The sequence below is a fragment of the Prosthecobacter sp. genome (assembly GCF_046154365.1).
Lineage (GTDB): Bacteria > Verrucomicrobiota > Verrucomicrobiia > Verrucomicrobiales > Verrucomicrobiaceae > Prosthecobacter.
In genome coordinates, this window is sequence record NZ_JBJXFV010000123.1 from 1 (window position 1) to 94,482 (window position 94,482).

At 60.9% G+C, this 94,482-nt stretch carries 63 protein-coding genes and 1 pseudogene; 15 read left to right on the forward strand and 49 right to left on the reverse strand.

Features of this window, described 5'->3' with window-relative positions:
• The 3 genes from ACKVY0_RS15935 to ACKVY0_RS15945 form a co-directional block, all read right to left on the reverse strand.
• A partial coding sequence (locus ACKVY0_RS15935) for a trypsin-like peptidase domain-containing protein (RefSeq protein ID WP_409215813.1) occupies positions 1 to 1,048 on the reverse strand: 1,048 nt, incomplete at its 3' end.
• A 3-nt stretch (positions 1,049 to 1,051) separates the two neighbouring features.
• Positions 1,052 to 2,008 carry a YHYH protein gene (locus tag ACKVY0_RS15940; protein WP_409215814.1) on the reverse strand — a complete coding sequence of 319 codons (957 nt, stop codon included), beginning with the start codon at positions 2,006 to 2,008 and terminating at the stop codon, positions 1,052 to 1,054.
• Positions 2,009 to 2,104: 96 nt separating this feature from the next.
• Positions 2,105 to 10,156, reverse strand: a complete 8,052-nt coding sequence (locus ACKVY0_RS15945) for a sulfatase-like hydrolase/transferase (protein ID WP_409215815.1) — start codon at positions 10,154 to 10,156, stop codon at positions 2,105 to 2,107.
• 123 nt (positions 10,157 to 10,279) lie between these two features.
• Between ACKVY0_RS15945 and ACKVY0_RS15950 the strand changes: the two genes are divergently transcribed.
• From ACKVY0_RS15950 to ACKVY0_RS15965, 4 genes are read left to right on the forward strand one after another with little or no spacing between them, the layout of a single operon-like run.
• The gene (locus tag ACKVY0_RS15950) at positions 10,280 to 10,492 is read left to right on the forward strand and encodes a hypothetical protein (protein ID WP_409215816.1); all 213 of its coding nucleotides are present in this window, start codon (positions 10,280 to 10,282) and stop codon (positions 10,490 to 10,492) included.
• Positions 10,493 to 10,510: 18 nt separating this feature from the next.
• Positions 10,511 to 10,771 carry a hypothetical protein gene (locus tag ACKVY0_RS15955; RefSeq protein WP_409215817.1) on the forward strand — a complete coding sequence of 87 codons (261 nt, stop codon included), beginning with the start codon at positions 10,511 to 10,513 and terminating at the stop codon, positions 10,769 to 10,771.
• Between the two features lie 46 nt (positions 10,772 to 10,817).
• Positions 10,818 to 11,468: a response regulator transcription factor gene (locus tag ACKVY0_RS15960; protein ID WP_409215818.1), complete on the forward strand. Its 651-nt coding sequence runs from the start codon at positions 10,818 to 10,820 to the stop codon at positions 11,466 to 11,468.
• On the forward strand, positions 11,465 to 12,859 hold the full coding sequence (locus ACKVY0_RS15965; protein WP_409215819.1) for a sensor histidine kinase: 1,395 nt from the start codon (positions 11,465 to 11,467) through the stop codon (positions 12,857 to 12,859). The genes ACKVY0_RS15960 and ACKVY0_RS15965 overlap by 4 nt, the downstream gene beginning before the upstream one ends.
• A gap of 20 nt (positions 12,860 to 12,879) precedes the next feature.
• Here ACKVY0_RS15965 and ACKVY0_RS15970 read toward each other — a convergent pair whose 3' ends face one another.
• The 12 genes and pseudogenes from ACKVY0_RS15970 to ACKVY0_RS16025 form a co-directional block, all read right to left on the reverse strand.
• Positions 12,880 to 14,217: a sulfatase-like hydrolase/transferase gene (locus tag ACKVY0_RS15970; protein WP_409215820.1), complete on the reverse strand. Its 1,338-nt coding sequence runs from the start codon at positions 14,215 to 14,217 to the stop codon at positions 12,880 to 12,882.
• Positions 14,214 to 14,903 carry a hypothetical protein gene (locus ACKVY0_RS15975; protein WP_409215875.1) on the reverse strand — a complete coding sequence of 230 codons (690 nt, stop codon included), beginning with the start codon at positions 14,901 to 14,903 and terminating at the stop codon, positions 14,214 to 14,216. The genes ACKVY0_RS15970 and ACKVY0_RS15975 overlap by 4 nt, the downstream gene beginning before the upstream one ends.
• Positions 14,904 to 14,936: 33 nt before the next feature.
• Positions 14,937 to 16,856 (reverse strand): annotated as a pseudogene (locus tag ACKVY0_RS15980) (YHYH protein); the annotation flags it as partial.
• A gap of 66 nt (positions 16,857 to 16,922) precedes the next feature.
• On the reverse strand, positions 16,923 to 19,973 hold the full coding sequence (locus ACKVY0_RS15985) for an efflux RND transporter permease subunit (RefSeq protein ID WP_409215821.1): 3,051 nt from the start codon (positions 19,971 to 19,973) through the stop codon (positions 16,923 to 16,925).
• Positions 19,974 to 19,994: 21 nt separating this feature from the next.
• A complete protein-coding gene (locus ACKVY0_RS15990) occupies positions 19,995 to 20,180 on the reverse strand; it encodes a hypothetical protein (RefSeq protein ID WP_409215822.1) in 186 nt (61 codons plus the stop codon).
• Between the two features lie 30 nt (positions 20,181 to 20,210).
• Positions 20,211 to 20,837 carry a hypothetical protein gene (locus ACKVY0_RS15995; protein ID WP_409215823.1) on the reverse strand — a complete coding sequence of 209 codons (627 nt, stop codon included), beginning with the start codon at positions 20,835 to 20,837 and terminating at the stop codon, positions 20,211 to 20,213.
• Between the two features lie 40 nt (positions 20,838 to 20,877).
• Complete coding sequence (locus ACKVY0_RS16000) at positions 20,878 to 21,873, reverse strand: type II toxin-antitoxin system HipA family toxin (RefSeq protein ID WP_409215824.1); 996 nt, start codon at positions 21,871 to 21,873, stop codon at positions 20,878 to 20,880.
• On the reverse strand, positions 21,870 to 22,199 hold the full coding sequence (locus ACKVY0_RS16005) for a HipA N-terminal domain-containing protein (protein WP_409215825.1): 330 nt from the start codon (positions 22,197 to 22,199) through the stop codon (positions 21,870 to 21,872). The genes ACKVY0_RS16000 and ACKVY0_RS16005 overlap by 4 nt, the downstream gene beginning before the upstream one ends.
• Positions 22,196 to 22,447 (reverse strand): helix-turn-helix transcriptional regulator, encoded by a 252-nt coding sequence (locus ACKVY0_RS16010; RefSeq protein WP_409215826.1) that lies wholly within the window; start codon positions 22,445 to 22,447, stop codon positions 22,196 to 22,198. Before ACKVY0_RS16010 ends, ACKVY0_RS16005 begins: the two co-directional genes overlap by 4 nt.
• Positions 22,448 to 22,508: 61 nt before the next feature.
• The gene (locus tag ACKVY0_RS16015) at positions 22,509 to 23,681 is read right to left on the reverse strand and encodes an efflux RND transporter periplasmic adaptor subunit (protein WP_409215827.1); all 1,173 of its coding nucleotides are present in this window, start codon (positions 23,679 to 23,681) and stop codon (positions 22,509 to 22,511) included.
• A gap of 19 nt (positions 23,682 to 23,700) precedes the next feature.
• The gene (locus ACKVY0_RS16020) at positions 23,701 to 29,178 is read right to left on the reverse strand and encodes a multicopper oxidase domain-containing protein (protein WP_409215828.1); all 5,478 of its coding nucleotides are present in this window, start codon (positions 29,176 to 29,178) and stop codon (positions 23,701 to 23,703) included.
• Between the two features lie 208 nt (positions 29,179 to 29,386).
• Positions 29,387 to 34,792, reverse strand: coding sequence for a sulfatase-like hydrolase/transferase (locus tag ACKVY0_RS16025; protein ID WP_409215829.1), 5,406 nt, complete (start codon positions 34,790 to 34,792; stop codon positions 29,387 to 29,389).
• A gap of 114 nt (positions 34,793 to 34,906) precedes the next feature.
• On the opposite strand from ACKVY0_RS16025, the gene ACKVY0_RS16030 reads away from it, so the two are divergent.
• A complete protein-coding gene (locus tag ACKVY0_RS16030) occupies positions 34,907 to 35,578 on the forward strand; it encodes a response regulator transcription factor (protein ID WP_409215830.1) in 672 nt (223 codons plus the stop codon).
• Complete coding sequence (locus ACKVY0_RS16035) at positions 35,575 to 37,041, forward strand: ATP-binding protein (protein ID WP_409215831.1); 1,467 nt, start codon at positions 35,575 to 35,577, stop codon at positions 37,039 to 37,041. Before ACKVY0_RS16030 ends, ACKVY0_RS16035 begins: the two co-directional genes overlap by 4 nt.
• Here the strand turns inward: ACKVY0_RS16035 and ACKVY0_RS16040 are convergent.
• The 6 genes from ACKVY0_RS16040 to ACKVY0_RS16065 form a co-directional block, all read right to left on the reverse strand.
• The gene (locus ACKVY0_RS16040) at positions 37,038 to 38,447 is read right to left on the reverse strand and encodes a neutral/alkaline non-lysosomal ceramidase N-terminal domain-containing protein (RefSeq protein WP_409215832.1); all 1,410 of its coding nucleotides are present in this window, start codon (positions 38,445 to 38,447) and stop codon (positions 37,038 to 37,040) included. The genes ACKVY0_RS16035 and ACKVY0_RS16040 overlap by 4 nt on opposite strands.
• 12 nt (positions 38,448 to 38,459) lie before the next feature.
• Positions 38,460 to 40,382 carry a CehA/McbA family metallohydrolase gene (locus tag ACKVY0_RS16045; RefSeq protein WP_409215833.1) on the reverse strand — a complete coding sequence of 641 codons (1,923 nt, stop codon included), beginning with the start codon at positions 40,380 to 40,382 and terminating at the stop codon, positions 38,460 to 38,462.
• Positions 40,379 to 41,704: a DUF1501 domain-containing protein gene (locus ACKVY0_RS16050; protein ID WP_409215834.1), complete on the reverse strand. Its 1,326-nt coding sequence runs from the start codon at positions 41,702 to 41,704 to the stop codon at positions 40,379 to 40,381. Before ACKVY0_RS16050 ends, ACKVY0_RS16045 begins: the two co-directional genes overlap by 4 nt.
• Positions 41,705 to 41,725: 21 nt before the next feature.
• Positions 41,726 to 43,978, reverse strand: a complete 2,253-nt coding sequence (locus ACKVY0_RS16055) for a PSD1 and planctomycete cytochrome C domain-containing protein (RefSeq protein WP_409215835.1) — start codon at positions 43,976 to 43,978, stop codon at positions 41,726 to 41,728.
• A 53-nt stretch (positions 43,979 to 44,031) separates the two neighbouring features.
• A complete protein-coding gene (locus ACKVY0_RS16060; protein ID WP_409215836.1) occupies positions 44,032 to 44,742 on the reverse strand; it encodes a hypothetical protein in 711 nt (236 codons plus the stop codon).
• Between the two features lie 266 nt (positions 44,743 to 45,008).
• Positions 45,009 to 45,200: a hypothetical protein gene (locus tag ACKVY0_RS16065; RefSeq protein WP_409215837.1), complete on the reverse strand. Its 192-nt coding sequence runs from the start codon at positions 45,198 to 45,200 to the stop codon at positions 45,009 to 45,011.
• Positions 45,201 to 45,322: 122 nt separating this feature from the next.
• On the opposite strand from ACKVY0_RS16065, the gene ACKVY0_RS16070 reads away from it, so the two are divergent.
• Positions 45,323 to 47,848, forward strand: a complete 2,526-nt coding sequence (locus tag ACKVY0_RS16070) for a DUF1592 domain-containing protein (RefSeq protein WP_409215838.1) — start codon at positions 45,323 to 45,325, stop codon at positions 47,846 to 47,848.
• Positions 47,849 to 47,862: 14 nt separating this feature from the next.
• Complete coding sequence (locus tag ACKVY0_RS16075; RefSeq protein ID WP_409215839.1) at positions 47,863 to 49,119, forward strand: DUF1552 domain-containing protein; 1,257 nt, start codon at positions 47,863 to 47,865, stop codon at positions 49,117 to 49,119.
• A 42-nt stretch (positions 49,120 to 49,161) separates the two neighbouring features.
• Here ACKVY0_RS16075 and ACKVY0_RS16080 read toward each other — a convergent pair whose 3' ends face one another.
• The 14 genes from ACKVY0_RS16080 to ACKVY0_RS16145 form a co-directional block, all read right to left on the reverse strand.
• Positions 49,162 to 50,100 carry a S8 family serine peptidase gene (locus ACKVY0_RS16080; protein ID WP_409215840.1) on the reverse strand — a complete coding sequence of 313 codons (939 nt, stop codon included), beginning with the start codon at positions 50,098 to 50,100 and terminating at the stop codon, positions 49,162 to 49,164.
• A 57-nt stretch (positions 50,101 to 50,157) separates the two neighbouring features.
• Complete coding sequence (locus ACKVY0_RS16085) at positions 50,158 to 50,586, reverse strand: hypothetical protein (RefSeq protein ID WP_409215841.1); 429 nt, start codon at positions 50,584 to 50,586, stop codon at positions 50,158 to 50,160.
• A 42-nt stretch (positions 50,587 to 50,628) separates the two neighbouring features.
• Positions 50,629 to 50,892 carry a UPF0175 family protein gene (locus ACKVY0_RS16090; RefSeq protein ID WP_409215842.1) on the reverse strand — a complete coding sequence of 88 codons (264 nt, stop codon included), beginning with the start codon at positions 50,890 to 50,892 and terminating at the stop codon, positions 50,629 to 50,631.
• A gap of 50 nt (positions 50,893 to 50,942) precedes the next feature.
• The gene (locus tag ACKVY0_RS16095; protein ID WP_409215843.1) at positions 50,943 to 53,357 is read right to left on the reverse strand and encodes a PVC-type heme-binding CxxCH protein; all 2,415 of its coding nucleotides are present in this window, start codon (positions 53,355 to 53,357) and stop codon (positions 50,943 to 50,945) included.
• 4 nt (positions 53,358 to 53,361) lie between these two features.
• Positions 53,362 to 54,207: a M15 family metallopeptidase gene (locus ACKVY0_RS16100; protein ID WP_409215844.1), complete on the reverse strand. Its 846-nt coding sequence runs from the start codon at positions 54,205 to 54,207 to the stop codon at positions 53,362 to 53,364.
• A 10-nt stretch (positions 54,208 to 54,217) separates the two neighbouring features.
• Positions 54,218 to 54,610, reverse strand: a complete 393-nt coding sequence (locus ACKVY0_RS16105) for a RidA family protein (RefSeq protein WP_409215845.1) — start codon at positions 54,608 to 54,610, stop codon at positions 54,218 to 54,220.
• 66 nt (positions 54,611 to 54,676) lie between these two features.
• Positions 54,677 to 57,721, reverse strand: a complete 3,045-nt coding sequence (locus ACKVY0_RS16110) for a hypothetical protein (protein ID WP_409215846.1) — start codon at positions 57,719 to 57,721, stop codon at positions 54,677 to 54,679.
• Positions 57,718 to 60,714, reverse strand: coding sequence for a beta-galactosidase trimerization domain-containing protein (locus ACKVY0_RS16115; RefSeq protein ID WP_409215847.1), 2,997 nt, complete (start codon positions 60,712 to 60,714; stop codon positions 57,718 to 57,720). Before ACKVY0_RS16115 ends, ACKVY0_RS16110 begins: the two co-directional genes overlap by 4 nt.
• A gap of 28 nt (positions 60,715 to 60,742) precedes the next feature.
• Positions 60,743 to 62,035: an MFS transporter gene (locus ACKVY0_RS16120; RefSeq protein ID WP_409215848.1), complete on the reverse strand. Its 1,293-nt coding sequence runs from the start codon at positions 62,033 to 62,035 to the stop codon at positions 60,743 to 60,745.
• Between the two features lie 115 nt (positions 62,036 to 62,150).
• The gene (locus ACKVY0_RS16125; RefSeq protein WP_409215849.1) at positions 62,151 to 65,435 is read right to left on the reverse strand and encodes a hypothetical protein; all 3,285 of its coding nucleotides are present in this window, start codon (positions 65,433 to 65,435) and stop codon (positions 62,151 to 62,153) included.
• A 12-nt stretch (positions 65,436 to 65,447) separates the two neighbouring features.
• Positions 65,448 to 66,731, reverse strand: coding sequence for a sialidase family protein (locus ACKVY0_RS16130; protein WP_409215850.1), 1,284 nt, complete (start codon positions 66,729 to 66,731; stop codon positions 65,448 to 65,450).
• A 13-nt stretch (positions 66,732 to 66,744) separates the two neighbouring features.
• Positions 66,745 to 68,847, reverse strand: a complete 2,103-nt coding sequence (locus ACKVY0_RS16135; protein WP_409215851.1) for an alpha/beta hydrolase family protein — start codon at positions 68,845 to 68,847, stop codon at positions 66,745 to 66,747.
• An 83-nt stretch (positions 68,848 to 68,930) separates the two neighbouring features.
• Positions 68,931 to 70,307, reverse strand: coding sequence for a hypothetical protein (locus tag ACKVY0_RS16140; protein ID WP_409215852.1), 1,377 nt, complete (start codon positions 70,305 to 70,307; stop codon positions 68,931 to 68,933).
• 32 nt (positions 70,308 to 70,339) lie between these two features.
• Complete coding sequence (locus ACKVY0_RS16145; protein ID WP_409215853.1) at positions 70,340 to 71,764, reverse strand: DUF1501 domain-containing protein; 1,425 nt, start codon at positions 71,762 to 71,764, stop codon at positions 70,340 to 70,342.
• 316 nt (positions 71,765 to 72,080) lie between these two features.
• On the opposite strand from ACKVY0_RS16145, the gene ACKVY0_RS16150 reads away from it, so the two are divergent.
• The 3 genes from ACKVY0_RS16150 to ACKVY0_RS16160 are packed head-to-tail and all read left to right on the forward strand — an operon-like array spanning position 72,081 to position 75,559.
• The gene (locus ACKVY0_RS16150; RefSeq protein WP_409215854.1) at positions 72,081 to 72,728 is read left to right on the forward strand and encodes a bifunctional 4-hydroxy-2-oxoglutarate aldolase/2-dehydro-3-deoxy-phosphogluconate aldolase; all 648 of its coding nucleotides are present in this window, start codon (positions 72,081 to 72,083) and stop codon (positions 72,726 to 72,728) included.
• Positions 72,725 to 73,756: a PfkB family carbohydrate kinase gene (locus ACKVY0_RS16155; protein WP_409215855.1), complete on the forward strand. Its 1,032-nt coding sequence runs from the start codon at positions 72,725 to 72,727 to the stop codon at positions 73,754 to 73,756. Before ACKVY0_RS16150 ends, ACKVY0_RS16155 begins: the two co-directional genes overlap by 4 nt.
• 6 nt (positions 73,757 to 73,762) lie before the next feature.
• Positions 73,763 to 75,559, forward strand: a complete 1,797-nt coding sequence (locus ACKVY0_RS16160; RefSeq protein ID WP_409215856.1) for a M3 family oligoendopeptidase — start codon at positions 73,763 to 73,765, stop codon at positions 75,557 to 75,559.
• 53 nt (positions 75,560 to 75,612) lie between these two features.
• Here the strand turns inward: ACKVY0_RS16160 and ACKVY0_RS16165 are convergent, their stop codons facing one another.
• Genes ACKVY0_RS16165 through ACKVY0_RS16180 form a run of 4 tightly spaced genes read right to left on the reverse strand, consistent with a single transcriptional unit; the run spans position 75,613 to position 81,091 of the window.
• Positions 75,613 to 77,007, reverse strand: a complete 1,395-nt coding sequence (locus ACKVY0_RS16165) for a sensor histidine kinase (protein WP_409215857.1) — start codon at positions 77,005 to 77,007, stop codon at positions 75,613 to 75,615.
• Positions 77,004 to 77,675, reverse strand: a complete 672-nt coding sequence (locus ACKVY0_RS16170; protein ID WP_409215858.1) for a response regulator — start codon at positions 77,673 to 77,675, stop codon at positions 77,004 to 77,006. Before ACKVY0_RS16170 ends, ACKVY0_RS16165 begins: the two co-directional genes overlap by 4 nt.
• Positions 77,676 to 77,692: 17 nt before the next feature.
• Positions 77,693 to 78,322 carry an SHD1 domain-containing protein gene (locus ACKVY0_RS16175; protein WP_409215859.1) on the reverse strand — a complete coding sequence of 210 codons (630 nt, stop codon included), beginning with the start codon at positions 78,320 to 78,322 and terminating at the stop codon, positions 77,693 to 77,695.
• A gap of 36 nt (positions 78,323 to 78,358) precedes the next feature.
• On the reverse strand, positions 78,359 to 81,091 hold the full coding sequence (locus ACKVY0_RS16180) for a PQQ-dependent sugar dehydrogenase (protein WP_409215860.1): 2,733 nt from the start codon (positions 81,089 to 81,091) through the stop codon (positions 78,359 to 78,361).
• Positions 81,092 to 81,242: 151 nt separating this feature from the next.
• Between ACKVY0_RS16180 and ACKVY0_RS16185 the strand changes: the two genes are divergently transcribed.
• The 4 genes from ACKVY0_RS16185 to ACKVY0_RS16200 all read left to right on the forward strand — a co-directional run bounded on the left by ACKVY0_RS16185 (position 81,243) and on the right by ACKVY0_RS16200 (position 88,162).
• Positions 81,243 to 83,057, forward strand: a complete 1,815-nt coding sequence (locus ACKVY0_RS16185; RefSeq protein ID WP_409215861.1) for a hypothetical protein — start codon at positions 81,243 to 81,245, stop codon at positions 83,055 to 83,057.
• An 82-nt stretch (positions 83,058 to 83,139) separates the two neighbouring features.
• Positions 83,140 to 84,396, forward strand: coding sequence for a DUF1552 domain-containing protein (locus tag ACKVY0_RS16190; RefSeq protein WP_409215862.1), 1,257 nt, complete (start codon positions 83,140 to 83,142; stop codon positions 84,394 to 84,396).
• A gap of 44 nt (positions 84,397 to 84,440) precedes the next feature.
• Complete coding sequence (locus ACKVY0_RS16195) at positions 84,441 to 86,945, forward strand: DUF1592 domain-containing protein (protein WP_409215863.1); 2,505 nt, start codon at positions 84,441 to 84,443, stop codon at positions 86,943 to 86,945.
• A 155-nt stretch (positions 86,946 to 87,100) separates the two neighbouring features.
• Positions 87,101 to 88,162, forward strand: coding sequence for a putative zinc-binding metallopeptidase (locus ACKVY0_RS16200; RefSeq protein WP_409215864.1), 1,062 nt, complete (start codon positions 87,101 to 87,103; stop codon positions 88,160 to 88,162).
• Between the two features lie 30 nt (positions 88,163 to 88,192).
• On the opposite strand, the gene ACKVY0_RS16205 is transcribed toward ACKVY0_RS16200, so the two are convergent.
• The 10 genes from ACKVY0_RS16205 to ACKVY0_RS16250 form a co-directional block, all read right to left on the reverse strand.
• Positions 88,193 to 88,597 carry a hypothetical protein gene (locus ACKVY0_RS16205; RefSeq protein ID WP_409215865.1) on the reverse strand — a complete coding sequence of 135 codons (405 nt, stop codon included), beginning with the start codon at positions 88,595 to 88,597 and terminating at the stop codon, positions 88,193 to 88,195.
• 22 nt (positions 88,598 to 88,619) lie between these two features.
• Entirely contained in the window at positions 88,620 to 88,763 is a 144-nt protein-coding gene (locus tag ACKVY0_RS16210; protein WP_409215866.1) for a DUF3309 domain-containing protein, read from the reverse strand.
• A 159-nt stretch (positions 88,764 to 88,922) separates the two neighbouring features.
• Complete coding sequence (locus ACKVY0_RS16215) at positions 88,923 to 89,468, reverse strand: ferritin-like domain-containing protein (protein ID WP_409215867.1); 546 nt, start codon at positions 89,466 to 89,468, stop codon at positions 88,923 to 88,925.
• A 29-nt stretch (positions 89,469 to 89,497) separates the two neighbouring features.
• Positions 89,498 to 89,893 (reverse strand): hypothetical protein, encoded by a 396-nt coding sequence (locus tag ACKVY0_RS16220; RefSeq protein WP_409215868.1) that lies wholly within the window; start codon positions 89,891 to 89,893, stop codon positions 89,498 to 89,500.
• A 465-nt stretch (positions 89,894 to 90,358) separates the two neighbouring features.
• Complete coding sequence (locus ACKVY0_RS16225) at positions 90,359 to 90,646, reverse strand: hypothetical protein (RefSeq protein ID WP_409215869.1); 288 nt, start codon at positions 90,644 to 90,646, stop codon at positions 90,359 to 90,361.
• Between the two features lie 12 nt (positions 90,647 to 90,658).
• Complete coding sequence (locus ACKVY0_RS16230) at positions 90,659 to 91,699, reverse strand: zinc-dependent alcohol dehydrogenase family protein (RefSeq protein WP_409215870.1); 1,041 nt, start codon at positions 91,697 to 91,699, stop codon at positions 90,659 to 90,661.
• Between the two features lie 45 nt (positions 91,700 to 91,744).
• Positions 91,745 to 91,975: a hypothetical protein gene (locus ACKVY0_RS16235; RefSeq protein WP_409215871.1), complete on the reverse strand. Its 231-nt coding sequence runs from the start codon at positions 91,973 to 91,975 to the stop codon at positions 91,745 to 91,747.
• Between the two features lie 84 nt (positions 91,976 to 92,059).
• Positions 92,060 to 92,491 carry a hypothetical protein gene (locus tag ACKVY0_RS16240; RefSeq protein ID WP_409215872.1) on the reverse strand — a complete coding sequence of 144 codons (432 nt, stop codon included), beginning with the start codon at positions 92,489 to 92,491 and terminating at the stop codon, positions 92,060 to 92,062.
• Positions 92,492 to 92,577: 86 nt separating this feature from the next.
• The gene (locus ACKVY0_RS16245; RefSeq protein ID WP_409215873.1) at positions 92,578 to 93,054 is read right to left on the reverse strand and encodes a response regulator; all 477 of its coding nucleotides are present in this window, start codon (positions 93,052 to 93,054) and stop codon (positions 92,578 to 92,580) included.
• Positions 93,051 to 94,220 carry a sensor histidine kinase gene (locus tag ACKVY0_RS16250; protein ID WP_409215874.1) on the reverse strand — a complete coding sequence of 390 codons (1,170 nt, stop codon included), beginning with the start codon at positions 94,218 to 94,220 and terminating at the stop codon, positions 93,051 to 93,053. The genes ACKVY0_RS16245 and ACKVY0_RS16250 overlap by 4 nt, the downstream gene beginning before the upstream one ends.
• Positions 94,221 to 94,482: the final 262 nt, after the last annotated feature.

Consider the following 94,482-nt stretch of genomic DNA (forward strand, 5'->3'; position numbering starts at 1 on the left):
TGGCTAGCAGGTTTTCAGGCAATGGCTCGCGGGTGATGACGCCGTCTTTGCTAGTGCCGCGCTTGATGATGGTCTTCTGCGTCATGAGGCCGATGACATCGCCTTTGTCACTGAGCACGAGTCCGCCGACGGCATCGGGGTCACGCGGTGCGTTGTGTTCGAAGTAGAGCGGACCGTTCGCAGCGCTGAGGTTGGTGATGGTGCCTTGGGTGACGATGGCGTCTTCGAGTGACTTGGCATACTCGCCGTGTTTGAGGCTCAGGAGCGTCACGGGTTGGCCGAGTTCGAGCGGTTTGCGCGGTGCGAGGCGCATGGCGGTGGTAGCGGACTTCGCCGCGATGATGGCGATGCCGAGATCGCTGTTGTTGGCGACGACGGTGGCATTTTCGAGGTCCTTGCCGAGGTCCACGACGAGGGAGTTGATGCTGACGAGCAGTTTGCCGTCCACGAGAATGAGTCCGCTGTCGCTGATGGGATAACCCAGGCCGCGCACTTCGATTTGCTCGATCATCGGCTCATAAATGTCTGGCGGACTGCTGGAGGCGGCCAGAGCCTGATCGGCGGTGAGCGCAAAGCTGCGCACAGGAAAGGCGTCGCCCTGGAGCGGATGCAGCGTGCGATTGCCTGCGAAGAAGAGGAACTGGTCTTTGAGTTGGGAGCCCTTTTTAGCAGCGGCTGCGGCTTCGCCGACGAGGAAGAACTGCTCGCCTGCAAACATGAGCGGATCCGTGGCCTTCATGCGTGTGAGTGGGAAGCGGCAGAGTGATCCGCCGCCGTAGTTCAGCGCCACCTCGAAGGCCTGCGGACCCAGTTTCACCGCGCCTTCGTTCAATGCCTGCGCGGCTTGCGCATAACTTTGATCTTCGGCGCTGAGAATCTTCAGCGACACCGTCACCGGCTGTCCATTGGCGGATTTGACGGTCAAGGTTTCGCCCGTGACTTTGACAAATTCACCGGGCAGAGTGCGACCATCCATGCTGTGCCAGTCACGAGCTGCAACAAGGCCGATCGCGGCGAGGAATGAGACAAGAGCGAGTGTGGATTTCATGGCTCACGGAAAGTCAGGGAGGAAAGGATTCCCACGGTAAGGTGGCGGGCCTTTGCCTTTGGATGCTCCGGGACCGCCGCGACGACCTGGGCCACCAGGACCGCCGCCGGGAGGTGGGCCGCGCTTGGCAAAACTCTGATCCGGCGTGCCTTTCCAACTGCGCGGCACAAAGGGGAACGCCGTGGTGATGCAGTAGTAATAGGTGCCTGCGGGATATTCGGGTGTGATGCCGGTGCGGCCGTTGTTTTCGTCGAGATCGCCGCTGCCTTTGACGAACTCGAAATCCTGCGTGAAGCGGCCGTCGTAGTTGCCGCCGGGGCCGCCTTCTTGTGCGGGGCGTGCGCCAGATTTGAGTTTGTAGCTGGACTTCATCACACGGAGTTCACCTTTGGCATCGGTGGCTTTGTCATAGGCTTTGCTGGTGTAGATCGGGAAGCCATCGGCGGCATAGCCGATGTGCAGCATCTTTTTATCATCGCCGCCGAGCCGCTCGATGAGTCCGAGCGGCATCGCGTGATAATGATAAGCCCCTGTGGGCTGCACATGCGCGTTGTGTTCGTCGAGTCCGAGATTCATGAAGCCGGTGGCGGCCTCGTAGCGCCAGCCGGACTGCGGATTATTTTGCCATGTTTCGGCGGTGCCTGGCTCAAAAGGCACGCCATTGAGTGCCACACCCCACCAGCCGAAAATGCGAGACGGCTCCGCAGCCGCGACGGGCTTCTGCGGCACGCGGAAGGTGTAACTCTGCGGGCTGGCGCTGTTGGGATTGCCCTTGCGCGGAAACTGCCCCGGTTCGTGATCCGGCCAGCCGTTGGACTTGATGAAACGAAAATCGCCCTCGGTGGTGATGTTGACCTGATGCTGAGCTGACGCGGGCTTGGTCGCGTTTTGCGCGAAAGCGGCGATGCATGCCGAGCTGACGAGACCAGCGAGACAGAGAGCGAATTGGCGTGGGCTCATGGGAGTTGGGGAGTGGCTTTGTGTGCAAACTAGAACGATGCCTCTGGCTCGTAAACTGGTGGAGCGATTTGGAAGGCCGCTCAACGGAGGCTTGCTTTACGGGACGGTGGGGATGGTTACGCGGTAGAAGCCCTTCGATCCGCTCAAGCGTGTTTGATCGGTTTCGGTGAAGTTGGCGGTGTTGCCGTCACTCGTTACGGAACCGACGTCGGTCCAGGTGCTGAGGTCGGGGGACCATTGCAGGGTGTAGGTGGTGCCGGGGGTGGCTTTGAAGTCGAGGCTGATGAGGTTGTTGTTGCCGTAGCGGGTGAAGCTGGCGACGGCGAGGTCTTCGACCTGGTTGTTGACGACGACGAACTGGCCCATGAGGCCTTCGTCTTCGTGGTTGGCGAAGTGGCAGTGATACATGAAGGGATTGGTGTTGCTGGCGAAGTGATCGAACTTGGCGAGGAAGGTGACGCTGCTATTGCGCTGCACATAAAGCGTGTCCTTCCAGCCGACTTCATACGACGCGATGCCGGTGACGCTGGCGGGGTTGCTGCCGTTGGCGCTGACGCGGGAGATGAGATTGAACTGGATGTCGTGAATGTGGAACGAGTGGCTGAAACCGGAGGTGTTGGTGATGGTCCAGCGCTCGACGGCGTTGAGGTTGATGGTGTGATTGAAGACGGTGGGACTGAAGAGGTCGTCGCCGTCGAAGAAGAAGATGCCTGGGGCACCGCCAGTGATGGCGAGGGTGCGTGTGGTGGGGTTGGTGACATCGCCGTTGGTCCACAGAGCGTTGGTGGTGAGCGTGGTCGGGCGCGTGAGCACGGGGCTGGCGGTTTGCGCGGCGATGTTGATGCGCAGGACGTTGAAGTCGAGGTTGTTCAAGAGGCTGCCGAACTGGCCGGTGGTTTGCGGTTCGCCGCCGGCGTAGCTGTTGGAGAGCGGTGTGCCGAGGGAGGCGCTGTTGTTGAAGCAACGCAGGTCGAGGGTGCCGCCGAGGGTGTCGTTGGTGAGATCGACGAGGATTTCATAACGCTCGCCGACATGCATGACCACGCGGGTCGTTGCGACGGGGGCATCGACGAGGCCGCCGTCGGTGGCGATGACCCAGAAGGTGCGATTGTCGCTGAAGCCGAGGTTCAAGGAGCGCTCGATCTCGGCGTTGAGGATGCGGAGGCGGACGTATTGCTTCGGTAGGCTGACTTGGGGGCTGATGACGCCGTTGACGAGCATGACATCGCCATAGGCGGAGGCGGCGGTGACGATTTGATTGGTGGTGAAACGTCGGCTGCCGAGGGCGAGCGGGATGTCATCGACGCCGTAGGTGCGTGGCAGGGTGAGCGCGGATTCGATGGGGTCGCGGATGATGATCATGCCGACTCCACCGCGACTGATTTGCTCCTGCGTTTTCTCATGCAGATGCGGGTGGAACCAATAGGTACCGGCGTTGTTATCGACGAGCCAGGAGGGACTCCAAGTGGTGCCTGCGGGGATGACTTGATGCGGGCCGCCGTCCATGATGGCGGGGATGTGGAAGCCGTGCCAATGCGTGGTGGTGGTATCGACGGGCAGGTTGTTGGTGACGTGCATTTGCACCCAATCGCCTTTGTTCATGATGAGCGTGGGCGCTCCAAAGGGCATGTCGTTGTAGGCGTTCGTATTGGTCGCTGCACCAGCGAGGAACTGCTTGCTGTTGGGCTTGAGCGCGAGATTGAAGGTGGTGCCGGTGATGATGTCGGGGATGATGAGCGGATTGAAGGTCTGCGCGGTGGTCAAGGTGACGAGCAGCGGCGTGGAGCTAGTGGTGTTGCCTGCGTTGTCGATGGCGAGCGCGGTGAGGCTGTTGGTGCCGAAGCCGAGTGGCACGGTGATGGTCCAGGTGGCAAAGTTGTTGCCAGTGGTGGCGGTTGCGCCGTTCACGGTGACTTTGCTGATGCCGGACAAGGCATCGCTGCTGGTGCCGCTGAGCGTGATGGTGTTCGTGGCGGTGCTTTGTGTGCTCGATGGTGAGGTGATGGCGACGATGGGCGAAACGTTGTCCTGCGTGCTGCTGACGACACTGCTATAGCTCGATGAGCCGACTCCGTTCGTGGCGAGCACTCGGTAGTAATAGGTGATGCCGTGGGCGAGGTTCGAGAAGCTGCCGGTGGGTGTCGTCAACGTCTGCGAGCTGAGCACGGTGGCGAAGTTACTGGTGGTGGAGATTTCCAACGTGTAGCTCGTGGCACCTGCAATCGCTGGCCAACGCACGGTGCGTGCGGTGCCTTGGCTGTAGGCTGGCAAGGCGGTGATCGCAGGTGTGCCGGGCACTGTAATGCTGCCAATGATGAGGCTCGCGCTGCGGGTGGTGTTGCCGCTGTTGTTGCTCGTGTTGGTGAAGCTGATGGTGTCGTTGAAGGTGCCGACGGCTAAGGCGTTGGCGTTCGCGGTGTTGATGCTCGCGGTGACGGTTGTCGAGGCACCAGCGGCAAGTGTGCCGCTGGTGGCGGAGAGATTGAGCCAAGTTTGTGTCTTCGCTGCGGTCCAGCTCAACGAGCCGGTGCCGGTGTTGCTCAGTGTGTAGATTTGGCTCGCGGGCGAGTAGCTACCGCTGCCTGCGGTGCCGCTGGAGTTCAATGCAGTCGCTGGTGTGACAGCGAGCACGGGTGATCCGGCGATGACGGTGTAGCTGCTGGCGTTGTAGTCGATGCCGCTGGTCGAGTCGGTGGCGATGACGTTATAGCTGACGGTGGTGGCGGCGGCCTGCGCTGGGATGGTCCCCGTGTAGTTGCCGCCGCCGACTGATGTCATCGTGATCGGAGCAGGCGCGGCAGTGCTGGTGGTTACGACTTTGATGTCGTCGAGGCTGATCTTGGATGCGGGGTTGGTCGCCCCATTGCCTGCAAACTGGAAGCGCAACTTGAGTGTGCTCACGCGCTCACCTGCGGTGAGGTCGTAGTGGTAGAGCGTGTAGCTGAGATTGGTTCCGGCCACGTAGGCAGGTGTGGTGGTCCTGGTTGTCCAAGTCGTTCCATTGGTGGAGGTCTGAAAAGCCCAGCCGTTGGTGGCCCCGAGATTGGCGGTGGCGACCCAGAACTCGACATACGCCGACGCGCCCGTCGAGGCGTCGATGTTGTTGGTCGTGGTAATGTGGTTGTCGGCGAGGTTGGGCGTGCCGCGATTCATTTCCAAGCCGTAGGCGTTGCCGGTGCCGTGGTTGGCGGTCGTGGTGAAACTAAAGGGATTGGGCGGACCAACAGCTGAGGCAACTGTCCAAGCGTTGTTGGTGCCAGTGTTCGTCGCTGTGGTGAAGGCTGCTGCGGCGGTGCCCATGGTCTCGGTGAAGACGGTGGTCGTGGTGGCGGCACCTGTGCTGTAGTTAAGCACGACGCTGGAGAGTGTTGCTCCAGTGGCGGGCGTGACGTTGGCGGTGACATCGACGCTGTCGTTGTTCGTCGGTGTCGTGGGATTGAGCGTGACGCTGTTGATCGTCGTGGGCGCGGTGGTTGAATAGGTGCCGAGGTCGGCGAGCAGTTGATAGTAGGCGGTTTGTTGCGTCGGCGTCATCGAACCCACTCCGCCTGCGATGAGATTCACGGCTTCATAGGGGTCCACTTGCAGGTCGTAGAACTCGGCGGTGCCGGTGTTGAAGCGAATGACCTTGTAGCGGCTGTCCCGCAGTTCCTCACCGCCGCTGGTGGGCGTGGCGGTGTCGAACAACTCGCTGTAAGCGAACGGACGAGTGACGGTTTGATTTTGCAAAACTGGCAGCAGGCTCTGGGAGTCGAGCGTGACGCCTGCGGTGGTGGTGGCGACGTTGATGCCCGCGAGTTCGAGGATGGTGCTGTAGAGATCGACCGAGTGAACGAGCGTGTCCGTGGTGCGACCGGGTGAGATCACATTTGGCCCGCGGATGATGAGCGGCACGCGCACGCCGCCTTCATAGAGGGAGCCTTTGGATTTGCTGCTGGAATAAGGCGACTGCGCGACCTGCGTGTCGGTGCCGTTATCGCCAATGAAGATGACGGTGGTGACGTTCAAATCGACACTGGCCAGCAAGCGGCCAATCTCCGTGTCCATGGCCTGCACGGCGGCATTGTAATAGCTGAGCCGATTGGCGGTGATGTCACCCGCAGTGCCGCTGAGGTCGATGTAGGCCTGCGTGGTGAGCAGACTCGTCGGCGGCTTGTGGAAGGGGAAGTGCGGTGCGTTCAGTGCCACCCAGGAGAACCAGGGCTTGCCTGCGGTGGTCTGAGTGTTGATGAAAGCGATCGCGTCATTCACGGTGTCAGTCGTGGCATACGTGGTGATGCCTGCGGTGCTCGAAGTGCCGCCTGCGGTGCCGTCCGTGACGACCTTGGTCCAGTTGTAGTAGTCCGCGACTTCGGCGCTGAGTGGTCCGGCATACGAGGGCCAGCCTGCGACTGTCACGGGGCTCATTTGCGCGGCAGTGCTCGATCCGTTGATGAGGTGATATTTGCCGAGGTGCTTCAATTGATAGTTGAACGCTGCATTGGCCGCGAATGCATCCGGCAGTGTGAACTCGGAGGCTTGCAACGGGCTGCCAGAGTTCGGCGTGACGACATCGCCAGTGCCGGTTCTGAAGCCGTAGCGGCCAGTGATGATGGACGAGCGCGTGGGCGAGCAGACGGTGTAGGCGTAAGCGTTGTTGAAGCGCACCCCGTTGGTGGCGAGCGAGTCGATGTTCGGCGTAGCGGCGTTATTACCGGCTGGATTGTAGAGCTTGCAGGCATCCAAACCGAAGTCGTCGGCGATGATGAGCAGGATGTTGTTGCGCGGCGTGGTGAAGGTGCCAGTGACGCTATAGCTAGTGCCTGCACTGTTTGTCGCATAGGCGGCGAAGGTGTAGTTGACGCCCAATGTGAGCCCTGTGGCACTCACAGTGAAAATGCCGGTCGTTCCGCTCGCGGTGAAGTTCGTGACGCCGCTGCCGCCGAGCTGTGGATTGCTGTTGGTCGCTGTCGGTGCCAACACGATGCCGCGTGCGGTGATCGCGGTGCCACCGTCGTTGGTGACATTGCCACCGAGAGTGGCAGTCGTCGTGCTGAGGCCAGTGGCAGTCGGTGAGGTGACGATGGGAGTGCCTGACGCGCGTGTGACGACCATGGAGTAGGTCTTCACCGTCGAATCGAGGCCGGTGACGACGATGTCGATGGGATTGCTGCCGATGTTCAAGGCAACCGCGATGGGGCTGCCGGAGCTGACAGGCACGGAGTTGACCGTGATGGTCGAGGTGCCAATCAAAGCCGTGGGCGTGACATTAAGGCTCGAAACTGCATTCCCAACGCTCGCCGTGTAGCTCGTGGTCGCGCTGCTGAAGGTCGGCGCGAGCGTGCCTGCGCTGATGGTGAGATTGGAGAGATCACCACTGAGGCTCACGGTGCTAAAGGTCGCTGCGGGTGTCGTGTAGGTGATGCCGAGGCTGTTCGTCGCATAAGCCGCAAAGCTGTAAGCCGTGCCTGCGCTGAGGCCGGTGGCATTGACGGTGAAAACGCCCGTCGTGCCGGTGCCGACGACATTCGTGACGCCACTGCCACCGATTTGCGGATTGCTGTTCGTAGCGGTCGGAGCGAGCACGACGCCGCGTGCGGTGATGGCCTGGCCGCCATCACTGGTGACATTACCGCCGAGTGTGGCTGATGTTGCAGCGATCGAGGCGGATGTGGGCGTGGTGATGAGCGGTGCGCTCGGTGCAGCGCGTGTGACGGTGACGGTGTAAGTCCTCGTGCTCGGTGGCGTGGTCTGTGTGCCGACGACGGTGATTGTATTGGAGCCTACATTGAGCGTGATCGGCCCGCTGGCGGTGCCCGGCGTGACGGCCACCGTATTGACCGTGACAGTCGCTGTGCCGCTGACCATGGATGGCGTCACGGTGATGCTGCTCACCGAGTTCGGCACGCTGACCGTGTAGGCGAGAGTGTTTGAAGCAAAGGTCGGTGAGAGCGTGCCCGCACTGAGCACGAGATTCGACAAGCTGGAGAGCGTGACGGTCTGGAACACCGTCGCCGGTGTCGTATAAACAGTGCCTGAGGCATTGGTTGCGTAAGCTCTAAAGGCGATGGTTTGCGGGGCGGGGGTGGTGAAGCCAGTTGCATTCACCGTGAACACACCGGTCGTGCCGGTGCCCACGACGTTGGTCACGCCGGTGCCTCCGATGGTTGGGTTGGAGTTGGTGCCGTTCAGCGCCCACACAACGCCGCGTGCGGTGATCGTCGCACCGCCATCGGCAGTAACGTTGCCACCGAGGACGGCCGATGAGTTCAAAATGTTCGTCACCGTGGCCGAGGTGATGGTCGGCAAATTGGCCGTGAGCGTCGAGAAGGAGCCCGTCGTGCTGTAGGTGGTGCCGACGCTGTTCGTGGCATACGCTTTGAAGGTGTAAGCGCTGTTCGTGGCAAGTCCGGTGGCATTGACCGTGAAGACACCGAGCGTGGCCGAGCCGGTGATGTTCGTCACGCCAGTGCCGCCGATGATTGGATCGCTATTCACCGATGTGAGCGCCACCACGATACCTGAGGTGCTAACCAACGCACCACCATCAGCCGTGATGTTGCCGCCGAGCACTGCCGAGCCGCCCGTGATGCTCGCGGAGGTCGGTGTCGTGACGGTCGGTGCCACCGCAGTGCCTGTGAGCAGGAAACTCGTCATGCCCGTCTGTGCCACCGTGACCGCGCTTTGCCCCGCTGAATCAAAGGTGGCCAACGCCGTGCGATTCACACGCGCATACTCGGTGCCAGTCGATGCGAGTGTCGCATACGTCGTCGTCGCCGAGGTGCTCGATGCGACAATGCCGCTCGCCTTTGCCGTCCACGCCGTCTGATTGAGCGATGCGTCCGCTGAATACGTGCCGCCCTCCACCGCGCTCCAGGTGAGTGTGACATTCGGAGTCGAGACGCTCGCATTAACGGTGATGGCCGTGTTTGCACCGCCAGTGAAGTGGCGTGTGAGCGGCGTGTCGGCATTCATCGTCGCCTCATTGGAGGCACCGCCGGTGGCGTTGCCATAGAACTGACGGCCCGTGGTGTAGGGGAAGGCCGGCGTGTTGTCGGCATTGATCGTGGTAAAGTAGGCCCAGGTGCCGCTCGGAAACTCCGGTGTGACGCAGAACCGGACGTTATACTCATTGAGATCGTAGTTCCCCAGCACGAAGCCGCCGACGGAGTTCGAGCCCTTGGTTTGCACCCGCCCGGCGAGATCACCCTGATAATCGAAGTCCTCGATGTAGTGGCCGAGGAGATACGTCGCATTCACCGCAGGGCCGTATTGCGCCGAAGTCAGCGTGGGTTTGTTTTGCACCCGTTGCGCCCATGCTGGCAAAGCCTCACGCACCGTGATCGCTGTGGTGCCATTGCTGCCATCACGCAGCGCAAAGCCCGAAATCATGCGCCGCACTCCGCTCGCCGCACTGTCGGGGTCCGAGTAGCCGTAGGGTCCATAGACCGGCAGCCCATCCTGCGCCCAGCCGACGATGGGCGAGTGCTGCGTCACGGGCGCAGTGCTCTCGGTGTAGCGATTCGTCGTCGCATTGTAGTCCACATGATCGCCCAGCTGATAACGCAGGCCGATGGGCTGCCCGTGGTTGTGGTAGGTGTTGCTCGCCTGATGCGCACCCGCCGGGTCAAAGGTCGGCCCCTCATTGTGATCGCCGTCACGATTCCAAATGCCATCGCCCGTGAAGGCCGTGTTTGGCCGGGCATCCGCCGCATTCGCCGTCGAGTACGAGAAAGCATCCCGGCTATCATAAATGGCCACGCCATTGACCATGCGCCCCGTTGCGCCGAGCCCCGTGCCCGTCTTCGTCCCCGGAATCGTCGGCACTCGCGGGATGCGGTAAATCGTGGCCGTGTTCGTCGGGAAGCTCGGGAAATTCGTCGGCCAAGGCCCCATCGTGTAACTCGCCAGCCCCGTCGTGCGGATGTAAATCCAGTTCGGCGAGTAATTGATCTCCGTCACGCCTGAATACGTCGGCAGCGCCTGCGTCGTCGTCCCGCGCGACCAAGTCAGCGACTTCGTCCCCGCTGTCTCATCCGCCGCACTGGCATAGATGCGAGCGTATTTGCCGGAGTTCGCCGTGAACCACGACGAAAGCTGCGGGTTCCCCTGAGCAAACGCTGTGACAGTGGTGAAAAAGAGAGCGAGGGCGATCTGATACGGCTTCATGACTATGAGTGAACTAGCGGGCGAACCTTTATGGAAGATGAATGAGCTGGGGAAAAGTGTGAACAAGAAAACCTGTGCATACCCCAGTCCATGACTACGCTACCCCCAACCTAACGCTCCAACATGGAAACCACCGTCATCAGCACCGAGGAACTGCTTCGCACAAATCCAGCCTTGAAAGCCTTATGGGAGAATGATCGCCAAATCCGCTTGAGTCAGCCCTTGCGCACCTCCGAGGAGTTTATCGCGCAAGCCCTGGAAATGAAGAGAGTGGCTGGTTTACGCGCCTCGAATGGGCACGTGACTTCGGCTGCCTTGGCGGAGAACATGAGCTGATTCGCGGTGGACCAGCGGATGGCGTCGAACGAGTTAGATGAGATCGCCGACTACTTCGCCGCGCGCGACTTTGCACCGTTGCCGCATTCGCAGGACGCCTACTATCGTGCGTCAGATGACCTCATCGCCATGGACGCGCATCAAGCCAATCTCGTCCTCACTGGCGAAGGCATCGCGCCCATCGACATTCCCCATGTTTCGCAGCAGCGCGGATCGAGACATCGCGCAATGGCTGCGTCGTGTCGGCGTGTAGATTGGCACCGCAGCACGATGCCGTAGCAATTCACGCTGGATTAAGGTCGCTACTTCACCATCGTAACACTCCATGCGCCTCCTTGTCGTCGAAGACGAACCTCATCTGCTCAGCAGCCTCGCCGAGGCGCTACGTGAGGACGGCTATGCCGTCGATGCAGCCAGCGATGGCGAGGACGGACTCGCGAAAGCGATGATGTGGGACTACAACGCCATCGTGCTCGATGTGATGATGCCCGTGATGGACGGCTTCCAGGTGCTCGAGCGACTGCGTTTGCACAAAAAGACGCCCATCCTCATGCTCACTGCCCGCCACGGCACCAAAGACCGCGTGCGCGGCCTTGATGGCGGCGCGGATGACTATTTAGCAAAGCCCTACGAGTTGCCCGAGCTGCTCGCACGCATCCGCGCCCTCATACGTCGCAGCACCGGCCATGCAGCGGCCATCGTGACCATCGGCGATGTCTCCGTGGACACCGTCGGTCACACCGTCACCAAAGGTGGTGAGCCGGTCACACTCACCGCGCGGGAGATCGCTTTGATCGAGTATCTCGCCCTGCATCGGGGGCGCGTCATCACGCGCGAACGCCTCTACGAGCAGCTCTTCGACGAAAACGAAAGCAGCCTCTCCAACCTGCTCGATGTGTATGTCTCCAACGTGCGCCGCAAGCTCGGGCATGATCTCATCGTCACACGACGCGGACTCGGTTACGCCATTGAATGATGTTCCCCGAATCCCTCCGGCTCCGCATTCAGCTCTGGCATGGATTTCTCCTCGCCGCCGTGCTCACCGGCTTCGCGGTCGGCGCGTATCGGTATCAGGCCGCCAATGAAATTCACCGCGTGGATATTGAGCTTCGTCTGCGCGTGCGTGCCTTGACCGACTCGATGATCGCACCGCGCGGTCAGGCCGGGCGACCGCCGCCGGGTGTGGAGCGTGAGTTCAAGCTCGCACCGGCGCGTGCGGGCATGTTTGAAGGAACCGATGGCGCAGAATTCTACTACGCCGTGTGGCGACGCGACGGTGCCGAGTGGGCCTGCTCTGCAAAGGCCCCGTTGCCCATCGAGCGACCTGAACGTCCCAAAAGTGACGAACCGATGCAAGGCGAGCGCACACGCGGCGATCTCCGCGAAGCCTTCACGTTCACACCGCCTGGAGAATGCATGCTCGCCGGTCGCTCCATCGCGCCTGAACTCGCCTCGATGCGTGATTACTCGCGCTGGCTCGCCGCCATCGCCACATCGGTCCTCGCCTTTGGTCTGGTCATCGGCTGGTGGGTCACCTCACGCGCCATTCGGCCCATCGCCACCATCGCCGACACGGCAAGACGCATCGCCACCGGTGACCTCAGCGAGCGCATCCCCGTGCGCTCCGCGAGCAGCGAACTCGGCCATCTTTCCACCGTCCTCAACGCCACCTTTGCCCAGCTCGAATCCTCCTTTGCACGACAGGCACGCTTCACCGCCGACGCCGCGCACGAGCTGCGCACACCCGTCGCCATCATCCTCTCCCAAGCCCAGCGCGTGCTCACCCGCGAACGTGATCCCGCCACCTACCAGCGCACATTGGAGGCCTGCGTCAGCGCCGCCCGCCGGCTCAATCAACTCACCGAATCCATGCTCACGCTCGCCACCCACGACGGCGATGCGGTCACCATCAAACACGAGCCCTGCGACCTCGCCACCATCGCTCACGAAACCGCCGCACCGCTGCAACCCCTCGCCGAAGAACGCGGCATCACACTCGAACTCGATCTCTCCCCTGCACCCTGCACAGGCGATGCCCTGCGCCTCTCCCAGATCATCCTCAATCTCCTGAGCAACGCACTGGATCACACACCTGACGATGGCCGCATCACGCTCAACACCACGACCGAAACTGGGCGCTCTGTTTTCACCATCACCGACACTGGCTGCGGCATCGCTGGAGCACACCTGAAGCACATCTTTGACCGCTTCTACCGCGCTGACGAATCCCGCACCCGCACCACCGGCGGCGCAGGCCTCGGCCTTTCCATCTGCAAAGCCATCGCCGATGAACACAGTAGCACTTTGGAAGTCACGAGCGTCGAAGGCCAGGGCAGCACGTTCACCTTGCGGCTGCCACGACTTTAAAATCCTTGGGGTGAATCGCGCTACTTCCCCTTGCCCATTCCTTTGCCTTTGCCCTTCGGTCGGCCTGGTGGGAACTCGCCACGTTCCAGCGCCGCAAAGGCTGGCTCGCCTAGCCCTGAGCGGATGTGGGCTTTGAGTTCGGTTTGGAGCTTTGTGGCGATTTCGGGCCGCTGTTTCGCAAGGTCGCGGGTTTCGCCGAGGTCGTTGTTCAAATCAAAGAGCAGGCCTTCCTTCGTGTCCCAAAAGTAGAGCAGTTTGTAGTCGCCCATGCGGATCGCCGACTGCGGATGCGCGACTTCGACGGCCTGGTGCCAAACGAAGCGGTCAATCGGTCGTTTCACGGCCTCTTTGCCACCACTGAGCAAAAGCGGCTTCCAACTGCCGCCTTCGACACCTTTTGGCAGCGCAAAACCGGGTGATGCGAAATCGAGCACGGTGGCCATGATGTCGTAGCTGGTGACAGGCGTGGTGCAGTTCACACCGCCTTTGATGCCGGGACCACGCACGATGAGCGGCTCGCGGATGCCACCCTCGCCGAGATCGCCTTTGCCGCCGTTGAGGATCTCGGTGCGTCCACCATTGTCGGAGGTGTAGATGACGAGCGTGTTGTCGGCGATGTGCAGTTCGTCGAGCTGTTTCAGCACCGCACCGACGCAGGTGTCGAGATCCTCGGTCATCGCTGCCATCACGGCACGATCACCGCGTCCACCTTTCGCAGCACCCATGCTTTCGTATTTTTTGAGCGTCGCGGCGAGCGCCTGCGGTGCCTGATGCACCGCGTAGTAGGAAAGCTGCAAAAAGAACGGGTGCCCTGACTCCACCTGCGTCTTGATGAAGGCATTCGCACGACGCGTGATGCCAAACGACTGCTTCGGATTCTCGGAATCGGTCGTGTCGCCGTCTTCATTCATCGTGATGCCATCGCTGGTGTCGTAACCCATCGACTCCGGCGTGTGAAACCACTGCCACTTGCCGAAATGCGCCGCCTGGTAGCTGCGGTCGGCCTTTTTGAGCGTGTTGGCGAACGAATCCGTGACCGGCGCACTCCAGTTGCGCGACATTTTGTCCGGCGCGTTGAGCGTCGTGGTCGTGCGCCCCATCTGAATCGCCGCGCGTGAGCACTCGCATTTGCAATGCGCCGCATACGCCTGCGAGAACGTCATGCCCTGCGCGGCAAGCTTTTCGAGATTCGGCGTGCGAAACTCCCGGCTCGCGCTGCCTGGCTCGTCCGCCTTCATCCGCACGGACGTGCCGCTCCATGATTGGTCGTCGGCAAGGATAAACAGGATGTTCGGCGCTTTGGCGAAGGCGCTTGTGACGAAAACAAATAGTGCGGCGATGAGGATGAGTGAATTCATTGTTGTGGCGCTCCTTTCACGTCCAGATCAGGCTTCGTGTTCCAGCGCTGCTTCCACTCGGGTTTCTCAACCTTGGTGCGGAAGATGACGGTGTTGTCGAGCGCGATGTCATCGGTCCAGATGAACTTCGCGCCGTCGAAATCGTTGTCGAAATACGGCTGCTTGGGATCGACTTCTTCGACGGTGTATTCCTTGGCCTGCTTCCAGGCTTTGTCATCGAACTCCACAGCCCACCAGTTCGCGGGCAACGGCTCCTGAATGACCTTGGGATTCGCAGTGTCGCCATTCACGGGACCGTGGAAGAAGTTTTTGGCCTTCCATGACGCATTGGTGACCGTGCCGTCGGCAAACTTTAGGCAGAAGCCGGCGTCGCCAATATTCGTGCCGTATTCCATGCCGGTCTTCGGATCGGCATTGTCCTTGGCGAGTACGGCGATGGTCATGGGATACTCAGGCAGAAAATCGACACTGACGACATTGTGCGGCGTGAATTGAATGGGATCGACGGCGACGAGGCGGCCATTCACATAGAGCATGAACCAATTGTCGGCATAGACGTTGAGCTTCATTGTGTCGGCGATGCTCGGCTTGATGAGTCCGGGCGGGCCTCCTTTCTTCTTGTTGTCGCCCGCAGGAACTGCTGGCGGAGATCGGTCTGATCCAACCGATCTATCCGATCCGACCACTGCACCTGAAGTATGCACCACGCGCAGCGATGAACTCGCGAGCACCTTGCCCTTCATCGCAGCGATGAGTTCTTCGCGACCGGGCGTGCCGCTCACCTCCAACGCAGCGGAGAGCGCATACAGCGTGAGCACATAAGTCTTCGCGCCAGGCCCTTTCGAGTGCGGTGGCTCGTAGCCCATCTGGCCTTTGAAACCAGTGCCGATCTTACCAATGCTCTGCGAGTCCTTCGGCAGGCCCGTGGCGCTCGCCGGGATGTCATAGAGGGTCCAATACCACTTCTTATCACCGCCGGGAGCGACGTGATCCATGATCAAGGCATAGCCCTGGGTCGAAGCCGGTGCGCCCGTCCATTCCAAGGGCGGACTGATGCCAGCGCCATCACCGGTGAACTCGACAGGCAGATTCTTGAGGTCTTCGACGACGGCACTGTTGAGCATGAACTTGCCGTCACTGCTGCGGGGTTGATCGGGCAGGGCGACAAATGCCCCCTGCTTGCCGCCGCGACCACCGCCCTCACCATTCTTCATTTCTTCGCGTGCGGGAGGTTCCTCGCCACGCGGCTGCGGTGGACTGCCTGCAGGAGCATTGCCAGCGAGTTCATCGAGTTCGGGTGTGTCGAGCTTGCCGTCACGGTTGTGATCAAAGGCATTGAACTGCGCTTTCGCCTTCGTCATCGCATCGGCGAGCGAGGTGCCGCTCTTGGTGGCCTGCGCCTTCGCGTTGTCGGCGAATTCCTGCGCGGTCACGACTCCATCGCCATTCACGTCGAGAATGCCCTGCACCGCCGCCTGCGGGCGCGGCGTCGGCCCATCGCCAGGACGCATCTCGCCGCCCTTGCCTTTCCCTTTGCCCTTTCCCTTACCATCGCGCGGAGGACCACCGCCACCGCCTTGCCGGGCCGTATAAACTTCCGTCGTCTTACCATCGCGGCCATTGTCGAACTCGAAGGGATAGGAGCCGTCCGCATTGATTGTGTAGGCGATGCTGCGTTTGTCACTGCCGACGCTGTAGCTCAGCTTGTAACTATTCGCGCCCGTGCTTTCAAAACCGATGATCTCAGCACCACGCAGAGCCTGGAGCGCCTCACGCACCCCTTGGGCACGCGGCTGCGGATCGACCTGCTCGCCGGCCTCCACGACCTCGCCATGGAAACCGCCGATGACATACGGATACTTCATCGACGCATGATAATGATAGCCGCTGGCCGATTCGTGACCGTGGCACTCATCAAGCTTGCCCACGAGCGAGCCATCCGGCTCCGTGAGGCCGTAGATCGAATAACCATCGAGCGCGTACGCCACCGGCATGCCCTTGCCCGCTTGTGCCTGCAAATGCAGCGGCGTGATGTGGTAGTGATAATCATCCGCACGACCGCAATGGCCGCCCCACTGGTCCAATTCGCCGATCTCATAGCTGATCTCGCCACGATTATTCTGCGGATTGAAAATTGGGATGCCATTCACCGCGAGCGCGATGGCTCCGCGTAGGAAGCGGCCTTTGATCATCGCCGGCGTCTGCGCCGGCACCGGATGCAGGGGGATGCGCCACGCATTGTCGCCGGTGTAGTTCTGCGGCAGCGGCACCTGCTGCTGCCACGCGGTGATGCCGATCATCATGTTGTGGTCCGGCAGTCCATTGGAGCCGACGAACAGGAAATCCTTGTCCCATTTCAGTTCAAGCTTTGAGAAAGCCAGAAACGGCTTCGCGGCGGCAGGCGCATTGGCCGCATTCGCGACGGCTGCTACTGCCATGGTCAAGGTAGAGGCCGCCGCTGCAATATTTACCGGCTTGATTTCGCCCACGGTGGGCTGCGCATGCTCCTGCATCCATTCGTCCAGAATGTGCTGTCGCAACGCCTCCTGGTTGTCACCATCGGTGGCTTTCCAAGTGTGCGCGCATCCCAGAACCGTGGAGAACGCAATGATAGCAGTGGTGAGCAGAGAGGTTTTCATGATGCCTCATCCAAACCGGCCCAACATGACTCGTCTTCATGAGATTTGATGACAGTCCTGTCATTTTCAAACCATTGGAGCGCCATCTTCCGTGCGCCGAAGTTTCCTGGCCCACATGAAGCAAACCGGCGTCACGATCAGAATGTGTACGAGACTGCTGACCATGCCGCCGATCACGGGCACGGCGATGGGCTTCATCACTTCCGCGCCGGTTTGGGTGCTCCAGAGCACGGGGAGCAGGCTGGCGATGATGGTGGCGACGGTCATCACTTTCGGGCGGAGGCGGAGGCGTGCGCCGTCTTTGATCGCTTGGATCAAATCACCGCCTCGGGCCACGGATTCTTCGAGATAGACGACCATGACGATGGCGGTCTGAATCGCCGTGCCAAAGAGCGCGATGTAGCCGACCCACACCGCGACGCTGAAGGGAATATCGAGCGCCCATTGCAGCAGAAAGCCACCGCTGAGGGCGAAAGGCACCGCCAGCAGCACGTGCGCGGCTTCGGCGGCGCTGCGGTAGATGTGATGCAGCAAAAGGAAGATGATGAGCAACACACAGGGCACGATGAAGAGCAGCGTGCGCTGGGCGTGCTGCTGGTGCTCGTAGTCGCCGCTGTAGCCGATGGTGATGCCGCGTGACAGACGCGGTGTGATGTCGGTGGTGATGCGTGACTGCACTTCTTCGACAAAGGAGGCGAGATCGCGGCCTTGGACGTTGGTTTGCACGGCAACGCGGAGTTGGCCGTCTTCGCTGGTGATCTCGTTGGGGCCTTCGACTCGCTGGATGGTGGCGATTTGGCCGAGGGGCACGTTTTTCACCATGAGATCACGCAAGCGTTCGATGTCCTCACGCTCGCTGCGTTGCAGGCGCACTTGGATGGGAACGCGGGCGCGACCTTCAATGATGACACCGGCTTCTTTGCCACCGAGGCCGGTTTCGATCACGTCGAGCACTTCATCGACCCGCAAGCCGCGTTGAGCGAGCGCATCGCGATCTGGCTCGATCTGGATGTGTGGGCGGCCCTGAAGGCGACTGGCGGCCACGCCAGTGGCTCCAGGCACGGTGCGCACGACTTTCTCGATCTCGAAGGCCCATTTCTGCAAGGCGTCGAGGTCATCGCCGAAAAGCTTGATGCCGAGTTGCGCACGGATGCCGGTGGCGAGCATGAGCACGCGGCCTTCGATGGGCTGGATGAAGCCGGGGATGCTGCCAGGCACTTGTTTGAGCCGCTCGGTCATCTCGGCGATGAGTTTGTCGCGTGTCATGCCATCGCGCCATTCGTGCTCGGACTTCAGCGTGATCGTGGTCTCGATCATCTCGATGGGGGCTGGATCGGTGGCGGTGTCGGCGCGGCCGAGTTTGCCGACGGCGATCTGCACTTCGGGGAAACTGGCGAAAACCTGGTCCTGCCAGGCCATGACGCGTTTCACTTCGGTCAACGAGGTGCCGGGAACGAAGGTGGGCATGAACAGCAGGCTGCCTTCATTCAGCGGAGGCATGAACTGGCTGCCGACATTCCGCACGAGCATCAATGACGTGGCCAAAACGGCTCCGGCGAGCACCAAGACGAGTCGCGTGTGTTTCAGCGCGAAATCGAGCACCGGATCATAGAGGCGCAAAAGCACGCGCATGAGGTGATTGCGATCTTCCGCCGGAAACGGGCCGCGCATGAGCACAGCGCACAATGCGGGCACGAGTGTGATGGAGAGCACGGCGGCGGAGAGCATCGCAAAGGTCTTCGCAAAGGCCAGCGGATGAAAAAAACGGCCTTCTTGGCCGGTGAGAGCGAAAACGGGCACGAAGGCCAAGAGGATGATCGCCATCGCAAAAAAGATCGGACGGCCAACTTGCTTCGCTGCGGTCAGGATGATGCTGAAATCAGGCTTTTCGGCCTCAGAGCACCGGCGGATGACATTTTCCGTCATCACGATGGCTCCATCGACGAGCACGCCGATGGCGATGGCGATGCCGCAGAGGCTCATGATGTTCGCGGTGATGCCAAACTCCTTCATGGCGATGAAACTCACGAGAATCGAGATCGGTAGCGGCAGCGTGACGATGAGGATGCTGCGGAAGTGCCAGAGGAACAAGATGTGCGCGAGGATGACGAGAATGATCTGCTCCGTGAGTGCATTCCTCAGCGTGCCGAGGCTGCGCTCGATGAGCGTGCTGCGGTCATAGAAGGGCGCGATGACGACTCCTTCTGGCAAGCTCGGCTGGAGCTGCGCGATCTTTGCTTTCACCGCATCGATCACCGCGCGGGCATTTTCGCCGCTGCGCATGACGACGATGCCGCCGACGACTTCGTGGCCGCCTGCATCGAGCACTCCGCGCCGGAAATCACCGCCCACTTCGACTCGGGCGATGTCTTTGAGCAGCACGTTGTCTTTAAGCACGATTTTCTCGATGTCAGCGGCTCCACGCAGCAAACCGGTGCCACGCACGACGAACTCCATGCCGTTCTCCTCGATGGTTTTGCCGCCGACGCTCGTGTTGCTGCCTTCGACGGCTTCCAGCACCATTTGCAGCGTCACGCCAAGCGAGCGCATCTTTGCGGAATCGACCTCGATTTGATACTGCTTCACAAAACCGCCCACGCTGGCGATTTCGGCCACGCCGGCCACGCTGGCGAGTTGCGGGCGAATGACGGTGTCCTGCAGCGTGCGCAGCTCACCGAGATCATGCGGGCCACTCGTGGCGATGAAATATTGATACACCCAGCCGAGGCCGCTGGCGTCCGGCCCGAGCATCGGTTCGGCAGGAAGTTTGCCGCGCAGGGCATTGAGCCGCTCCAGCACCTGCGGCCGAGCTTTGACACCGTCTTCAAAGATCAACTGGATGAGCGAGAAGCCGAACATCGACGTGCCGCGCACGGTCTTCATGCCCGCGAGGCCTTGCAGACTCAGCGAAAGCGGCTGCGTGAGCTGCGTCTCGATCTCCTGCGGACTGCGGCCCGGCCAGTCGGCATAGACGATGACTTGGTTCTCACTGAGATCGGGAATCGCATCGACGGGCATCGTCAGCATCGCGCGGAAACCGAAGGCGGAGAGCAGCAGCGTCGCGCAAACGACGAGCAGGCGGTTCCGCATCGACCAGGTGATGATGCGGGCGATCATGAGGAGCCTTGACCTGAACTTTTAGACTCCCGCCGCGACCCCTTTTACCGCCGCAAGAACACGGCGAGCCACGGGTTTGGGGAGCATGATGCTGTTCCGATTGCCAAGAACGCCAGTGAAGTGCTTTTCACCTTCGGCGTCTTTGTTGAGGCTTGCGATGAGAGCGGCTTTCTCTTCGGGAGTGAGGAGGTGGAGAGGCTTTAGCATCTGTGTTTATAGTCTGGGACAGCGTGAAATTCAAGAGGCTCGGCGTTTTGTTTCCATAAATTCAGCCATGCTACGGATGTCTGTGGTCTCGCAAAAAAACTCATCTTTGACCTGCCGGTTGAGGTGATGTGCATAGAACGCGGCTGAATCACGAGTCGCCTCCCCCCAAATGCGCTCACAGCCCAGATGACTGGCGATGATGCAGATGGAGCGGAAAATACTGATGCCGACGTTGCGCACTGCATGAAGTTTCCCGCTGATGGCCGGATGCACAAAGAGCAGGTCAATCATGAGATGATGGCACCAAGTCCTACGCACCAAAGCACCTCCGAGGATGTCGGGGAACCAGTCGGCGGTGACTTTGAGGTTGAAGCAAAACTCTCCCTCGGCGTCGGTGGCGATCATGCGCTGGAGGGAAACGAGGCTCTCGGCGGAGGTGCCTGTTTCAAAGTAGTGCTGCCAGCGCTTGGCGGCGAAGCAGGCGAAGTCACAGGCATCCGCTGCACGAGCCTGCATGGCTGAATCATTCTCCAACTCAAGCGGCACCTGCCAGCGTGTCACAGCCTGCACATCGGCGTCGCTGGAAAAGTCGAGTGTGACGATGGCTGGCTCTTCGCCGCGAAACACAGCGAAGGAGATCGGGATGGGTGGTGGCATTTCAAGCATGCTGCTCAGGGGTTGGTGTGATCTTTGAACTTCAACCCTCAAGGGCCACCAAGCGATCCGACACGATAGTCTGGTAGCGGGCTTTGGCTTCGTGGGAGAGGAAGGAGCGGGTGATGAGGTTTTCAACTGCCGCACGTTCGGTAACTAGACGCTTGAGAATGGCTTCGGCGCGGCTCTCCTGAATGCCGAAGCGGGAGGCGAGTTCGACGAATTCAGCGCGTTTGGCGAAGCCGTTGGCCTCGAAGCTCGGGGTGGTGAAGTCGGCGAAGAAATCCAACGCGGTGCGGCTTTCGGTGGGCAAATGGAGGCTGGTGCAGAGGAGGTCGTAGGCGGGACTGAGGGCGGAGTCGCCAAAGGGTGTCTCCAGCAAGGAAAAGTTCTTCAGGTGGGCATCGCCGTTGCCGCAGAGGTAGTTGCAGGCGATGAGCGCAAAGAGCCGCTCGGATTCGATTTTCCAGGCGGGGCAATAGCGGCGGAGCAGGCGGCCGAGTTCCTCATGGCTGCCGTCGTATTTGTAGTTCTCACCGTGAGTGGCGCGGCTCTTGCCGGCGAGCTGGCAGAAGTCTTCCTGGGCGAGCTTGCGACCCGTGGCGGCATCGCGATCAAAGCGGCGAACGATGTAGGCGGGCTCGCCGTCAGGAAAAAACACGAGCCCGCAAGCTGCCGTGCGCAAGCCGAAGACCTGGCTGGCGATCTGCATGGTGACGTGCTCGTTGGCGGGCACATCCGCGACGAGATCCAGCGTGCCAGCCAGCGCACGCGGCACGGGCTTGAGGATGAACTGTCCATCCGTGTCGGTCGGTGTGAGGCGGCCATCGACCAGCCGGAGCGAGATTTTGTCCTGCACGCCGGAGATGGAAATGCGTGGCGCGGCCTCCCGGCGAAACTCGGCAAACACTTTCTGCTCGAAGGGCAACATAGGCGCGACACGAATGCCACCCCACAGGCTGCGGATGGCTGCAGCGGAGTAAGGCTGGCCACGCGTGGAGCGCAGCGTGCTGAGGCAGAGATCGGGCGGGAAGCTCATGCGGGCACCTCCTCGACGGTCACCGCGCCGATGACGTCGTGACGGGTGGTTTTGAGCAATCGCGTGAAGTCGTCATCGGGGTCGATGCGATGCAGGCGGCATTGGAGTTCCTTGAGATTGCCTTCGGCGAGCAGGCCCGAGAAAAAGGGGAACAGCACGGGCGACTCGAACTCGGCCTGCTGCAACGGCAGCGTGAGACTCACGGGCCGAGCATGGGGTTTGGCGAGGTAGTCTGGGCGATAGTTGAAGGCGTAGTGACCCTCGTCACGCCGCTGGACTTGGCCGGCGAGTTCACCGCCATAATAGACATTTCCGATGCGGCTCATGCGCCTGGTGGATTGGCTGAGTCGTCCAGCCTCTGGGGTTCGATGGTGCATTGAAGCCCGAGGCAGAGTAGCAGGCGCTCGATCACATCGAGTGATGGGTTGCCTTTGCCTGATTCGATGTTGCTCAAGGTATGCACGGAAACAGTAGCCAGGCTCGCCAGATCCTTTTGCAGGATGCCCAGCGTGCGGCGGCGTTCGAGCAGCCGTGCGCCGATGGTGAGGGCTAGATTTTTGTCACCGAGTTTCATTATAGTGCAAATATCTCTCTCGAATCGGTCGAGTCAACGGCCTTGGCCGCTCCATTATTCACTATAATGAATCATGGATCATCAACTGCGCCTGCCCGTCGATGAGCATGTTGCCGCTGGTGACGACGTGCTCGCCGAGTTTGAGGCCTTCGAGGACTTCGTAGTCGCTATCGCCGATGCGGCCGAGTTTGAGGGTTCGTGGCTCGAAGTGGCCGGTGGCTTTTTCAACATAGACGCGTGGCATGTTGCCGGGCCAGAGGACGGCGCTGCGGGGGACGGTGAGGGTTTCTTCGGCTTCGATTTCGACGGTGCCCTCGGCAAAGAGGTTGTTCTTTATTTTGCGCTCGGGGTTTTCGAGAATGACGCGAACGCGGGCGCTGCGGGACATGTCGTCGAGGTTCGGCGAGACGCTGTAGATGCGGGAGGTGAGAGTGACGCCGGGGAGCGAGGCGGTGCGGAGTTTGACGATCTGGCCGGCTTTGATGAAAGGCACGTCCTGCTCGGGGAGCATGGCGTGAAACCACATCTTGGTGAAGTCGGCGACTTCGAACATCTTTTGGCCTGCTTTGACGGTTTGACCTTCGGCGACGTAGGACTTCACGATGGTGCCGCTGCGCGGGGAGAGCATGCCGAAGTAAAGGTCGTTGGGCTGGCGCTCGGGGATGGTTTTGATCTGCTCCCACACGAGGCCGTAGTGCTCAAGCTTGCGCTTCGCGTCCTCCAGCGGCGGTCCACCGGCGGTGAAGGCGTCTTTGTAAATCTTCGCAGCAGCGAGCAAGGTGGGGCTGAAGATCGTGGCGAGCGGTTGGCGCTGCGTGACGGTCTGGCCTTCGTGATTCATCGAAAGGCCGTCCACACGGCCATCGACGGGTGCGCTGATGATGCCGTGGCGAGAGTCGTCCTCGCCGATCATGCCGGAGATGCGCAGCGTGCGCTGGAGTGGCTGTTTTTTGACCTCGGAGGTTTTCACACCTGCCACACGCACACTGTCAGGCGACAACAAAACCAGCGCGGCAGCAGCGGTCGGCGGCATCACGCCGCACATGGCACCGCTGACGAGATTCATGCCGCAGAGCGTGCAGCGGTCCTGCGCACGTCCACGCACGGCGGGATGCATGGGGCATTGGGCTTCGGGAGGCGTCGCCATTGCCTCGGTAGCAGATTTTTCCTGCCGAAAGGCGATGCCTACAATGGCGAGCATCGCGATGCCGATGGCGAGTGGAGCGGACTTCATGATGGAGAGGCGTGAGCCGCTATGGTGCCGTGATCGTCGGCACTTTCACGCGGTAAAAACCGCGCACACCTTGCAGCCGCGTCGTGTCGGTCTCGGTAAAGCTGGCGCTGTTGCCGTCGCTGGTGACGGAGCCGACATCGCTCCATGTCGCGAGGTCGGGCGACCACTCGAGTGTGTAGGTGGTGCCAGGCGTGGCATTGAAGTCGAGCTGGATGAGCGAGTCATTGCCATAGCGGGTGAAGCTGGCGACGGCGAGGTCTTCGACGGCGTTGTTTTGCACCACGAACTGGCCCATCGCGCCTTCATCCTCATGATTGGAGAAGTGGCAGTGATACATGAAGGGATTGGTGTTGCTGGCGAAGCCGTCGAACTTGGCGATGAAGCTCACGGTCTGGTTCTGGCCGACGAAGAGTGTGTCCTTCCAGCCTTCCTCGAAATTTTTCACGCCAACATTGTTGCCGCCGGTGCGGGAGATGAGGTGGAACTGCACATCATGAATGTGGAAGCTGTGACTGAAGGCGGAGGTGTTGGAGATGTTCCAGCGCTCGACGGCGTTGAGGTTGAGCGTCTGGTTGATGACGGTGGGGGAGTAAACCACGTTGTCGAAGCCGAAGGGGATGCCGCTGCCGGGGAAGCCGTTGGTGAAGGTCACGGTGCGGGTGTTGGTGACATCGCCGAGGCCGTAGAAGGTGTTGGTGGTGAGCGTGGCGGGTAGCGTGGTGACGGGGTTCGCGGTGGCGGCACCGACGTTGATCTTGAGCACGGTGAAGGTGGTGTTGTTCAAGAGACTGCCGAACTGGCCGGTGGTGCCGGGTTCGCCGCCGGGGAAGTCATTGGCCTGACCGGTGTTGAAGGCCTGTAGGTTGAAGGTGGAGCCGATGGTGTCGGCGCTGAGATCGACAAGGATTTCCGCACGCTCGCCGACTGCGAGCACGAGGCGCGTGAGTGCGACCGGCGTGTTCACGAGGCCGCCGTCGGTGGCGATTTGATAAAAGGTGCGGTTGTCACTGAAGCCGAGGTTGTAGCTGCGCTCGATTTCGGCATTCAAGATGCGTAGGCGCACGTATTGCTTCGGCAGCGTGGTCTGGGCCGCGAGCACGCCGTTGGTGAGCATCACGTCGCCATACGCGGAGGCGGTGGTGACGATTTGATTGGCGGTGAAACGGCGGCTGGTCAGCGCGAGCGGGATGTCATCCACGCCGTAGGTGCGCGGCAGGTTCAGCGCGGACTCGATGGGATCACGGATGATGATCATGCCGCCGCCGCCGAGAGAGAGGTGCTTCTGCGTGAACTCATGCAGATGCGGGTGATACCAATAGGTGCCGGCGTTGTTATCGACCTTGAAGCTGGGTTTCCACGTGGTGCCGGTGGGGATGGTCTGATGCGGGCCACCGTCCATGATGGCGGGGATATGGAAGCCGTGCCAGTGCGTGGTGGTGGTCTCGCCGAGGTTGTTGGTGAGGTTGATCTGCACCCAGTCGCCTTTGTTCATGATGAGTGTGGGGCCCCAGAACAGCATGTTGTTGTAGGCGTAAGTGTTGGTGGCGGTGCCGGTGTAAAATTGCTTCGTCGTGGTGTGCAGGTTTAGATTGAAGGTGGTGCCGGTCATCACTTCGGGGATAATGAGCGGGTTATTCGTCTGCGCGGTGGTGAGCGTGACATTCACGGGCGCGGTGGTGGTCGCATTGCCTGCGGCATCATAGGCAACAGCGGTGAGGCCATTGCTGCCAAAGCCGAGCGGTGCGCTGACGCTCCACGTAGCAAAGGCGTCTGCGGTAGTCGCTGTGACGCCATTGACGGTCACGCGGCTGATGCCGGAGAGCGCATCGCTGCTGGTGCCAGTGACGGTGATGCTGTTGGTCGCTGTCGATGTGCCGCTGGCGGGTGATGTGATCGCCACCGTCGGCGCGATGTTGTCCTGTGTGCTCGAAACGACATTACTATAAGCCGAGGAGCCGATGTTGTTCGTCGCGAGCACGCGGTAGTAATAGGTCGTGCCGCTGGCGAGATTGGAAAACGTGGCGCTGGTGCCTGTGATCGTCTGTGAGGCCAAAACGGTGCCGAACTCGGCCGCCGAGGCGATTTGAGCCGTGTAACTCGTCGCACCAGCCGCAGCGGGCCAAGTGATCGTTTTGGCCGTTCCTTGGCTGTAAGCCGATAGCGCGGCCAAAACGGGCGCTGCGGGCGCGGTGGTGAAATTAATGGTCAAACTGGCTCCGCGCGTCGTGTTGCCGGTGCCGTTCGTCGTGTTCGTAAAAGTGATGGTGTCGCTGTAACTGCCGCTGGCGAGCGAATTGGCCGTGGCGTTGATCGAGGCCGTCACCGTGGTGCTCGCACCGGCGGCGAGCGTGCCGCTGGCGGCGTCGAGCGTGAGCCACGCGGCGGTTTTGGCGGCGGTCCAGTTCATGCTGGCGTTGCCGGTGTTGTTCAGTGTGTAAGTCGCACTCGCGGGCGAAAAGGGGCCGCCAAAACTGCCGCTGGAGCTGAGATTGCCCGCTGGCGTCACGGCGAGCACGGGTGCGCCCGCAGTGACGGTGTAGGTGTTGCTCGCGCTGGTGGTGGTGACCGCTGCGCTGTCGGTGGCGGCGAGGGTGTAGGTGACGACGGTGCTCGTTGGCTGCGCAGGAACATTGGCGCTCCACACGTTGCCGCTGGTGTTGGTCATGGCGACGTTCACTGGAGTGCTCGTCGCGCCAACCGTGACTTTAATGTCGTCCACACGAACGGTTGGCGCTGCATTCATGCCACCACCGGCAAAGCGGAAGCGCAGCTTCAAAGTGCTGACACGTTCGGCAGCACTGAGCGTGTAGCTCTTCTGCGTGAAGCCGTAATTGGTGGCCGTGGCTTCATTGATGCGCGTGGTCCATGTCGCGCCATCGGTGGCGGTTTGGAAATCCCAACCCTGTGCTCCGGTGATGCCCGTCGTCGAAACCCAGAACTCCACCGTGCCTGAGGAGCCGGTGGCGTTGATGTTGTTCGTCGTGGTCATCGTGTTCTGGGCGATGTTGGGTGAGTTGCCAAAGACCTCCATGCCGAACTGATTGCCATCTCCGACCGCTGTGTGATTGCCCGCTGCGGTCTGCCGGAAGGGCGATGACGGCGGGCCGGCGAAGGTGATGGTCCAAGGATAAACCACGCCTGCACCCACCCACTGAGTGACTGCCGCAGTCCCCATCGTCTCATTGAAGATTACCGTCGGCGAGGTGCTGCCGTTGTCATAAGTGAGCACGGCGGAGGAAATGGTGCGGCCTGCGCTCGGTGTCAGCGTGGCGGAAACGGTGACGACGTCCACGCTGGTCGGTGTGCTGGGGGTGATGGCGATGCCGCTGATGGTCGGCGCGGTGGGCACGACGGTGAGGGTGAAGACGCTGATCGCCGTGGCCGCGCCATCGCTCACGGTGAGAGTGATGACGGCGCTGCCGGTTTGGCCCGTGGCGGGTGTGAGCGTCACGGTGCGACTCGCGCCGCTGCCGCCGAAGACGATGTTGGCATTGGGCACCAGCGTGGTGTTCGCCGAAGTGCCGCTGAGCGTGAGCGAGGCCGCGCCGGTGTCCACATCACCCACCGTGAAGGCGATGGCGCTCGTCGCGGTGTTTTGATTCGTGCTTTGGGCACTGATGCTGCCAATCGTCGGCGCAGTGTTGGTGCCGGTGACGCTGAGCGTGAAGGTGGTGCTCGTGGTGACGATGCCGTCGCTCACATTGATCGTGATGACCACGCTGCCGGTCTGACTTTGCGCGGGGGTGATGGTGACCGTGCGGCTTTCAGCGCTGCCGCCGAAAATGATGCTCGCATTGGGCACCAGCGTCGTATTGGCCGAGCTGGCGCTGAGCGTGAGGCTTGCGGCGGTGGTTTCCGCATCGCCGATGGTGAAGGCGATCGCACTGGAGGCCGTGTTCATTGCCGTGCTTTGCGCGGAGATGCTGGTGAGCGTCGGCGCGGTGTTGGGGATGCCTGCGGCGTTGTAACTCGTGCTCGTGGTCTGTGCGACGGTCGCTGCGGTCATGCCGTTGACATCATAAGTGGCCAGCGCCGTGCGGTTCACACGGCCATACTCGGTGCCGGAGGCCGCCAGCGTGGCGTAAGTCGAAGCGGTGGAGATGCCGGTGGCGACGAGGCCCGTGGCTTTGCTCGTGAAGGGTGAGAAGCCTGCATTGGCCGACGCATCGACCGAGTAAGTGCCACCCTCGACGGCACTCCACGTCAGCGTCACATTCGGTGCCGCAACGACCGGCGTGCTGATCGTGATCGGCTTGCTGGGGCCGCCGATGAAGTGCTGCGTGAGCGGCGTGTCCGCATTCATCACGGCGGCCGACGATGCGCCGCCGGAGGGCGTGCCGTAAAACGCGCGGCCAGTGGTGTAAGGATACTGCGGCGTGCCATCCGCATTGATCGGCGTGAAGTAAGCCCACGTCCCACTCGGGAACTCCGGGGTGAGGCAGAAGCGCACGTTTTGCTCATTAAGATCAAAGCTCTGCACGGTCGCACCAGTCGTCTGCGTCTGGCCCAGGTCACCGCGATAGTCGAAGTCTTCGATGTAGTGGCCGAGCAAGTAAGCGCTGCCGACCGCTGTGGTGACGGCAGGACCATATTGGTTCGCCGCCAGTGTGGTGCGGCTCTGCACTCGCTGTGCCCACAGTGGCAAAATTTGGCGCACGGTGATCGCCGTGGTGCCGTTGGTGCCATCACGCAGCGTGAAGCCAGAGATCATGCGCCGCACACCACTGCTGGCGTTGGTGGGATCGCTGTAGCCGTAAGGTCCATAGACGGGCAGCCCATCCGCCGCCCAGGCGACGATGGGCGAGTGTGCGGTCGGCGCAGCGGCACTCTCGGTGTAGCGATTCGTCGTCGCATTGTAGTCCACATGATCGCCGAGCTGATAACGCAGGCCAATGGGGTGCGCGTGGTAGTGGTAATTGTTCCCAGCTTGATGCGCGAGGCCCGGATCAAACGTCACGCCTTCATTGTGATAGCCGTCGCGATTCCAGATGCCATCGCCCGTCAGTCCATTCACCGGCGTGGCGTCTTGCGCACTCGCATTCACATACGAGAACGCATCACGCGAATCAAACATCGACACGCCATTGACCATGCGCCCAGTGGCCCCGAGTCCGGTGAGCGTCTTCGTGCCCGGAATCACCGGCACACGCGGGAGGCGATACACGACAGCGGTGTTCGAGGGGAAATTCGGGAAGTTTGTCGTCTTCGCCGCATCCAGATACCACGGCCCCATGATGTGCGAGGCGAGACCGGTGGTGCGGATGTAAACCCAGCTCGCCGAGTGGTTGATCTCATTCACGTCCGCGTAAGTCGGGTTCGTCTGCGTGCCCGTGCCACGGCTCCAGGTGGTGGAGGTGGTGCCCGCCGTTTCATTCGCCGTGCTCTGAAAAATACGTGCGTATTTGCCGGAGTTCGCCGTGAACCACGACGTGAGCTGCGGGTCCGCATGAGCTGCGGAGAGGCAGGTGAGTAGGGCGACGAGGATACAGCGTTTCATAGTGGTTGGAGTCTTACTCATTCATAGCCAGTCGAACCTTACGGAATAATGAAGTTCTGATGAATTTGTGTTTATTTTTGGGCGATACCTCAGCGTGAACTAGACATTTCTCCCTGCACGAACGTCCCCCAGGCAGTATTCGCCCCAAGACATGAAGAAGTGAGTCTGGAGGAGCTCGTGCCGACAGGAATGTCTGCATCACACTCGCTCACTGCCCCGTCACTCGCACGCGGACGAATTTCTTCGCGGCGCTACTCATCGCGGGCAGCACACGCACGGTGACGGTCTCGGTGATGCCATCGGGGTTGGCGATGATGCTCACGGTCTCACTTGTTGAGCCGGGAGAGGGCCAAGTCGTGAGGTCATCACTGATTTCGACGGTGTAGATCAAATCGAGGGCTCCGATGCGGCGTGGGTAGCTGACTTCGAGGTAGCCGCTAATCGCGGTGCTGTGTACGGCTTCGGCCTCGTGGGTCTGCGGGTTGGTGTTAAAGGCGTATTCGAGGAGGTTGCAGCGTCCATCGCGGTCGATGTCGCCGAGTGGGCCATTCGCTGGGTCGGTGTTGATGGCGATTCCATTGGCGAGCTTCCAGGTGTCAGGCACGCCGTCGTTTTGGCTGCTGACGGGCTTGATGACGGTGAGGGTGCCTGCGCCGCTGGTGGCGGTGCCGTTGGCGCTGCTGACGATCACGTCGTAGCTGGCGGTGATGATGCCAGGCAGGGTGAGCGTGGCCATGAAGACGCCGTTCACATTCACGCCTGCCTCGGTGATTTGGTAGTAGCTCGTGGCACCGCTGATGGCTGTGCCGTTCTTCCGCCACTGCACGCTGGGGACTTTGCCATAGCTGGTGAAGGGCGCGTAGAGCGTAATGCTGTTGCCTTGCTGAATGCTCTGCGTCTGTGGTGCTTCACCGATGTGCGGCGGATAATTCTCGGGAGTGATGTCGGTGATTGCGGTGGTGAGGGTGGTGATGATCGTGGCATACGCGGCGTTCGCGGCGAGGTCGGTGGTTTCATAGGGATCATCCGTCATGTTGAAGAGTTCATTGGTCACGGGCGGGCCTTTGGTGCGGATGAGTTTGAACATCTTGCTGCCGCCGAGCACGGGATCGGTGAAGGTGTTGAGCGCGGCGGGTTTACTTACCGCCGTGACGAGCGTCGATGGGCGCGTGACGCCATTCGGATTGCCGCTGTTAATCGACTGCAAGGCGGGCCAGAGATTGAGGCCGTCGAAGGCTTTGGTGTTCTGCGGTGTGACACCGGTGGCCGCGCAGAGCGTGGGGAAGATGTCGCCGATCCAGACATATTGATGGCTGATGACGTTGGTGGACAGCACGCCGGGCCAGCGGATCGCAGCGGGCGTGTGGATGTTGCCGCCGTCGTAACTGTCCTGATTTTTGCTGCCACGCAGCGGATCATTGATGGAGCCGGTGGGTTCATTGCCACCGTTGTCGCTCATGAAAACGACGATGGTGTTGTTGGCGATGCCTGCGCTGTCCAGCGCACCGAGCACGCGGCCCATGGCGACGTCCATGCAGTCCACGGCGGCGCAAAGTGTGCGCCGTGCGGTGTCGGTGACGCCGAGGTTTTGATACTTCGTGATGTAGCTCGCTGGTGCCGCCACACCGGCATGGACCGCATTGAAGGCGAGGTAGAGCAGCATGGGCTTCGAGGGATCTCGGCTTTGAATGAGCGAGACCGCTTTATCCGCGAGCAAGTCGGTGGAGTGACCGCCGTTGCCTTGCAAATCGGTCGTTTCGTTTTGTGTGATGCCATTGAGCCACCAGTCCACGTTGTTGTTCAAACCGGGATCGCTGGTGCGATGGGTGAAGTAATTGATCGCGCCGCTATACTGCCCGTAGTGAGTGTCCCAGCCGCGATTGTGCGGCAGGTAGGCGGGGCTTTCCTGATTCACGGTGATGGTGGAGCCATTGAGCGTGGTGGTGGTGTTGTTGTTCGCCCAACCACCGAGGTGCCACTTGCCGCACATGTAGGTTTGGTAACCCGCCGCCTTGAAGGTCTGTGGCATGATGTGTTCACTGAGGTCGAGGCCGCGATTGTTGCCTGTGGCGGTGCGGATGGTATTGCGCCCGGTGAGCAGACAAGCACGCGAGACACTGCACACGGGCGTGGTGTAGAACTTCTCCAGCCGGATGCCGTTAGTGAGAAAGCCATCCATGTTCGGCGTCTGGATCGGCACCTGACCAGCGGCTGTGTGATAGCCGACATCGCCCCAGCCTTGGTCATCGGTGAGGATGATGACCACGTTTGGCGGCGTGGTGAGTGCGGTGGTCGTGTAGCTGCCAGCGTTGGTGATCGTCGTGGTTTGGCCATTGCTGTCGGTCGCGGTGATGGAGTAGGTGACGGCGGTGCCAGTAGCTTGTGCTGGAAGAGTTGCCGTGAAGGCACCGCCGCTCGCTGGGCCGCTCATCATCACTGGAGTCGGCGCTGCGCCTGAGGTCGTGACGACCACAATGTCGTCGATGCTCACGCTCGATCCCGTGGGACCGCCGACGCCATTGCCGACGAAGCCAAAGCGCATCTTCAGTGTGCTCGTGAGGTCAGCGGCGAGCAGATTGTAGTGGTAGAGCTGATAACCGTGGACGCTCGCGGTGAACTCCGACACCCGCTCGGTGAAGGTTGTACCGTTTGGCGCGAGTTGGAAGCTCCAGCCGTTCGTTTCCGTGAGTCCGACGGTGCGCACCCAGAATTCGACATAGTTCGTTGTCGTCGATCCACTGGTGAACGTGCCCGTGGCGTTGATTGCATTCGTGGTGGTGACCATCGTGCGTGTCGGATCTGTGCTCGACGCCAAGCCTTTGCCAAGCACGACTCCGCAACTGCCCGTGATGCCCGTCGTGTGATTGGAAGTGCCTGCGGTTTGCTTGATATTACCCGCACCGTCGAGCGAGGTCGGCGTCCAGGCATAAGTCGCGCCCGTTCCATCCCAACCGCCCGTGGCGGTCGCGGTGGTGGCCATCGGTTCATTAAAAACGGTCGTGGTGGTCTGCGTGCCGGTGCTGTAGCTCAAGGTGGCACTCGTGATGGTCGCACCAGACGCAGGCGTGATCGTGGCGCTGATCGTTGGCGTGTGAGTATTGCTCGGAGCAGCGGGTGTCCGCGTGATGCTCGTGATCGTCGGCGCAGGCACCACACCGGTGCCGGTGAGGCCGATGTCAAAGGTGATGTCACTGCTGGCGATGTACAGTGCGGCGGATTTTGCTCCGGCACTGCTCGCGTTGAACTGCACCACGAGTGTCGTATTGCCACCCGCAGCGATGCTCGACGCGGGCGAGATCGTGACGGAGAACAGCGCGGCGTTGGCTCCATCCACCGTGACACCACTGATCGTGAGCGCGGTGCTGCCGCTGTTGGTGAGCGTGAACGTCTTCGACAGCGTGCTGCCGACATTCACATTGCCATAGCCAATGGTGCTGATGCCATCGGTCAAGGTGGTGCCAGCTTGCGTGACCACGAGCTGCGTGGTGACGGCTGGAGCATCACGCACGGCGAAAACGGGATACGTGCTCGCATACGGCTCATAGCTGGTGATGCCTTGTTGGTTGCGCGATGGTGATGCGGTCGTGGTCACGCCAAAGTCCACAAGCCATGCCTGCGTTGGCGTCCCACTCTTCACCGAGGTCGATGACCAATACGCAGTGCCTGTCGCCGCCGGAAACAGCACGCGATTGATGCACGGATTCGTCGTCACTGCGGATGCTGTGGCTTTCGGGATGTCTTGCAGCGATTGCAGCTCTTTCACATTCGGCAGACGCCAGTCGCTGAAGCCCGCAGTGGTGAGTCCTTCGGCATACGTCAGCGCGTTCGCCCATGTTTGCGCCGATGCAGGCACCTGTGCCCACATGAGGCCAGTGTCGAGATCGGTGACGGTGCCGTCGTTGTTGTTGACGTAATGATGTCCCGTCGTCGGCTTGGTGCCGCGCACATAGCGTGCGTGATGCCGATTGGCTCCACCTGCGCTGATGGTCGCGGTTTTGTTGTGTGGCCCGAGACCACCACCAGTGTTCGTACACCAGACTTTGGTGTTGTCGCCATAGAACAGGTCGCTACTCCAGAAGTAGCCCGGTGTGCCCCCCGCGTTGTTGACGAAGTAGGTCGGGTTCAGCGCGGGGTTGCGCTCGTGATCGAGGATGAGGAAGGCTTCCTGCGCCGTGGGCAATCGCCAGTCGGTGTAGCCTGCGAGTCCGAGTGACGTCGCGCCGGTACGAGCACTGTCCCAGGTCATCTCGCCACTGTCGGTCTTTTGCCACATCAGACCTGTGTTGTTATCGGTGATCGTGCCGTTGCCATTGTCGGTGAACGACGGAGCATTGCGTGTGTAGTCGCTGTCTTCGCCAAACGTGGCCGTGGCGCTCAGTGTTTGGCCGGTGTCCGGCAGTTTGGCCATGCTCCAGGGCGCGAGCGGGTAGTAGCTGAAGCGAGCCGCGCTGGTGTAGGTCGCGTTCGTCGTACCGCTCGCACTTTGCGTGCTCACCGCGACCGTGTGAGCCACGCGATCAATCGTGTAAGTCACATGGTAAGTCGTGCCGCTCAGCGTGTAGGCCAGGTCATATGAATCCACCGCTGACCGCGTGAAGCTCGTGATCACCGCACCCGCCAAGGGTGAGCCAGCAGGCGCAATGGAACTCGCGGTAGGCTGTGGATCGATCTGGCCACCAAAGTTCACCACCGCGCCATGCATCGCATTCATCAGATACGGACTCTGCGGCCCCGATGCGACGGAACCCCGTGCATGATAATGATAGCCCCACCCGCCGTGATCATGCCCGCCATCCACATCCAGCGCCTGCTGAGCACTGCCATCCGGCTCCACATAGCCGTAGATCGGATAACCATCGAGCGCCCAAGCACAGGGCTTGTCCGGCGTGAGCACACTGTAAAGATGCGTCGGCGCGATGTGGTAATGATAGTCGTCCGCACGGCCGCAGTGACCGCCATAAGCATCCAGCTCGCCAATCGCCTGCGAGAACTGCCCCGTGTTGTTGCGCGGATTGAAGATCGGAATGCCATTCGCTCCCAAGGCCACCGCCCCACGCAAAAAATTACCCGTGAGCGAGATCGGCGACGCCGCAGGCACCGGCACGAGCGGGATCTTCCAGACATTCGGCTGCCCATAGCCCAGCGATCCCGTATCCGGCTCTGGATTCGTCACATTGCTGAAATAGCCGACAGGAATCGGCAACTGCTGCTGCCACGCCGTGATCCCCACCATCGGCGTCGGCATCAGCGTCGCATCCGGCATGGAATCGCACTCCACATAAAAGTAGCTCGCATCGTTATACACCCGCACTCCCGGTTTGAACGGCTCAAACGACGAAAACATCAGCGCCGCATTGCCCGTGCCCGGAACCGTGGCCGAATACGCAAACAGCGCCGCAATATCAAACGCCCCCAGCGCCGCGACTTGCGTCTGCTTAGCCACCACCGGCTCCTGCTTCGCCAAAGCCATCCGCTTTGCCATGAACTCATCCGCGATGTGCTGTCGCAGCGCCTCTTTGCTCAAAGGCAGGCCGCGGGAGTCGGTGGTATGCGCCGCTGCGTTTACCGCGAGGAGCAGCAGGACAAGCGCGGAGCCGCAAAGGGTGAGTTTCATGGTTGCCTCATCGAAACCCGGCGACGTGACTGCGTCCTCCACGATTCGATGACAGAACTGTAATTTTTGCCCCAGTGGGTTGTGCAGAGACTCGGAATCGGACAGCTTGGCAGCGTGAAAGTGCTGCTTGTCGAAGATGACCGGAAGATCGCCTCCTTTGTGACCAAAGGCTTGCAGGAGCAGGGTTTTGTCGTGGATGCATGCCGCGATGGCGATGCGGGCTGCGATCTGGCGCTGGAGCAGCCTTATGATGTCATCCTGCTCGATGTCATGGTGCCTGGTCGCGATGGCCTGAGCATCCTGCGTCTGCTGCGTGAAAAACAAATGCGCGTGCCAGTGATCCTGATCACGGCACGCGGTTCGCTCAACGAACGCATCGAAGGACTCAACCTGGGCGCGGATGACTACCTGCCGAAGCCGTTTTACATCGACGAACTCATCGCCCGCATGCACGCGGTGATGCGTCGCGCAGGCGGCGACTCTGTCAGCGTGCTGCGTGCCGGTGATGTGAGCGTGAATCTGCTCACGCGTGAAGTGAAACGCGGCACGCAGAGCGTGGAGCTGTCCGCCCGCGAGTACGCGCTGCTCACCTGCCTGATGCGCTCACCCGGTCGCGTCTTCACCCGCACGCAGTTGCAGGAGCGCGTGTGGAATTATCACCACGACCCCGGCACCAATCTGGTGGACGTCTATGTGCAGCGTGTGCGGCGGAAAATCAGCGATGATCCCGAACAGCCGCTCATCGAAACCCTGCGTGGTGTGGGCTATCGTTTTCGCGCGTCATGAAAAGCCTGAGCTTCCGACTCCAAATCGCGCTGCTGTCCGCGGTGCTGACCAGCACCCTGCTCGCGGCCTGCGGTTACGTGTTCTGGCAGGTGAACGAGCAGATTCATCTCAACCGTCTCGATCGTGAGCTGCGCAACCTCGGCTCCGCCAACCTCGATCGGGTATTTCGCAAGGATCACTGGGAGCGGCTGGAAAACGCGCTCGATTTCATGGCCGGGCCGCAGTCTGGCCGCTACATCATGCTCGTGCTCGAACGCGATGACACGGTGCTGCACCGTTCCGTGAACTGGCCGATGTCCCTGGACGCACCTTCGCTTCCCGTGCTCGCCAAAGAAGCCACGGAACAGCCCGAGGAACTCGATCCCGCCAGCCGCCTGCACCGCGCACCACCGCCTGCTCGTCCTGGAGAGCCGCTGACACGCAACAACCCACCGCTGCCGCGCAAGCAGCCCATTCTCACCACCCGCAGCATCGCAGGCCGCACCTGGCGCATCGGCGTGATGGGCAATCCGTACACCACGCTCGTTCTCGGCGCCGACATGGTCGAAATCGAAGCAGGCATGAGCGAACTGCGCCGCGCTTTCATGATCGGCCTGCCCATCGTCATGCTGTGTGTGGCCGTAGGTGGCTGGTTGCTCGCCGGTCGTGCGCTGCGGCCGGTGCGTGTGCTTACCCAGGCCGTGGAAGGCGTTCATGCCCACGATCTCGATCAACGTCTCGATCTCGCCGGCCACGACAGCGAGTTCCGTCGCCTCGTCGAAGTTTTCAATGCCATGCTCGCACGCTTGGAGACGAGTTTTCATCAGTCCAACCGCTTCACCGCCGACGCCGCGCACGAACTGCGTTCCCCGCTCGCGATTTTGCAAGGCGAGCTGGAGCAGGCCTTGCAGCACTCGCCTGATGACTCCGCCGAGCAGCGCCGCATCGTGCCGCTGCTCGATGAAGTGCAGCATCTCAAAGCCATCGTCGAAAAGCTGCTCCTGCTCGCCCAGGCCGATGCCGGCAAACTGCCGCTCGATCTGCAGCCGGTGAACGTGAGCGACATGCTGCATGAAGTCATCGCTGATGCTGAAATCCTCGCCAACGGACTGCGCATCGAGCACGACATCGCATCAGACTGCGTCGTGCGGGCAGATTCCATCCTGCTACATCAATTGCTGCAAAATCTCGCCGCCAACGCTCTGCGCTACAACCAGCCCGGCGGCTTCGTGCGCTTCACGCTCGCCCAAGATGAAAAATCACTGCGCATCACCGTCGCCAACAGCGGCCCTGGCATTCCCGAGGCAGATCGCATAAAAATCTTCCAGCGCTTCCATCGTGCCGACGCCGCCCGCAATCGCGCCGAAGGCGTCGGCCTCGGTCTTGCCATCGCCCGTGAAATTGCGCGGGCACACGGCGGTGAATTGGAATTGCTCAGCTCTGCCTCGGACGAGACCTGTTTTGGCCTGACGCTGCCACTTTAACGCTTCAATTCGTTCAACATCTCCAGCAGGTTCTTGGTGAGAATGACCGAAGTGTCCTCCTGCACGTTGTTCGTGCCGATCCACGTCTCATAGCCGCCGAGCTTGTGCTGTTCCGGCGTGGGCAGGTAGCCGTGACGACCGTTGGCGAGGCCGATGACCATCGTTTGCGGGAACGGGCTGCGTTTTTTCAAATCGAGGCCGATTTCGACGAAGGTCTCGAACGGAATGGCACACACCGCAAGATCGCCGATGCGGATGGCCTGAATTTTGACGGTGATGGTTTCCTCCGGACGTTCAGCGGCGCTCACCACGCTGCCAGCGTAGTTTTTGGCGAGACGCGGCAGTTTCTCGATGGCCTCCTTGTCCTTCACCGCCAGCACCGCCTTCGCCTCGGCGACTTCCTGGTCATTGGGACGACGATACTTCAGAGTGATCTCGCGCTGGAGCATGCCGAGGCGCGCTGTGGCATTGTGTTTGCCGATTTTTTGATGCGCAAACCATGCTGTGTCAGCAGCTTTGGCCGCGACGAGGCGAATCTGCTCAAACGGCTCACGCGGAGGCCGCGTGACACCGAAGGGGATGTTGTTGATGTCGCCCGAGGTGCCGTTCGACATCATGGCGACGAAGGTTTCATCGCCACGCACGCGCGAGGGTACAACGCGTGCGAACTCGCCGAAGTAATCGGCCGACATCTGGCCGTCCGGCGCACCGCCGACATAGTGCAGCGAGTAGTTCGCGAACAACGCCAGCGGCTGCCGCTTTTCGCCCTGCACGGAGATGATCGTGATGTCGGGGTCAGTCGGTCCGGCGGGATGATCCAGCACATCGGGACTGGTGCCGGGATTCATCTTCACCGTGTCCATCCTGCCGAACGGATTCAGCGGCATCTTGCCCGGCTTCAGATACCAGCGACGATTGAACACTTCGTCCGGCAACGGGTGCGAAGCTGCTCCGACGGCGGCTGGCTTCAACGCCGCATGCGCCTTGGCGATGGATTCGGCCACGCCCTCGACAAAGAGTTTGTAGTAGGCCGCCGCAGCCTCGCTGCGGGTGTTCAACGACGGCCCGCTGTGCGTGTGCGTGGAACTGATGAGCATGTTCTCCGGCTTCATGCCCGTCTTCGTGGCAGCCAGCGCCTTGGCTTCATTCAGCACATCGGGACCGGCACCCAGATTGTCCACCACGGCCATCGCCAGTGTCGTTTTGCCGTCATCGAGCACCAAGGCGCGTGCGTAGAAGGGATCATGCGCCTTCTCCGCCATGTTCGCGCTGAATCCACCGGGCATGTTCATCGGAAATTGCCTCGGCGTGATGTCCACTGCCGCAGCACCGGCGCGGAGCGTGGATTCTTCGGCAGTGCAGAGCGTGGTGGAGACAAGGATGAGACCAAGCGTGAGGCATTTCATGGTGTGGAGTGATTAGTGGGAAAGAAGTGATTCAACCTGGATTGCGACCGCCTCGTCATGCTTCTTCAAAGCATCACGCAGCTTGTCTTGATCGCTGCCGAATCGATGGATGAGAGCCTGCGCGATGGCGAAGGCAGATTGAAACTTTCCATCACCGTCAGCGTCGATCCAAATGGGATTGGTGGAGCCAATGACGCGTGGCGTGAAGATCTTGCTGCTTGGTTGATACGGACGCGGAATCTCCCAAAATGGCTCGGTGACACCCGGCCCCGTGGCGATGGCCACGAGATGCACGTCATGCGCTGGCTTCGTCAGTTTCCATGTGATGCGGGTCTTTTCGCCGGCTCGATGATCGTCCGTGATGGACTGCTCGCGAATGCGAATGCCATTCGCGAAGAGTTCGACACGATCCGCTTTCACCCACGCGGGACCGCTGACCACAGCCTCGACTTTGACCTGCTCACCGAGGCCAGTGGCGAGATCGCCAACAGTGAAGCGGTCATCGACCTTGAGCGTCGTCATCAATCCCAGGCTGACGAGCAAACGCCCCTGCTGGTAACTACGCCAGACCGCATCCAGATCCAGTTTCGACGGATCAGCATCCTTCGCTGCCACATAAGTGCGCCCCTGGCCCAAAATGAAGCGGTTCACGTCATGCGAGTCGCTCGACGCCACCGCCGCGATGCGATGGCCGCGATTCAGCAGCGCAAACCAGTCACGGAACAGCAGAAACACATCCGACTGCATCGCCGCCGAGGTCACCACCTCCAGCGCGTCAATCTTGAGCGCATCACCAGCGCGATGTTTGCCCGTCTTCGGGTTGAACTGCACACCGCCGAGCGGAATGAAGCCGCTGTGCAGATCACGCGGATGATTCAGCGTGATCACCTGCACGCCCGGTGTGGCACGGATGGCCGGAATCAGCTTTGACCAGTCCTGCTCGTTGAAATCGACCACCTTCGCCCCCGGAGCGATGGGGAAGGCATTGAAGTGCCCATGCTTCGTCGTCACCTCGTTGCCGATGACCGGCGTGAAATGCTGCGCCACGCCCGTGCTGGCCGCGATGGGCGCGTAATCCGTGTGATGATTGTGATCCGTGGCGATCGCCAGCTCGATTCCTTCGCCTGCGATGGTCAGCATGCGCTCCTCGATCTTCGCATCGCCATGTCCGCTGTGCGTCAGCGTGTGAATGTGGCTGTCCGCCGCGATCCATCCCCGCGTGTCCACCTCGTGCCGCAGCTTCACGCTCACGTCTTTGGCATCACCCGCTTTCAACGACAGTTTCACACGCTCCACACCCCATTCAAAACCGCGCCCGGCATGCAGCACATACTCACCAGGCGGCACATAAATCGTCACACGGCCGTTCTTCGTGTAAACCACGCCTGTCCGCACGGCCACGTCGCCCACAGGCTCGGCACGCAGCGGCTGCAAGGTGCCATCCTTCCGCGTCAGCGTGAGCCGACTTGGCAATTCGTCGCTACTCACCGTCACACTCGCACCACCGATCACCTCAATCACCGGCCTCGCATCGAGAAACACCGGTCCCACCTCGATGTCATCAAGTGCGGCAGGCGCGTCAATGATCAAAACATTCTCTCCGTCACGTAAAGCACCCGCAGGCACCGCCAGCACGCATTCCAACGCCGTTTCCGTCGTCGTAAGTGCTCCGAGGCGACGGCCATTCAGCATCACCGGCCAGCCAAGCTTCACATCACTCTGCCAAATGCGCAGCGTGTGCTCCACTGCGTTCACCTTCGCCTCAAACCGCAGCTCCAACCTCTGCGCATCCACCGGACGATCTTTGAAGATCTCCCACTCAAACTGGCCCGCCTTGCCCAAATGCTGACGCTTGGCCTCCAGCGTGATCTCCTGTCCGCAAACAGCACAACAGGTCGAAACCACCCACGCGGTGAGAACACGAAACAACCTCATGCCAAAATCTCCTTCACCACCTTGCCGCCTTGCAGGCCGGTGAGGCGGATGCGGCGGCCGCCGCTGACAACGGCGAGGTTTTCGTGATCAAGGCCGAGCATGTGGAGGATCGTGGCGTGCAGATCGCGGAAATGCACCGCGCCATCGACGACGGTGCTGCCGTCGTGATTCGTCTCGCCATGCGCGTGACCGGCTTTCACGCCGCCACCGGCCATCCAGAAGGTGAAGGCACGATGTTGGTGACCGGTTTGATCCTTGTCCTTGCCCGGTTCGAGGCCTGGACGGCCAAACTCACCGCCCCAGACGACGAGCGTGTCCTCCAGCAGGCCACGCTCATCCAGATCATCGAGCAATGCGGCGATCGGAGCGTCTGTGGTGGCGCAGTTCGCGGTGAGATCGCGCCGATGATCCGTGTGCTGGTCCCAACTGCCGTGCGTGATCTCGATGAAGCGCACGCCCGCCTCGCAGAAGCGACGTGCCAGCAGGCACTGACGGCCGAAGTCGGTCGATTTGCAGGTGCCTGCGCTAAAGTTTTTGCCCACCCGATAACGTTCCAGCGTCGTCTTCGACTCCTGGCTGATGTCGAGCAAACCCGGAGCCGCCGCCTGCATGCGGAAGCCGAGTTCCATCGTCTGAATCACACCGTCGAGCTGCGCATCGTCGGCACGGATACTGAGATGTTCGCGATTCATCGCCTGGATGAGATCGAGCTGACGACGCTTCACATTCAGCAGCAGATGATCGCCACGGATGTTGCTGATCGTGGCCTTGCTCATGTCCTCGCCATTCACACCGATCGGTGTGCCGCCAAAGACGGACGGAAGCTGTGCGGCTGAGTATTCGGCAGGCTTCGCGGTGTTGAAGCTGATGAAGCCGGGCAAATTCTGATTCTCCGTGCCAAGACCATACGCCACCCACGCTCCCATGCTCGGGCAGGGCCGTAGCCGGTCACCGGTGTGCAGTTGCAGCATCGACTGCGCGTGGATGCTCGTGTCCGCGGTCATCGATTTGATGACACAGAGCTTGTCCGCATGCCGTGCGATGTTCGGCAGCAGTTCGCTCACCCACAGGCCGCTCTGTCCGCGACGCTTGAACTCCGCGATGGAGCCCGCATGCGGCTTCTGGCCGATCTGCGGCTTGCAATCAAACGTGTCCATCTGCGCCGGACCGCCCGCCATGTTCAAAAAAATCACGCGTTGCGCCCTCGCACGAACCCGCGGAGGCCGTGCATCCAAGGTGGCTCCCGCGATGCCTGACATCGCGAGATAGCCGAATCCACACGAGGCGGAGCGGAGCATCTGGCGGCGGGAGAATGGATTCATCGGCGCAGTCATACGCTGGGTTCAGTCCACATATCGCAGCTCGTTGCTGGCCAGCAGCGCCTGGCAAAAGGCAGCCCAGGCATCGCTGCGGCGTTTGTTTTCATTGTTCTGCGACGAGACGAGCATGGCATCGGCCTCACGCAGGAAATCACGAGCGCGTTGCACCTCGGCATCTCTGGCATCACGGCCCAAAGCGCGGCGATAGGCGATCTGGATGCGTTTCGTGTCATCCGCGGCCGTTTTTTGCAGCAGCGCGGCGAAGCGTCGGGATTGATCGACGATGAAGGCATTGTTCAGCAGATAGAGCGGCTGTGTGGCGAGCGTGCTGCGGTCGCGCCTGCCGGTGATGGTTGTGGCATCGGGCAGATTGAAGGGCGTGAGCTCCGGCGGCATCGAGTTGCGCAGCATGAGCAGATAGACGCTGCGATGCGTGCTTGGCTGGTGCAGCGGCGGCAGCTCGTTGATGAGCACGTCGCGATGCTGAATGAGCGATCCGCTGGCAGGCTGCGGATTCAGATCGCCGGTGGCGGTGAGCATGGCATCACGGATCGTCTCCGCGTCGAGACGGCGGCGTTGATGATGCGAAAACAACGGTGCATCACCGCTTTGCGTGGCGAGTTGATAGGTGCGGCTCAAGACGATGCTGCGGATGAGCTTCTTAACCGACCAGCCTTCGCGCATGAAACGCGTGGCGAGGTGATCGAGCAGCTCAGGGTGCGTGGGGCGCTCGCCTGACACGCCGAAGTCGTCCGGCGTGGGCACCAAGCCTTCACCGAAGAGATGCAGCCACACGCGGTTCACGATCACACGAGCGGTGAGCGGGTTTTGCGGGCTGGCGAGCCACCTTGCCAGTTCCAGCCGGCCGCTTTGCTTCACATCGGCCAAAGCGCCGCCGCCACAGGCGCTCAGAAAACCGCGGGGAATGGAGGCACCCAGTTTCTTCGACTCGCCGTCGATGTTCAGTTTGCAATCCTCAATCTTTTTGGCCTCGCTCATCCCCATGGCCAGAGGCGTGTCGGCTGCGTATTTGAAGCTGGGCTTCGCGGGCGGCCGATGCGGCGGGTTGGCCTTGATAATCGCCTCCACCTCGGCGCGAGTCGTGACTTTGGCGGCGGCCTTCAACTCGTGCAGCGGTGTCTGCGGCGCGGTGAGACCTTGATGCGCAGCCGCGCCCCACATCGTCTCGCTGCTTTTGAAGATGCCGGCCAGCGCGTAGTAGTCGCGAGTCGGTATGGGGTCCGTTTTGTGATCGTGACAGCGGGCGCAGCCGACGCTGAGGCCGAGGATGCCGCTGCCGATGACGTTGATTTGATCGGCGACGACATCCATCTCGAAATTGTCGTTCATCGCCTTTGCAGGCTTGGCACCGAGTACGAGCAATCCTGTGGCGATGAGCTGGCGGTCGCGCTGCTCAGGCGAATCGGCAGGAAGCAAGTCGCCCGCGAGCTGCTCGGTGATGAAGCGGTCATAGGGCAGGTCTTCGTTGAAGGCGCGGATCACGTAGTCGCGATAGCGCCACGCATGCGGGAAGCTCGGATTGCGGCTGAGACCGTCGTTGCCGTTCGATTCGGCATAACGCGCCACATCCATCCAATGACGGCCCCATTTTTCGCCGAAGTGGGGACTGCTGAGCAGCGAATCGACGTAGTCGGACAGGTCTGACGTGTCGGACAAGTCGGACGGTGGGAGGCCGATGAGGTCAAACGAAAGGCGGCGCTTCAAAACGGCCTTTTCAGCATCGGGGGAAGGTTGGATGCCTTCTCCCTCAATCTTGGCCAAAACGAACGCATCGAGGCTTTCGCGTGGCCAGACGGTGTTTTGGACTTTCGGCGGCTGGGGATTGGCAACGGGCTGCAAGGACCACAGCGGCTCCTGCGGAGCGCGTTGCGCGGTTTTGGGCAGATCCGCACGAGGATCGGGCGCGCCCATCTTCACCCACTCGATGAAATCATTCACGACATGATCCGGCAGCCGCTTCTTCGGCGGCATTTCGAGGCCGTCGTAGCGCACGGCCTGCACGATGAGGCTCTCATCGGGTTTGCCTGGAATCAAAGACGGTCCCGACTCGCCACCGACGATCATTTCCGAAGGCGCATCGAGCAGCAGCTTGCCACCAAGCTTCTTCGCACCCTGCGAGTGGCACTCGTAGCAATGCTTCACGAGCACCGGACGAATCTTGCTTTCGAAAAAGGCACGCTGATCAGGTGTCATATCCGCGGCGCGGGCGGTGATGACAGAGACAAGGAGAATAAGACCGGTGAGGCGTGCCTGCATGAGCTTCGCAAAGTACGGTCTACAACCGGTCACCTTGCGCTTTCATCATCGCCTCATGGTTCTTTTAGCCGGCGATATTCAGCCTCAACCAGCGCCTCCAATTCGCGCATCTTGGCTTCCCTCATGCGCCGTGACAAATCTTCCAAAGTCTCCGAGGGTGACATTCCTTCCAGCGGACCGCTCCAGCCCTGCATCACACGATCATCGGGATGGCGGGCGATCAACTCCCGCAACGCCAGCCGTGCGATGGTGCGCACCGGGTAAAACTTCTCCCGCAGGGTGCCGCAGCCGCCGTTGACGACGAAATGGCCGTCGTCCATCGCGTCGAGGAACCATTCGAAGGTCCGGCGGTCCTGGAGACGACGCAGCGTTTTCGCCGCGCTGATGCGCACGGCAGGAAAGTCCGACCAGATCATCTGCCTGCCCGCCGACTCAATCGAAGCCTCATCACCGAGTGCCGCAGCAATCACGGTGAGCATGCCGCGCATCTCGTCATCCACCTCCTGCGTCATTTGCCTGCGCACGTCTGGCAGCAGGCTGGTGCCAATTTTGCGACAGTCCTCGATGATAGCCTCACGCTTGCGCTCCGTCGGCATGGTGCGCTGCGACCAATGATAATCCGCCTCCGGGTTCGCCGGATCGCACTCATGCCGCAGCCGGACGAGAATGCCTGCAAACGCAGGAATCGGCCTCTCGTTCCAGTTCAGGACTAAACCGGGCACGAGCACGAACAGCAGGGCAATGATAAAGCGGTCGTGACTCATGCCTGCTGCAACGGACAGGTCTGCGCCGACATTAGCCTGCGTTTACTCACTCCATCTGTGGCGACGCGTGGTTGTAACGCGGAATTCTGATTCCGCGACGGTGCCGACTCGGTATCGGAATACCGAGCTACAACAAGCGCATGGCAACACGCTTCAGCGCTGCGGATTCTCATACCACACGACGCCGAGCTGGTCACGCTCCTCGCAGGTGATGACATCAAGATCGCCATCGCCGTCGAGATCGAGCGTTTGCACCAGGTCATACTTCAGAGCCTTCGAGCCGCCGAGCGTGTGCCATTCAAATCACCCAGCTTCACGCCATCCGCACCACGCGAGGTCTTGTCGATGGTGTGACGCTGCCACGGCGTGCCAGGAACGGTCACGACTTGTATGGAAAGCGGTTCTGCGGCCCAGATCGGTGTCGAAACGGCCATCAGGAAGATCAGTCGTGTATGCATGGGCATGGGAGAACGACTCTGGCAGAGACGACTTCCACGGAAAAGCCTGCGGAAGCAGGAAGGTTGCTTCCAACACGATCCAAGCAAGGCTGGCAATCCCAGAACGTTGAAACTCGGTCCTCATGCACGCTCGCTCCGCCACCATCCTGCTTTGTTTTTCCAGCACTGCCGCTTTGGCCGTGCCTGAATCGTTCCCGGTCAATGTGAAGCCGTTGCTGGAAACACACTGCGTCGAGTGTCATGGCGCGGACGTACAGAAGGGCAAATTGCGGCTCGATGGCGAGGTGAACATGAAAACCTGGATCAAGGTGCATGATCGGCTCGCGGCAGGCGAGATGCCGCCGAAGAAGGAAGAGCAGCCGCCGCAGGCGCTGCGCGATGAATCGGTGAAAACTCTGCGCGAATCTCTCCATCTCGCGTCTTTGGAAAAGCAACGCACGCAGGGCCGCGTGCCGGTGCGCCGCCTGAACGGCACCGAATATGAAAACACGGTGCGCGAACTCGTCGGCACGCGGGCGAAGCTCAAGGAACTGCTGCCGGAGGAAAACAGCGCGGGCGGCTTCGACAATGTCAGCGCCGTGCTGGACCTCTCCTCGACGCATCTGCTGCTGTATCAAGAGGCCGCGGAAAAGGCGGTGAGCTCCGTGATTCCGGTGCATCCTCACCTGCCGCTCAAAGATCGCCGCACTGGCCGCCAGATCGCGGACACCGGCAGCAACTTTAAACAGACGCTCACACGCAGTTGCTTCCTCAAAGGCGACGCGCTCGTCGTTTACAGCAAGCTGCCGCGTTACGGCCTCGTGTGTACGCCAAACGTGCAGGGAGCGGGTCGCTACAAGGTCCGCATGTCCGCCAGCGCCGTCGGCGCGGTGAATCTGCCCGTGCCTGTGGCGTATTGCACCGTGGACCGCGGCCGTGAACCGCCTGTGGTGCGTGACACCGTCGATTTTCCGCCTGGCGCGCCACGCTTGATCGAAACCGAGATCGATCTCGAAGCGGGCGAGGCGTTTGTGCTGCAGCTTCAATTGAACTGGGACATCCGCGCCACCAAGAAACCCATCGAGGACTATACCGGCCCCGGCTTCGTCATCGAATGGCTCGAAATCGAAGGCCCGGTCGATCCTTTCCCATCGCAGGCTTTTCGCACGATGTTTGACAATTCCGAGCTGATGCCGCAATCAGTGGTCAAAGCGAAGGCGGAGGGCCGCAAGCCGCAGGACTGGAGCAAGCGCACGAACATCTACCAGTGGCTCAATGATCCGCTCGAACCCGTAAGCGCCACGCCGAAGGAGGACGCCGACAAACTGCTGCGCGCCTTCATCCCACGCGCGTTTCGCCGTCCGGTGGATGAGGGCACGTTGAAGCACTTCATCGGCAAGGTTCATGCCAAGCTCGATGCGGGTGAAAACTTCGTGAACGCGATGACCTTCGGCTACAAGAGCGTCCTCACCTCGCCGCAGTTTCTGTTCTTCATCGAAGCACCGGGTGAGCTTGATCGACATGCGCTTGCCAATCGTCTCGCGTTTTTCCTCACCTCGCTTCCGCCCGACGCGGAACTGCTCGCCGCCGATGTGACCAAGCCGGATGAGTTGCGCAAACAAACTGAGCGGCTGCTGAATTCGCCACGCGCTCGCGGCTTCACCGAGAACTTCACCGGCCAATGGCTCGAACTGCGCAAAATCGACGCCACCATCCCCGATCCGAACCTGTACGGCGACTTCGACGGCACGCTGCTGTGGGCGATGCCGGAGGAGACGCGTCGTTTCTTCGACGACGTGCTGCAAAACGACCGCAGCGTGCTCGAGTTCGTCGATTCTTCGTGGACGCTCGTGAATCGCCGCCTTGCGGAGCACTATGGCATTGCGGAAGCCTTTGATGCTGCGGCGAAAGACAATCAGACAGGGAGACAGCCAGACAAGGAGATAGCTCCAATCTCCCCGTCTCATGGTCTGATTGTCTCATTATCTTCCGCCCCCCAGTCGGAATTCCGCCGCGTGAATCTCCCCGCTGGCTCGCATCGCGGCGGTGTGATGACGCAGGGCAGTATTTTGAAAGTCACCGCCGATGGCACGACGACCTCGCCCGTGCTACGCGGCAAGTGGGTGCTGGAGCGCATCCTCGGCAAGGCGCCGCCACCACCACCGCCGGACATTCCCGCCATCGAGCCGGATATCCGGGGTGCCACGACGATCCGCCAGCAACTCGACAAGCATCGCAGCATCGAGAGCTGCAACACTTGCCATCAGCACATCGACCCGCCTGGCTTCGCACTCGAGTCCTTTGATCCCATCGGCGGCTGGCGCGAATTTTACCGCGCCTCCGCCCGCACGAAGGCCGGCATCGTGCAAATCCCCGGCTTCACCGGCCGCGCGTTCTATCGCGGACCCGATGTCGAGAAAGGCGGCGTCACCCACGACGGCAGAGCCTTCACCACCATCGAGGACTACAAACGCATCCTCCTCGAAAACCCGGATCAAATCGCCCGCAACCTCGCCGAGAAGCTGCTCACCTACGCCACCGGTGCGGAGCCACAGTTCGCCGACCGCGAGGTGATCGAACAGCTCGTCGCCAAAGTGAAGACCAAGAATTACGGCCTGCGCACGCTGGTGCATGAAATCGTGCAGAGCCGTCCGTTTAGAAACAAATAAGCCGCCACACCGCCATGCCACGCCACATCCTCGACCGCCGCACTTTTCTCCGTTCCTCAGGCATCGCCATCGGGCTGCCGTTTCTCGATGCGATGATGCCTTTGAGCGCCGCAGAGGCGAAAAAAGCCGCCACGCAGCCGAAACGGCTGCTGTTGATCGGCCGGCCGCTCGGCATGCACGCGCCGAATTTTTTCCCGGCAGACGCGGGCAAAAACTACACCCCGAGCCGCTACCTGAAGCTGCTGCAGAGTCGCCGCGATGACTTCACCGTTTTCTCCGGTTTGTCGCATCGTTACGGCGCGGGGCATTACGCGGAGGTGGGGCTCTTCACCGGCGTGCATCCCGATTTCATCCGGCCGAATGACATCAAGAACAGCATCTCGCTCGATCAGGAGGTCGCGTCGCACCTCGCAGGGCAGACGCGTTTCAATTCGCTCGTGCTCGGCGGCGGCAGCGCGGCGTGGAACCGCCGTGGTGTGCGGCTTCCGGCGGAGTATCGCGTGAGCGCGGTGTTCAAGCAGCTTTTCATCCAAGGCACTGCGGACGAAACCGCACGCGAAATGCGCCGCATCAAGGACGGACAGAGCATTCTCGATGATGTGCGCGATCAACTCGGCAGCCTGAACGCGACACTCGGCAGCGAGGATCGCGAGCGGCTCGATTTGTATGTCTCCTCCATCCGCGAAGCCGAACAGAAGCTCCAGCAGGATGAAACTTGGCAGCTCACGCCGAAACCGCAGGTGAATATGAAGCCACCGCAGGAACTGAGCAGTGCGCAACTCGTCGAGCGCAGCCGCCAGTGGTATGATCTGGTGCATCTCGCGTTTCAAACCGACAGCACGCGCGTCATTTCATTGTGGTTCGGCTCGCAGGACAAGCCGGAGATTCAGGGCGTGAACATCGGCCACCACGACGCCTCGCATCACGGCCAAGATCCGGGCAAGCTGGAACAGCTAGCGCTCATTGAGGAGACGGAGATGAAGGTCTTCGGCGAGTTTTTGGACAAGATGAAGGCCAGCAGCGAAAGCGAAAGCACGCTGCTCGACCGCTCGTCAATCATCTTCGCGAGCAACCTCGGCAACGCGTCGAACCACGACAACACCAACCTGCCCGTCATCCTCGCCGGCGGCGGCTACAAGCACGCGGGACACATGGCGCACGACAAGCAGAACAACACCTTCCTCTCCAACCTCTTCGTCCGCATGCTCCAGCAAACCGGCATCGAGATGGACAAGTTCGGCGCGAACTCCGGCGTGCTCAGCGAGGTGTGATGAGGTAGGGCGGACTGTCCTCAGTACATCGCGAACGTCGCTTCACCTCCCCATCACATGCTTCAACGCGGCCATCAAATCGAGTCGGCGGAAGGTGAGGCCGGAGGGCTTGTCCGCCACCTCCACGCCGGTGGTTTTCATGATCTTCAGCATCGCCGTGGCGATGTCCGCGCCGTCCTTCCTCCAGTCGTAGCCGAATTTCTCAATCGCCTCACGCAACAGCATCACGGAGCCGCAGAGAATGGCATTCGAGGAACTCGTGGCCTTCGCAGGCACCAACAGATCAATCTTGGCGCTGCGGTCCAACGTCACGACATCCTTCCCCGGTGTCACTGCACCGATGGCGAAGCAGTTCGGCTGTGATGCGGGCCACGAGATGCCCTTGGTGAAGTTGTGGTTGCCCGCCGGAGCGCTGACCCAGATGCCGAGTTTGCGCAGCTCGGCAAGTTTGGCGTCGATCTCCGTCGCAACCGGCCCCGCATGTTCCAGATCATCGACCGGAGCCAGATTCACGGTCGTGATGAGATGCTCCGCGTGATGGTCGATCACCCATTGCAGCGCCCTAGCGAGCGAAACGCTGTCAGCGACCTTCCAATGGCAGCATTCAAGGCTGCGCACGACCGCGAGCTGGTTGTTGTAGGCCACGCCGCGTTTGCCCGCGTAATTCACAGACGACGGGATGCCGATTGTCGAGCCGTGGTAGCCCTTGCCTTCGTGCTTGGGATCGTTGTCACCATCCACGGCATCAAAGGTGACGCGCACCTTCGGCACGCCGTCGATTACAGACTGCCATTCCGGCCTCGCCATGGTGCAGCCATCATCCAGCAGCGCGAGCGTCTGACCTCTGCCGAACGTGAGCACGTCAGCATAGGTCTTCCATGCTTGAATAATGCCTGCGTGCTCGAACTCGGCAGGTTGAACAGGTTCCTGGGCAGCGGCAGACGCAATGAGGACAAGGCAGAGTAAAGGCTTGGTGAGCATGGAGCGGTGTTGGTAATCAGCGCCTTCAAAACGCTGTTCAGCCGCCAGTTTCAGCAATCATCCAAGCTCTCCAGCTTCCCGCAGCAGCGCTTCCATGGCATGTGCCTTGAGACGGTAGCTGCCACGTTCGTCGAGCAGGTCGAGGGCGACGTTGAGAGATGGAATCAAGCCTTGCAGTTTCGCTTCGAGCAGAATCGCGGGCAGCGCCAGGCAGGACAGGCCGCGAGATTCCGCCTCGCGTTTGCCCTTGCGGTCATCGAGAAGGATCGCGTCAGCTTTTAATTCCAGGGCCAGGCAGATGGCCTCCGCTTCGCCTGCATCGATGGTCAGGGAGACGACCGGAAGCAGCGGATGCGCATCTGCCTTTCGGACCTCACACCAAGTGGGAATGCTGGTGTGAAACTGTCGCAACTCGTGAGCGACCATTTCTGGTATGATGACTGTGCCGAACAGACGTTCCAGCACGGACTCCAGGCCGGCTTTCATCAACGTCGTGAGCGCGGTGGTGTCACTGACGACGATCACGGCTCAGGCGGACATCGCGGGTTGCTTGGGAAACAGCCGACGTAGTGTCTTCAGATCGCTTTCAACATCCTTCTCGTCATACGGCATCGGAATGCCGCGCTGGCCTAGAAGCTGCATGAACTCTGGCTTGGAAAGACCGAGCGCATTGCCCGCCTGCCCCAGCGTCAGCCTGCCATCCATGAACAGGCCGACGGCGAGGCCAAAGAGCAGTTCCTGCGAGCTGCACCCGGACTGCACGGCGAGTGAATCTGGAATCTGGAGAGTCATGGGCAAAGACTACACGGCTCAGATGGCTTGAGCAAGCTGCTCGGCGGAAGTCATAAGCGTGGGGTCTCCGTCAAAAAATCCAGCAGATCGCGCAGCTCGGCATCGGTGAGTGACATGACGAGGCCGGGGGGCATGAGGGACATTTTGATTTCGGTGCGGCTGATGACATCGGCTTCGGGGAAGGAGCGTTCTTTGCCGGTGAGGTCGCGGAAGACTTCGGTGCTGGAGGAGCGGAGGAGGATGCCGGTGAATTCGGTGCCGTCTTTGAGCTTCACGAGTGATGGGTAGAACTGCGGCGCGACTTCGCGGTGCGGCTCCAAGATGGAGCGCAGGATGGCAGTTCGGTCGCCTTGTTGCGCGATGAGAGTGAGGTCGGGGCCGACGACGTTGCCGCGACCATTGTGGCGGTGGCAGGTGGCGCAGATGGCGACCTTGGTGTTGAAGAAAAGGCGGCGGCCGTTTTCGGCGTCGGGTTTGCCGGGAAGTGTGTCGAGAAGTTTGAGCCAGGCATCGGTTTGATCGAAGGGCGGGCGATTCGCTGCAGGTGTGAAGCCATCGGTGAAGCGGAGGGCGCGTTTGGCCTCGTCGCGGATGGTGGTGTTGTCACTCGTGGCGAGTTTTTGCAGCAGCACGGTGTCGTCGGTGCCGAGGATGGCTTCGGCGCGGAGTTGCAGGCTGCGTTGGTCATCGGCGGCGATGTCGGCGCTGGCGCGGCGTGCAGCGAGAGTACGCACGGCTTCGAGTTGGAGGACTTCGTCGGCGCTGTTCGCAAACTCGCGCAGGAGTTCGAGCGTGAGGGCTTTGTGAGTGGGCGGAGCGAGACGCAATGCATAGCCTTTGAGTCGTGCGGGTGTTTTCAGGTTCGTGATGCGCTCGACGAGGACTTCGGGATTGGTGACGCCTGCGCCGGGTTCGCCACGCAGCGTGTTCCAGGTGGCGAGCACGGCTTCGAAGAGTCGGAAGTCGAGCTTCGGATCGGAAAGCATGGCTTCGACCTCTGGCATGAAGGTTTTCAGCACTGCGTCGGCGGTCCAGCGCAGGCACTCGAAGCGCATTTCGGGATCCGCATCGGCGATGAAGGCCCGCACCCACTGCTCATCGTTCAAATCGACACGACGCATGGCGACGAAAGCCCAGACGCGATCTTGTGGGGCAAGGGCTTTGATTTGCTCGATAGTCAAACCGGCGCGTGAAAGCGCGGTGAGGGCGGCATCGGAGAGGTATTTGTCGGTTCCACGAGCGAGTTCGAGGAGCTTGGCGGTTTCGAGCTTCGTTCCACCAGTGCGCAGTTTTTTCGCAAGCTCAGCCTCGGCGGTAATGGGTTGTTTTTTCGCGATCCAAGGCGCGTCAGTTACTTCGAGCTTCCAAAGTCTGCCGCGCCCGTGAATCGGGTACGAACTGAAGACCCAGTCGTTGAGATAAAACACGCCGTTGCCAGCGGCGACCATGCAAGTAGGACGGAAGAAGTCGCTGCCTTTGACGAGCGGGATGCGTTCAGAGGTGTAGCCCGCGCCTCTTCGTGTGAGCGGGAAGTAGTCGATGCTGTGATCGCTCCATGACGGAATCATCACGCCACCGCCGAGTTCGACGACGGCGCAGGGGCCTTCGCCTGATGGATGCACCATGCCCAGTGTGCCGCGCAGCTCGCCATTCCATGCGACGAATGGATGCACGGGTGCGCTGCCATAGACCCACTGGAAACCGTAGTCAGCACCTTCGACGATGTTCAGCAGACGGCACGGCGGACGGCTGCCGGGATCGTTTTCGGCGGCGAAGATTTCGCCATCTTTGCGCACGAGCAAGCCGAAGGGATTCCAGAAGCCGCGAGCGATGCGACGCAGACCTTTGCCATCGGCAGTGCAGCGGAAGACACCGCCTTCACCGCGTCCGCTGACTTTCGCGCCATCGGTGCCGGTGATGGTCCAGTCTTTGCCGAAGTTTTCGCCAAGCGAGAACACCAAGCCGCCATCAGGATGCCAGGCCATGCCGCTGAGGCCGTTGTGCGGATAATCCGCGAGCGTATTCATCGTCGCGAGGTTCTCTTCCAAGTCGCCGACGCCATCGCCATTCGTGTCCTTCACGCGCAGGATGCGATCCCGCTCGGCGAGATAAATCCAGCCATCCGGGCCGCATTCGACATGCATCGTGGCGTCGGTCTTGTTGTAGAAGACGCGGCGGTTTTTGCCGTCCTTGTCGAACACCAGAATCTCATCGTGCTGCGGACCAGCGTAACCTTCAGGACGAAAATGGGTGTGGCACGAGGCCAGCCAAATTTGTCCTTTGTCATCCACATCAATGCCCGTCGGCGTGACGAGATCAGGATGCTCGGCCAGCAACGTGAGTTTGACGCCGGGTTGCAGCGTCTCGATCTGCGGCGGCAAATCCTTCGGCACATCAGGAGCTTTCAGCGGTCGACCCGATTGCGCGAATGCGGCGAGCGGGAGGAAGATGAGCAGGCGTTTCATGAGATTACTGGGCGGTGGCGCGTTTCAGAGCAGCAGCGATTTCCGTTTCGATGACGGACAGCGGGTTCAGCAGCGTGAGAGGGTTTTCGACCGGCGTGACTTCGTTGGTTTGCGCATTCCAGTTCACCGGGCCGAAGCGGCAGGGCGCGGGATTGCCGGTGAGGATGTGCATGCCGGCGTCGTCTTTGTCGAAGTGCCAGAACTCGAAGGGGAAATGGATGAAGCCGTGCTTCTCCATCATCGCGCAGATCTCCAGGCGTGTGGCGACATGCTCGGGCGCGACAAAGGGCGAGCGCATGGGCGTGCATTCGCTCATTTCGAGATACGGATAGCCGCGCCAGACCTCGGTGCCGTCGTCGCGGCGGAAGACCGAGATGTCGATGGCGGAGCCGGACATGTGCGCACCCATCTTCGGCATGTTCGCCGTCAGCACGATGGCGCGGCGGAACATCATCTCTGGTGTGGGAATCTCGCCGCCGAGCTCCCACATCGTTTTTTTGAGCACAGTGTCGAAGACCGACGGCTTGCGCACGAGCTGTCGCTGCATTTCCAGCGAGCGAAAACCGTCCTCAATCTTCAAGATCCAGCCGCGCTCGTTCATTTCGCGACCGATGGTGATGACATCGCGCACAAGGCTCTCGCGCAAGAAGTAAACGCGATCCAAGTCGCCCGCGATCTTGCTGGTAGAGAATTGCATCTCCACATTCGCAGCAGCAGCGGCTTCAGGAATGGAGGCGAAGATCTCACCGCATTCGTTGACCGGAAACTCGATCAGTTTCTGCACGATCGCGTAGCCTTGTTCCATTTGGTCGGCCCAATAGGCGCGACGGGCGGCTTCGTCGTTGTTCATGGAATGAAAATCAGGTGTGTTTGCGCACGGCGACGGCTTCGACTTCATATTTCAGCGAGGGCGGCAGGCAATTCGTGATCGTGGTGCGCGCAGGCGACGGCTGCGGGAAGTATTCGCGGTAGAGCTGGTTGTAGAGCACCACGTCTTCGGCATCGCGGACGTAATTTCGCGTCTGCACGACGTGCGCGAGGTCACTACCAGCGGCTTCGAGCACCTTGCGCACGTTTTCGATGCTGCGGCGGAACTCGCCTTCAAAGGTGTCGCTGACGATGTTGCCCGCTTGATCGACGGAGGCCTGGCCGGAAACGAAGATCAGATCTCCCACGACCACGCACGGGCTGAACGGGAGATGCGAGGTCGGTGTGTCGGGGAGTTGTGGGTAGGAGACGAGTGGGTGTGTCATGAGGAGTAGCATAGCCTTTCTAGGCTGTGGAGTGATGAGGACACAGGCTGGAAAGCCTATGCCACGCTATGGGGCGGCGAAAACTTTGTTGGGTGATTCATAGGTTACTTGCAGGCCTTTCAAATACACCTCGGCTCGGGGGACGGCGATCATCTTGTTCAGGTAGAGCACCTTCTCGGGCAATTCGATGATGAGCTTGGTGAACCTCAGCGGATACTTCACCACGCCGTCTCCAGTGGACTTCCAATTGCAGTTGGCGGGCCAATGGTAGCCTTCGCCGTCGTATTGACCGGGGAGCGGGAACTTCAGGTAACGCCAGCCTTCGAAGTTGATGCGACTGCGTTGCCAGACGTCGTTGGTGTTCCAATCGCTGACCTTCATGGTCTTCATCGCAGCGAGTTCCTTCTCGCTCATCCAATCCGCCATCCAACGCGTGGCCTCGCCCTTCATCGCGGCTCCAATGCTGGTCCAGCGCTGGCCGCTGGCATCGGTGAGTTCGAAAATGATGCGACCCCAGCCGCCGTTGCCGTTCACCATGAGGCCGATCTCGGTGGGCTTGCCGGGAAGTTCGATGGGCTTCCTCAAGCTCAGCTCCGAATACATCGGCAAGTGCGGCGAACCTGCGACGGGCAGCTTTGGCTTCACGCTGAGCACTTGCTTCTCGCCTTCAAACTCAGCCACCTCCACGAACTCGAAGTCCCCTTTGCGGCGTGGGCACTCGAAGTTGAACCATTCAAGCTCGGTGTTCGGCTCGGATTCGATCTGCCACTCGGTGAGCTCGGCGAGCGAGGAAATCACCACCGGCTTTGGGCTTTGAGGAGCAACCGGGCGTTTTGTGGTGGCAGTGTCACCATCGCCCGGGCGTTGGCTCTTGGCCAGTTCGACGCGCCCCAGAGGACCTTCGCCCAAGATGAACACGGGGTCGGGAGTTAATGCGACGGTCGTCTGCGCAGCGATCGCATTTCCACTGCTGAGCGATATCGTCATGCGCGTGGTTCTGATGTCGCTGGTGAGAAGATCGTTCCCCATGACGTCCAGCGCAGTGGCCACATTTGGGCACTTGATCCATTGCTCACCCCGCAACGTCCAAGCCACCGTCACAAAACCACCTTCCCTCTTCGCAAACTCCACTGCATAGACCACCGGCGATCCGGTCTCGATCACACGGCTAAACTTCGCACCATCAAGTTGTCGAGTGAGCGTTGCCATCGCGACATACGAGGGTTTGGGCGAAAGCTCGGGCTTGGCAAAGCAGAGGCCGCAGGAGCCCCAGTTGCTGAACTGATAGGAGTTGCCCACATCGCAGATGCACGACGGACGAATGACAGGAATGCCCCACACAAGCGAGTGGATCATGTGCCGCACGTAGTAGCTGGCTTGCGTCTTGAGCGAGAGATTGCCGGGGTTCGTGCTGGGGTAGCAGACCTCGTAGCATTGGGTGATGGGCTTGTCCTTGTAGCCGTAGTGATCGAGGATTTGGCGATCCATCCAGAGGCTGGCGTTGTTCGCCACGAAATCAAGCGGCTGCGTCTCCGGCATGCGCATGAAACTGCCGGCTTCGTTGCCGCGTGAGTCGAATAACTCCGCCGGGAACTTGTGCCGCGCGAACTCCTCCATGAGATGCGGATTCCCATTGCCAAAGGCGAGCTTGGCCTGCGGAAACTGCGCTCGCGTAGCCTTGGCGATGTCGAGCGCTTCCTTCCACATCGCATCAAACTTCGTCTGCTCCGTGACATCCATCTTATAGGCTGGACGACCGGTGAAAACATCCGGAGTGCGGATGATGTGCGGGCCGCTGATGGCGTGCTCGTGGAAGATGAGCACGTTCTGCGGCATCAGCGGGTCATCGGCCGTCTTTTTCGCGAGCAGGTCGGCGCTCTTGGACTCGTGACCGTTCAGCACGCCGTATTTCTTCCGCGCCTCCGCGCTGTAGTTGAACATACCATAGCGCAAGCCCGCCTTCACATAGAGCGGGCCGACAAGATCAGGATCGCTCGGCGTGAAGTGCGCTCCGCCGAAGTCCCAGGTGCCAAAGGGCGACTCATCGCGATGCTTGCGCGTGTCCGTCGGCAGCATGGCAAAGGTCGTCTCACGCCGCAGCACCTCCGTGCGGCCATTCATGAGCCGGATGCGCACTTCGTGATAGCCACGACGCTTCACTGGCAGCGTCATGTGTTTGCGCAACTGCACACCCACCGCCATCTCAAACTCCTCGGTGGTCGCCGTGACCGTCTCGCCATCGAAAGCGGTCGCCGTGGCTTCGAGCGTCAGCTTGTTGTTCACTCGTCCCACCCCGCGCAGATCGACATGAAACGTAGCCTTTTGCGGCTCCACAAACACGTGACCGACTTCATCGCTCGTCACTTTCATCTGCACCGGAGAGCGTGCGAAGGTCATGCCAAACACATGCACACCACTCGGCGGACCGATGGGCCGGTAATTGAAGCGACAGGGATCAGGCGCACGCACCGCGAGTTGCAGTTCCTTGGTCACCTCCACATCCAGCGCCCATTCATCCGTGAAATCCTGTGCCATGGCCAAACCCAGCGGCACTTTGATCAAGAACACATTCCCTGCGGGTGTCGCAATGATTGTGCTGATCCCTGCAGCCTTGGCTTCATCAAAGCGCGGCACTTTGACCGAGAAATCATGCAGCGTCACCCGCCGCGCTCCATCCATCGCGCCGATGCGAAAGCTCACCACATTCGACAGCGCTCGGTCATTGTCGCAAGCCGCCAGCAAATACACCGCGCTGTAATCCGCGACCGGCACCTTGAACATCGGCCGCTGCGGATCACCCGCCACTGCAGGCCCCTTGTCATAGTCGGCGGTGTATTTACTCGGGTCTTCCTTCCAGTCCGGCCATGCCGCTGACTTCAAGAAGAAGTTGTCCGCTCCTGCCTTTGTCACGAGATCAAAAGGCACATTTGCCACCGTGACATGCGATTCGGCAAATCCAGCACCCGATTTGTCACTCGCATAGCCATCCAAGCTCACCGGCACATAAAGCCCCGACGCAGGCACTTCACCTTTGCGCGGTTGTAGCGGGTCAGCTGCATGCAGGAGCGCGCAGATGAAGAGTGGGCCGATGATGATGTTCAAGAGTTTCATGGGAACAGCAGCTTCACAAAGTCATTGTTATCGAGCGGCAGCGACAACACGACGGTCGTGGGTGTTGTTTGCTTGAAGCCGATCTCGCCGTGAGTCGCTGACTCAGCTTTGGCAATCGTGCGTGGCACATTGATCGTGAGCGTGAGCTTCTGGATCGGCTCCAGTGTGTAGTTGGCGAGTGGGATGACGATTCCCTTCTCATGCGGCATGAACACGGCATCAACGAGGGCGTGATCGCAGAGGATTGGCTTCGTGATTTTCGCCGTGGGCGTGAGAATGATGTCGCGCAGGTCGGAGGGGAATTTCCAGGGGTTGTAGCTGCGCTCGATGAGTTTGGCCTCATGCTGCTCGTCTGCGGTGAGGGTGGTTTTGTCATCGATCTTCTTTTGCAACGCCGCGCGGGCATCGAGTGCAGACTTGATGTAGCTCAGTGCAGGCAGGAAACCGCAGCAGGTGATCTGTCCTTGGCCTGCGCTGCCGCGCACCATCGCTGCGCTGCCGTCTTTGTGCTTGGCGAGCGTGGTGGAGCCAGCGTTGGCAGTCAGTGGCTGCTTGATCGCGAGCACAGACGCCTTACCGCCTTCCCATTGGACTTCGTCTTTGGCTGCGAGGGTGTTCAAATAGCGCCCCGATGCCACAAAGGCCTGCAAGGGCATCACTTCACTGCGAGTGGCGGGCAAAATATCGTCCAGCACGTGCAATGGGCGATTGAACTCATCGCGCGATGCGGCACCGGCAGTGAGCCAGAGCGTGCCGCCGGCTTTCACCCACTGCTTGAGCTTCGTGGCGGCGGCGATGGTGAGATTGGGGCCGCTGAGGTAGCAGACGCGATAGGAATCGAGCATGTCACGTTCCGCTTGTTGCTCAGAGATGATGTCCACGGGCATTTGCGCGTGAGAGAGCGCCATCCAGGTGTGCATGCGGTCAAAGCCATACGCGTTGGTTTCCTCCACCGTCCACACGTCACTCGCGGTGCTGTAGAGCAGCGCGACCTTGGCGGGCGCTGGCATGGCACTGAGCACGATGTCCTCCACCGCACCGATCTCGCGTGTGATCGCTGCATTGGCCGTCCAAGTCTCAGGTTTGCCCTGCCACACATGCGAGCGCCAATACGGCCCGCCCTCATGCGTGGCCCACGTGGGACCGTAGCTGAAGTTATTGAAGATCTTCACGCCTCGAGCCACCTCACTCGTCGCCTTCAGTTTGATGTCCCAGGCCTTGCGATTCGCGTGGGAGACGAGGTGATGAGCAATGATCTGTCCGCGCTCGCGTGTGGCCGCACGCATGAGGTCGATGTTGAAAGAGGCGCATTGATACGATGACGATCCATTCGCCCAATCCTCGCCCCAGATGGCGTTTTGATCCGGTGAATCGAGAAGCTCGAAGTAATCCACGCCCTGGATGTAAAAGTTAGCGCCATACACCGCGCCATCGCTGAAATTGGCCAACACAGGAAAGTCGCCGCCATAGATCTCCTTCGCCATCGCGCCCTGCGTGGCCATGAAATCGCCCAAAGCCCGCGTGCGGAAGCGCTGCGAGTAATAGTAGAGCGCTGGCGACTCGGCACGTTGCTCGCGCGTGACGATCTTCACGGCGTCCCAGTCCTTCACCAGCAAATCAGCAGGTGTTTTGCCCAGCTTCTTCAACCACGCTCTAAACGGCTCCGCGTAGGACGGCTCCTTTGAGATGAAGTCGAGCGGTTGACCCGTGGGTTCATCCGTCAGCTCGCAAAAAACGATGTCTTCGACCTTGCCGCCCTCCTTTTTGAAACCTGCTGCCGCTTGCTGAAGCTTGGCGCGCATCTTCTCGATATCAGGACTGCAGAACGACTTGTCCTTCATCAGCCACGCACCGCCGATGTGTCGCAGATGGCTCGAGGTGAAGCCAAAGTAGTCGAGGGTCTTCTGCTCGCGTGCTCTCACCGCTTCACTGGGTGGCGTGAAGCTGTTGTCGATGTTGGCGCTCACGAAGAAGGGGAACTTCGACAATGGCTTACCGTGAGTCGGCCACGCATGTGCATCCGCCAGCTTGCCAGTGGCCTCGGCGATCTCCGCATCCGTTTTCATCAAGGCCAAGTTCTCTGCCGTGAGCAGATTCGGCGGCATGAAGATGCCCACGGTGCCGGGTTTGTTATCAAACTTCATCGTGCGCACGATGGCCTTCTCATCAGGCGCGGTGGCAAACTCGAACGTAGCCCGCAAACTCTCGGCATACTCAGTGTAGGCGTGCCGCGCCGTGACGTGCAGCATCGCGCCGGAGTCCTGGTAGATCGTGGGCGTGAGGTTGCACCACGCCGTGCTCTCGCCGGACTTTAGGAAGTCTTGTTTTTTGACGGTCACACTCGCCACCGCACCTATGCGCCCCAGGGAGTAATGATCATACCAAGGCGCATGAAAGTGATCCGCGAAGATGTGTATGTAGGCTGGCTTCTCGTAACCCGCACCCAACGTGACTCGCACAAAAGTCTGCGCACCGAAGTGCAAATGATTGGGCACCAGTTTGCCATCCATGGTGAGAAGCAGGCAATCAATCTGCCGCGACGCACCGCCTGAGTTGAGGTTCTGGTGCTTGCCAAGCTTTAACGTCACCTCGCCCTCCGGCAGATCGAGTTCAAAAGACTTCCAAACTGGATCTGGCTTCGTGCGTTGGCCTGCAAATTCCGTATCGAACAGCGCATCACCCAGCACACGCTCTCCCGTCATCGCCGTGACATGAAACGGCCCACGCCACTTCGGATGACTGCTGTAGCGCACCCACAAATGATAATGCCCAGCGTCCTTGATGCTCACCGTCGTCGTCGCGATGCCATCCTTCGCATCGCCAGCACCACCGAGCATCGCCAGCCCCGAAGCCGCCTTCGCCTCCGCTCCTTCAATGATGGTCCATCCTCCCGTTGTTTTGAATGACTCCGCTTCGATGAAGACTTCACCCGCTGAAACGATGGACGCGAACAACAATGCCAAAGAGATCGAAGCGTGGAGTTTTGAGGTCATGGAGAGAGTGGTTGGGCCTTATCAAGCTTCAAGGTTCATCGGCGATAAGCTTCTTCGTCGCATCCATTGGCAGGATGATGAGACCCGCCAGAACGAAGGCACCGGCGAGCGTGAAGAAGACGAGTGTTTTGCCGTCGCCACCGCCGATTTTCATGAGCCAAGGCACGAGCAGGGCTCCCGCGCTGGCGCCGAAGTTGCCCCACATGTTGCCCCAGCCTCCGGCGGCTGCGGTGGCGCGTCCGCCGACATCGCCCATGAAGGACCACACGGCGGGATTGGCGAGATCGGTGCAGAAAGAAACGACGGCGCAGCAGGCAACGAGCATCCAGGTGGATTCGACGAACGGGCAGCAGATGTAGGCCGCCGCGCAGACGAACATGGAGCTGGTCATGGGCAGCAAGCGGCCCGCTCGCAGGCCAAAACGTCGCGTGGCCCAGTCGCAGTAGTAACCACCGGCGATCTGGCCCGCCATGCCGAACGCGAGCACATAGGTGAGCATCTTGCCGCCTTCGATCTCGCCCACGCCGCGCTCTTTGACGAGGTAAGTTGGCAGCCATGTCACGAGGAAGCCCCAGCCGATGTTTTGCAGCATCTGAGCGGCGGAGTTGCACCACAAGCTGGTGCTTTTGCTGAAGCTCCACAGCGCGCTTTTGAGTTCACGCGCACTCAGGGGCTTCTCGATCTCCGGTCTGCCGATGAGTGCAAGTTCCGCCGCATTCACCTGCGGATGCTCCTGAGGATTCGAGCACACCGTTTTCCAAAACACCAGCGCGATGATGAGGCCGACCGCACCATCAATCCATAACGAGGTGCGCCAGTTTCCCATCGTCACGATCATCCAGATCGTCAAAAACGGTGCCAGCGTGCCGCCGATGCGCCCCCCGAGCGCCACCATGCCGCTGGCACGCGCACGACCGGTAAGTGGAATCCATTTGCGGACCAAAGCCATCGACGTGGGATAGGCACCCGACTCTGCAATGCCACAGAGCAGCCGCGCGATGAGCAGTCCGGCAAAGCCCGTCATGAAACCTGTGAGCATGGTGCAAAGCGACCACAGCACGATGTAGAGCGTCAGCATGGGCCGCGCACCGAAACGATCACTCGCCCAGCCAGCGGGCACTTGAAACAAAGCGTAGGTGAAGAAGAACGCGCTGAGGATGCTGCCGATCTGCTCCTGCGACAGCGCGAGATCCTTGTTGAACGACATCGACTTCACGATCTCGCCCATGCAGATGCGGTCGAGATACAGGATGAACGCCATCAGCATCGTGACGCCGATGATGCGATGCCGAATGGTGGTGGGCCGTGCTGGAGCGTTCATGAGGAGTGCGGGAGAACGGAACGGCATCTCCTTGATTTCGATGACATGATTTTTTAGGTGTTGCGTGTTCCTGAATTGCCGGGGCGGACACCTTGAGGCAATGGAGTGAGGTGCTTCATGGCCGGGTGCCTGCGGCTGGTTGGTTAAAATGGAAGTCCTTGAACGCCTCCGGTTGCAGGCCGATGCCGCGCTTGATGAGTTCCGGGTTGGTGGTGAAGAAGGCATCGAAGTCCGCTTTGAACGTGGCGTCCATCATGCGGTCCGGTCCGTGGCCTGATTTGTCAGCGGGGTTGCCTTTGACCCCGGGATCGCCTGCGAACTGGGGATCGGCGAAGAGCGGATCGAAGACATGCTCGGTTAGCTGGCCGACCGGCTTGCTGCCATCGAGAGCGCGCTGCTCCAACGGAATGCAGTCGCGCAGGAAGTAGCAGTTGTTGCGATGGAAAAACGACTCAATTTCGCCGTCGCAGCAGAGCAGGCCGATGTTGAGCTTGGCCTTCTTCTCCAGCATGTCGGTGAAGATGCAGTTTTCCATCGTCGCCATTTGTTTTTTCTCGTTGCGGTGCACAAAGGCCTGGAACATCGGCGCGACGGTCACGCAGTTGACGATACGCAGATTGGGGCAGCGCCACGAATACATGCCGCCAAACTTGAAGGTGTTGACGCAGTTTTGCAGTGTGAGGTTCTCAACAAAATGCGCCGACACCGGGACGGCTGAGTAGCCGCCGCGACCTTCGGAAAAGCAGCGGGTGATCTCGATGTCGCGGCCCATGTAGAGATGAAATTCGCCGCAGTTCGTGAGGTTCCAACTGTCGTTTGGAAAGAGATTGAAGCCGGCAAAGTAGAGTCCATCGAACTTCAGATAACTCTTCCCGCCCGCGACGAACGCGGTGTTCAGCGCCATGTCGTTGCCATTCATCTCGACGCGCTCGCCGGGCATGCAGCGGAAGGTGATCGGCCGGCCCGCCTCACCGGTTGCACGCAGGCGCACACGCTCGAAATATTTGCCGCCAGCGATCAAGACGGTGTCGCCGACGTTCACCTTCGCGGCGGCTTTACGGATCGTTTTCCATGCCTGCTGCCGGTCCAATCCCGTGCGCGTGTCGTCGCCATCGTTGGCGACAAAGTACGTCACTGGTGCTGCATTCTGCGCGGACGTGGTGAAGGCGATGGGCGTATCGTTGAGTTCCACGCTTTGCGGATCGGTCTTCGGCAGCATGTCGCCCGGAGTGGCGATCTGCTTGATGCGAAAGTGATAGCGCTGATTGGGCTTCAGTCCGGTGAGGCTGTAGGTGCCGAAGCAGTTGACGTTGAAGCTGAGGACATGCTCGCACGCGGGAGTCTCGCCCCATGCGAGCTGGCAGGTGGCCGGCTGTGAGGTCATCCATTCGATATTGGCGGTGGTGGCGCTGACGGAATGCACGACGGGGGCAACGACCATGCGCATTTCCTTGCGGCGCGGGCCATGCTGATACGGGCCGATGGGGGTGCCGAAGGGTCCGCCTGCGGAGATGCTGGTGCTGCTCGCCAGGGCTTGCGATTGCTGATCATGCCGCGTCTGCACCTCGGCCAAGGTTTGGCGCGTGCCGCCGACTTCCCACGCGGTGTTGGCGCTGCGATAGCCGTTGTAGTTCGAGTAGCTCAGCGTGGCTGCATGGTCCATGCGCACGATGCCGCTGAACAGGTTGCCGCGCAGTTCGATGTGGGAGCACTCGATCAATGACAAATCAGCAGTGAAGTGACAGTGCGACACGTTGCAGCCAGCGACGCCATGGATGCTCGCTGCGGTGAGTTCACACTGCTCGATGCAAACGTTGGTGGACTTGTCCACGCGAATGCAATCGCGCAAGCGCAAGCGCTCGAAGTTCACATAGCGGCTGTCGCTGACCCGAAGCTCCCCCTTCAGCACCACGTCGCCGGTGCCACGACCGCGCAGGGAGATTGGCGCTGCCTGCGTGCCTGCCGCATGCACTTCCACGTCCGCCCCATATTCACCCGGCTCCAAATAGAGGGTGTCGCCTGCGCGCAGATTGATCACGGCACGCGCCAAGGTTTTCCAGGCGCTCGTCATTGCGAGGCCATCGGCTTTATCGTCGCCTGTGGTGCTCACGTAGAAGATATTGGGCGCGTATGCGAACGGGCCGCTGTCTGTGCGGCGGAACTTCGAGGTCGCTTGCAGGTGATAGTCGTGGTGCGCGGGATCAGCGAACTCCTGGTTCAAATCGAGCTCTGCGTGCTCGCTGAGGAGCACGTTGTTGATCCGCGTGTCGTTTTTGCCGCCGACCACGCGGCCCATCAGGCACTGCTCGACGTGCGTCATGCTGCACAAACCCGCACCCAGGCTGCCACGCACGAGGTGATGATACTCGTAGCCGGTCTTGATCTTGAGATCGGCGGTCTCGTTGCCCCAGGCGAGATTGTTCGCGAGCAGGCTGCGGTTCTTCGGCTCGTTGCCGCCATCGTCCTTGTAGTTCGGTGCCGCGCCGCCGGTGCCATAGATGTTGATGCCATACATGCCGTTGAGGAAAGCGGTCGAGTCGCGGATCACATCGCGACGTGCCGCGAAGACCGTGATGCCGCCCATGTCGCCATTCGCAAAGGCGGATTTGTTGGCCCATGCGACGCAGCGCTCGATGACGTTGTCACCACTGCCAGGAGGCCCTGATTGCATACCGATGCCCCAGGCATTCAGGTAGGCGCGGCAATCGCGGATCACGCAATCCTTGCCATGCACGATGAAGATGCCCCACACGCCGCCAGCGGTTTCCTCGCGATAATGCACGAGACCCATCGCGCTGAAGCCGGTCACGGCGATACCCTCGATCACCACCCGGCGCGGCCGCAGCAGTTGCACGCCGGTCATGGGGATCACCGACACGCTGTAGCGATGCTCCGTCTCGGGCTTGTAGTCGGAGCTGGAGACATAGATTTTTCCCGCCGCCGGATCGTGGGAAAAGGTGCCAGGGATGAACTCCAGCTCGGAGCTGTTCGGCATTCGTTTCAAAATGGTGAGCGTGTCGATCTCATTCACCACGGGTACGTCGCCTTTGAAATCGAAGTCGGCTTCATAAACAAACCGATGTCCCGCGAGAGGACGAAATGCCGGTGCCGGCACATCGCCGCGCAGCAGCACCGTGCCCGGAATCTCCGCGCGGATGATCGTCTCCTTGTCGAGACTGCCGAGGTCGGCGCGCTTGATCGCCTCATGATATTCTCCCGGGCCGATGGTCAGCGTGTCGCCGGGCTGCAACACATCGACCGCCTTCTGAATGCTCGCCTTCGCCGCAGCGCGAGAGGTGCCGGAGTTGCTGTCGCTGCCTTGCTTGGTGACAAAGTAATGTGCGCCATGCAAACACGGCGCGAGGAGCAGCAGCGAGGCGAGGAGGAGTTGCTTCATCATGCAGTCAGGTTCTCACTTTTCTTGGTTGGGCGTCTTCCACAGGATGCGCGCAGCATAGACACTGTTGTCCGAGCCGTAGGAGTTCCCCGGCGGCAGGATTCCCTTCGGGCCTTGCATCCACTCGGCGGTGGTAACCCACGTCTCGTTCTCGCTCACCTCGGTCACGCCATAGCTGTTGCCGAGGCCGGCGCCGCGTTCGGGGATGAGCACGCGCTCCGTGCTTCGGATCACCTGCAGCTTCTCGGGATCCACCTGCGCGATGAAGATCGGCGCACGATGGCGGAACACATGATCATTGTTCGCCCCCGTCCGCGTGTAAACGAGGAGCAGTCCGTCGCTGTGCGTCACCCAGTGCTGCTGCGTGTTCTGGCTGCCGAGATCCGCACCGTCGTCGAAGCGCCAGCGTCTGACCGGCCCGAAATGAAGCCCGTCCTCCGAGGTGGCGACATAGGCCGCGCGATCGTTGCGCATGGTCAGGTAGTAGCGTCCGCGGTGGCGCGTCAGCGATGGCTCGAAGACGCCCGTCTGCCGGCCGCCGGGCAGTTTGTAAACCACGCCCGGCTCCTCGGGCCGCGACAACTCATCGCCATGCTCCACATACGCGAGCTTGCGGCCATCGAAGGAGCAACGCATCACCGCCGTGTGGTAGGGACTCTCGCCGCTGGTCTTGAAATGGAAGGGCAGCAGGATTTGTCCGTCCGGCAGATCGACGCGCTGGCTCGCGCCCACGGTTGCGTAAAAGAACTTGGGCGTGTCCGGCATGACGATCATCTCCCACGGCGTCCACGTGCGCTGCCGCGGATCATAGACCGACCACGCCGTTCTCGATGACGCCTCGTTCTGGCTGATCTTCACCTCCGCGCCAGCGGCGTTCTTCTTGTAACGAACCGTCGGCCCGGTTCCCAGCAGCTTGCCCGTGCGCGCGTGCCACTTCGTCGTGAAGTCGCCGATGACGATCTCGATGCCGCCGGGTTCCTTGCGCCTGCCGAGCGTCGCGTGTTCGACGGGCTTCGACCAGGTCCGGCCCATGTCCTCGGAGCGCATCTCGTTCATGTCGAAAAAAATGTCGCTGCCAGACAGCAGCAGCTTTTGCATCGTGAGGACGAGACTCGGGCTCGCTTCCGCGACCACGCCCACTCGCGGAGCCACCCAGCACGTTTTGCCATCGAAACCCGAGGTGATCGTGTCGAGCTTGATCGAGTAATCGAGAATCGCTGGCTCGGCGGCGCGCAGATTTGCGGGACGTGGTGCCAGCGCAATGAAGCAGGCGATGAAAACGGCGTGTGGGAGTTTCATAAGCGCGAGTGTTTCATTTTTCACCGAGTCCGTCCTTCGCGCCCCAAGGCTCGATTTGCCTCAGCTTCTTTGAAGCCAGCAGCCTGTAGCAGTCTGCCAGATCAAACTGCAGCAGCATGCCGGGCAGCATTGCCGCATATGGCCAGCGATAGTCCTCTGCCTCCGCCACTTCAGCAAAAGAGCGCAGCGCGTGCTTCAGCGTGACCTGCGCGATGTTGGTGCCGAGCATGGCCGCAAAGGTCGCGGCGAGCGCGCCCCAGCCTTTGGCAACGAGATGCACTTCGCCGTGTCCTTGGGCGGCAAGCCACTCCAGCACCCGCAGCACATCGAAGACCTTCTGCCCGAGCAATGGTCGGTCGAGCATGAGGCAGTTCGCTGCGAAAAAATAGTCGCTATCAAACGGCGCAGCGGCCCCGAGCGGACTAGGTTTTGATTCACCGATGCCGCGCACATCGCAGGCATAGAACGCGGCGTTTTGCTCCGCCTTGAGCAATTCAGCCACCAGCGGCTCCTCACGCAGCTCCATATCCGCCGACTGATGAGATACATAAAGCACCGCCCGCTTCAGTCCCTGCGGCGGACGCGACATGAGCCTGTCGTCGATTAATCGCGTTACAATCGCCTCCACACCAGGCTCCGTCGTGACCGCATAGGTGCAGTAGCCTTTCGTCGTGTAGCGATCACGTCCCGCGTTGCGCAGGATCGCAAAGTCGGGCACACCGCTCACAGCGGGCATCTTCAGCACGGCTCGCACGGCTTTGCGCAAGACATCGCCTTCGAGCGCCGGTCGTGTTCTGGCCAGCATTTCGCTCTTCTCCCGAGTGAAGCTGAACAGCGTGCGCGACTTCTCAAAGGCCACATTGCCGCGCGCAGTGCACCACAGCGTCTCGTCCTGCTCGATGACGATCGGCTTCTCGTCAGGCTCCGCTGCGATGCCGGCGGCGGCATTGAACAGGCGACACGTCGCCTCGCGATTCGCACGCGGATACGAATGGTAGCCTGGCCCGATGTGGAGCCGGATATTGTCCGGCTTGCCGAGCAACGTGTAGAGCTGTTTCAGCCGCGCATAGGCCTCCTCGGTGCCGCGCACGTCAAAGAAGTCCCTCTCCTGCGCATGAAGCATGACCGGCTTCGGGGCGAAGGCCGCGATGAAGTCGCTTTGATCCAATCCAAACGCGAGCACGCGCGGCAGGCACTGTTCCGTGTCCTGCGTCAGTTCGTTCTGCGCGTTGCGCCGAATCGTCGTCACCCAGCAAGACGGTGCCGCCATCGTCAGACGCGGCTCGAGGCCGCACAGATACGTTGTCTGCATGCCGCCGCCGGAGTTGCCGGTCACGCCGACGTGCCGCGCGTCCACTTCGGGTCGCGTGAGCAGATAATCCAGCGCGCGCACCCCGTCCCACACAAACCACGCGCTGCTCGTCTCGCCCACGAGCACCATCTGATTGCCTGCCTGCGCGTGTTCATAAGTTGCATGTCCGTAGCGCGACTTTAGCGCATCATTCGCCTCCAGATACTGATAGCGCTCGCCCTGTCCCGGCGGATCAAACACGAGCACGACATAGCCTTGATGCACCAGCTCCTGCGCTACCGCATTCTCGGCCTCCGCACACTTGCTGTTCTCCGAGTGTCCGCAACACACCAGCACCGCCGGCCTCGGTCCTGAGCGCCCCATCGGCAAATACAGATTGCTCGTGACGATAAATCCAGGCCGACTCTCAAAGATCACCTTCTCGATGCGATACCCCTCACGTTCCAGCACGCCTGTCACCCGCGCCTGCAGCGGCGTCCGCTCCGGCTCCGGCCCAAAGCACTTGCGAATCCGCTCCCGCGCCCACCCCACATAAGCCTCCGCATCCGCCTTCGTCTTCAGCGCCGCACGACGCGCATTCCCCTCGGATTCGATTTCATTCACCCGCAGCATGAGCCAGTCCTGCATCATTCGTGGGAACCGGTTTAGCGGTGCCAAAAATGGAGCCGCCGCCGCCGCCTTCGCCCCAGGATCAGCCGCCGCAGCCTGCCCGGTCACGAGACGGGGCAGCAGCGCCGGTCCCGCAAAGCCAAGGCCGACGATGCGCAGGAACTCTCGTCTCGGTGTGGGTGGTTGGGTTGTCATGATATGGAATTCAAATGCAACGGAATCATTGTCGCCGATTCATCTGCTACGAGGCGAACTCGGTGACCGTGTGACTCATGCAGCTAGGGTTGCTTTGGCTGCACGGACTTCAGCCGAGCCTTTTCCTCCGCCTCGCGCTTCACCAAGTCTTTGGGATGTTTTGAAAACGATTCAAACACATCACCAACCACGCGATCTGCGAGCACGCCGAGCTGTTTCAAGATGATCGGCTCGGCCTCGGGTTTGAGTTTGGACATGTTCGGCTCATAGCCACCGACCTTGTAGGCATCTTCGGTGGCGATGTAGCCGATGTTGCCGTTTGAATAACCCACGATGATCGGCGTGGCTCGATCCGCGATGGCCTGCTCCAGTTTGAAGCCGTATTCGACCATCGGCTCACCGGGCATCGTCAAAAACAGAAATGGACCGACCTTCATCGCCATCAGTTCCGATGGCACCAGGCCTTCTTTGCCGGGCAGATCGACCACTTCACTCGCCACACGGATCTGATAAAACGATGCGCGCTTGCGCAACTGCTCGCGCGTCACGCTCAACGCCGCCGCGCGTGCGACTGCACCACCGAGATCGCGGCCCGCCCACTGAATGTCCGCCTCATCGGCGCAGCGATACGGATAGCCCGGTAAATTCGGCCGGATGTCGCCCGCGCACCCTTGCATGAACATCGCCGAGGTCTTTTGACCATAGACCATCTCAACAAAGGTCTGCGCCTCGCCGGGAAAGTCCGCCGTCATCTTCGGATAGCCTTTGGGATAAGGCTGCGTGCCCTTGTCGCCCCAGGTGAAAAAGCACGGATGGCACACCGCATGCATCATCACCGCCATCGGTGTGAGCGACTTGCCGTCGTCGAAGCGCAGCACTTTCACGCGCGGGTCGTTCAGGCCTTCGGCATTCAAACGCACCACCGCACGGCCATCGATGGTTTTGCGGCGGTTGATGCCAAAGCCGATGTGATCTTCGCCATAGCCGATGTTCACCGTGCGCATGCTGCCTGCCGCTTCCTTGGCTGCTGCCGTGAGCTTTTTGATCAACTCCGATGCCCAGCGCAGATTTTCCACATAGCCCGGCCCGGAGTGATTGTGCGACGCACAGACCATGATGTTCGCCGCTGGCACGCCGGTTTCTTTTTCGATGTTCTGCCGTGCGAGCTTCACCATGTCCTCCCATGCGCCGATGGTGTCCATCGTCACGATGGCGGCCTTCGTCTCGCCATCATCGAGAATCAAAACACCCGCACGCAACGGATCGCGCACACCGGAGACCTGCCGCACATGCCCCACGATCTTGATGGCTGTGGTATCCGTTGGCGTGATGTCCACTTTAGCCACACCTGCACGCAAATTGGAGGTGACGGCGAACTGGCCGTCTTGGACCTCCTGCGCGTGAGCCAGGGAGAAAAACGCCAACAACACGAGGAGAGGAAGAGCCGGATGAATTTGCATGGCTCTTCTACGCACTCAGTCTGGTCAACTCATCACGCGATCAGCTCAGGAATCGCACGTCCGTTCTCCACGATGTGTACCGGACGACCGTTGAGGTCGTTGAGCGTGACCTTCGAGTAGTCGATGCCGAGATGGTGGTAGATCGTGGCGAGGAAGTCGCTGGCGTTGCAGGGGCGCTCGACCACGTCTTCGCCGCGTTTGTCGCTGGCACCGATGATACCGCCGGTCTGGATGCCACCGCCGGCCCAGATGTTGGTGAAGGCACGCGGCCAGTGATCGCGGCCCGGTTGCAGCGTGCCGGTCGGGCCGCTGGCATCCCCCGCGCCGGTGCTGCGGTCGAAACTGATCTTCGGCGTGCGGCCAAACTCGCCCGTGACGACGACGAGCACTTTTTTGTCGAGCCCACGCGCATAGATGTCCTCGATGAGCGCAGAGACGCAGCGGTCATAGGTCGGCATGCGGAAACGCAGCGCTTCAAATTGATGCTGGTTCACCGCGTGGTCGTCCCAATTGTTCACGCGACCACACAACGGCCCGCTGAGGCTGCTGGTGACGATTTCCACCCCCGACTCGACGAGACGCCGCGCCAGCAGCAACTGCTGCCCCCAGCGATTGCGCCCATAGCGATCCCGAACTGCCGGATCTTCCTTGCTGAGGTCAAAGGCATCACGCGTCTGCGGATTCGTGAGCAGCGTGGCCGCCTGGGATTCGAATTCATCGAGCGCGCCGAGTTCGCCCTCGCGGTCAAACGCGCGCTCCATCTTGTCGAGACTCTTGCGCAGCACGATGCGGTCGCTGAGACGGCGATTCTCCGACTCATCGGCCAGTCCGATGTTTGGCACTTGGAACGTGGGGCGATTGGGATCATCACTCACTGCAAAGGGCGCAAAAGCATCTCCCAGATAGGCTGGACTCGAGTATTCAGGCGATGCAGCGGGCACACCGATGTAGTTCGGCAACGGATTCGCCCGTCCGCCCTCTTTTGCTCGTAGATAATGCGCCACCGACATCCAATCCGGCAGCCTTGGCTTCGGCTTGTCGCGCGTGTCCGTGTCGCCGGAGAACATCTGCATCGTCCCCGCCGGATGTCCGCCCGCGCTTTGATACATGGAACGCAGCACCGTGAACTTGTCCGCGATCTTCGCATTCATCGGCAGCAGCTCGGTGAAATGCGTGCCCGGCACCTTTGTGCTGATCGTCTTGAACGGCCCGCGATACTCGCTGCTCGCGTCCGGCTTCGGATCGTAAGTGTCGATGTGCGACTGCCCGCCCGGCAGCCACACCATGATGATCGATTTGCGCTCCGCTTTCGGCAGCGCCGCGTTCGCCGCGCGCAGTTTGAGCAATCCCGGCCAGCTCAACGTCGCCATCCCGGTCAACCCGAACTGCATGAACCCCCGCCGCGAGATAGGACCGGCGCAACGCACGAGAGAAGGGGGCTGAATGAGGGAGGACATGTGTGAAGAGCTACGCTCGACGACGCCTGTGTTTATCGCCAAGAGAACAGCGCCAACACAGCGTAAATCCGACCGCAATCCAGCGATGGGTTATAACGTCATCATGACACACACTCCGCCGCCACGGCGAATGACAAACACTTCGAGGGCTTTGGGGATTGAGAATGTGAGAAACTGTTATTCGGGGCACGGGGATTGACGCGGACACACAAGAACCTTAACAACGCATCTGCAATCAAGCGCAAGGCCTGCAGATCATTAGCGACCTGTTGCACATGCCAGTTGCAAAAGCACCACTCCTGCCCTGCTTCAGGCAATGACCCAATCGCTCACCTGCCACCTTCACCAAACCGGCGTCATCGCCGTGCTTATGATCGACCGTGCTGACGACGCGGTGCCGCTGGCGCGTGCCTTGCTCGCGGGTGGCGTCGATTGCATCGAACTCACGTTGCGTACCGACGCCGCGCTCGAATCGCTGCGCCGCATCCGCGCCGAGGTGCCGGAGATGACCGTCGGCGTGGGCACCATCCTCACGCCGCAGCAGGTGAATGATGCCATGGAGGCGGGCGCGAGCTTCGGTGTGGCTCCAGGAATGAATCCGCGTGTCGTCGCCGAGGCGAAACGCATCGGCCTGCCGTTCGCACCTGGGGTTTGCACGCCGACGGACATCGAGCTGGCCATCGAGGCCGGATGCCGCCTGCTCAAGTTCTTCCCTTCCGAGCCGTGTGGTGGTATCGCGTATCTGCGCACGATCTCCGCGCCGTTCATGCATCTCGGCGTGCAGTTCATCCCTCTCGGTGGCGTCGGCCCGGCGAATGCGGCGCAGTATTTGAAGGAGCCTTCGGTGCTCGCGCTCGGCGGCTCGTGGCTCGCGCCGAAGGATTTGATCGCCAAGGGTGATTGGGCGGCGATCACCAAGCTCGCGCGTGAGGCCGCCGACATCGTCAGACAAGTCCGCCCATGAGCCGCGTCGTTGCTTTGGGCGAAATCATGATGCGCCTTGCCACGCCGGGCTTCGCGCGTTTTCAACAGGCCATGCCGGGCAGTGTGAATGTCACCTTTGCAGGCGCGGAGGCCAGCATCGCGGCCTCGCTGGCCTACCTCGGCATCGACTCGGCCTTTGTGACTGCTTTGCCGCAGCATGCCATCGCCGATGCCTGCGTGGCCGATCTGCGCAGCCTCGGTGTGGAGACGAAACACATCCTGCGCACGCCCGACGGCCGACTCGGCATCTACTACCTCGAACACGGTGCCAACCAGCGCGGCGGCAATGTCATCTACGACCGCGACGGCTCCTCCGTGGCCATCACTCTGGCCTCCGCTTACGACTGGAATGCGATCTTCGCCGGCTGCGAATGCTTCGTCATCTCCGGCATCACGCCCGCCATCTCGCGCAACGCCGCCGAGGTCGCGCTCATCGCCGTGCAGGAAGCCGCACGGCGAAAAATCCAAGTCGTGTGCGACATGAACTACCGCACCAAGCTCTGGCGCTGGGAACCGCCGCTCTCCGCCCGTGAACTCGCCACGCAGACGATGAAAACGCTCCTGCCGCATGTCACCGTCTTCGTTGGCGGTGCCAGTGATGCCACAGCGATGCTCGGCGTCGAAAACTCCGGCGATCACCGTGCTCTCGCCACGCAGATCGTGCGGCAGTTTCCAAACCTCACGCACGTCGCCATGACCGTGCGCGATGGCTCCAGCGCCACGCTGCAATGCTTCGGCGGTACTCTTTACGAGGCCGCGACTCAGACGCTCCACACCGCACCGCCTTATTCCATCACCCAAGTCGTCGATCGTCTCGGCGCGGGCGACGCCTTTACCGCTGGATTGGTCTTTTCCTTCCTGCAAAAGTCCGATCCCCAGACCGCCATTACCTTTGCGACGGCTGCCGGTTGTCTCGCGCACTCGATTGAAGGCGATTACAACTACAGCACCCGCGAAGAGATCGAATCGCTCATGCAAGGCGGTGCTTCAGGCCGCGTCAGCCGCTAACTCATTATGTCCCACTCTGCCCCCATCACCCCCGACCGCTGGTCTCTCGAAACTTGGTTCTCCGGCTTCGGCAAACCCGACTACACTGACTTCAAGGCCGCGCTCGTGCGCGATGTCGAGGCGTTGAAGACTCAAGCCGCCACCTTGAGCAGCGACACCGTTGAGATCGTTCGCGTGATCAATGCGCTGGAGTCGCTGGGAGATCGTCTTGGCCATCTCTCAGCTTATCTCGGCTGTTTGTCGGCGGATGATGCGAATGACGAGGCCGTGAAAGCCGATGAAGCGTGGATTTCGACGCTGGAGGCTGAGAGCACGAAATTACAAGCCTCCCTGCGCTCGGCGCTGGCGGCTTTGAGCGATGCCGCGTTCGCGATGTTACTCAACGATGCCTCGTTGAAGAATGCCGGGCATGCGGTGAAGCGGATGCGTTACGAAGGCCAGCATCAGATGAAGTCGGAGATGGAGGCGCTGGCCGCCGATCTCAATGTGAACGGCCTGCATGCCTGGGGACGGCTCTATGACACGCTCACCGGCAAGATGGAGTTTGAGATGACCTTCCCAGATGGTCACAGCGAAACCGTGCCGATGTCACGCCGTCGCGCCTTGATGTCCGAGCCAGACCGCAAACTGCGCGAAGCGGCGTTTCATGCCGGGCAGAAGCCGTGGAATGACCATGCTGTCACCCTTGCCGCCGGTTTGAATGGCATCGCCGGCACGCGCCTGAGCTTGTATGGCAGTCGCGGCATTCCGCACTTTCTCGACACGCCGCTCTTTGATGGTGCCATGAGCCGGAAGTCGCTCGATGCCATGATGGAGGCCATCCACACGCACATCGAGCTGCCACGTCGTGCTTTGCGCAAAGCGGCGAAGCTGCAAGGCACGTCCGCGCTGCACTACTTCGACCTCGAAGCACCGCAGATCGCCCCACCGGACGAAAAAGAGCTAACTTGGGATGAAGCGTGCAAAACGGTCGATCAAGCCTTCAGCGCCGCGTATCCGCAGCTCGGCGCGTATTTCCGCGAGATGCTCGCGCAGCGTTGGATCGAGGCCCAACCGCGTGCAGGCAAGCGTCCTGGTGCGTTTTGCACCGGATCGCAGTTCAAACACGAGGAGCGCGTCTATATGACCTTCCACAAGACTGTACACGACATGGTCACGCTTGCGCATGAGGTCGGTCACGCCTGGCATTCGTGCGTGCTGCGGCCTGCGCGGTCCTTTGCGGCCAGCTATCCGATGACGCTTGCCGAAACAGCGTCGAATTTCGGCGAGATGATCCTGCTCAGCGGCCTCATGAACGATCCCAGCATCACCGAGGCCACGAAGGCCTACCTGCTCGACCAGGAGATGCTCCGCGCACACGCCTACCTGATCAACATCCCCATGCGCTACGAGTTCGAGAAAGCGTTCTACACCGAACGTGCGAGTGGCGAAGTGCCCGTGTCGCGACTTCGCGAACTGATGACCGAAGCCCAGCGCAAACTCTACGGCGACACGCTCCTCGACGACGGCACCGACCCGATGTTCTGGGCCTACAAGATGCATTTCTTCATCACCGGCGTCTCCTTCTACAACTTCCCCTACGTCTTCGGCTACCTGCTCAGCCAGGCGCTCTTTGCCCGCTTCAAAGTCGAGGGCGCAGCCTTCCTGCCACGCTACGAGGCATTCCTCGCCATGACCGGCAGCGCGACGTGCGAGGAAGTCGTGAAACAAACGCTCGGCGAAGACCTCACCAATCCTGAGTTCTGGGCCACGGCGCTGCGAGCCATCGAACCGACGTTAGCGGCTTATGAGAAGCTGCAGTGAAGCCGCAGTGAAGGGCATGCACGAACACAGACCGCGAATCCAGGGTGTGAGGATCAAGCCGCAGGCAACCGCACGGTGAAGGTGCTGCCGTGTCCTACCTCGCTCGTCACGCTCACGCCCCCACCGTGAGCTTCGACGAGCGCCTTCACAATCGACAAACCGAGGCCGCTGCCGCCGTTGGCGCGTGAGCGCGCCTTGTCCACACGGTAGAAGCGCTCGAACAGATGCGGCAGATGCTCGGGCGCGATGCCGCCGCCGGTATCGATGACCTGAATCGCGATCCATGGCGGTGATTTACAAATCCGCACCGTGACGCTTTCGCCCCCAGGCGAGTAACGCACGGCATTTTCGACGAGGTTCGTCATCACACGCTCCACAGCGATGCGATCAGCGTTCACACTGAGCGGTTCAGCCGTGGTGTCTTCGTGGTGGAGCGTGATCTGACGCTCAACTGCCAAATTTTGCAGTCTGGCGGTCACGCCGGCGCAGAGTTCGCTCACGTTCACCAGTTCGCGCTGAGTGATGGCATCGCCGACATCGACATGGGCCAGCGCGAGCATGTTTTCGGTGAGACGGGAGAGGCGTTCGATCTCCTCTTTGTTGCTGACGAGCACCTCGCGGTATTCTTCGGCGCTGCGGGGCCTGCGCAGCGCCACCTCGATCTCGCCGCGCAGCACGGTGAGCGGCGTGCGCAGTTCGTGGGAAGCATCGGCGGTGAAACGCTGCTGTGTTTTGTACGCGGCCTCAAGGCGGTCGAGCAGGTGATTGAAGGCATTGGCCAGCGCGGCGAGTTCAGCGTCGTCAGAGGGAACAAACAGACGACGCAGGCCGAGTTCGGAGCTGCTGATGCCGCGCGCGGCCTCCTCCAGACTGGCAACAGAGCGCAGCCATTGCCGACTCAAATACCACGAGGCGGCCGCGCCTGCGGCGAGCATGGCGGTGCCGCAGCTCACCAGCCAGGCAAGCAACCGGGCCTGCCGGGCCTGCAGCGCATCAAATGAGATCACAGCCTGCGCATACATCACGACGGGCTCGCCCCAGCGGTCACGCCGTGGGTGCGTGGCGATACGGTAATTTTTTCCGCCGATCACAAGGGTTTCTAAAATAACGCCACCGGCGGGATGCTCGGAGCGGCGCACTTTGTCCGTCAGCGGCACTTCGATGGTCAAGGTGCTCGATTTGCCTCCCGGTGTGCCATGCACATCGAAAACCTGCACGCCAAACTGCCGCTCCTGCACCTGCAAGTCCTGCTCCATCCATGGCTCCACACGCAGGCGCTCCGCCGGCATGAGGCGCGCGAGCAGCATTGCCTTGCCGCGCAGAAAATCGTCCATGTCATTCGTCATCGCCTCCCGCGCCACGAGCCACACGATGACACCGAACATCATCAACGCCGCTGCAAGCAGCGCGGTGAAGCTGATGAAAAGACGGGCGCGGAGGGATTTCATGACTCTTGCAGCAGGTAGCCCGCGCCACGCACGGTTTGAATCAGCGCGGGCGAGAAACCACGATCCACCTTCTCACGCAGATGGTAAACCGTGACCTCGATCACATTGCTCGGTGTGTTTGGCAGGTCTTCCCATACCTGCTCCGCCAGCTCAGCGCGGGTCACCACGTTTCCAGCGCGGCGGAGCAGGTGCGCCAGCACGCCGAACTCCTTGGCCGAGAGCACCACAAGCTGGCCGCCGCGTGTGACACGCCGCGCCCGCATATCCACCTGCAAATCCGCCGCTCGAAGCAGCGCCGGCTCCTCCGCAACTCCACGGCGCAGCAACGCGCGCACGCGGGCAAGCAATTCGGCGAAAGCGAAGGGCTTCACGAGATAATCATCCGCGCCGAGATCCAGCCCGTACACGCGGTCACCCACGCCATCGCGTGCGGTGAGCATCAGCACGCGGGCGGGCAGGCCGGCGGCACGCAGTTCGCGCAGCACGGAGAAGCCATCGCGTTCCGGCAGCATCACATCGAGAATGACCAAGTCAAAACTGCCGCCTCGGGCCTTCTGCAGGCCTGACTCACCATCTGCGGCCGTTTCAACGATAAAACCCTCCTCCCGCAGTCCGCGCTCAATGAAGCGGGCCACCTTGATTTCATCTTCGACGACAAGGAGACGCATGGCGGCAATGGACGGCGCTATTTCTTCTCCAGCACCATGAGAAACTGGCCGGCCTGCGTGTTGGTTTGCAGCTTGCTGGGGCGGCTGGAGTTTGGGTTGTCGTTGGCGGAGCACCATTTGAGCGTCTTGCCGTCGAGATCGAAGATGCCCTCGTACTTCTTCCCGGCGAACTGACCTTCCGTGCCGGTGGCGTCGATTCTCCGGCCCGAGACCTTGTAGGTGCCAGCACCCATGGTGGCGTTCCCGCGTGGATTGGAGGCGGTGATCTTTTCCTCCGTGATCTCCAGGCGGATGTCGCCATGCCGTGAGCCATCGCCGTCGGCCATGTAGCCGTCCCAGGTGCCGAGCAGTTGCTTCTTCACGTCGTCCTTGCCCGCGCTCTTTTCGTCCGCCTTCGCGGTGGTGGCCTTCGGGGCGGCTTCCGCCTGCGCTTTGACGAAAGTCTGATCGGCCTCGCTCAAGCGTGCCAACGGTAGCTGGACGGTGGAGCCGTTGGCACTGCGGATCACCACGGCGTTGTCGAGAACCTTCACAAACTCACCTTCCATGGTGCGGCCCGTCTGGGCCTCGGTCCAGGTTCGGGCCTGAAGGGTGGATATGACGCAGAAGGCGAGGCAGAGGTGCAGGAGGGTGGTTTTCGTTTTCATAGAGATGGTGAAACCGCATGGCGGAGGATCAGTCGTTCACAGTTCTTCAAAACGCACGCGGAAGAAGCGGTCCGGGCTGCCGAGTGGGGCGGTGATGGTGCGGGTGGCGTCAGTGGCGGGATAGAAGGGCAGATTGCCCGGCGCATCCCAGGTGCGCCAGGTGACCAAATCGCTGCTCACCTCAATGATGGCGGCGCGGTTCGCCGGATGCGTGAACTGAAACTGCGCCACAACGCCGCCGGACTGCATCACGCCGTAGCTCCAGCCGCTGGAGGAGGCATGCGGATTCGTGCCAGTGAGGAATTCCAGCAGATTGCTGCGACCGTCGTGATCGGGATCGTCATTTGCACCTCCCACCGGCGGGTTTTGCGATGACTGCCACTGCGTGAAGCTCTGCCGAGTGCTCAGCGCGGCGATCCAGTCGCTCACGAGCTGTTCGTTCACTAGATCACGCTCAAACGTGCCTAGCGGCGGCATGCGTGTGATGCCATTGCCCTGCTGGCGGCGCAGCAGCATCGAATGCGCCGCATCACCCGGCACGATGAAGCGATTCGCGGCGTCACCATCGTTGTTGACGAGCAGGCCGTTGATCAGGTTGGCCGCATCGGTCTTGATAGTGCTGCGCGCGTCCCAGCTTCCCTGCGCGGCACCGCCTGGCTGATGGCACTGCACGCAGTTCACCGCGAGATACGAGCGCACACGCCATTCGAGCGACTGCGACGTGTCATTAGCCGCCGCGAAGGCGGCAAGATTGTTCACACCCGTCACGGCGGCGCTGAAGTAGCCCGCGTCGTTCAGGGCCTGGAGCTGGTTTTGCCAACCAGCGCCGTAATCGCGGCCACGGTTGAGCTGCGGCGTGTTAAAACTCAGCGCGTGGCCGCCCACCGGCGTGTGGCAGGTCACGCACTCCCCACGGCTCGGATAACGCCATGTTTGGGAAGGCAGACTGCTCGAAATGACCTCCGTAAGTCCGGCCTCGGCCACCAGATCGGCATCGCTTTGATCCGCGCGCCACTTGTAGCTCAGGCCATAGACATCCGTGGCGGTTTTGACGAGGAAGCGCGTCTCCAGTTTTCGCCGTGTTGCCGGGACACCGCGTGTCGTCTCGAAGTCGAAGTGCTTGATCCAAACCGTGCCAGTTGGAAAGGTCCAGTTGCTCATGGCACTGAAGGTGATCGTGGCCGTGGTGTTTGGAATGCTGAACCAGCGGCTCTTGATCGCGTAGTCGCTCCAGAAGTTCACATTCGGATCGTAGGCCACGATGCCCGCGTTCGGCGTGAGCGTGCTGAGATTGGAAAACGCGCCCGTGGCCGAGAGCGTGGCCGGAGGCTCCGTGCCGGTGGTGCCGCTGCGTGTGAGTTTGTAGATGGTGCCGCCGAGTCCGCACAGAAGGGGTTCGCCATTGCGCGGATCGACGCCGAAATCGACGATCTGCGGCCGGGTGGTGATCTGCTGCGCCGTCCACACGCCCGGACTCGTCTCCGTGAGCGCCGCGATGATGCCGCCGCCACCGTAAACATCACCGAAGATGTATTTGCCCTGCAGCTCGGTGAGCTGATTGCCGCGATACACGATGCCGCCGCACACGGAGGTGCCGTAGATCGTGCCGCCAGCGCTGTTGTCGCTCACGTACTCGAAAATGGGGTCGATGGGCGTGAAGCCGCTGACGGGTGGCGCGTTCGTGTTGCCTCCGAAGTTGTCCGGAAAGCGCGGCGGCACGGTGGCGGACTGGTAGAACTCATGAAGCCCCTCGCGCCAGCTCCAGCCGTAGTCACCGCCCTTTACCACGATGTCCACCTCCTCCCAGTTGAGCTGGCCGACATCACCAAGAAAGATGCGCCCCGTCGGTGGATCGATGGTGAAGCGAAACGGATTACGGAAACCCGTGGCGAAAATTTCCGTGCGCACCGTCGCGGGAACAATCGTCTGCCCGTGCCAACTCGTGAAACCGATGAACGGGTTATCCGCCGGCACCTTGTAGGTGCCCGCATGCACCGCCGATGGATGGCTGGTGGAAGCGGGCTGCGTGTGCGCGTTGGGCGGCAGATTTTCCGCCCGATTGTCCACGTCGATGCGGATCATCTGGCCCCAGAAGTCCTTGTTGATGAAACGTGCGTTATTGTAGAAATCGCCACCGCCGCCCTCGTCACCGAGCGAGAGGTAAAGATAGCCATCGGCACCGAAGGCGAGATCGCCGCCGTTATGGTTGATCGCCTGATCATAGATCGTCAGCAGCGGCGTCATGGTGGCCGGATCAGCGCTCGTGGCGGCATTGTAACTGCCCGGTGTCCCGGTGGCTTGGAAACGCGCGAGCCGCTGATGAAGCTGACCACTGAGGGTGATGCTGAAATAGAGATAGAAGAAGCCGTTGTCGTTGTAGTCCGGATGGAAAACCATGCTGAGCAGGCCGTTCTCGTCCGCGAATGGCAGCGCCTGACCGATGCTGGTCAAATAACTGGCCAGATCCATGAAGATGGCCTGGGAGGGGGTTGCCGCGCTCAAATTGTTCACCACCCGCACCACTCCAGCACGTAGGGCCACATAGAGGCGGTTCGTCTCGCCATTCGGGAAGGCCGTACACATTGGATTCGTGAAGGTCATCCCGCCGCCACCGGCAAAAGGGATCGCGTTCGTTGTCGTGTAGCCCGTCGCCGCAGGCAGCGTGGCAGGCAGATTGAGCGTGGTGTTTGGCTGCCGCACGAGCTGCGCGTACAAGCACTCAATCGTCATGCTGAGGAAGGCTAGGCAGAGTATTGGAGCAGCTTTCATGGGTTGGAACCTGCCCAATGCTGGTGCCCTTGGTCAGAAACAAAAATGAAAATCAGTTCATCTTTGGACCTGCTGCGCCTGCTAGGTATCTCCACCCCGAAGAAAGCCACTCGGCGTGCCGTTTGGATGGAAGCAGCCATTTTTGCGCCCCATGCAATGCTCCCGCCAAACCTTTGTCGCAGTCATCTGTCTCACCCTGCCCTGTCTGGCGCAGCAGAAACCAGCGCCCGACTATTTTCCGAATGACTCGCGTCGCCTGTCGCGGGCGGCGGCGGAGGCGGTGGTGCTCACCGATTGGTCGAAAGCGGAGCCCGCATCAGCGCTGATCACCGGGAAGCGGCAGAAGGGAAAGTGGAAGATGATTCCTTTCACCACGGCGGAGATGAAAGGCACCGCTTTGTCGATCTACAGCGCCACGAATCCGCCCGTCGTGCGGCTGCCGCTCACGCAGCGTGGCTGGCATGGCGTGTATGTCGGACTCGCAACGACCTCGGGCGGCTTCAACATCGGCGGCAATGGCATCAAGGCGAAACTGAGCGATGAACCAGTCTTCAAGCGCCTGGCGAACAATCTCGCACTGCTGGAGAACCGGCGTGCGGTCATTCAAGAGTGCTTTGTCACTGTGGCAGAGCTGAAAGGGCAGTCCGTCGAGATCGCGCCGCTGCCGGGGCTGCCGGCGACGGTTTGCTATGTGAAGCTCGTGCCGATGACGGATGCGGAGGTGAAGACGAGTCAGGCAAAGTCGAAGCATCGCACCTCCATCGCCACGTTTGACGGTCATAGCTGGATCTGGCCCTTCAAGCCGACGACGGCGGAGGAACTGGCGGAGGAGTTTCGCGGTTATGAAGGCACAGACATCGGGAAGTGGTGGTTCCAGGTCACGGGCAGCGATCTCGTGTGCTATCCGAGCAAGGTGGGCACTTATCCCGGCGAAGGCACCATCGACTTCCCCACCGGGGCGTATGCGAACTACACGCGCTCCTTGGAGACGCTGTTCAAGAAAGGCATCAACCCGCTCAAGGTCGCGCGTGATGCCGCGAAGGCGCAGGGCGCGGAGTTTCATGTGATGCTGCGGCCGGCGGGCTGGGTCGGGTCGATGCCGTATGAGGAGACCTTCAACAGCAAATTCTACTACGCGCATCCCGAATGGCGCTGCATCGACCGCGACGACACGCCGACCTTTTTCATGAGCTACGCCGTGCCGGAGGTGCGCAAGCAGTTGATCGAGGTTTTCCGCGAGACGCTGGAATTGCAACCCGAGGGCGTCGGCTTCGTTTTCAATCGCGGCATGCCGCTCATGCTCTGGGAGGAAGCGTTCTGCGAGCGCTTCCAACAAATGCACAACGTCGATGCCAAATCCGTGCCGGATGATGACCCGCGCATCCACGCCACGCGTGCGGCCATCATGACGGACTTCATGCTGGAGGTGCGCGCACTGCTGGATAAAACCGCCGCCAAACAAGGCCGCAAAGAACGCTACAAGATCTCGCTCGGCACCTTCGCGAAAGAAGCGGACAACCAAAAGTGGGGCCTCGACTTGCCGAATTGGATTCAGCGCGGCCTTGTCGATGACATCGCCACCACCTGGTTCGCCTACCACACGTCCTTCACCAAGACTCCCGGCCAGGTGGACATGGACTACTATCGCCGCATCACGAAAGGCACGAACACGAAGGCCTACCCGATGGTCATCGCGTGGAAGACCGGCAAGCCGAAGGAACTCTGTCAGAAAGCCGCCGATTATCTCACCGCAGGCGATCCCGGCATCGCGATTTGGGACCCCCAGGTGATGAAAGGCTGGCCTGAAAGCTCCCCCGGCAACGTCTTCGACATCCTCGGCAAACTCGGCCATCGCGACGACCTGCTGCGCTGGGCAAAAAGCGGCATTCCACAGCCACTGACGATCCCGCTCACGCGACTCGATGAAAACCACTTCAGCCGCTGGTTTCCGAACACGGGATTTTAAAACTGTGCTTGTTCGAGCGCGTCCGGTCATTGTAGGCTGGTCGCGCTCCCCCTTCGTTGCCTCGGCCCCAAAAAATCCCCTCATGAATCGTCGTCACTTTCTTCTCAGTTCTCTCGGCACCACGCTGGCGTTGCCGGGCATGTCCTCGCTCATGGCCAAAGGCCCGGTGCAGGCAGCCAAAGGTGCGGGCATGGGCGCACGGCGCTTTGTGGCGGTCGGGAACCTGCTCGGCTACCAGACAAAGCAGCTTTTCCCGACGACCCAGGGCCGCAGCTACGAGAAGACGACGCTGCTGGAGCCGCTGTGGGACATTCGCGACAAGATGACGGTGATTCGCGGTCTCGATCATGGGGTGAAGGGTGGGCACTTCGCAGTGCATTCGTTCCTCTCTGGTGTGCTGAACTCCGAGGCGCAAAATCGGCCTGAGGGCAATGTGACCATCGACCAGTATCTCGCGGATGAGGTGGGCTTTGAGACGCGCTTCCCGGCGCTCACGGTCGGTTCGGAAGGCGGCATCCATGGTGGCTGCCAGATCGCGTGGACGAAATCGGGCGTACGTGTGCCGCCGGTGACGAATCCGGCGGAGTTGTTCGAAAAACTTTTCGTCACCGACTCGAAGGAGCGTCAGGCACGCAGGGCGCAGGAGAATCAGGTGCAGGCCTCCATCCTCGACTCCGTGCTGGAGGAGGCGAACCGCCTTTCCAAGAAGGTGAACAAGGAGGACAAGGACAAGCTCGATGAATACCTCACTTCAGTGCGCGATGTGGAGAAGCGCCTCGAACTGCGCCAGCGCTGGACGGACCAGCCGAAGCCGAAAGCGCCCTTCGACAAGCCCGCTAATCGCAATGCCGTCGAAGATCTGCCGCTGCTGTATGAGATGATCGCGCTCGCCTTGCAGTCGGACAGCACTCGCATTGCCACGCTGGAGATCGGCGGTGACTTCATGCCGCAGCATCTCGGCATCAAGAAGGATTGGCACGGCCTCTCGCACCACGGCAACGACGCCGAGGCCATCGCCGACCTCATCACGCTGGAGAAGTATCAGATCGATCATTTCGGCAAGTTCGTGGCCCGTCTCGCGAAGATGAACGACGGCGAGCGCACGCTGCTCGACTCCACCACCGTGCTTTTCGGCAGCGGCATGGGCGATGGCAATTCGCACAAGAACTCCGACCTGCCCATCCTCCTCGCCGGTGGCGGCTACAAACACGGCGAATTCCGCGAAGTGCCGCGTGAAGGCATCAACAAAGTGCCGCTTTGCAATCTCTTCGTCGATATCGCCCAGAAGATGGGCGTGGAGATCGATTCGTTCGGCAACAGCACGGGGCGTTTCGCGTGAACATCAGATTCTTTTTGACCACAGAGACACGAAGAGCACAGAGAATGAGAAAACAAAACCTCTGTGCTCTTCGTGTCTCTGTGGTCAAATCAGCGGCTTTCTTTGCTTTTGCATCAGCCTCAGTCCACGCCGCTGACGACACCCCGCAGCTCGTGCAGCAGTTCCTCGGCAAATACTGCCTGGAGTGCCACGATGCGGATGTGCAGAAGGGCGACCGCGCTTTTGATGCGTTCGCGCTGCCGCTGAAGTCCGTCGCGGACCTCATCGAGGCGCGGGACATCATCGACCAGCTCACGCTGAAGGAGATGCCGCCGAAGAAAGCGGATCAGCCGAAGGACGACGAGCGCATCGCGATGATCAGGGCGCTGCGTGATGGCACGGTGGCCGCACATGCGAAATTCCAGACCACGGGCAGCCGCACAGTAATGCGCCGTCTTTCCAGCCGCGAGTATGAAAACACGCTCGCGGTGCTGTTTGGCCGCCGCGTGGATACGCTGGGCCTCACGGCGGATTTTCCGAAGGAAAAGACCACCGAGCACATGGACACCATCGGCAAGTCGCTCGTGACCTCTGGCTTCCTCGTCGATCAGTATTTCCAGTCCGCGAACCGCCTCGTCGAGACACGACTCGGCAAACCGGCGATGGAGCCGAAGGATTGGAAGTTCAACGGCCACTTCGTGCAATACGAGGAACTCAGCGGCTCACACAAAAGCGCCTTCAATTACCGCTACCTCAATCTCTACGAGCAGCCGAACACCGACACGCGCCAGGGCGGCTACGGCCACATCGAGGACTTCCTCAAAGGCGTGCCCGTCTCCGGTCTCTACGACCTCGAAGTCGAGGCCACGGCGCTGCATCGCGACACGCATTACGACCCCGCCATCTTCGGCATCGACTTCTCCGAGCCCTTCATCCTCGGTGTCGTGCCGGGCGATGTCACCAAAGGCCACATCCATTACCCGCAGGCCATCGAGCCCCTGCTCGCCAGCGCCGTCGTGCCGGACAACACGCCGACGTGGTTCAAATTTCGCGTGTGGCTGGAGGCAGGGCAGACACCGCGCTTCATCTTCCCGAACGGCCCGTATGAATCGCGTGCCGCCGTCGTCACAATCAACAAAAAGTACAAAGACGAGTTCAAGGAGAAGATCGGCTCCTCCGGCGTTGGTCGTGCGCATATCTTGAAGGAAGGAAAACTCCCACACATCCGCATCAGCGAGATCAAGATCCACGGCCCCGTGCCCGAAAAGCCCAGCGCCGAAGAAGTGGCCGTTTTCGGCAAAGAAGGCTTCCAGGAAGCCAAGGCGCTCGATCAACTGAATGCCTTCGCCGAGAAAGCCTATCGCCGACCGCTCACCGATGCCGATCGCCAGCCCATTCGTGCGCTTTATGACAAACGCATCGCCGAAAAAGCCTCGCGACGACAAGCCGCGCTCGATGCCGTGAAGCTCATCCTTTGCTCACCGAGCTTCCTCTACCTCAGCGAGATCACCGACGAGTCCGCGAAGGCCCTCAAGCCCCACGATCTCGCCACCCGCCTCTCCTTTGCCCTGTGGGCCACGCCGCCGGATGAAACACTGCTCGCCGCCGCGAAATCCGGCAAGCTCACACAAGATGCCGAGCTGAAAAAACACATCGAGCGCATGATCGCCGATGAACGCATCAGCGGTTTCGTGAACGGCTTCCTCGATAGCTGGCTGAACCTCCGCGACCTCGGCGGCATGCCACCACCGCGCGAAAACTACCGCGCCTACTACGCCGAGGACCTGCCCACCTCGATGAAAGCCGAGGCGCATCTCTTTTTCCGCGATCTGCTCAAGAACAACGGCTCCGTCGCGCAGTTCATCGACTGCGACCACACCTTCGTGGACAAGAAACTCGCCAAACTCTACGAACTGCCCGAGGCGAAGACCCTGCGCCTCGCCGATGGCTTCAAGAAAGTCAGCCTCACAGGCAACACCCATCGAGGAGGCCTGCTCGGCATGGCTGCGGTGCTCACCGTGAGCGCCAACGGCGTCGAGACCTCGCCCGTCACGCGTGGCGTGTGGGTCAGCGAAAACATCCTCGGCATCCCGCCGCCTCCGCCGCCGGATGTCGTACCCGCGATTGAGCCCGATGTCAGCGGTGCCACCACCATCCGCGACCGCCTCGCTAAGCACCGCGCCGATGCCGCCTGCGCCGAGTGCCACCGAAAGATCGACCCACTCGGCTTCAGCCTGGAGGCCTACGACCCCGTGGGCCGCTGGCGCAATAAATACCCCGCCGCCAACAAAAAAGCCAAACCCGCCGAGATCGACACCACCGGCGAATTCACCTCTGGCGAAGCGTATGCCGACTTCGCCAGCTTCAAAAAGATCATCCACGACACCCGCACCGATCACTTCACCCGCCATCTCATCCGGCAACTCCTCACCTACACCACCGGCCGCACCATGGGACTCAACGACGACCTCCTCATCGACCAACTCCACGAGAAAGTGAAGAAACAGGGCCTCGGCCTGAAGACGCTCATGACTGAGTGCCTGATGAGCGAGGTGTTTCGGTCGAGGTGAAGTGTCCGCTGCAAAAGCAAAACGCGGCTGAAGTCATACAGCGTCTAATTGACGTTCCAGTTGACGCGAACGCCGCTGAAAGGACGCGCAATCGCATGACTTTGCGGTGAAACGCGGCGAGAGGAAGATGGCTTTGTTCCTGCTCCATCTTCTTCATGCAACGATTCACCTGTGACTGCGGCAATGTGCTTTTCTTCGGCAGTTCCAAGTGCCTGAAGTGCGGCGGGGTCGTCGGTTATAATCCCATGGGCGGCGCGATGGCGCGCGTGCGGACCACGAGCACGCTGAAACGCTGTGACAACGGCGTGAAGCATGGCGTGTGCAACTGGCTGCTGCCGGCGGATGCCAAGGAAGCGCTCTGTGCAGCCTGTCGCATGAACCGCACGATCCCGGATCTGAGTACGGCGCGTAATTTAATGCTGTGGGGACGCATGGAGATGGCGAAGCGACGGCTCATTTACACGATGTTGCGTCTGGGCATCACGCTGCCGTCAAAAGCCGAGGAGCCAAAGACGGGACTGGCGTTTGACATCGTGAGCACGCTGTCGAACCCAACCGTGACCACGGGGCATCTGAATGGGGTGATCACGGTGAATCTGGAGGAGGCGGATGACACGTACCGGCAGATCAACCGTCAGCAGCTTGGTGAAAACAGCCGCACGCTGCTCGGCCATTTCCGTCATGAGAGTGCGCATTACCTGTGGCAGCGGTGCTTGTCGGAACTGGGATGGGATGACCCGCTGCGGCTGGCGTTCCGCGAACGTTTCGGCGATGAGTGGCTGGATTACGCGACAGCGTTGAGCGGGTATTACGAGCGCGGGGCGCAGACCGGCTGGGAGCAGAACTACATCACCGGCTACGCCGCATCACATCCATGGGAGGACTGGGCGGAGACGTGGGCGCACTACTTGCAGATCGTGGACGGACTGGAGACCTGCGAGAGTCTGGGCATTCATGTGAAGCACATCGCGCTGCCGCTGGTGATGCTGCCTGGCGCGGCCGGCACGCTGCCGGCGATGCTGCCGCAAGACGGAATCGCCGATGGTGGGTTCCTGGCGTGGTTGCAGCGTTGGATGTGCCTGTCCACGGTGCTCAATGAAATCTCGCAAAGCCTAGGCGAACCGGCGCTCTATCCCTTCGTCATCTCCGTGAAAGTAGCGCAGAAATTGCGGCTGGCGCATCATCTGGCCCAAGCGTGGGCGCTCAAGACTTCCTGAGCGCCTGCGCCGGTCTTTCAACGCAGATCATTAGAACGATCGATAAGACGCCCGCGTTGAGCCATAGGGACTGGGATAATTCGCTTGGCCGTGGTTGTGGCCGTCGCCCGGGTAGTGAGCGTGGCTGCCGCCGTAATAGTACTGGCCGTTGTGATAGTACCGGCTGTCATAGCTGCGCCCGTGGTCCTGGTAGCGGCCGGTTTGATAGTTGCCGCCGGAATAGTAGCGGCCGTTGTACAGGTAGGCGCTACCGCTGTAGTTGGGGGGCAGTGTCGAGTAAGTGTTGAAGCCGCTGCTGTAGCCGCTGCGGTTGCCACTGTAGCCGCTGCGGTTGCTGTTGTTATAGCCGCCGCCAGCATAGCCCGGATCGACACAGGAAGTCATGGCGACGCTGAGGACGAGGGCGAGCAGGAACAAGGATGAGTTGAGTTTCATGGGTGTATGGCTGTTGGTTTGATTAAATCCGCCCGGTTGCGAGCAAGACAATGAGTATGATGACGATGAGGCCGGCGCCGCCACCCAGGTAGTGGTTGCCAGAGCGGAAGCCGTAGCCGCCGCCACCGATGAGCAGCAGGATGAGCAGGATGACGAGGATATTCATGGAGTAGGGTACAGGGTTGTATTGTTAACAGCGGCAGGATGGACGTGCTGCACCAGCGGGGCCATGGGGTGTTCACCCCGTTTTCAGCATGGCTAAAAATGGATCACACCGCGATGACCGGATGCTCTGGAGCTAGGTCGATGAAGTGTTGGCCTGGGTTCAGGCGCACGCCGCTGTCTGGCAGAAGACGGCGGTGGTTGGCTCTGACACACAGGCATGCTCGCTGAGCGCCTGCTGGTTGCTGCGGGACCGTGCCAGTTCCGTGAGGGATTGGTTGGTGGTCTTGTTCTCATCCAGAATTTCCTGAAGGATGGCGGCAGCCTCTTTGTTGCGCAGCACCACCGCCCAGTCACGCAGGCAGCCGTATGAGGCGATCTCGTAATGCTCGATCTTCTGCACGGCGGCGATGAGCGCGGCATTGACGACGGGGAAGCCTCTGAAGCGGGACATGATCTCATGGCTCTCGTTGACGAGGGCGATGGTGGCCTCGCTGGTTTTCCGGCGGGCGCGTTCACCGAGCGATTGAAAAAGTGTTTCGAGCCGTGTCACATGCGCTTTGGTTTCCTGCAGGTGGGAGAGGATCGCCTCCCGCAGCAAAGGGCAGGTGGCCGCAGTCGCCATCTGCGGCATGGACCACACGAGCCGTGACTCGGCGTCATAGATTTCTGCGAGGCCGTCCAAAAACAGTTTATTGAGAGTGTTCATGGGTGAGTCTGCATTCTCCGGCACGCTGCTCAGGCGAAACTAAGACGTGCCTCGGACCTGCGCGCATGCAGTGGAGCGAGCGCCAGGCGGCGCTGCGGGGCAGGCTCACAGGTGGCACAGATGTCATTGCCGCCGGCCTTGCTGAGAATTTCCTTCGCCAGCGTGATTTCATCATCACTTGCAGCCTGAACCGAGAGAAGAATGCGTCCCTCATTGACCCTGACCTGATAAAGTCTGGCCTTCGGCAACGGGACGCCCTGGTTGTGCAGACCGTCTGCCATGTCGCCCAAGGCAGCAACCATCGGCCCCACAGCGGCAAGCACTGAAATGTCCTGGATGGAGAACGCCGCCCCTTTCAGCCGCTGAACCATCTGGTCGGCTTGGAGCCGGGAGTAAGCGATGCAGAAGACAGAATGTTGGTTCATGGAAGGTGGCTGTATCGGGTTGGACGGCCGCCGCTGTCGGCGGCGGCTGGTGTGCGGATGGGTATGATCGTGGCGTGGACACTGTGGCGGCGCCATGGGGTGTACACCCCAAATGGCGCAGCATGAACCGGGCGCTTCACCAGCTATACTGCGCGTCATCACATTTTGTGAAACGGAGGATTGGCCGCAGATTCAGGAAATCCGCAGATTACCAGACATAAAACAATCTGTGGCTTCCCTGAATCTGCGGCAAAAAATCACCCATCTTGATGACTCCAAGTATACCTCTCGACGACTGCGGAAACAAATCCGTCTCCAGCTCGATCAAGCGTGACGAATCCGTCCGCAAACCAAGTTCAAGACGGGCGGGAATGGGCGTTGCCTGATGGTTCGTCATAATCAAAGCCTTGCTGTTGATGGGGCAACCCAGTTTGGCTCTCCTTTTAAGTTTCCTCCTGCTTTCGGTCACTCCGCCAAGAGCAGCTCCTGGGCATGACGCTGTTCGAGATCGGCTTCTGCATTGCCTGCATCGACCAGTTGCTCGGCGATGGTCGCCTCACCCACTGCTGGCGACTGCAGCATTCTATAACCGGCGGCATCAGGCGGTTCATCCCAGGCGGTGATTGCTGCGGTCCCCGTGGAGGTTTCTGGCGCCAGGGGATCACCGCCCAGTTTTGCCGCAGCCTGCAGCATGGCTTGAGCAAGGTCGGCGGCATCTGGGAGCAGGGTTTGTGTGTCGGTCGTCGGTTTCATACAGGTTTTTGGTTACTCGTTCGTCAGGATGATTTTCAAGGCACGTTCCCGCGCGGCATTGCCGAAGGTGTCATAGGCGCTGAGCACCTCGCTGAGTGGAAAGCGGTGCGTGATGAGCTGTTTGGGCTGCAAGCGGCCGGACATGACGGTCTTGAGCAGCAGCGGCGTGGTCACGGCATCCACGAGGCGGGTGGTGATGGTGATGTTCTGGGACCAGAGTGTTTCGAGGTGCAGCGGCACGCTCTTGCCATGCACGCCGACGTTGGCGATGTGGCCGCCGACGGCGATGATGACCTGGCAGAGTTCAAAGGTGTCGGGCAGGCCGACGGCCTCGATGGCCACATCCACACCTTTGCCATAGGTCATCGCCATGGTTCTGGTCAGCGCTTTGCCGTCGCTGTTGTTGATGAGCTTGGTGGCGCCGAGTTTTTTTGCCACATCCAGGCGGTGATCATCATGATCGATCATGATGATGTCCGCCGGGGCATAGAACTGCGCGGTCAGCAGCGCCGCGAGGCCGATGGGTCCGGCACCGATGATGGCCACGGTGTCGCCGGGCTTCACGCAGCCGTTGAGCACGCCGCATTCATAGCCGGTGGGCAGGATGTCGCTGAGCATGACCATCGCCTCCTCGTCAGCGCCTGCGGGGAGGCGGTGCAGGCTTGTATCGGCCAGCGGAATGCGGACAAACTCGGCCTGCGTGCCGTCAATCGTGTTGCCGAGGATCCAGCCGCCGTGTGCGCAGTGCGAGCACATGCCGCGCCGGCAAAGATCGCACATCCCGCAGGCGGTGATGCAGGAGATCAGCACGCGGTCGCCCACACGAAAGCGGGTGACGCTGGTGCCGAGCGTGTCGATCACACCGATGCCTTCATGGCCGAGAATGCGGCCCTCTTTCACCGTTGGCACATCGCCTTTGAGGATGTGCAAATCGGTGCCGCAGATGGTGGTCTTGAGGATGCGCACCACAGCGTCGGTGGCCTCCTGCAAGACGGGTTTGGGCATGTCCGCCAGAGTTTTCTGGCCGGGACCGTGATAGACGAGAGCTTTCATTGTCCGATTCTTATGCGATGCGCCCCCGAACCCGCCATGGGGTGTTTACCCCAAGGCGGAGACTTGTTCCTCAAACCAGTCCTGCACTGACATTTCTGGGCAGGTGATCAGGTGGACATTCATCGCGAGCACGATTGTTGGCGGCCAGCAGGCCGAGTTTGGATCCTGGGAGATCTGCGCCGGCTCCGCACCTGCCAGCAGCGCTGGCTTGCGTGTTGCAATAGATGTTGGGATCGCCATCGGGCATTCATAATACCATGGTTCGATGCAAACCATGGGGTGTTCACTCCATGGCTTGCTCATCCTTCACTGCGCCGCTTGGAGACAGGGCTGATCGGTCCACAACTCAGGAATCCGTGCTCAGAAGGCGAAGACCCGATGCGCATGTTTGAAGTAATCACGCGCCTTGGCGGCAATCTGCTGGTCCGTCAGTTTGTCCGCCGCCACCACCCGCAGGGTGCGACCAGCGGGTTTTTTACGTGCCAGCCGTTTGCCCAGTTCGCTTTTGGCCTCACCGGGACCGAAGATCAGGAGCGATTCCGCCTCGTGAACGCAGGCAATGATCTCATCATAGTAGGTGTTGAGATGCTGCCCGAACTTCCGGTCCTGCACATCATCCGCGCGCAGCAGCAGCGACTCATGGACCGCCGAGGACCGCTTCCCATTGATGCGTCCGGGCTGCCGGTCCGCATGCGACAGGATCACCTGCAATTGTTCACCCAGATTTGAAACAAAGGCGATCACCGCCTTCCGATGGTCAATCCACAAACCAATGTTCGTGTTCGTTCTCATGCCGTCGAATGAATCCACGGCGGCATTCAGCCGCAATGAGGTGTTCACCCCAGCCGCAGCAGGAGAACGGCCGTGCGGCAGAATAGTCAGCGGCACGCAGCTCGCGCTGCTGGCGGCGGCTCGTTGAGTTTCATCCAGAATGCGCCGATCTGCCGGACGGCGGTCATGAATCCGGTGTAATCCACGGCCTTCACCACATAGCCGTTCACCCCGAGCCGATAGCACTCGGTCAGATCGGCAGTTTCGCGTGAGGATGACAGCACGACGACGGGGATGGACTGCAACAGCGCGTCAGCCTTGACGATCTTCAACACTTCCAGCCCGCCGACCTTGGGCATCTTGAGATCCAGCAGCACCAGGGCCGGATTGCCGCAGGTGCGGTGTTGGTATGCGCCCCGGCAGTACAAATAGTCCAAGGCCTCGGCACCGTCATGAACCACGAACACCCGGTCGGCCAGATGATGCTGTTCCAGCGCCGCCAGCATCAGTTGCACATCCTGAAGGTCATCTTCGACCAGCAGAATGCTCTTGCTGCCGGCGGGTTCGGTGGGGGTCGGATTCATGCGGATTTTTGCTGGTTGGGAATGGAGAAATAAAACGTCGCGCCGCCGTCCACCACGCCATCCGCCCAGACCCGGCCGCCATGCCGGTGAATGATGCGCTGGACGTTGGCTAGGCCGATGCCGGTGCCCTCAAACGTGTCCTGGCGGTGCAGGCGTTGAAACACGCCGAAGAGCTTGCCGGCATAACGCGGATCGAAGCCGGCGCCGTTGTCGCGGATGAAGATCACGTTTTCATCCTTGCTGGTGCCGATCTCGATTTTGGCCTGAGCGCGGGCACTGGTGAACTTCACGGCATTGGACAGCAGATTGACCAGCACTAGGCGCAGCAGCGCAGGATTGGCCCATACCACCGGCAAAGGATGAATCAGCCATTCGATGTTTCGCCTGGTCGTCTCTGGTTGAAATTCCCCCCGCACCTCATGCACCAGCGCGTCGAGGCTGCATGGCTGCTTTTGCATGTCCGCTTGGCCGATGCGGGAGAAGGCCAGCAGGTCATCGATCAAAGCGCCCATGCGTTTGGCCGCCTGCGAAACCGTGTTCAGGTGTTGGCGACTGGTTTCAGACAGGGACGGCCCGGCGTCTGCCAGCAGCAGTTCCACAAAGCCCCTGATATGGCGCAGCGGGGCGCGCAGATCGTGTGAGACGGAGTAACTGAAGGCCTCCAGCTCCTGGTTCGCGGTCTGCAGTTGCGCGGTGCGTTCCGTGACGCGCTGCTCCAGCTCTGCATTGAGCCGCCGGATTTCATTCTCCGCGTGCTTGCGCTCGGTGATGTCGCGGATGTTGCATTGGATCACCTTGCTCTCACCGGCTTGATAGACATTGCTGACAAACTCCACCGCGATGCGGCGGCCGTCCCGGGTTTCCAGCGGCAGGTTTTCGTAGCGGGCATAGCCAGTTTTCTGGAGCCGCTCCAGCATGGCTTGATTGGACTCGATGTCTTTGAAGGGACTGAGTTCGCCGACGGTTTTGCCGCCCATCTCCGCATGTGAAAAGCCCAGCAGCTCGGTTAAATACGGATTCACATCCGTGATCCGTCCGGTGGCAACCTCCAGGATCAAGATGCCATCCCGCGCAGCTTCGAACAGCCGCCGATAGCTAAGCTCCGAAGCACGCAAGGCCGGATCAGACTGCTGGCGTGTTGCGGTTAAATCGACCGTTGAATTCATGGGCGCACCAACGTGCCGAGAGGCGCTGCAAGGCACCATGGGGTGTACTACCCACGCCCGTCGCCTTCAGGCTCATCCGGGAAGTTGCTGCGGCGAAGTGTGCAAGCATCGGCCTGAAGGGGGGCGTCGCCGGATGATGAGTGTGGCGTTAGCCCCAATGCCGTTAAGCAATCCTGCAACGAACGCCGAACTGGCCCCTCACCTAACCTTTCGCTTCGCGGCGCTTCGCTAGCCCCGAAGCTCGCCTGTTTGCGCAACACGT

Excerpts from the sequence above, each read along its gene's own strand:
- ACKVY0_RS16060 (WP_409215836.1), bottom strand. The coding sequence starts at position 44,742 with ATGAGTCACGACCGCTTTATCATTGCCCTGCTGTTCGTGCTCGTGCCC.
- ACKVY0_RS16075 (WP_409215839.1), top strand. The coding sequence starts at position 47,863 with ATGCCACGCCACATCCTCGACCGCCGCACTTTTCTCCGTTCCTCAGGC.
- ACKVY0_RS16125 (WP_409215849.1), bottom strand. The coding sequence starts at position 65,435 with ATGATGAAGCAACTCCTCCTCGCCTCGCTGCTGCTCCTCGCGCCGTGT.
- ACKVY0_RS16130 (WP_409215850.1), bottom strand. The coding sequence starts at position 66,731 with ATGAAACTCCCACACGCCGTTTTCATCGCCTGCTTCATTGCGCTGGCA.
- ACKVY0_RS16245 (WP_409215873.1), bottom strand. The coding sequence starts at position 93,054 with ATGAATCCGACCCCCACCGAACCCGCCGGCAGCAAGAGCATTCTGCTG.
- ACKVY0_RS16010 (WP_409215826.1), bottom strand. The coding sequence starts at position 22,447 with ATGAAACTCGGTGACAAAAATCTAGCCCTCACCATCGGCGCACGGCTG.
- ACKVY0_RS16195 (WP_409215863.1), top strand. The coding sequence starts at position 84,441 with ATGAGAAAACAAAACCTCTGTGCTCTTCGTGTCTCTGTGGTCAAATCA.
- ACKVY0_RS16185 (WP_409215861.1), top strand. The coding sequence starts at position 81,243 with ATGCAATGCTCCCGCCAAACCTTTGTCGCAGTCATCTGTCTCACCCTG.
- ACKVY0_RS15985 (WP_409215821.1), bottom strand. The coding sequence starts at position 19,973 with ATGATCGCCCGCATCATCACCTGGTCGATGCGGAACCGCCTGCTCGTC.
- ACKVY0_RS16175 (WP_409215859.1), bottom strand. The coding sequence starts at position 78,322 with ATGAAAACGAAAACCACCCTCCTGCACCTCTGCCTCGCCTTCTGCGTC.
- ACKVY0_RS15995 (WP_409215823.1), bottom strand. The coding sequence starts at position 20,837 with ATGCCACCACCCATCCCGATCTCCTTCGCTGTGTTTCGCGGCGAAGAG.
- ACKVY0_RS16035 (WP_409215831.1), top strand. The coding sequence starts at position 35,575 with ATGAAAAGCCTGAGCTTCCGACTCCAAATCGCGCTGCTGTCCGCGGTG.
- ACKVY0_RS16105 (WP_409215845.1), bottom strand. The coding sequence starts at position 54,610 with ATGACACACCCACTCGTCTCCTACCCACAACTCCCCGACACACCGACC.
- ACKVY0_RS16005 (WP_409215825.1), bottom strand. The coding sequence starts at position 22,199 with ATGAGCCGCATCGGAAATGTCTATTATGGCGGTGAACTCGCCGGCCAA.
- ACKVY0_RS15955 (WP_409215817.1), top strand. The coding sequence starts at position 10,511 with ATGGCGTCGAACGAGTTAGATGAGATCGCCGACTACTTCGCCGCGCGC.
- ACKVY0_RS16025 (WP_409215829.1), bottom strand. The coding sequence starts at position 34,792 with ATGAAACTCACCCTTTGCGGCTCCGCGCTTGTCCTGCTGCTCCTCGCG.
- ACKVY0_RS16065 (WP_409215837.1), bottom strand. The coding sequence starts at position 45,200 with ATGCATACACGACTGATCTTCCTGATGGCCGTTTCGACACCGATCTGG.
- ACKVY0_RS16160 (WP_409215856.1), top strand. The coding sequence starts at position 73,763 with ATGTCCCACTCTGCCCCCATCACCCCCGACCGCTGGTCTCTCGAAACT.
- ACKVY0_RS16190 (WP_409215862.1), top strand. The coding sequence starts at position 83,140 with ATGAATCGTCGTCACTTTCTTCTCAGTTCTCTCGGCACCACGCTGGCG.
- ACKVY0_RS15940 (WP_409215814.1), bottom strand. The coding sequence starts at position 2,008 with ATGAGCCCACGCCAATTCGCTCTCTGTCTCGCTGGTCTCGTCAGCTCG.
- ACKVY0_RS16200 (WP_409215864.1), top strand. The coding sequence starts at position 87,101 with ATGCAACGATTCACCTGTGACTGCGGCAATGTGCTTTTCTTCGGCAGT.
- ACKVY0_RS16050 (WP_409215834.1), bottom strand. The coding sequence starts at position 41,704 with ATGAATCCATTCTCCCGCCGCCAGATGCTCCGCTCCGCCTCGTGTGGA.
- ACKVY0_RS16205 (WP_409215865.1), bottom strand. The coding sequence starts at position 88,597 with ATGAAACTCAACTCATCCTTGTTCCTGCTCGCCCTCGTCCTCAGCGTC.
- ACKVY0_RS15970 (WP_409215820.1), bottom strand. The coding sequence starts at position 14,217 with ATGAATTCACTCATCCTCATCGCCGCACTATTTGTTTTCGTCACAAGC.
- ACKVY0_RS16210 (WP_409215866.1), bottom strand. The coding sequence starts at position 88,763 with ATGAATATCCTCGTCATCCTGCTCATCCTGCTGCTCATCGGTGGCGGC.
- ACKVY0_RS16000 (WP_409215824.1), bottom strand. The coding sequence starts at position 21,873 with ATGAGCTTCCCGCCCGATCTCTGCCTCAGCACGCTGCGCTCCACGCGT.
- ACKVY0_RS16055 (WP_409215835.1), bottom strand. The coding sequence starts at position 43,978 with ATGCAGGCACGCCTCACCGGTCTTATTCTCCTTGTCTCTGTCATCACC.
- ACKVY0_RS16235 (WP_409215871.1), bottom strand. The coding sequence starts at position 91,975 with ATGGTTTGCATCGAACCATGGTATTATGAATGCCCGATGGCGATCCCA.
- ACKVY0_RS16095 (WP_409215843.1), bottom strand. The coding sequence starts at position 53,357 with ATGAAACGCCTGCTCATCTTCCTCCCGCTCGCCGCATTCGCGCAATCG.
- ACKVY0_RS15990 (WP_409215822.1), bottom strand. The coding sequence starts at position 20,180 with ATGCTAAAGCCTCTCCACCTCCTCACTCCCGAAGAGAAAGCCGCTCTC.
- ACKVY0_RS16230 (WP_409215870.1), bottom strand. The coding sequence starts at position 91,699 with ATGAAAGCTCTCGTCTATCACGGTCCCGGCCAGAAAACTCTGGCGGAC.
- ACKVY0_RS16215 (WP_409215867.1), bottom strand. The coding sequence starts at position 89,468 with ATGAACACTCTCAATAAACTGTTTTTGGACGGCCTCGCAGAAATCTAT.
- ACKVY0_RS16020 (WP_409215828.1), bottom strand. The coding sequence starts at position 29,178 with ATGAAACGCTGTATCCTCGTCGCCCTACTCACCTGCCTCTCCGCAGCT.
- ACKVY0_RS16085 (WP_409215841.1), bottom strand. The coding sequence starts at position 50,586 with ATGAAAGCCGGCCTGGAGTCCGTGCTGGAACGTCTGTTCGGCACAGTC.
- ACKVY0_RS16080 (WP_409215840.1), bottom strand. The coding sequence starts at position 50,100 with ATGCTCACCAAGCCTTTACTCTGCCTTGTCCTCATTGCGTCTGCCGCT.
- ACKVY0_RS16165 (WP_409215857.1), bottom strand. The coding sequence starts at position 77,007 with ATGAAATCCCTCCGCGCCCGTCTTTTCATCAGCTTCACCGCGCTGCTT.
- ACKVY0_RS16015 (WP_409215827.1), bottom strand. The coding sequence starts at position 23,681 with ATGAAGTCCGCTCCACTCGCCATCGGCATCGCGATGCTCGCCATTGTA.
- ACKVY0_RS16120 (WP_409215848.1), bottom strand. The coding sequence starts at position 62,035 with ATGAACGCTCCAGCACGGCCCACCACCATTCGGCATCGCATCATCGGC.
- ACKVY0_RS16180 (WP_409215860.1), bottom strand. The coding sequence starts at position 81,091 with ATGAAAGCTGCTCCAATACTCTGCCTAGCCTTCCTCAGCATGACGATT.
- ACKVY0_RS16040 (WP_409215832.1), bottom strand. The coding sequence starts at position 38,447 with ATGAAATGCCTCACGCTTGGTCTCATCCTTGTCTCCACCACGCTCTGC.
- ACKVY0_RS16155 (WP_409215855.1), top strand. The coding sequence starts at position 72,725 with ATGAGCCGCGTCGTTGCTTTGGGCGAAATCATGATGCGCCTTGCCACG.
- ACKVY0_RS16135 (WP_409215851.1), bottom strand. The coding sequence starts at position 68,847 with ATGACAACCCAACCACCCACACCGAGACGAGAGTTCCTGCGCATCGTC.
- ACKVY0_RS15960 (WP_409215818.1), top strand. The coding sequence starts at position 10,818 with ATGCGCCTCCTTGTCGTCGAAGACGAACCTCATCTGCTCAGCAGCCTC.
- ACKVY0_RS16250 (WP_409215874.1), bottom strand. The coding sequence starts at position 94,220 with ATGAATTCAACGGTCGATTTAACCGCAACACGCCAGCAGTCTGATCCG.
- ACKVY0_RS16170 (WP_409215858.1), bottom strand. The coding sequence starts at position 77,675 with ATGCGTCTCCTTGTCGTCGAAGATGAAATCAAGGTGGCCCGCTTCATT.
- ACKVY0_RS15950 (WP_409215816.1), top strand. The coding sequence starts at position 10,280 with ATGGAAACCACCGTCATCAGCACCGAGGAACTGCTTCGCACAAATCCA.
- ACKVY0_RS16090 (WP_409215842.1), bottom strand. The coding sequence starts at position 50,892 with ATGACTCTCCAGATTCCAGATTCACTCGCCGTGCAGTCCGGGTGCAGC.
- ACKVY0_RS16145 (WP_409215853.1), bottom strand. The coding sequence starts at position 71,764 with ATGTCCTCCCTCATTCAGCCCCCTTCTCTCGTGCGTTGCGCCGGTCCT.
- ACKVY0_RS16115 (WP_409215847.1), bottom strand. The coding sequence starts at position 60,714 with ATGACCTCAAAACTCCACGCTTCGATCTCTTTGGCATTGTTGTTCGCG.
- ACKVY0_RS16220 (WP_409215868.1), bottom strand. The coding sequence starts at position 89,893 with ATGAACCAACATTCTGTCTTCTGCATCGCTTACTCCCGGCTCCAAGCC.
- ACKVY0_RS16045 (WP_409215833.1), bottom strand. The coding sequence starts at position 40,382 with ATGAGGTTGTTTCGTGTTCTCACCGCGTGGGTGGTTTCGACCTGTTGT.
- ACKVY0_RS16100 (WP_409215844.1), bottom strand. The coding sequence starts at position 54,207 with ATGAACAACGACGAAGCCGCCCGTCGCGCCTATTGGGCCGACCAAATG.
- ACKVY0_RS16140 (WP_409215852.1), bottom strand. The coding sequence starts at position 70,307 with ATGCAAATTCATCCGGCTCTTCCTCTCCTCGTGTTGTTGGCGTTTTTC.
- ACKVY0_RS15965 (WP_409215819.1), top strand. The coding sequence starts at position 11,465 with ATGATGTTCCCCGAATCCCTCCGGCTCCGCATTCAGCTCTGGCATGGA.
- ACKVY0_RS16225 (WP_409215869.1), bottom strand. The coding sequence starts at position 90,646 with ATGAAACCGACGACCGACACACAAACCCTGCTCCCAGATGCCGCCGAC.
- ACKVY0_RS16110 (WP_409215846.1), bottom strand. The coding sequence starts at position 57,721 with ATGAAACTCTTGAACATCATCATCGGCCCACTCTTCATCTGCGCGCTC.
- ACKVY0_RS16150 (WP_409215854.1), top strand. The coding sequence starts at position 72,081 with ATGACCCAATCGCTCACCTGCCACCTTCACCAAACCGGCGTCATCGCC.
- ACKVY0_RS16240 (WP_409215872.1), bottom strand. The coding sequence starts at position 92,491 with ATGAGAACGAACACGAACATTGGTTTGTGGATTGACCATCGGAAGGCG.
- ACKVY0_RS16070 (WP_409215838.1), top strand. The coding sequence starts at position 45,323 with ATGCACGCTCGCTCCGCCACCATCCTGCTTTGTTTTTCCAGCACTGCC.
- ACKVY0_RS15945 (WP_409215815.1), bottom strand. The coding sequence starts at position 10,156 with ATGAAGCCGTATCAGATCGCCCTCGCTCTCTTTTTCACCACTGTCACA.